Below are 115,343 nucleotides of genomic sequence, written 5' to 3'. Positions count from 1 at the left end.
GAACAATATTATCATTTGTGGTCACCGATAATTTCTCGTTTAGCAGAGATGTATCTGATACGTGCTGAGGCCAATTTGGAAAAGGGAGGCGATACGCAGGCTACATTGGATGACGTGAATGTGCTCCGTGAGAGAGCTGGTATTCCTGAGTGGACATTGGACAACATAAAGACAGCTGAGAACGGTCAGCCGAAGGATATTCACAAGATCATTGAAGAAGAACGTATGTTGGAGTTTGCTTGGGAAGGTCATCGTCGTTTCGACGTGTTCCGTTGGCGTCAGACGTTGGATCGCAAATATCCAGGCGGACATACGTTGAGACAGGGTGACCGCTATCTGGAGATTCCTTACAATTCTCCGTCGGTATGCGAATATATTCCGCAGGCTCAATATGATGCTTATCCTTATAAACTGGAACAAAATCCCTGATTTTGAAGGATTGTCATGAATATCTACCCGTTTCCTCTATTAAGGGAGGAGCGGGTAGATTCAAAGAAGTCTTTATAACATCATTAAAATAACAGAATTTGTAAAATGAAAAAAATATCATATTTATTATTGTTGCTTTTGGCATTTGTTTATGCCGGATGTGCTGATACGGAGCAGCCTTATGTGGGTTATGTCGTGATTGAACGTGCTGTAGTAGAGGCAGAAGCCAGTTCAACTACTACCATAACTGCTGACACGGATATTGACTCACCCATTGAAATCAAATCGATTGATTTTGGCGAGGGGGTGGACGAATGGTGTACCATTACAACTAAAGGAAAAGAAATTACAGTAACTACTACACAGGCCAATACGAGTTCGAACTATCGTACGGCGACTGTCAATGTGAAATGTGGTTATTGGTTGAAGTCATTCCAAGTGCTGCAGAAATATGCAGGACAGGAATACCTGCAATATGACTGGACTCGCTGGACAGCCACAGGTAACAGTGTCGAGAGCAGTGATGGTGGGGGTTATGCTAGTTTGTTCAGTGAAGATCGTACAACTTATTGGCATAGCCAGTATAATGGTGATGCTCCTTCTTTACCTTATTGGATTGTAGTGGACATGCAGGAAGAATTGGAGATTGCTAAGTTCGATATCGGTAGAAGATATTATGCCGGAAATGGCAACAATTACGGTTCAGTAAAGACTTTAAAGCTGTATGCTAGTACGGATAATGAAACCTTTACTGAGGTTGGAGGCTTTACTTTTACTTTCCCTTGGACCGCTCCTGATGGTACGGTGGTTGAAGGTCCTAATAGTCCGTTGATTCCAGCTTATGAGGAGATTGTTCCAGCTGAACCTGTAAAGGCGCGTTACATGAAAATAGAAATTACTGAAACGAACACAAGTAACAACGCTTGTCAGATAGCTTATTTCAAGGCATACGAAAAAATTTAAAGCCATAATTTCTTCTACCTTTTTAAAATCTAAGTATCTTTGCAGAGGATGTCCGATAGGTTCAGACATCCTCTTTTTATAAATCTAACTGAATCTAAAGATCATGAATAAACAGAAGGGGCTGTACTTATTGTTAGGACTATTGTTAACCTCTGTTGTCTGCGCTCAGGAAATTAGAGTGTATGATGTGGCCGATTTTGGCATGAAGGCCAACAGCTCGAAAAATATTTCTGCTACCTGGCAGAGCCTGCTGAAAAAAATCAATGCCGAATATGAGGAGGGTGACAGTATTGTGATCCGTTTTCATCCAGGTACCTATCATTTTCATGAGAAAGGGGCGGCTATAAGGGTGTACTATATATCTAATCACGATCAGGACAATCCGAAAAAGGTTGGTCTTCCTTTGGAAGGGATGAAGCATCTGACATTGGATGGCGGTGGAGCTTCATTTGTCTTTCATGGTAGAATGTTGCCGATTTCTCTAGTGCATTCAGAGAATTGTGTTTTAAAGAATTTCAGTATTGATTTTGCAAATCCACATATCGCACAAGTGGAGATTGTGAAGAACGATCAGGAACAAGGGATTACTTTCCGTCCAGCTCCTTGGGTGAAATATCGTATAGCTAAAGATAGTGTCTTTGAAGCTTATGGCGATGGATGGACAGTAAGACATAGTTGGGGAATTCCTTTTGAAAAGGATACAAGACGGATTGTCTACAATGCTGGTGATCGTGGATGCAATACCAAGGGAGCTTCTTTGACATCAGATGGATGTGTGTTGGCACCGAACTGGAAAGACAGTAAACTGGTACCGGGAACGATATTTGTGATGCGTGGATGGGGACGTCCCACTCCGGGTATTTTCCTTTCGCACAATCTTAATACCCGTCTGGAAAATATACAGGTACATTATGCAGAAGGAATGGGCCTGTTGGCCCAAGTATGTGAAAATGTAACGCTCGAGAAATTCCGTGTGTGCCTAAAAGGGGAGGAGGATCCTCGCTATTTTACGACTCAAGCGGATGCTACCCACTTTTCGGGTTGCAAGGGAAAGATCATTTCATGTAACGGGTTGTACGAGGGGATGATGGATAATGCGATAAATGTGCACGGCACTTACTTGAAAGTAATCGACCGTAAGGATGAGTACACCTTGGTGGGGCGTTATATGCATGACCAGTCTTGGGGTTTTGAATGGGGACGTACAGGTGACGAAGTACAGTTTATCCGTTCAACGACCATGGAATTGATCGGTACCAAAAATAAAATTACGGCTATCACCCCTTATGATAAGGACTGTATAGAAGGAGCTCGCGAATTTCTGATAAGTTTTGAGAAGCCTGTAGAGGCCTGTATTGATGAAAAGGGAAGCTTTGGTATTGAGAATTTGACTTGGTCTCCAGAAGTCTTGTTTTCGGGTAATCTTATTCGCAACAATCGGGCGCGTGGTGCTTTGTTCAGTACGCCTCGCGAGACAATTGTCGAAAACAATACATTTGATCATACATCAGGAACAGCCATTTTGCTTTGTGGGGATTGTAACGGATGGTTTGAGACAGGGGCTTGTCGCAATGTTCAGATACGGAACAATCATTTTATCAATGCGTTGACCAGTATGTATCAGTTTACCAATGCTGTGATTTCTATCTATCCGGAGATTCCTGAACTGGAGAAGCAACAAGCTTATTTTCATGGAGGGAAAGAGGGAGGCATTGTGATAGAAAACAATGTATTCGATACGTTTGATGCCCCAATCCTCTATGTAAAATCCGTAGATGGTCTTGTCTTTCGGAACAATACGATAAAAACAAATACGGAATATCCTCCTTTTCATTTTAACAGAAATCGCTTTTGGTTGGAAAAGGTGAATCGTGTATCCATTTCAGAATAAAATAAAATGTGAGTAACTTCTAACTTAAATTATAAAACTCGTATAGCATGAGAAACTTTTATGGTAATCTTGAGCGTTGGAAAGCGATGCCTTTAGCATTGGCTTTACTATTATTATCTCCTCAGCAGGAAGCTCAAGCTGTGTGTAATGAAAAAAACGGTGTCGAGGCTACACAACAGGCTGCGATATAAATTGTCGGAGCTGTCCAAATCAATCCGACTACGGTAGAAATTCTCTTTTCAAACAATCAGCGCATGACGCTCGATTTTTATGGGGAGAATATTTTCAGAATGTTTCAGGACAATGCGGGAGGTGTCATTCGTGATCCCCAAGCTGAGCCGGAAGCAAAATTTTGGTGGGCCAGCCACGTAAATCTATTGTAGGATTGGATTTACAAGATGAGTCTGGACAATTGTCGGTGGCTACGGAGAGAATCAAGATCGTGTTTGATAAGAATACGACATTGATGAAGGTAGTCAATTGGGAAAACGGAAAGGTTGTGATTGAAGAAGTGGAGCCTATCGTGTTCGAAAAGGATATGGTTACATTGAAACTGAAAGAGCAACCTGATGAATATTTCTATGGCGGAGGTGTACAGAATGGACGTTTCTCCCATAAATGGCGATCTATTGCCATTGAAAATCAGAATAGTTGGACGGATGGTGGTGTGGCGTCCCCAAATCCTTTTTATTGGTCGACAAACGGTTATGGCATCATGTGGCATACGTTTAAAAAAGGAGTTTATGATTTCGGACGTGAAGTAGCTGGAGTTGTCAAGTTGTCTCATCAAACAGATTATTTGGATCTCTTCGTGATGGTCAATGAGGGGGCTGTACCTTTGTTGAATGATTTTTATCAACTGACAGGAAATCCTGTACTGATACCGAAATTTGGTTTCTATCAGGGCCATCTGAATGCTTACAATCGTGACTACTGGAAAGAAGATGAGAATGGCATCTTGTTTGAAGACGGGAAGCGTTATAAGGAAAGTCAAAAAGACAATGGCGGTATCAAGGAGTCATTGAATGGCGAAAAGAACAATTATCAGTTCTCGGCTCGTGCGGTGATTGATCGATATAAGAATCATGATATGCCTTTGGGCTGGTTGCTTCCCTAATGACGGATATGGTGCCGGTTATGGACAGACAGGTACGCTGGACGGTAATATTCAGAACTTGAAGAGCCTGACAGACTATGCCCACAAGAATGGAGTGGAGATAGGCCTTTGGACTCAGTCGGACTTGCATCCGAAAGAAGGGGTTGAGGCGTTGCTTCAACGTGATATTGTTAAAGAAGTGAGAGATGCAGGTGTGCGCGTGCTGAAGACGGATGTCGCTTGGGTAGGTGCCGGTTATTCATTCGGATTGAACGGTATTACGGATGTGGCACAAATCATGCCTTATTATGGCAATAATGCACGTCCTTTCATCATCAGCTTGGATGGTTGGGCTGGTACTCAACGTTATGCAGGGTTATGGTCGGGTGACCAGACTGGTGGTAACTGGGAGTACATCCGTTTTCACATCCCAACCTATATTGGTTCAGGCCTTTCGGGTAATCCTAATATTTCTTCAGATATGGACGGTATTTTCGGTGGAAAGAACTTGGTAGTAAATACCCGTGATTTCCAGTGGAAAACCTTTACTCCTATGCAGCTGAACATGGACGGCTGGGGAGCAAATGAAAAATATCCGCATGCTTTGGGTGAGCCTGCCACTTCTATCAATCGTTGGTACCTGAAGTTAAAGTCGGAATTGATGCCCTATACTTATAGTATAGCACGGGAATCAGTAGATGGCTTGCCTATGATTCGTGCGATGTTCCTTGAATATCCTAATGCCTATACATGGGGTAAGTCTACCCAATACCAATATCTGTATGGCCCTTATTTCTTGGTTGCTCCGATTTATCAAGCTACGAAGGCTGATGGACAGGGTAATGATGTTCGTAATGGAATTTATTTGCCAGAAGGTGAGTGGGTTGACTATTTCTCTGGTGATGTCTATCAGGGTGGCTGTATCATTAATAACTTTGCTTCACCGCTTTGGAAGTTTCCTGTGTTTGTGAAGAAAGGAGCTATTATCCCAATGGCAAATCCGAACAACAATGTGCATGAGATAGATCAGCATCTGCGTATCTATGAATTGTATCCTTATGGCTATTCGTCGTTTACAGAGTACGATGACGATGGCGTGTCGGAAGAATATCGTGCGGGTAAATTTACGACTACGTTGATTGAATTGGATGTGAATGAAAAGGGTGAGTTACAGGTTACAATCCATCCTGCGCAGGGTGATTTCAAAGGCTTGGTAAAGGAGAAGGCCACTGAATTCCGAATCAATGTCACTGAGAAGCCGAAGAAGATTGTAGCCAATGTTGGTAAAAACAAGATTAAGCTCACTGAAGTTACTTCATTGGAAGCATTCAAGGCGGGCGAGAATGTGTATTTCTACAATCAGTCTCCTAATTTGAACCAGTTTGCGACGCCAGGCAGTGATTTTGCCAAAGAGGTGATAACAAAGAACCCTCAATTGCTGGTGAAACTGGCTGCTTCGGACATTACGGCCGCTACTACTACTTTGACGGTGAAAGGTTTTGCCTTTGCTCCTGCTGACAAGTATCGCATTTCGACAGGAACATTGCTTGCTCCTCAGCCACAGATTTCTGATGAAAACACCGAAGCTTATACGTTGAAACCCACATGGGCGAAAGTTGAAAATGCTGATTTCTATGAAATAGAGTTCGATGGTATGCTTTATACTACCATTCGCGAAACCGAACTGCTGTTTGAAGGTCTGAAGGCAGAAACCGCTTATTCTTTCAAAGTACGTGCTGTAAATAAGGAGGGTGTATCTGATTGGGCAGAATGCAGTGCTACCACGAAACAGAACCCGTTGGAATTTGCGATTACAGGTATGATGGGTGAAACCTCTGTACCTAATCAGGGGAATTCGATTCGAAAACTGTTTGATTTTGAAGAAGGTGAGATTTGGCATACGAAGTACAATGAAAAAGCTGTACCGTTCGATTTGATTATTGATTTGCGTTCTATCAATCAGATAGAAAAACTTCATTATCTGCCTCGTGACAATGCCGGCAACGGAACGTTGTTGAAAGGAACGATCTACTATAGCATGGATAAGGAGAACTGGACAGAAGCAGGTGCTTTTGATTGGAAGCGTGACAATGAGACGAAGATTTTCAACTTCGGACAGAAACCGACAGTTCGTTACATCAAGATGAGTGTGACAGAGGCTGTAGGCGACTACGGTTCTGGACGCGAGATCTATGTGTTTAAGGTGCCAGGCACAGAAAGCTATCTGCCGGGCGACATCAACAATGATAAAAAGATTGACGAGAACGACCTGACTTCGTATACCAATTACACAGGTTTGAGAAGAGGTGATTCCGATTTCGAAGGATATATCAGTCGTGGCGACTTGAATGTAAACGGCCTGATCGATGCTTATGATATCTCTGCAGTGGCTACCCGCTTGGAAGGTGGTGCACATGCTCGGAATGTGGAAAAAGTAGAAGGCAATATTACGCTGACCACAGCTAAGCGCTCATATACGAAGGGCGAGACGGTTGAAATCCAGGTAAAAGGTATAGGACTGAAGGCTGTCAATGCTTTGAGTTTTGCTCTTCCTTACAATCCTGCCGATTACGAATTTGTAGGAATTGAGGCAGGTGCCGTCAAGGATATGCATAATATGACGAACGACCGTCTTCATACCAGTGGTGAGAAAGCATTGTATCCGACCTTTGTCAATCTCGGTAATCGTGAGACGCTGGAAGGCGATTGTGACCTGTTTGTCATTAAACTGAAGGCCAATCGAAATGTGAAGTTCGACCTGCAGGCAAAAGATGGTTTCTTGGTAAATAAACGAATGGAGGTCAGAAAGTTCTGAAAAAGAGAGGCATCTTCTTGTTTGATCGACAAGTAATGCCTATCTTTGCAACATGTGAATAAAGGAAGGGGTGTACACATGTAAAATGGCGTACCCTCTCTCCTCTTGAAATAGATACAACATTTTTATTCTTTAACTTTTAAATTAAAACCATTTATGAAAAAAATTGGAACATTACTGTTGGCCATGTGCCTTGCATTGGGCGCATGCTCTACACAGTCGACCTCTACCGTTCAGACGAACGATAAGGGTACGCAGTGGGAATGGAAGAATGGAACTATCGTAGTGAAAACACCTGAGCGTCCTGCCGGACAGCAAAGCGTATTGGGACTGACTACTCCGAAAATGGAGGTGGTACGTGTAGGTTTTGTCGGCTTGGGTATGCGTGGCCCGGGTGCTGTCGCTCGTTTTACTTATATCCCTGGTACTCAGATTGTAGCTCTTTGTGATTATGAGCAAAAGCGTGCTGAGGCTTGCCAGCAGATTCTGAAGAAGGCTTCTTTGCCGAAGGCTGCCATTTATTCAGGTGCCAATGGCTATGAAGAGCTCTGCAAACGTGATGATATTGACTTGGTTTACATTGCCGCTGACTGGTTGCACCACTTTCCCATCGCCAAGTGTGCGTTGGAGAACGGCAAGAACGTCGCTATTGAAGTACCTTCTGCCATGAACTTGAAGGAATGCTGGGAGTTGATAGATCTGAGTGAAAAAAATCGTAAGCACTGTATGATTCTGGAGAACTGCTGCTATGACTGGTTTGAAATGAACACCCTGAACATGGCTCAGAATGGTGTGTTCGGCGAAGTGATCCGTGCACAAGGTGCTTATATCCATAACTTGAGCGAATTCTGGGATTACTATTGGAAGAACGGCGAAGGCGACAAGCTGGGCTGGCGTCTGGACTACAACATGCGTCATCGTGGCGACGTATACGCTACTCACGGCCTTGGTCCTGTTGCACAGGCGCTTGATATCCACCGTGGTGACCGTATGACTACGCTGGTAGCTATGGATACCAAATCTGTTATCGGTAAGGCATTGGTTGAAGAAAGAACAGACTCTACCTGCAACAACTTCCGTAACGGCGACCACACTACGACGTTGATCCGCACTGCCAATGGTAAAGTGATTGAAATCCAGCACAACGTGATGACTCCTCAGCCTTACAACCGTCTGTATCAGCTGACTGGTACTAAAGGCTTTGCCAATAAATATCCTGTAGAAGGTTATGCTCTCGATGCAGCTCAGCTGAGTGCTTCTGGTGTACAGCCTAAGGTTGATGACCTGAGCGCACATGGTTTCATGTCTGACGCTGACATGAAGGCACTGGTAGAGAAATATCAGCACCCCATCCTGAAGAAATATGGTGAGATGGCTAAGGAAGTAGGTGGTCACGGTGGTATGGACTTCATCATGGACAGCCGTCTGGTATACTGCTTGCAGAATGGTCTGCCTTTGGATATGGACGTATATGACCTGGCTGAATGGTGCTGTCTGGCCGAGCTGGGCGAATTGTCTATGGACAATGGTTGTGCTGCTGTTGAATTCCCCGACTTCACTCGTGGCGAATGGAATGTAGTGAAAGGTTACAAGCACGCTTATGCAAGCCCCGAAGATGAGGCTGCCAGCATGGAGAAGGCTAAAGCTTTCACTGCCAAGCTGAAAGAACAAGGTGCCAAAGAATGGGCAGAAGAAGGTAAATAAAACATAGTTTTCCATATAGGAAAGCAATGGAATCTTTATCCCATTCCATCTTTTTATAGTATAAAGCCGGCTTAGTCCGGCTTTTTTACTATCTTTGCCTATGCTGACCAAATTAAGATCTGAAATGAAAAAGACGTTGTTATGGGCCTGCTTTCTGATAGGATGTGCAAGTGTGCAGGCGCAAGATCCCCTTATTGAACCTGAAGAAGGACGGACGTTGCTCGAACGTTTCACCAAAGGTGGGAAATCCATTTCATCCAGTAGTATGAATTTACAATTCTATACGTCTGCTGCAGCCAATTTCATAGATGGCTCGTTGGACGAGGCTGCATTTAAAATCAATGGAGTCCGTTTGGAGTTATTGGGAGATTTTGGTAAAAATTTCGCTTATCATTTCAGGCAATCGTTCAATAAGTACAGCAATCCTCGTGCGGTGGACAACCTGTCTTCCTCTGTAGAGTGCGCTTACGTAGACTGGCGGATGAATCCTCATTTTATGTTGACGGTAGGAAAGCAGGCTATTCAGCTGAGTGGTTATGAATATTGGGTGAATGCAATTCGGGTGCGTGAATTCAGTGATTTCAATAACTATATTGATTGTTATCAGGCAGGTCTAAATGGAGCCATCATCTTTTCGCCTACGCAACGGTTGAATTTACAGGTGCTGAATAATTCGGCTGCTAAGGGAGAGGAGTCTTTTATCTATGGACTTCCCGAAGGGGTGAACAAGGTAAAAGTTCCTGTACTTTCTACTCTCAACTGGGATGGTTATTTCTTCGACAGAGGATTAAATTTGCGTTATTCCGCTTCGTGGGGAGAGTTGGCCGACAAACGTGACATTCTTTATCTGACCGCTGGTAATGTGTGGGAGAAAGGCCCTATTGTGGCATATGCGGATTTTATGTATTCACGTGAGGGTATTGATACGAAAGGGCTGATCAGTGAGCTGTCTGCTACTTTGGCTGATGGAGGTGTGACGGCGCAGCATGTCCATTACTTTACGACTATTCTTAATTTCGATTATCGGGTACATAAACATTGGAATGTGTATGCAAAAGGTGCTTACGAATTAGGGGGCGTGTATAAAGCAAATGGCCCTTATGAGAAAGGCCTTTATCGTCGCACATGGAATGCACAACTGTGCGCAGAGTACTTTCCGATGGACAATAGTGAATTGCGTATCTACCTGCACCTGTTGTATAAAGATCATGGGCTGACGTCGCGTGCTCGTGCGTTGGGAGCCGATGACTATACGTCGCAGCGCATTTCGTTGGGTTTGGTTTATACCATTCCTGTTTTCTAAGGCTTTCTGATTTGTCCGTTGCCTTCGATAATCCACTTGTAAGTAGTAATTTCTTCCAAAGCCATCGGGCCACGTGCATGTAGTTTTTGAGTGCTGATGCCTATTTCTGCGCCTAAGCCGAATTGGGCTCCGTCAGTAAATGAAGTCGGGGCATTGACGTAGACACAGGCTGCATCTACTTTGCGGCAGAACAAGGCTGCATTCGTCGGATTTTCTGTCACGATGCATTCGCTATGTTTGGAACTGTAGTGTTGGATATGATTCAACGCTCCCTCTATTGAACTACAGGTTTTAATGGACATTTTGTAATCCAGAAATTCGGTGCCAAAGTCTTGATCTGTGGCCATTTTGAGTAATTCTTGTGGATAGTTCCCTTGCAGTGCGGCATAAGCAGGGGCGTCAGCACAGATGATGACGTGGCTGTTGGCCAGTGGCGCACAAAGTTGGGGCAGATCGTGGAGGCGTTTGGCGTGGACAATCAGGCAATCCAAGGCATTGCATACACTGACGCGGCGTGTTTTGGCATTGTTGATAATGGCTGTTCCCTTTTGCAAGTCACCTTCTTTATCGAAGTAAGTGTGGCAGATGCCTGCACCTGTCTCAATAACAGGGATTGTAGCATTCTGGCGGACGAATTGGATGAGATTGCTGCTACCGCGGGGGATTAGCAAGTCTACATATTGATTAGCATGGAGCAGTTCGGCGGTTGCTTCATGGGTGGCGGGGAGGAGTTCGACAATGTGTGGATTGAGTTGAAAATGTTTCAGCACCTGGTGGATGACGTGGATGATAGCACGGTTCGAACAGTCGGCATCGCTTCCTCCCTTTAGGATGCAGGCATTACCACTCTTCAGGCAGAGTGAGAAAACATCGAAGCTGACGTTGGGGCGTGCTTCGTAGATGATGCCTATGACGCCAAAAGGAACGCTGACTCGCCGAATGCGCAACCCGTTGGGCAGTGTGTTTTCTTTCAGCGTACGACCTAACGGAGAGGGCAGGGTGGCAACGTTGCGGATGTCGGAGGCAATGCTTTGAAGGCGCTCTTTCGTGAGCTTCAGGCGATCATATTTGGGATTGGCCGGATTCATACGATCCAAGTCTTTAAGATTTTCAGACAGAATGAAATCTGTCTGTTCGATGGCGGCATCGGCTACGGCATGCAGGATCTTGTTGATATCTTTGTCGGTCAGTTCCAATAATTGTAGGCTGGCCTCTTGTACTGCTTCAAATGTATGGATCAGGTTCATTGTTGTTTTTTTGTGGTTATTCGATGTATAGATAATCGTAATGGATGATGGGTTTCTCGCCGTGTTTGCCCATGACTTCACGGGCTTGGTCTGAGCTGCAATTGGCTTTTCCGACCCCAATTGGCTTTCCTTCTGCATTGATGATGCGGACGATATCGTCTTTCTCGAACTCACCTTTGACGTCTGTGATACCTACCGGTAGGATACTGGCAGCTTTGTCGGCAACTATAATTTCGGTGGCTCGTGGGTTGATGTGTAGCTCTCCTTTGGCGAATCCTTCGCTATGTGCAATCCATTTCTTGATGCTGGAGACGGGTTGCGGTGCTGGCACGAAGCGAGTGCAGAGCGTGTCTTCAGGTTTTTCTATCAAGTCAGTCAAGATATTGTCACGTTTGCCGTTGGCGATGATGACCGTAATCCCTTCGTCGGCAACCTTACGGGCTATACGAGTTTTGGTCAGCATTCCTCCACGTCCAAAGCTCGATTTAGAGGCTTGGATGTAGGAGGTCAAGTCACAGTTTTGTTCGATTTTGCGGATGACTTTTGAGGTGGGATCGGATGGTAGCCCATTATAGATGCCGTCAATGTTGCTAAGTATGATGAGAGCTTGTGCGTCCATCATGGTGGCTATCAAGCCTGAGAGTTCATCGTTGTCAGTAAACATCAGTTCAGTGACGGAAATGGTGTCGTTTTCGTTGACGATGGGAAGAACGCCATTGTCCAGCATCACGTTCATGCAATTCTTCTGGTTAAGGTAGTGGCGTCGTGTGCCGAAACTTTCTTTCATGGTAAGCACTTGTCCCACAGTGATACCATATTCGCGGAACAGTTCATAGTAGCGGTTGATGAGCTTTACTTGCCCGATGGCAGAAAATAGTTGGCGTTGGTCTACACTGTCCAGCTTTTTGATAGGTGAAAGTTCGCTTCGACCTGAAGCTACAGCTCCCGAAGAGATAAGGACTATCTTGATGCCAGCCTTGTGTAGGGCCGCAATTTGATCGACCAACGCAGACATGCGGGTAACGTCCAATGTCCCGTCGGCACGAGTAAGTACGTTGCTGCCAATTTTGACAGCAATTCGGTTCAATGTTTGTTTCATATTTGTGGTTCGGTCGTTTGTCTTTGTCTTAGCCATTTTGCTCCCTGTCGCGTTCACGCATCACTTGCATGGCTGCTTCATAGTCTTCTTCGTTCACCAGTACGGCTACGTCTATGGCCGTTTCGGGGAGGGCTATGTTGACTGCGATACCGTCTTTAGTGGCAGATTTCACTCCGTTTGCTTCCAGTAATCCTTTTACCAACTCGGCTTCCCATAAGGAACCTTTGAATACTTCAATGAGTTTGCTTTTGTCTTCCGCTTTCATAACTTCCCGATTTAAAAGGTTTGGGTTTACAAAAATAACAAATTCATTTTTCAAAAGCTTATAATGTGTCGGATTATTTATGGATTACGTTGTATTCTTATGGCTAAACATCTACTTTAGCGTTGTAAAGTGCCTCGTTAGAAGTCTAAAGTGCCACTTTACGACGCTAATCATTAAGGTCCAGATGACTGACTTGGATTGATTCATTGAGGAAAGTCGAGGCAGAGTCGGCAAATTTCTCTTCGGCTTCCGTAGTAAAGTAAGTACAAGTTCCGCCACGCGTGCATCGCGCATCCATTTCGGGATGACGTTTGAGGTAATCTTGTAAACTTCTGGCTACTAATTCGCCTTGTGATACGATGTGGATACCTTCTGGTACATATTGTTTTATTTTGGGTAGAAGCAGAGGGTAATGAGTGCATCCCAAGATGATTGTGTCAATCTGATTATCCTTAGCAAGCAGCTCGTCGATGTATTTCTTCACGAAATAGTCGGCGCCTGGTGCTTGGGCTTCGTTATATTCAACGAGGGGAACCCACATTGGACACGCTTGTCCTGTTACCTTGATTTCAGGGAAAAGTTTATGTACTTCCATGATATACGATTCCGATTTGATTGTGCCGGAAGTGGCCAAAATACCGACATGTTTGCTCTGGGTGATACTATCGATACATTCTACGGTAGGGCGGATAACGCCCAATACACGTCGGTCAGGATCGATTTGAGGGAGATTGTTGATTTGTATGCTACGTAAAGCTTTGGCTGAAGCAGTGTTGCAAGCCAGTATGACCAGGTGGCAACCCAACTCAAAGAGTCGTGTTACAGCCTGTAAAGTGAATTCGTATACGATTTCGAAGGAGCGTGTTCCATAAGGGGTCCGGGCGTTGTCGCCCAGGTAGATGAAATCATTATGCGGGAGTATTTCTTTGAATTTGCTCAGGATGGTCAGTCCGCCATAGCCAGAGTCGAAAACGCCGATAGGGCCTGGTTGGGATGGTAATGTATGTTTCATGTGTCATTTTGAATAATCTATTCACAAACTTACTGATTTTATTCGAATATCAAGGCTGTTGCCGGAGGCTATTTCTTGTATATGCAAAAAAATCCCGAAATACATGGGATGCATTTCGGGATCGCTTGATTTATAATTTGTGATTATTTTATTCCGAGTTGGGTTTTTACCTTGGCGGTCAGGTCGATGCTTCCTGTACCGATGTAAGCAACCGGTGTACGTGCGATATCGAAGATATAAACAACACCTTCTGCCTTACCTACAGCCTGAACAGCATCGTCCAGTTTCTTATAGATAGGTACCATAGCTTCTTGCTGAGCCTTTTCCATTGCCTGATAGGCTTCCTGCTGGAATTGTTGCTGGCGTTGTGCCATGTCCTGTACTTCCTTTGAACGTCTTTCCAGAATGTTCTTAGGTAGAGAATCTTGCTGTTGGAGCAGTTCCTGATACTTTCTGTTGAATTCTTCTTCCGAACGTTGCATTTCTTCACGATATTGTTTTGACAATGCATCCAAGTCGGCCTGTGCTTTAGTGAATTCAGGCATCACGGTGATGATTTCCTGCGAATTCATGTGGCCGAATTTGGCTTGTGCCATCGCTCCCAAGGGGAGGATGAACATAACTGCGATGAGTGCGATTTTTTTAAGCATAATGTTTATTTTTAAATTGATTATTTCTTCTTTTAGTGACTTTCGTGCAAATGTATTGATTTTAATTGGAATATCCTAACCTTGCCAATACTTCGTTGCTGATATCGATATCAGGAGAGGCGAATATAATGCTGGAAGCCGATGCACGATCGGTTACAACTGCATATCCTCGTTGGGTTGCGATTTCTTTGACGGCGTTGTAAATTTGATCTTGAATCGGACCTATCAAAGCTTCACGTTTCTTATAAAGTTCGCCTTCTGGGCCAAAATATTTGCGGCGGAGCTCGGCTAAAGATTTTTCTTTTTCTACGATCTCATTCTCTTTTTGGGTGCGTTGTGCTTCTGTCATGCTCTTGGCAGTAGCCTGGTAACTCTCATATAGATTTTTAGCTTCCTGCCCTGCTTTTTCTATTTCTGCCTGCCATTGTTTGCTGGCTTGTTCCAGTTGTTGGTTGGCACTTTCGTAAGCAGGGATATTCTCAAGGATATATTCCATGTCAATCAATGCAAACTTCTGCGCATGGGTTGCCACACTGAAGATGGTCAGTAGTAACAGGGTAAAAACACTCTTCTTCATAACTTATCGGTTTTGGTGAAACTAATGTTAGAATTCTTGTCCCAGAATGAAGTGGAACTGGCTTCCGCCATACGAACTTGATCCACGTACTTTGTCGAAACCATAAGCCCAGTCGATACCCATCATACCTACCATCGGGAGGAAGATGCGGACACCGACACCTGCCGAACGTTTCAGTTCGAAGGGGTTAAAGTCGTTTACCTCCTGCCAAGCATTACCGGCCTCGACAAAAGTCAGGGCATAAATGCTGGTACTGGTTTCGAGCATCAGCGGGTAGCGCAATTCAAGGCCAAGGCGGGTGTAGGCATAACCTTCGCTGCCGTAAGAGGCCAATGAACCGTTTTCGTAACCACGCAGAGCTATTGTTTCGGTTGCGTAATAGGAATAGCCGGTCATACCGTCACCACCCACTTCGAAAGTACCGAACGGTGACTTTTTATATTTATTGTAATGACCCAGCAAACCGAACTCAACACGCCCCATGAGGACAGGTGTACGTTTCACGTTGTAGGGGTCCATCAACGGAATGTATACTTTTGATTTGAATTTCCACTTGTGGTATTCTACCCATTTGTGCATCTTGTTGATATCATCCTGGTTGTTCAGGTTGTATTTGCTGTAGTCTACTCCGTCGAACAGAGAATAAGGCGGTGTAAACTGTACAGAGAGCGAGAACTCGGATCCTTGGCGCGGATAAATCGGGTTGTCGATAGAGCTGCGCGAAAGGGTCAGGTTTATACTCAAGTCGTTGCACTTTCCATTGGTTACAGGGAAGTATTGCCACTCTTTCAAAACATAGCGTTGATAAGAGAGCTCTGCGGTGAACTGGAAGTAGTCATCAGGCCACTTCAGACGCTTACCAAACATGACGGCCAAACCATACATCTGAACTGATTTGTCGGGGTCATAATAGTTCTCGTAGTTAGTATAGTTGCCATAGTTGTAGAGGCCATAACCGTACATACCACTATAAAGACTGTTATAGTAGCTATTATAATAAGCATCGTTATAGTAACGGCTGCTGATATCCGTCTGGCGAGAATAGAAGGCTGACACTGAGAAAGCATTCGGACGCTTGCCGCCGAACCAAGGATCGTAGAATGATACACTATACGACTGGTAGTATTTAGCATTGGTTTGGCCGCTGATGGTCAGTGTCTGTCCGTCACCTTGTGGCAGGATGCCTCGATAGTTCTCGCCCGGGTGCAACAAGTTTGCCAATGAGAAGTTGGTAAACTTCAGACTCAATTTACCGATGACACCTGTCTGTCCCCAACCTGCTGAAAATTCGACCTGGTCGTTAGCTTTGGAAACAAGCGGATAGCCGATATCCACCGTACCGTCTTCGGGGCGTGGTTTAATGTCCGGTTGGAGTTGTTCGGGGTCGAAGTGTCCCATCTGCTGGATTTCACGAAGCGAACGCATCAATTCTTCACGGCTGAAAAGGTCGCCCGGGCGGGTACGAAGTTCGCGACGTACAATGTTCTCGTAGACGCGGTCGTTACCACTGATGATGATCTTGTTGATGGTTGCCTGGCGTCCTTCGTAAATACGCATTTCAAGGTCGATGGAGTCACCTACGATGTTTACTTCTACAGGATCAAGGCTGTAGAACAGGTAACCGTTGTTGTAGTACAAGTTTCCGATAGCATCTTCATCGGTCGATGTACGTTCTTCAAGTAACTTCTGGTTGTAGACGTCGCCTTTCTTCATGCGAAGCAAGTAGTCCAGCTGCTCAGATGGATAAAGCGTGTTACCTACCCATGTCACGTTACGCAGATAGTATTTCTGTCCTTCTTCAATTTGCAGATAAACGTTTACGGTCTTTTCATCGTAGGGTGTCACACTATCGGCCACAATCATGGCATCGCGATAACCCAGTTCGTTATACTTGTCGATGATGAGTTGCTTGTCTGCCTCATAATTCTCTTCTACGAATTTCTTAGTGCGGAACAGGTTCAACAGTTTACCTTTTTCGTTGGTTTTCTTCATCACACGCTTCAGCTTCTTGGCGGTGATGGCTTTGTTTCCTTCGATCGTAATCTGATGTACCTTTACTTTTTCTTTTTTGTCGATTTCGATGTCGACAATCACTTGGTTTTCGTTGTTTTTATCATCTTTTTGGTTGATGATGACTTCTGCATTTTTGAAACCTTTGTCGTCGAAATAACGTTCTATCAATGTTTTAGCACGGTCTATCTGATTGGGAGTAATCTGATTTCCCTTAATCATTCCGATCTTGGTTTCCAAATCTTCACGTTCAGACTTCTTGACGCCATGGAAATGGATTTCCGATACACGCGGACGCATCACCACGTGGATGGTGAGCCATGCCTTGTCGCCTTCCACCTTGTCGAATGTGATAGAAACATCGGAGAAAAGTCCGTGACGCCAATAGCGTTTACAGGCTTGGGTGATTTCATCGCCAGGAATGGTGATCAGCTGTCCTTTTGAGAGGCCGGACAGGTTGATGATGACATAATCTTCATAATTTTCGGCGCCTTCCACTTTGATGTCTGCTATTTCATATTTTTTCGGGGTGCCATAGAGCACAACGGGTTTTTCAGACTGATTGTCTTGTGCAAATGCCGTCGGCAGGCAGCTAATGAGGAGAAAGGCTGTTACGAGTATGGAGAAGATACGATAATGCATTATTTCACTGATTACAGATTACTATTCTATTTCTTTATTTATGGTTTCAACTGATTTGCTCACTGGTTTTACCAAACCTTCTTTCACGTTTCTGGTAGTCACAAATGGCACGGCAGAATTCTTCTTCGTGGAAGTCGGGCCAATAGGTGTCGCAGAAGTAAAGTTCCGAATAGGCACATTGCCATAACAGGTAATTGCTTAATCGGATTTCGCCTCCCGTCCGTATCAGCAAGTCGGGATCGGGCATGAAATTGGTAGCCAGATGCCGGCTGATGGTACGGTCGTCTATCTGCTCTGGAGACAGAATCCCATTTTTTACCTCTTCGGCTATTTGACGTGTTGCTTCGGTTAGCTCCCAACGTGAGGAATAACTCAAGGCCAGAACGAGACACATGCCCGTATTGGCTGAGGTATGTTCGATACAACTGTTCAAACGGGTTTGTACATTGGCAGGCAGTTTGGCGATATCACCTATCACGCGGAAACTGATGTTGTTCTTCATGAACGTTTCTTCCTCAATGGAGTCAAACAGCAGTCCCATCAGTGCACTGATTTCTGTTTCAGGACGGTTCCAATTTTCAGTGGAGAAAGTGTAGAGGGTCAAATATTTGACACCCATCCTTGCTGCTTCTTCGGCAATGATGTGCACAGTCTCTGCACCGGCTTGGTGACCAAAACTGCGTTCGTGTCCGCGTTGTTTGGCCCATCGTCCGTTTCCATCCATGATGATGGCTACGTGCTGTGGCACCCGATTAAGGTCGATTTGTTCTTTATATGACATCTTTATATCTATAAAGCGGTATTAGTATTTCTTTAATTTGTTGAGGCAACCACGCCATACTTCATTGGTGGTACCTCCCCATATGATCCAGATGAAATTGTTCTTGTCTACTGTGATTGTGTATGAGGTACCTTTCGAAGCAAATTCTGCGGGGAATACGACTTTTTCTTCCTGTTTCTCCCATGCGATGCCACCTGTTGCCGATTTATAAAAGGCTTCCAGTTTGCCTCCCATAATGTAGAGTGCATCGTCGTAATAGATGATGCTGGGATTGGTCAGGGCTGGACAATGGGAAGTGGTAGTGGTGCTCAGGTCCACCCAGCCATAACCACTCATGGAAGACCAGGGTACGGTTTGCTCATTGTCATCTTGCGATACGTTGCCTACCAGGAATACCTTGTTCAGACCGTTTGATGTAGTCAAGGTGCAGGCTGAATAGTTGGCGGTTGGGAAACCTTCGGGTACTTCGTCTTGCTGAACCCATGTGGTGCCGTCGGTAATACAGAAGTAGTTCTTACCGTCGGTTTCGTTCTTCATAATAGCACTCAGTTGGGTAGGAGTACCGCTGATTTCATTGGCGGGGAATGCTGTCAGCAGACTTACGATATGCCCGCTCAAAGATTCCTGCTTTTGCCAGTTGATGCCGTCTGTTGAAGAGTAGACGGAGCCGTCTTCTGTATTGACCCAAAGTCCTTCTTGGAAATTGGTAAGCGTACTGAGTATTGCATTGGTTGGCAGGTTGGGTGTAATGCCTTGCCAACTGTATTCACTGGGGACGATGGATGTCTTGTAGCCGGCGTTGGGGGCATTGTAGACAAACAATTCGTCGTTCAATACAATCGATTTCAGACCTTGTGCCGTTGTTGCGATAGCAGGCGCAGAAGTCATTTTATGCCATACCAGCGAATCGGGATCTTCCTTGTGGACATTGATAATCAGTCTGTAGAGGCGGCTTGTGATGCCATCTGCGGCTACCACCTTGAATTGCAATCCGCTTGCCGAGTTCATGGCGGGAAGCAGGTTCTGGTAGTTGTCTGCATTGAACAGCGTGTCAGGCGTACCCGACATGATGATGCCACTTGTTGTCGTAAATGTCGTGATTTTGATACTGTCTATAAGGGTATCCGCACTCATGGGAAGGGAGTCGCGGTTATAGATGAGTCGCTGGATTTGGTCTATTTCGAATTTGTAGTTTACGCCATAAATCGTGTCAAGCTCGAATGCGTGAACGGTAGCATCGGTGCTATATTCATAGTTGTTGTCTGAGTTCAGGCACGAACTGATGACGATAGATACAGTGAGAAAACTTATGATAATGGATAAAAACTTCAGTCTCATTTGTTGTTATATTGTTTATTCAAGCTGCAAAAATAGGAACATTTTTTTCTATAAATACCTTTGTGGGGAAGTTTTATATAAAATTATAGATAATATGAGCCTTTTTGTCGATTAAATGGCTCAATTTGCAGGCGTTAGAAGCCTTGCCGGGCAGGGTCGTCTGTTTTCATCAGAAGCTTTTCCTGTGTGAAGTAATGACGGTATCCTCGTCCGAAATGGCATTCCCTGCGGTAGATGTCCTGCGGGGATAGCAAGGGGGCTTTTACGCCTTCGCCCAATATCATGGGGGCTTCTTCTACTATGATTTCGTCCCATAAGCCTGCGTCGATAAACGACTGGAGAAGTCGGCTTCCTCCTTCGACCAAAAGAGATTGTAGCTGGCGTTCGTACAGATCTTTCAATATTTCGGACAAGTTTTCTTCTGTGTATACCAGTGTGGGTTGGGAGCCGTCGAACAAGTTAAGATCTTGGGGCAACCGATGGTGGCGGTCGATGGTGATACGCACGGGGGCAGGGCCATACCAGTGGCGCACGTTGAGTCGGGGGTTATCGAGCCGTGCGGTGTCGGTGCCTACGAGGATGGCAGCATGTTCCGTTCTCAGTTTGTGAACCAACATGCTGGTCAGTGGGCTGGAGAGCACGGTCGGGTTACCTTCCGTTCTTAGTCGGTCGATAAAGCCGTCGGCCGATTCTGCCCATTTCAGGGTGATGTAGGGACGCTTGCGGGTGTGGAAGGTGATGAAGCGGCGGATCAGTTGTCGGCATTCTTCTTCGAGTACTCCCACAACCACCTCGCGGCCGGCGTCGCGTAGCTTCTGTATGCCCCTTCCTGCCACTTTCGCAAAGGGATCTTGACATCCGATGACGATGCGTGGTATCTGTTTTTCTATGATCAGGTCGGCGCAGGGGGGCGTCTTGCCATAATGGGCGCAAGGCTCCAGGCTGACGTATATCGTCGATTCCTTTAACAGGGCAGGGGCTTTGACGGAGCGAATGGCGTTCACTTCGGCGTGTGCCTGCCCGCAACGCACATGATATCCTTCTCCGATGATGCGGCCGTTGTGTACGATGACTGCTCCTACCATCGGGTTAGGGGCTGTGTTGCAGAGTCCGTTGCGTGCCAGTTGGATGCAGCGGCGCATGTATTTTTCGTCTTCCATATATTTCTTTGTTTAGGGATAATGTGTACTTTTGCAGCTTAGTTCTAAAAGACTTTCTTATCCCTTTTAGTTATAAATAATGATGAATAAGATCGTTGCCTATATCCGTAGCCGACTTCAGCCTTATTATACGGCAGAAGAAGTTTCCGCCCTTTCACGTATCGTGTGTTGTGATCTGTTGGGACAGGCACCGACCGACTATTATCTGGGCAAAGATATAGCTTTATCTCCAAAAAAAGAACAAGAACTGGAGGACATTCTGCAACGTTTGTCCCGATTTGAACCTTTGCAATACATCGAAGGCCGTACTTTGTTCCTTGGAAGAGAGTTTTGGGTCGCTCCTGGTGTGCTCATCCCGCGCCCTGAAACAGAAGAACTGGTGGAGCTGATGCTGAAGGAGATACCTGCGGATGCACGGATATTGGATGTGGGGACAGGTAGCGGTTGTATCGCCATTTCGTTGGCTAAGGAATTACCCGATGCTTTGGTAACGGCTTGGGATGTGTCGCCCGAAGCCCTCAGTGTGGCGCGTGTTAATGCCCGCAAACTTCAGGCGAACGTGCGTTTCGTGGAGTGCGACGTGCTCGCTTGCCAGGTGGACGAGGTAGGACTGTATGATGTCATTGTAAGCAATCCGCCCTATGTCACAGAGGCCGAAAAGGCAGATATGGAGCCGAATGTGCTCCAGTGGGAGCCCTCACTTGCCCTGTTTGTGCCCGACGATGATCCCTTGCGCTTCTATCGCCGCATTGCCGTCTTGGGGCGTGACATGTTGGCCGATGGCGGCCGGCTTTATTTTGAGATCAATCGGGCTTATGGCCGCGAGATGGTAGAGATGCTTCGTACGATGGGGTATGTCAGGGTTCGTGTAAAAAAGGATTTGTCACAAAATGATCGTTTTGTAATTGCTGAAAAATAATGATGAACAAGGAAATAGATGCAAAGGAAGCCTTGGCGCGTCTTTCTGCCTATTGCTCCGTGGCAGAGCGTTGTCGGGCGGATGTGGAAGAAAAGTTGTTTCGTTGGGGGCTGGACAGTGAAGCACGGGAAAGCATAGTTTTAGCCTTGGAAAAAGACCGTTTTCTGGATGAGAAAAGATACTGTTGTGCTTTCATTCGCGATAAGTATCTTTTTGCCCGTTGGGGAAAGGTGAAAATCGGACAGGCATTGAGGGCCAAACATTTGTCGCCGAACGTTTATGAACCCTTGCTGGACGAGGTGATTGATGAATCCGATTATTTGTTGGGGCTTCGGTCCTTGCTGGCTGCCAAGCGGAAGACGGTGCGTGCCGCCAATGCTCGAGAATTGGAAGGAAAACTTGTTCGTTTTGCCTTAGGGCGTGGGTTTGCAATGGACGATATACGCCGTTGTATGGACATTTCTGAAGAAAATGAATAGGTAGACAAAAAAATATGTATCTTTTCGTTTCTATTTTCATTCCGATTCTGTATTTTTGTACCATATTTGATCATAAGAATAGTTTGCTATGAGAAATTTAGAAAAATTGTTTGCAGAGAAGTTGCTGAAAATCAAAGCTGTAAAGATACAGCCTGCTAACCCCTTCACTTGGGCCTCAGGTTGGAAATCGCCTTTCTATTGTGATAACCGCAAGACCCTTTCTTATCCTTCTCTTCGCAATTTTGTAAAGATTGAAATTACACGACTCATTTTGGAACGTTTCGGACAGGTGGACGCTATCGCCGGCGTAGCTACGGGTGCCATTCCTCAAGGTGCTTTGGTGGCCGATGCGCTGAACCTTCCGTTTGTATATGTACGCTCCACTCCTAAGGACCACGGATTGGAGAACTTGATCGAGGGCGAGCTTCGTCCCGGTATGAAGGTCGTTGTCGTAGAAGACCTTATTTCGACGGGTGGCAGTAGCTTGAAGGCTGTTGAGGCTATTCGTCGTGACGGTTGCGAAGTGATAGGTATGGTGGCTTCCTATACTTATGGCTTCCCCATTTCCGAGAAGGCTTTCAAGGAAGCAAAAGTGCCTTTGGTTACACTGACCAACTATGAAGCTGTGCTCGAAGTCGCTTTGCGTACCGGCTACATCGAAGATGGCGATATCCCTACGCTGGAAGAATGGAGAAAAGATCCTGCGCACTGGGATGCTGGAAAGTAAGAAATCTTGTTTTATGGTGATAGTTAAAGAAAGAACTGTTCGGGCAATTTTGCCCGAAGGGTTCTTTTTTGTCTTTATTTAAGCTGAACATATATGACGAAATTTGAGAGTGGAGTGAAGGTAATTCCCGCCTCCCAAAGTGCCGTTTACGGCAAATTGTCCGATTTGAGCAATCTGGAGAAAGTCAAGGACCGCCTGCCCGAAGACAAGGTGAAGAACCTGTCGTTCACGGCAGACACCCTTAGTGTCGAAGTGCCCCCCGTTGGAACCATTACGCTGGAGATTGTCGAACGCGAACCCGAGAAGTGCATCAAGTTCGGCACCACCACCTCGCCGCTGCCCTTCAACCTGTGGATACAGATTGTGCCTACGGGCGAGGCCGAGTGCAAGATGAAGCTCACCATCGGCATGGAGCTCAACCCCTTCATGAAAGCCATGGTGCAGAAGCCCTTGCAGGAGGGACTGGAAAAAATGGCCGACATGCTGGCCCTGATACAATATTAACCGTTTTGTGAGGAGGAAAAGTGACATGGCACAGAAACTTTGGGAGAAATCAGTACAAGTAAACAAGGATATCGAGCGCTTCACCGTGGGGCGCGATCGCGAAATGGACCTCTACCTGGCTAAGCACGACGTGCTGGGCTCCATGGCCCACATCACCATGCTCCAGAGTATCGGATTGCTTGAGAAAGACGAACTGGAGCAGCTCTTGGCCGAGTTGAAGCAGATTTATGCCTTGGCCGAGCGGGGCGAGTTCGTCATTGAGGATGGCGTCGAGGACGTCCATTCGCAGGTAGAGCTCATGCTCACCCGCAAGCTGGGTGACGTAGGCAAGAAGATACATAGCGGTCGTTCGCGCAACGACCAGGTGCTGCTTGACCTCAAGCTCTTCACCCGCGAGCAGATCAAGGACATCGCCCTGGCCGTCGAGCAGCTCTTCGGCGTGCTCATCCGTCAGAGCGACCGCTACAAGGATGTCCTCATGCCCGGTTATACCCACCTGCAGATAGCCATGCCCTCGTCCTTCGGCCTGTGGTTTGGCGCCTATGCCGAGAGCCTTGTGGACGACATGATGTTCCTGCAGGCCGCCTTCCGCATGTGCAACCGCAACCCCCTCGGTTCGGCCGCCGGCTATGGCTCGTCCTTTCCCCTCGACCGTACGATGACCACCCGCCTGCTGGGCTTCGACTCGATGAACTACAACGTCGTCTACGCCCAGATGGGCCGCGGTAAGATGGAGCGTAACGTAGCCTTCGCCCTGGCCACCATCGCTGGTACCCTCTCCAAGCTGGCATTTGACGCCTGCCTGTTCAATAGCCAGAACTTCGGCTTCGTCAAGCTGCCCGACGAGTGCACCACTGGCTCCAGCATCATGCCCCACAAGAAGAACCCCGACGTCTTCGAGCTGACCCGTGCCAAGTGCAACAAGCTTCAGTCGCTGCCCCAGCAGATTATGATGATAGCCAACAACCTGCCCTCGGGGTACTTCCGCGACCTGCAAATCATCAAGGAAGTCTTCCTACCCGCCTTCCAGGAACTGAAGGACTGCCTGCAGATGACCACCTACATTATGAACGAAATCAAGGTGAACGACCATATTCTGGACGACGACCGCTATTCGCTTATCTTCAGCGTGGAAGAAGTCAATCGCCTGGCGCGCGAGGGCATGCCCTTCCGTGATGCCTACAAGAAGGTGGGACTCGACATCGAAGCCGGGCGCTTCACTCCCCGCAAAGAAGTGCACCACACCCATGAAGGCAGCATCGGCAATCTGTGCAACGACCGCATTGCCCGGCTGATGGAACAAGTTGTTGAAGGCTTCAACTTCTCCACGATGGAGCAGGCTGAAAAACGTTTGCTAGGCCGTGGTTGAAAGGGGTGCCCGTGTGCGTCCTTTATGAAGTGACAATATCGAGGAGGTTTTCTGCAAATGGTAATTTTCTTGCAGAAGACCTTCTTTTTTTGTGTCAAATGTTTGGCTGTAATGCTGAAACTGTTTATCTTTGCACCCGTTCTTTCAAACGATTCTGCGGAAATAGCTCAGTTGGTAGAGCACAACCTTGCCAAGGTTGGGGTCGCGAGTTCGAGTCTCGTTTTCCGCTCCAATGGATGCTCGAATGGTGGAATCGGTAGACACGAGGGACTTAAAATCCCTTGGCCATTGCGGCTGTGCGGGTTCAAGTCCCGCTTCGAGTACGATATGCTTTATGTAACTCCTTGTAAGATAATAGCTTGCAAGGAGTTTTTTCTTTATGTACAAAACATAGCATAGACCAAGTTATTCTCGAACTTTCTTATTTATATTCTACTTCCTATAGTTGAGGAAATACAGCATTTCATGGGATTCTAACACAGTGCTTCATGAGGGTGTAACACAGTGCTTTATGAAGGTGTGAGGTAGTGCTTCATGAGGGTGTAACGTAGTGCTTTATGAAAGGGTGACGAAGCACTTGGTAAGAAGATCATTGAATGTATTCCAGTGTTTGTCAAAGTTGAGATATGGTTATGGAGCCCATAATCTTCCATTATCATTCCATTCTCCATAGAGAAGTCCTTTTCGCGTGTTTTCTATAAATTTATTCAGGCGGCTTTCAAAAAGTTCAGGTTGTTTTCTTTTGATCTGAATGGTGTCAATTCTGATTCGCTTATATAAATCAGGGAACTGGCAGAAGTTGTTCCATACTACTGGGTCTGAGTGTAGCCTTTGTAAGAGGTCCTTGTCGATGGTAAAACCACTAGGTGACATATCCGGTAGAACGGCTCTTCCGGCATCAGTCATTAGCCCTAATCGTTCCATTCTGCGGCATCTCTCTTTGTTGAGTTCGGACCAGTTGCTTCGTGGTTTTCTGGGACAAAGTTTCTGAACTGTTATTTCATTTGCTATCTTCTTTGTTGTACTATCTATCCAACCGAAGCATAGGGCTTCTTCTACAGCGTCAATATACCAGAAAGTATTATCATCCGTAGGTCTACCACGTTTCACGACTACCCAGCATTCTTTCTCCGTTTTGTGGTTCTGTATTAACCATTCACGCAGTTCTGCCCTTGATTTGATGTCCAGTAAATTATGTATTTCCATTGTCTGTCGTTTCAATTTGCATTTTGCAATGTTGGCTACCTCGTAAAATGGATTCGCAGATTGTTACCTGAAAAGCCTTGTCTTTCCATAATGAATGCAAGACGTAAAGAATGCTTTGTTTGGAGCACTCGCAAAGTAAAGGTGTGGAAACATATCCTTGCCGGTGCAGCATGCAGGTACATTCCATAAAGTGCAGATGATACACAGAACCTTTTTCAATGATTTCACTTTTCACTCCGGGCAGTTTGTCTGCTTCTGAAAAGAAGGTGTCCAAATCACCATTTGCTTTTTCATATAGTTCCTGATAGATTTGCAGTGTTCCACATTTCACACAATTTTTCCCGCATTCCGAAAAGAATGAGGCGCGCTGTTCCTCGTTCAGGCAGCTTATCCCTTTTTCGAATCCCTTGAACCAGTCTGATAATTCCATGCCATTCTTTTTTAGATTTCAAAAATACGGAAATATCTTCAATATTTATTGGCGTGTTTCAAAAGATATTCCGATAATAGTATCTTTGTACTTGTTTTTAGGAAAAACAAACATGTTTATAGATGACAAGCGGATTCAAATTTTATAAACCATGCCAGCAGTTGAGGGATTATGTCAGATACTATTGGATATTTGAGAATAATCAACCGATTGAGACTTACACCTTCCCAATTGGTTGCCCTCAGATTATATTTCATAAAAAGTCGGCTTTATATATTCCAGAATTAAACACGAAACAGGATAAACTGACTATTAGCGGGCAGGTGAATTTTTCGTCTCATATCAGTGCTGAGGATAGTATTGAAATGATTGTAGTTGTATTTCATCCATATGCCATGAGCACCTTTCTTAATGTCCCCACATCTCTATTCTATAATAGGGAAGTGTCGGGTTATGGACTGGAGAATAAGATTTTAAATGGTCTTGCTGCGAGAGTTTTGGATTGCGAAGATAATGACTACTGTATAAATCTTATAGAACAATGGTTGCTTTCACAATTAAGAAACCATTCGACATCAAAGCGTGAACTGGATATTGACCGGATTACGGCAGTTATCCGTCAGATGTATTCTACTCCTGATATTAGGATTTCTGAACTTGCATCTATTGCTTGCCTAAGCAAGAAACAGTTTGAACGGGTTTTCCTTGCCATGGTCGGTATGAATCCGAAGGAGTATGCACGAATCGTACGATTTCAGAAATCTCTTAAGCTTATGCAAAACCAACCTGAAAGTCTTAGTCTGGCACAGATAGCATATCAATGCGGTTATTCGGACCAGTCACATTTTATCCGTGAATTTAGAACGCTCAGTGGGTATACTCCCTTATCACTAAGAGAAATATGTGAGCCATATTCCGATTTGTTTACCACTCCATTATAATGTCTCTTTTATTCTATCCATAATCAAAGTCCCGTATTATTTTTGTGCCCTAATTTTAAAGGACACATAGAAATGAAAGAAATAAATCCCGCCTTAACAACACGTGCGTACGCATACGAAATGTGGATGCAGGCCCCTATGCCAATGGTCACATTTTTCAAGACGCTTGATGTGACTAATCTTGTAAGAATTAGTAAAAAGAAAGGGCTAAAACTAAACATGCTGATGTGTTGGTGTATCGGCAAGGCTGCTTCCGACATCAAGGAATTCTATATGCTTCCAGTTGGCGACAAGCTGATTCAATATGATACAATTGCCGTGAATACGATTGTTGCCAATAGATTAGGGGAAGTAAGTTCCTGTGATATTCCTTTTTCAGAAGATCTGAATCAATTTAATAGTGATTATATCCGGCTAACTGGTCAAGTTGCTGAAACATGTCAAAATCATGATTTGACTGAAAGTATGGTTATTGGGACCTCTGCTCTTGTAAATTATGAAATAGATGGTGCTGTTGGTATGTATAGCGGTATATTCAACAATCCATTCCTGATATGGGGAAGAATCAAAAACCGTTTCTTCAGGAAATACTTGACCGTTTCATTCCAGTTCCATCATACACAGATGGACGGAGCTCATGCAGCACAATTTTTGGAGGAACTTCAACCTGTTTTTGATTTTCAGCTATAATTTGTCTTTCCCGTCTATGTTTCACTATATGGCTCTTATTTACAGGGAATTATGATTTTGTGAAGGCGTGAAACTTTCACTAATATAGTTTGATATAGGTAGAATGGGAAAGGGAATTGCTTTCACAAATGTTTTAATTGCCTACATTAGCCTGCTAACTACCTACATTAGCCGCGTAACTATCTACTTTAGAAACGCCAAGTTCATGGTTATGTTGAGTAAATAGAAAAAGCCGAAACCCCTTTTTCTGATGTTAGGAAAAGAGGTTTCGGCTGAGGCTATGAAGGGTAAGCCCGCGGCTTATTGTTTCTCGTCGTTCTTGCGGATTTCGACGCGACGTATCTTGCCGCTGATGGTCTTGGGCAACTCGTCCACAAACTCGATGACACGCGGATACTTGTAGGGGGCGGTGACGCGCTTCACGTGGTTCTGAAGCTCCTTGATGAGGGCGTCGCCTGCCTTGTCCTTGTAGGCCTTGGAGAGGACAATGGTGGCCTTGACAACCTGGCCGCGGATTTCGTCGGGCACGCCGGTGATGGCACACTCTACGACGGCAGGATGGGTCATCAGCGCACTTTCCACTTCGAACGGGCCGATGCGGTAGCCCGAACTCTTGATGACGTCGTCCGCACGCCCCACGAACCACAGGTAGCCGTCTTCGTCTTTCCACGCCACGTCGCCCGTGTAGTAGATGCCGTCGTGCCAGGCTTCACGGGTACGCTCAGGGGCGCGGTAGTATTCCTTGAACAGGCCGAGGGGCTTGCCCTTGTCGGTGCGGATGACGATCTGTCCCTGCTCGCCGGCTTCGACGGAACGGCCTTCGGAGTCGATGAGGTCCACGTCGTATTGCGGGTTGGGCAGGCCCATGCTGCCGGGCTTCGGCTCCATCCAGGGCATGGTGGCAACGGTCAGGGTGGTTTCGGTTTGGCCGAAGCCTTCCATCAGACGGATGCCCGTGAGCTTCTTGAAGGTGTCGAACACGGCGGGGTTCAGTGCCTCGCCTGCGATGGTGCAGTACTCGAGGTGCGACAGGTCGTACTTCGTGAGGTCTTCGTGGATGAGGAAGCGGAAGATGGTGGGCGGCGCGCAGAGCGAGGTGACGTGGTAGTCCTGTATCTTTTGCAGGATGTCGGCAGGGGTGAACTTCTCGTGGTCGTAGACGAAGACGTTGGCGCCGGCTATCCACTGGCCGTAGAGCTTGCCCCACACGGCCTTGCCCCAGCCAGTGTCGGCGATGGTGAGGTGGAGGCTGTTGGGTTTCAGGTTGTGCCAGATGTAGCCCGTGACGATGTGTCCCAGCGGGTAGGTGAAGTCGTGGGCCACCATCTTGGGTTCGCCTGTGGTGCCGCTGGTGAAGTACATCAGCGAGATGTCGTCGTTCGTATTGGGGTGTTCGGGCTTGACGAAGGGTGCGGCGGCCTCGATGCCCTTGTGGAAGTCTTCGTAGCCTTCGGGCACTTCGGGGCCTACGCTGACCAGGCGCTTCACGCTGGGCGACTCAGGCATGGCGGCGGTGATGTGGTCGGTGATGACCGATTCGCCCGCGCAGACAATCATCTTGATGTCTGCGGCGTTGCAACGGTAGACGATGTCCTTCTTCGTCAACAGGTGGGTGGCGGGGATGACGACGGCGCCCAGCTTGTGGAGGGCCACGATGCTGAACCAGAACTCGTAGCGGCGCTTCAGGATGAGCATCACCATGTCGCCGCGGCCGATGCCGAGGCTCTGGAAGTAGCTGGCCGTCATGTCGGTATAGCGCTTCATGTCGCCGAAGCTGAACTGACGGTGCTCGCCCTTGTCGTTGGTCCAGAGCAGGGCGGGTTTGTCGGGTTGCTCGGCGGCCCAAGCGTCCACGACGTCGTAGCCGAAGTTGAAGTTGTCGGGTACGTTTATCTTTAGGTTATCTATAAAATCCTGTTGGGAAGTAAATGTGGTTTGTTGGAGAAATCTTTCTATCATAGTTGTGCTAATTTTACATGATGATTGCCAGGAAGCGCACGGTCTTGCCGTCGAGGGCCTTCATGCCGTGGGGCAGGCTGGAGTTGAAGTAGATGCTGTCGCCTGGGGTCAGGGTGAGTTCCTTGCCGCCGATGCTCAGGAGCAGGGTGCCTTCGATGACGAGGTTGAATTCCTGTCCGGCATGCGTGTTGTAGTGCATGGGGCGGTCGTTGGGCTCTACGGTCACGATGAAGGGGTCGGCCTTGCGGTCCTTGAATCCGGCAGCCAGCGACTGGTACTTGTAGGCCTTGGTGCGCTCCACGCTGATGCCCTTGCCGGCACGCGTCAGGAAGTAGGTGCTCATCTTGGGTTCTTCGCCGAACATCAGCGCGTCGAGGGCGATGTTGTAGTGGCGTGCTATCTGCTGGAGCATGCTCACGGAGATGTCGTGTTCGCCCGATTCGGCGCGTTCGTATTCGTCCTTGTCGATGCCGCATTCGTTGGCAATGTCGTTGGGAGTCAGTTCCATGGCGTCGCGCAATCCGCGCAGGCGCTCGGCTATTTGTTTAATCTGTTCGTCCATACTGTTATTTAGTGATTAGAATGATAAATGGTTAAGTGGTACTTGCTTTTATTGCATTGATAATGGCCGATGTGAATCCGTCGTGCTCCAGGCTGTTGATACCTTTGATGGTGAGTCCGCCGGGGGTACACACTTTGTCTATTTCGAGGGCAGGGTGCGTATCGTTGTTGAGGATGAGCTCAGCGGCACCTTTGAGAGACTGGGCTACCATTTTCATGCCGTCTGTGGGACGGATGCCAAGCTCCACACCGGCTTGCATGGCAGCCTGGATGTACTTCAGTGCATAGGCAATGCCGCAGGAGGTCATAGACGTGGCGGCGGCAAATTTCTCTTCGGGTAGGAGTATGGCAAGCCCCATTTCGTTGAAAATATCCAGTACCTGTTTGGCTTGTTCAGAGGTGGCGTAGGCGCTGGTAATGAGCGTCATGCTTTGCATCTCGCTGATACCGGTGTTGGGAATCACACGAAAAAGGGGAAGTGGCTGACAATTCAGCATGTTCCACAGTTCGCCCAAGTTGATGCCGGCGGCAATGGATATCAGCATTTGTGGAGCTTTCGGCTTTATTTCGCTAAGTACATCGTTTACCAGCCAGGGTTTTACGGCCAGAATGATGAGATCGGCGTCTTTTGCTGCCTTCCGGTTGCTTGAGGTTACCTGTATGTCGGGAATTTCGGCTTTCAGAACGTCGAGTTTGTCTTGCGTGGGGTTCGAAACGATAATCTCTGAGGCAGGGATAATGGTGCCTTTTGCCAGTCCGCGGGCGATGGCTCCGCCCATGTTTCCTGCTCCGATGATGGCTGTTCTCATAAGCGTTTGTTTTAGATAAAGATTGATTTCTGGCAAAGTTAATAAGTTTTGGAAAGAAATTTGTACACCTTGCCAGAAAAATGCAACGGGAACCTTGCTTTTTGTTGTCGACAGAAAAATTAGACCGGTATGAAAAGATTTCGGCGTGGAAAACATAAGTGTCCGAAGATGCTTATGCTATTCACGCCGAAAGGGAAGATGGATAAAAGGGTATCAGCCTAGCACTTTCTTGAACCGCTCGAGGAAGAGGCTGGCCTCGTCCATGGACAGGCAGAGAGGCGGCAGGAGACGGATGACGTTGGTGCCGCTCACGCCCGTAAAGACGTGCTGCTCCTTGAGCAGGCGCAGGCGCAGGTCTTTGATGGGTTCGTCGAACTCGAGGCCGATCATCAGGCCGCGGCCGCGTACGTCCTTGATTTGGGGCAATTTCTTCAGCTCATCCAGCAGGTAGGTACCTACACGGGCGGCATTCTCCACCAGGTGTTCCTGCTCCATGACATCGAGCACGGCCAGGGCGGCGGAGCAGGCCAGGTGGTTGCCTCCGAAGGTGGTGCCCAGCTGGCCGTAGACGGGTGTGAACATGGGGCTGATGAGCACGCCGGCCATGGGGAAGCCGTTGCCGATGCCCTTGGCTACGGTGATGATGTCGGGACGGATGCCCTGGTGCTGGTGGGAGAAGAACTTGCCGCTACGTCCGTAGCCGCTCTGTATCTCGTCGAGGATTAGCACGGTGCCCGTCTCCGTACAGGCCTGACGGAGGGCGTGCATGAATTCGTCGGTGGGTAGCTGGATGCCGCCTACGCCCTGGATGCCTTCGATGATGACGGCGCAGACATCACCCTTGGCCAGCTCGGCCTGCATGGCGGCCGTGTCGTTGAGCGGCAGGTAGGTGACGTGGCCGCAATCGTTGATGGGGGCGATGATTTTGGGATTGTTGGTCACTTCGACGGCCAGTGACGTACGGCCGTGGAAGGCCTTGGCGAAGGACACCACCCGTGTGCGTCCGTTGTGGAAGGAGGCCAGCTTCAGGGCGTTTTCGTTGGCTTCGGCACCGCTGTTGATGAGGAATAGCGAGTAGTCCTCGTAGCCGCTGGCCTTGCCCAGGCGTTCGGCCACCTGCTGTTGGAGCTTGTTGATGACGGAGTTGGAGTAGAAGCCCAGGGTGGCTACCTGGTGGCTGATCATCTCCACGTAGTGCGGATGGGCGTGGCCGATGGAGATGACGGCATGGCCGCCGTAGAGGTCGAGGTACTCCGTACCGTTCTCGTCCCACACGTGGCAGCCTTTCCCTTTGATGATGTTGATGTCGAACAAAGGATATACATCGAATAAGTTCATATTTTAAATGAAGAATTAAGAATTAAGAATTAAGAATGAAGAATTTCTGAGTTTATTCCTCACTCTTTTTCTGGTTATTTTTTACTGTTCGGATGGAGGAAATGCGTAGGGCGATGAGTTCGCCACAATCGTTTTCCATGCTTTCGAACGAATTGTCGTTTATGTATTGCGAATCGTGAAGCAGATTGAGCCAATAATCCGTCTCGTTTGCTTCTTTCAACGCTACGCTCAGTTTGTTAATGAAGTCGGCTTGGCTTTGGGCAAACTCCGATTCACGGACCAGTGCGCCGATGGCCGTACCCGAACGAAGAACTTGCTTACTCAGCATGAATTCTTGTTCCTGCTCTCTCAAGTACCTGTTCATGCCGATTACCCTCAATGCAAAAGCGTAACTCTTGGCATGCAGTAACGAATCCTTCCTGTTGCGTGAATTCTTCATTCTTCGTTCTTTATTCTTCATTAAAACGCACTCGGCTTCAGCCTCAGTCCTACCGTCTCTTCGAGGTTGAACATCAGGTTCATGTTGTGGACGGCCTGGCCGCTGGCACCCTTCAGCAGGTTGTCGATGCATGAGATGATGAGCAGCTTGTCGCCGTGCTTCTCCAGGTGGATGAGGCACTTGTTGGTGTTGATCACCTGCTTCAGATCGATGTTCTTGTCGACGATGTGCGTGAAGGAATCCTTGGCATAGTATTCTTCGTACATGCGGCGGATTTCCTCGAGAGCTACCTTGGTCTTCACGACGATGGTGGCGAAGATGCCGCGGGCGAAGTCACCACGATAGGGGATGAAGTCGATTTCGGAGTCGAAGCTGTTCTGGAGCTGGCGGAGCGACTGCTTGATTTCGGGCACGTGTTGGTGTTCGAAAGCCTTGTAGACACTCAGGTTATTGTTACGCCAGCTGAAGTGACTTGTAGCACCCGGCTTGACGCCTGCGCCCGTGCTGCCCGTGATGGCGTTTACCATAATGTCGTCGTTTAGCATCAGGTTTTTGGCCAGGGGAAGCAGGCCCAGCTGGATGCAGGTAGCGAAGCAGCCGGGGTTGGCTACGTGCTTGGCCGTGCAGGTGGCGCGACGGTTCAGCTCGGGAAGGCCGTAGATGAAGTCGTGGTCGTCGCTCTTGAGGCGGTAGTCCATCGAGAGGTCGATGATTTTCAGGTCTTCGGGCACGTTGTGGCTCTCCAGGAACTTGCGCGTGTCGCCATGGGCGGTGCAGAAGAAGAGCACGTCGATGTCGTCTAGCGGGAGCTGGTCAGTGAAGGTCAGGTCGGTTTCGCCGTAGAGACCTTCGTGCACGTCGGTTATCTTGTTGCCGGCGTTGCTCGAGCTGTTGACGAAGACGATTTCCGCCTCCGGATGGTTCAGCAACAGGCGGATGAGTTCGCCTGCCGTGTAGCCGGCTCCGCCGATAATTCCTACTTTAATCATAATATGTAATATCTGTCTGTTTTAATCTTGAAAGTAACGGTTTTCCTCTTCGGGGATAATCAGCATCAGCAGAAAGTAGATGATGACACCCGAGAAGGCGGTGAATACGGTCGCGAGCGTGTAGACAACGCGGATGACGGTGGGGTCGAGTGCAAAGTAGTTTGCGATGCCGGCGCATACACCGGCCAGCATGCGGCCGGTGCGCGGGCGTCTGAGTTTCTTTTCTGCTTCCATGGCGGAAAAATCAGATGTTGTTCAGTTCATCCTTGTGCGTAGCGTAGTAGGCACGGAGCGGAGTGGACGAAACTTTGATGAAGCCCTTGGCGTCTTCGGCCGTCCAGCCCTTCTGCATCTCGCCATATTCGCCGAACTTGTTCTTTACCAGGTCGTCGGCGCTCTCCACGCCTACGGTGTGGAAGCCCAGCGGACGGAGTTCGAGGATGGCGGTACCGTTCACATTGCGCTGGCTCTCGGTCAGCATGGCTTCGATGTCGCGCATCACGGGCTCCAGGTACTGGCTTTCGTGGAGGAACATGCCATACCAGTTGGCCACCTGGTCCTTCCAGTACTGCTGCCATTTGCTCAGGGTGTATTTCTCGAGGAAGCGGTGTGCGCCGATAATCAGCATGGGGGCGGCGGCTTCGAAGCCCACGCGGCCCTTGATGCCGATGATGGTGTCGCCCACGTGCATGTCGCGTCCGATGCCATAGGCCGCACCGATTTCTTCAACCTTCTGGATGGCCTTGATGGGGTCGTCGAAGCGTTCGCCGTTCACGGCCTTCAGTTCACCCTTCTCGAAGGTGAGGAGCAGCTGCTCGGAGCCTTCCTTGGTGCAATGCTTCAGGTAGGCACTCTCTGGTAGACCCTGTGCCGAGTCGAGGATTTCGCCTCCGCAAATGCTCGTGCCCCAGATACCTACGTTATAGGAATATTTCAGTTTGGCAAAGTCGGCGGCAAAGCCGTGCTTGTTCAGGTAGTCGATTTCTTCCTGACGGCTCAAGGCCATGTCGCGGGTCAGGGTGATGATTTCCACACCCGGAGCCATGACGAGGAAGGTCATGTCGAAGCGCACCTGGTCGTTGCCGGCACCCGTAGAGCCGTGGGCAATGGCATCGGCGCCTATCTCGTTGGCGTAGCGGGCGATGGCCAGTGCCTGGAAGATACGTTCGGAGCTGACGGAGATGGGGTAGGTACCGTTGCGCAACACGTTGCCATAAACCATGTATTTCAGGCTCTTTTCGTAGTATTCCTGCGTTACGTCGAGGGTGACATACTTCACGGCACCCAGCTTGTAGGCATTCTCTTCGTTGGTTTTCAGCTGCTCGGCGCTGAATCCGCCCGTGTTGGCACAGGCTGCATATACTTCATAACCTTTCTCCTTGGCCAGATACATCACGGTGAACGAGGTATCCAATCCGCCGCTGAAAGCGACCACTACTTTTTTCTTCTTTGCTTCCATTGTTCAATATGTGTTTATTTATTCATTTCTTCTTAGATTTTATCCTCCTCGTGCAGGGCAGGGTCATAGAGCATGGCCGTGCAGATACAGAACTTGCGGTTCTTGGCCACCAGGATGTCGTGGTTGATGCAACCTTCACATCCTTTCCAGAAAGCCTCGTCGTCGGTCAGCTCGTTGAAAGTGACGGGTACATAGCCCAGTTCGGTGTTCATCTTCATGACGGCCGCGCCGCTGGTAAGGCTGAATATCTTGGCCCACGGCCAGCGGAGGCGTGCCAGGCGGAAGGAGGCCTGTTTGATACGCTTGGCTAGTCCGATACCCTGATATTTGGGATGGACAATCAAGCCAGAAGTAGCTACGTATTGCTTGTTGCCCCAACTTTCGATGTAGGTGAAGCCAGCAAACTCGTTGCCACAAAGGGCAATAATGGCTTTCCCCTCTTTCATTTTGGTGGCTACATATTCGTGTGTGCGCTCGGCAATTCCTGTGCCGCGTTTCTTGGCGGCTTCCCTTATGGTGTCGAGAATTGTATCCACATAAACTTCATGTGAGGCGTCTGCCACCATCACATCAATTTGTTTAGAATCCATTTCTATCTTATTGTTTTGTTTAAATATTCGGTATGATTTCGGAGAGGAAAGTGCGCACGTCATTATGTGAGGTTTCTTCGGCCAGTACTAGCATGATGGTGTCGTCGCCGGCAATGGTTCCGAGGATGTGGGGGCATTCGCGGTTATCAATATCGTAAGCGATGCTGCTGGCATAGCCGGGGCGGGTACGGATGACAGCAATGTTATGCGAGAATTGCAACGACACGAAGCCGCTAGACATAAGCATTTCGCTTGCGCTTTGGTGGTTGTGGCGCTTATACATGATGTCATTGGGGAGTACGTATACATATTTCCCATTTGTATTGGCCGCCTTGGCTACCTTTAGCTGCTTCAAGTCGCGCGAAAGGGTGGCTTGCGTCAGTTCGAATCCTTCCTGCCCCAAGGCTTGGAGCAGCTCTTCCTGCGAGCCGATTTCCTTACTCGAAATGATCATCTTGATGGCGTCTAACCGATTGGCTTTCTTCTTCATCTTTTTGCATGTTTATTCTAACTGGGCGCAAAATTAGAGAATATATTTGAAAGAATATGCAAAAATGAGCATTTTTTTAGAGCCTAATTCTTCATATATATACTTTAAAAGATAACTTGGCATTGCTAAGTGGCAAAATCAATAAGATTACAGCCAAAATAAAGAGAGGAGTTTTGGAGAAAGTTGTGTATTTTTGTCATATGGAAAAATGAATCTGATTTATTTACCAATACAAAACCTGTGAATATTATGAATAAACGATTGATGACTTGTGTACTGGCTTTGGGCGCATGCGGATTGTTAAGCGCCCAAGATATCGCATGGCCGGAAATGTCGGTTGAGGCTAAGCCGGGCGCTCGTTGGTGGTGGATGGGAAGCGCCGTTGATAAGGCGAATCTTACCCGCAGTTTGGAAGAATATGCTGCCGCTGGTATGGGTACAATGGAAATAACTCCCATTTATGGTGTTAAAGGAAACGAGGCACGTGATATTTCATTTCTTTCTCCTCAGTGGATGGAAATGTTGGGACATGCAGAAAGTGAAGCTGCTAGGTTGGGTATGCAGATGGATATGAATACGGGTACAGGTTGGCCGTTTGGAGGACCAGAAGTGACTATTGAGGATGCCGCCTGTCGTCTACTTATCGAAGAATATCAGTTGAAGAAAGGGGAGCGCCTGAAGCAGAAGGTGGAGACTACGGATAGCAAACAGAAACCTTATGCAGTACTGGAGAGACTGATGGCCTTTTCTGAGGATGGAAAATGTTTGGATTTGACCGATAAGGTACACGAAGGCCGGTTGGACTGGAAGGCTCCAAAAGGAAACTGGCGACTGATTGCCGCATTTTGTGGTAAAACATTCCAAAAGGTGAAGCGGGCTGCTCCTGGCGGGGAAGGATATGTGATGAATCACTTTTCGCATGAGGCTGTTGAACGTTATTTAGGCCGTTTTGATAAGGCTTTTGGAGGCATGCAGGGGAATAGCTCTTACCCTCATAACTTCTTTAATGATTCTTATGAAGTTTATGGAGCTGATTGGACGAAAGGACTATTCGACGAGTTTTTGTCGCGGCGTGGGTATAAATTGGAAGAATATCTGCCTGAGTTCCTGTCGGAGGAGGGGCGGACGGATGTGGCACGCCGCATTGTATCCGACTATCGTGAAACATTGGCTGAAATGCTCCAGGAAAATTTTACGCGCCAGTGGACGGAGTGGGCTCATCGACATGGAGCAAAGACGCGTAACCAGGCACATGGTTCTCCTGGCAACTTGATTGATCTGTATGCGACGGTTGATATTCCTGAGTGTGAAGGATTCGGCCTTTCTGATTTTGGTATTAAGGGTCTGCGTAAGGACTCGTTGACTCGTCCGAATGACTCAGATCTATCCATGCTGAAATATGCTTCCTCGGCGGCACATATTGCGGGAAAACCTTATACTTCTTCTGAAACATTTACGTGGCTGACGGAACATTTTCGTACCTCCTTATCTCAGTGTAAGCCAGATATCGACCTGATGTTTGTTTCGGGTGTCAACCATGCTTATTTCCATGGTACTACTTATTCTCCTGCCGATGCTGCCTGGCCGGGATGGAAATTCTATGCGACGGTCGACATGAGTCCGACGAATAGTATCTGGCGTGACGCACCAGCTTTCTTTCAGTACATTACTCGTTGCCAAAGTTTCTTGCAGATGGGCAAGCCGGACAACGATTTCTTAGTATATTTGCCCGTGTACGACATGTGGCAGGAACAAAATGGACGTCTTTTAATGTTTGATATTCATAAAATGGCCGAAAGAGCTCCCCGATTTATCGAGGCAGTACATCGCATCAATGATGCCGGCTATGATATGGATTATATATCAGATGCATTTGTACGTACCTTGTGCTTCCGTGATGGTAAGCTAGAAACTTCGGGGGGGGCTAAATACAAGGCTTTAGTGGTGCCTGGGGTTCGTCTGATGCCGGCAGATGTGCTTGAAAAGCTTTGCCAGCTGGCTAACGAGGGGGCTACTATTGTTTTTTTGGATCAGTATCCTGAAGATGTGCCTGGATTTGGGGATTTGGAGAGTCGTAGAAGCGCTTTTAAAGCCGTTTGGAAAAAAATGCAATCTATGAAGCAAGCGGGTGGTGCACATATCTTGTTTGGCAAAGATTATGCACAGACTTTGGCGCAAACCTCTGCTGTTCCTGAGGTGATGAAAACTCAATATGGATTGAGTTGTATTCGCAGGAGCCATGCCGAAGGTTATCATTATTTTATAGCTGCTTTGACAGATAGGGATACAGAAGCCTGGATACCCTTGGCAGTAGAGGCTCGGTCGGCGATTTTTTATAATCCGATGGATGGTACTTCGGGAAAGGCTCGCCTGCGTCAAAAGGACGGAAGAACGGAAGTATTTATGCAGATGCGGTCGGGTGAATCGTTGATATTAAAAACGTTTACGAAAGATGATGTACAAGTACAGGCATGGACGTATACTACTCCGATGCAGGATCAAATCCGTTTGGATGGTGAATGGAAATTCCGTTTTGTACAGAGTATGCCGACGGTAAGTGATGTACCTGATGAGGTTGCGTTAGGTTCTTGGACTGATTTAGATTTTGAAGGTGCGCGTACGACAATGGGTACTGCTTGCTATACTAAGAGCTTTAAGCTGGATGCACCTGAGAATGCTTCTGGATGGATACTTTCGTTGGGAGATGTCCGCGAGAGTGCACGTGTTCGTATCAATGGTGTCGAAGTAGCTACATTATGGGCTGTCCCCTATCGTTGCGAGGTGGGCAAATACCTGCGTGCGGGTGAGAATGTACTGGAAATTGAAGTGACGAACTTGCCTGCTAACCGTATAGCTGATATGGATAAACGTGGAGTTGAATGGCGTATTTTTAAGGATATCAATATTGCGGCATTGGGCTATAAAGAAGGGAATTATGCAGGTTGGGATCCTATGCCGAGTGGCTTGTTGGGGCCTGTCTCGCTGATACCGATGAAGAATTTGGAAGAATGAATTTAGCAGGTGATTTGTTTATTCTTCGTTTATTTTGAAAAAAGGTGATTGTCAAATATAACAGATTTAGTATCAAAATAGACATCACTTGTTGAAGTATAAACGGTTACTTTTGTATCATCAATAAAAATATATAACTAATGACCATGAAACAATGTTTTTTCGCGGTTGATTTGGGAGCAACCAGCGGTCGTACTATTTTGGGAAGTTTTACTTCGAATGGTTTAGAAATGAAAGAAGTCAATCGTTTCCCTAACCATCTGATTGAAGTAAACGGACATTTCTATTGGGATATTTATGAACTTTATCGCAATATCATTGAAGGTCTGAAATTGGCATCTCGCAAGGAAAATGTAGAAATCGTTTCTATTGGTATTGATACGTGGGGGGTGGATTTCGTATGCGTAGGTAAGGACGGGCATCTCTTGCGCCAGCCTTATTCTTATCGCGACCCACATACAGAAGGTGCACCAGAAGCTTTCTTCTCGCGCATACCTCGGAAGCATGTCTATGAATTGACGGGTATTCAGGTGATGAATTTTAATTCTCTTTTCCAGCTGGATGCGATGCGACGTGCGGGTGATAGTGCGTTAGCTGCCGCTGAGAAAATACTTTTTACCCCCGATGCCTTGAGCTATTTGTTGACGGGCGAGATGGTGACCGAATATACCATTGCGACTACAGCTCAACTGGTCAATGCTTCAACACGCAAATTGGAAAGTGAATTATTGCAGGCTGTAGGTCTTACGGAGTCCCATTTTGGACGCTTTGTCTATCCAGGCGAGAAGGTGGGTGAACTTTCGGCTGAAGTACAGCGCATGACTGGTTTGGGTGCTATTCCAGTGATTGCCGTAGCTGGACATGACACGGCTTCTGCCGTTGCCGCCGTTCCTGCCCAGAGTAGCCATTTTGCTTACCTGAGTAGCGGTACCTGGTCGTTGATGGGTATAGAGGCGGATGCGCCTATTATAACTCCTGAGACAGAAGCATTGAATTACACCAATGAAGGTGGTGTGGAAGGCACCATCCGTTTCCTGAAGAATATTTGTGGCATGTGGCTACTCGAGCGTTGCCGTCTGCAATGGGGCGAGACTTCTTATCCCGAGCTGATAGCTGAAGCGAATGCTTGTGAAGCTTTCCGTAGCTTGATTTATCCAGATGATGCTTCGTTTGCCAATCCGTCGGATATGGAGCAGGCTATCAAAGACTATTGCAAGTCTACCGGCCAGCCAGTACCTGAAACCCGTGGTCAGATTGTACGTTGTATTTTCGAGAGCCTTTCATTGCGTTATCGTCAGGTTCTCGATGATTTGCGTGCCTTGTTTTCCCGCCCGATAGATACATTGCATGTGATAGGTGGAGGAAGCCGCAACGATTTGTTGAACCAATGGACGGCCAATGCCGTGGGTATCCCCGTAGTAGCAGGCCCGTCAGAGGCTACCGCCATCGGAAACATCATGTTGCAGGCCATTTCGGCAGGCAAGGCTCAGGACGTTCCTTCCATGCGTAAGCTGGTAGCGGCATCCATTCCTTTGAAGACTTTCCAGCCTCAAGACGATGCCGTGTGGAGTGAAGCTTATGCTCAATTCAAACGTATTGTACGATAATTATAACCATAATAAAATAAGATAAAACCATGAAAGAAGAACTGATTGTAAAGGCTTATGAAGTGGCCAAAGAACGTTATGCGGCCATCGGTATGGATACAGACAAGGCGATGGATGCCTTGCAGAAAGTACAACTCTCCCTGCATTGCTGGCAGGCTGATGATGTGACAGGCTTTGAGTCGGCTGGCGAATTGACAGGTGGCATTCAGGCTACCGGTAACTATCCTGGCAAAGCGCGCAACATTGAAGAACTTCGTCAGGATGTGCTGAAGGCTGCCAGCTATATTCCTGGTAACCATCGTTTGAATTTGCATGAAATCTATGGCGATTTTGGCGGCCAGTTTGTAGATCGTGATCAGGTAGAACCCAAGCATTTTGAAAGCTGGATGCAATGGGCAGCCGAGCATAATATGAAGCTCGACTTCAACTCTACTTCCTTCTCACATCCGAAAAGTGGTAGCTTGTCTCTCTCCAATCCTGACAAGTCTATTCGTGACTTCTGGATTGAGCACACCAAGCGTTGTCGTGCCATTGCCGAAGAAATGGGTAAGCGCCAGGGCGATCCTTGTATCATGAACCTGTGGATACACGATGGTAGCAAAGACATCACCGTCAATCGCATGAAGTATCGTGAAATCCTGAAGAACTCGTTGGATGAAATTTTTGCCACTGAGTACAAGAATATGAAGGATTGTGTAGAATCTAAAGTATTTGGTATTGGACTGGAAAGCTATACTGTGGGTTCAAGCGATTTCTATACTGCTTATGGTGCAAGCCACAACAAGATTGTGACATTGGATACCGGTCATTTCCATCCGACTGAAAGCGTAGCCGACAAGTTGTCTTCTTTGCTTCTATTTATCCCTGAAGTGATGCTTCACGTTAGCCGTCCTGTACGTTGGGATAGCGACCACGTAACCATCATGAATGATGATACATTGGATTTGTGCAAGGAAATCGTACGTTGCGATGCGTTGGATCGTGTACACATTGGTTTGGATTACTTTGATGCGAGCATCAACCGCATTGGTGCTTATGTCATCGGTAGCCGTGCTACACAGAAATGTATGCTCCAAGCCCTGTTGGAACCGTTGGATACATTGCGCAAGTATGAAGCTAACGACCAGGGATTTGAACGTCTGGCTCTGTTGGAAGAAGCCAAGTCGTTGCCTTGGAATGCCGTTTGGGATATGTTCTGCTTGAAGAACAATGTGCCTGTGGGCGAGGAGTTCATCGCAGAAGTTGAGAAATATGAAGCGGAGGTTACTTCCAAACGTAATTAATATACATCGTAGGACGGGACAAGTGTCGGGAGGCGCTTGTCCCTTTCTGCTGTATGCAAAAGAATAAATAGCATGAATACACTGATAGGATTGTTGATTATAGCGATTGGCAGCTTCGGACAGAGCAGTTCGTATGTGCCCATCAATAAAGTGAAGGAGTGGTCTTGGGAGAGCTTTTGGTTGGTTCAGGGCGTTTTTGCCTGGTTGGTTTTCCCTTTGTTGGGGGCTTTCCTAGGCATACCTGACGGAGGAAACTTGCTCGACCTGTGGAGCTCGGGTGGTGCACTTCCTGCCATTGTCTATGGAATACTTTGGGGCGTAGGTGGATTGACGTTTGGGTTGAGCATGCGATATTTGGGGGTCGCTTTGGGACAAAGCATTTCTTTGGGTACTTGTGCGGCTTTTGGTACATTGTTCCCTGCTTTGTTTGCAGGTAAAGACCTCCTGCATGGTGATGGCCTGATGTTGCTTATTGGAGTGTGCATCACGTTGGCGGGTATTGCCACGATCGGCTATGCAGGTAGTCTTCGTTCGAAAAACATGACGGAAGAAGAGAAGAAGGCTGCGGTCAAGGACTTTGCGTTGACCAAAGGTCTGCTGGTAGCCTTGCTGGCTGGTGTGATGAGCGCTTGTTTTGCCTTGGGCCTCGATGCTGGTACACCTATCAAAGAAGCGGCTTTGGCTGGTGGAGTAGAGCCTTTGTATGCAGGCCTGCCCGTCATTTTTCTGGTGACTTTGGGAGGCTTTTGCACCAATGCTGCTTATTGTATTCAACAAAATATAAAGAACAAGACTGGCAAGGACTATTTTTCAGTGAAAAGTAGTATCTTTGTAAACAACCTGTTGTTCTGCGCCTTGGCAGGCGTTTTGTGGTATTCGCAATTCTTCGGCCTAGAGATGGGAAAAAGTTTTCTGACCGAAAGTCCTGTCCTGCTCGCTTTCTCGTGGAGTATCCTGATGTCGTTGAACGTCACGTTCAGTAACGTATGGGGTATCTTGTTGAAAGAATGGAAAGGATGTGGGGCACGTACCATCTCGGTGCTCGTCATAGGCTTGGTTGTATTGGTCGCTTCTATCGTAGTAGTGGCCATGGCGCAGTCTTGAATTATTGTAAATTTGTAGTTTAGAAAGAGTATTTATGGAATCAATTTTGAACAATCGTCCGGCTCTGGCAGCCGAAGTAGAAAAGGTAGCCGAAGTGGCTGGCTATTTGTGGCAAAAAGGTTGGGCCGAACGCAATGGTGGTAACATTACAGTAAATGTGACCGAATATGTGGACGACGCCATCAAGGCGATGCCTGCCATTAGCGAAGTGAAACCGATAGGAGCCGTGCTCCCTCACTTGAAAGGATGCTATTTCTATTGCAAGGGTACCCAGAAGCGTATGCGCGACTTGGCACGCCGTCCGATGGAGAATGGCTCTATCATCCGCATTCTCGATGATTGCGCCAGCTATGTGATCATTGCAGACAGCCCTGTGATGCCCACTTCCGAGCTTCCTTCTCACTTGAGTGTACACAATTATTTGATTTCAAAAGGCCTTCCCTATAAGGCATCTGTTCATACACATCCTATCGAGTTGGTGGCCATGTCGCACAACAAGAAATTCTTGGAAAAAGACGTTGCCAGCAATTTGTTGTGGAGCATGATCCCTGAGACAAAAGCTTTCTGTCCGCGTGGTTTGGGTATCATTCCTTATAAATTGCCCAGCTCAGTAGAATTGGCCGAAGCCACTATTCGCGAACTCGACGACTATGACGTCGTTATGTGGGAAAAGCATGGCGTGTTTGCGGTCGATGTTGATGTCATGGCTGCTTTCGACCAGATCGATGTACTGAACAAGTCCGCCCTGATTTATATCGCCGCTAAGAACATGGGCTTCGAGCCCGACGGCATGAGCCAGGAGCAGATGAAGGAGATGTCTGTAGCGTTTAACTTACCTAAATAAAGCAAGTATTATGTATAGAATGATATTGAACGAGACATCCTATTTCGGTGCAGGATGTCGTGAGAACATTGCCGTTGAGGCTGCCCGCAGAGGTTTCAAGAAAGCCTTCTTCGTAACCGACAAAGATCTGATCCGTTTCCATGTAGCCGACAAGGTAATCGAAGTTTTCGAAAAGAATAATATCCCTTACGAACTGTTCAGCGACGTAAAGGCCAATCCGACCATTGCCAACGTACAACATGGTGTAGAGGCCTTCAAGGCATCGGGGGCCGATTTCATCGTGGCTTTGGGAGGCGGTTCTTCCATCGACACGGCAAAGGGTATCGGTATCGTAGTGAACAATCCCGATTTTGCCGATGTGAAATCCTTGGAAGGCGTGGCCAACACCCGTCAGAAGGCAGTTCCTACCTTTGCCTTGCCTACCACTGCTGGTACGGCGGCCGAGGTGACCATCAACTACGTTATCATCGACGAGGATGCCAAGAAGAAGATGGTTTGTGTCGATCCGAACGACATTCCCTCGGTAGCCATCGTTGACCCCGAACTGATGTACTCCATGCCGAAAGGGCTGACCGCCGCTACGGGTATGGATGCTTTGACCCACGCTATTGAAAGCTTCATCACGCCTGGTGCTTGGGTTATGTCCGATATGTTCGAACTGAAAGCTATCGAAATGATTGCTGCCAACTTGAAGGCAGCCGTAGACAATGGTAACGATACTGTTGCGCGCGAAGCTATGTCGCAAGCTCAATACATCGCTGGTATGGGCTTCAGTAACGTAGGCTTGGGCATCGTACACTCGATGGCTCATCCGTTGGGTGCCCACTATGATACGCCGCATGGCGTGGCCAATGCCCTCCTGCTTCCCTATGTCATGGAGTATAATGCCAATTCTCCAGCTGCTCCCAAGTATCTTCAGATAGCCAAGGCTATGGGTGTCAATACGGAAGGCATGAGCGAGGCTGAAGGTGTGCGTGCGGCCGTTGATGCTGTTCGTCAGTTGTCATTGAGCATCGGTATTCCTCAGAAGCTGCACGAGATTGGTGTTCGCGAGGAAGACCTGCATCAGTTGGCTATCGACGCCTTCAACGATGTTTGTACGGGTGGTAATCCTCGTCCTACTTCCATTGAAGATATTGAAGCTCTTTATCGTCAGGCTTATTGATAATTTGCATGTTGTGTTGCCTCCATTTTAGGGTTATGGAGCGATGCGAAGGCTGTACTTCCTTTTCGGGCAATTTTGTATGGATAGGGAGTGCGGCCTTTCCTTTTTAGGAAAAGGGTGTTTTCCTGTCCGTATCTCTATGTTTTAGGAGTGCTAAAAGTATCATTTGTTATTTAGATTTGTATTGGATACCATGAAAAAGTTTTTTTATTTGATTCTGATATGCACCTTGGCGGCTTGCGGTGTTGAAAGGCAGGAGCCTATTGATCGCGAGGCGTTGGTGGCGCGAAACAATCCACAGGTTTCTGCGTTCGATTCATTGGCTTCATTGTCTGTGGGTAATGGGGAGTTTGCCTTTACGGTAGACGTGACGGGTTTGCAGACTTTCCCTGAACGCTATTCCAAAGGTGTGCCTTTAGGAACACAGAGCCAGTGGGGGTGGCATAGTTTCCCAAATCCTCAAAACTTTCAGCCGGAAGATGCGTTGAAAGAGTTTGATTTCGGCCGTGGGCACAAGGAACTTTATGCTTGCCAGTTCAAAGAGGCAGGGCGTCAGCAAGATGCTTCCAACTGGTTGCGGATGAATCCACATCGTCTGCATTTGGGTGTCGTTGGTTTGGAATTGGGAGATAGTGTGGAGGTAGAAGACTTGACTGATGTGCGTCAAAGCCTTGATATGTGGAAGGGAACAGTAAGTAGCAATTTTACACTGAATGGTGTTGACTACGAGGTACAGACGGTGTGCCATCCCACTTTAGATATGATTTCGGCAAAGGTTGTGGATGAGGCCCGTTCGGGCATTAATCTTCGTTTCCCTTATCCTACCGGCCAACATTCAGACGATGCTTGCGATTGGAAGGCCAATGACAAGCATGCAACGGAAGTGGTGCGTCAGGATGCTCAATGTGCGGTCTTGAAGCGTACATTGGATGAAACATCTTACTACGTGACTCTCTCTTGGGAAGGAAAAGCCCATCTGTTGGAGAAAGAAAGGAACTATTACATTTTGGAACCTGAAGCGGATACATTGGCTTTCTCTTGTCGTTTTACCTCCGAACTTCTTAAGGAAACGTCCGATGCGTCTGTAGTTGAAACGCTACCGACTTTTGAAGAAACTTCCATCGAGAGTGCTGCCCATTGGAAAGAGTTTTGGACAAATGGTGCTGCCGTTGATTTTTCTCATTGCACCGATCCTAGAGCTAAGGAGTTGGAGCGTCGCGTGGTATTGTCTCAATACCTTCTGGCTATTCAATCTGCTGGTAGTTTTCCGCCACAGGAAACGGGTTTGACATATAATTCTTGGTTTGGAAAATTTCATCTGGAGATGATCTGGTGGCATCAGTCCTGGCTTGCTTTGTGGGGACATGAGAATTTGTTGGAGCGTACGTTGGGGTGGTATGAGACGGTTGAACCCGTTGCTCGTGAGATAGCTCGTCGTCAAGGTTTTGAAGGCGTACGTTGGATGAAAATGACAGATCCCAGCGGAATGGAAGCTCCTTCGAATGTGGGTTCTTTCCTGATATGGCAACAGCCCCATTTCATTTATTTGGCCGAATTGGTCTATCGTGCCCATCCTTCAGAAGAAATCATTCGCCGCTATAACCAATTAGTACAGGAGACGGCAGCTTTCATGTATTCCTTTGCTACGTATGACGAAATGGGGGCACGTTTCCTCTTGAAAGGATGCATTCCTGCTCAGGAAACTCTTCGTGCTGCTACCACTATCAATCCTCCTTTCGAACTTTCCTATTGGCACTATGCCATGCAAGTGGCTCAGAAGTGGCGCGAACGGGCAGGCATGGAGCGCAACCTGGCATGGGATGAACTGATAGACAAACTCTCCCCTCTGGCTTATAATGAGGAAGGATTGTATTTGGCTTCAGAAGATGCTACGGATACATATAAGGATATACGCTTCACGAGCGATCATATGGCTGTATTGGGGGCCGTAGGAATCCTGCCGATGAATTCTTTGATTCGAGAAGATTATATGAAAAATACGCTCCATTGGGTGTGGGACAATTGGAATTGGGGAAAGACCTGGGGATGGGACTATCCGATGACCGCCATGAATGCCGCCCGTATGGGTGAACCTGAGAAGGCCGTAGGTGCCTTGTTGATGGAGAAACGCACTAATACATACTTACTGAACGGGCATAATTATCAGGATGGGCGTCTACGTTGTTATCTGCCTGGTAATGGTGGCCTTTTGACGGCTATTGCCATGATGTGTGCCGGATGGGATGGATGTGAGGTGGATAATCCTGGTTTTCCGAAAGATGGTACATGGGATGTGCGTTGGGAAGGACTGAAGTCCATGCCTTGATGGGGATGATGTAAAAAATACGGCGGATGAAAAATCATCTGCCGTATTTCTGTCGGAATGAGGCGACTCGAACGCCCGACCCCTACGTCCCGAACGTAGTGCGCTACCAACTGCGCTACATTCCGATAATTTATTGGGAAAAAGTGGTGTCACCAGGAATCGAACCGGGGACACAAGGATTTTCAGTCCTTTGCTCTACCAACTGAGCTATGACACCATTTGCTTTTGCTTGATTGCGGGTGCAAAGGTAAATCTTTTTTTTGATACTACAAACCTTTTCTTGGAAAAAAGTATAAAAAAGGTGCCTCTCGTGTGGGAGGCACCTTGAAAAATGGGGAATATCAATCGATGTTCGGGTTGATGCTGTGCCAATCTTTGATGGCAGGCAGAACGCCCATTTCGATAACTTCGTCACGCAGGGTGCAGAGATGCTTGTAGCTTTCCTGCAACTTGGCTTCTTCTTCGGGCGTACCGTTCAGCTCTTTGTAGTGAACGCCGTCCTTAGTGATTTCTGTTTCCATAGCCATCATGATGTGGTCGAAGCCGTGGCTATATACATAGGTACCTGCAGGCCAACGGAACGGTTTTCCACCCATAGCGGCAGCAATCATTTCGATGGAAACGTATGCAGGGCTCTGGAAAGAAGAGCGGCCACGCAGAGCGATGATGTTGGCACCGCCTTTAGTTACCTTTGTCTGGATTTCAGCCCATTGTTCCTTGGTCAGTTCGGGTGTGCCGATGATGTCGAGCAACGGTTTTCCATCAACCTTGGCAGTAGAAGCATAAACGGCCATTTGTTCGCCATGACCACCATAAGTACGGCAATTTTCGATCTTGTCGGGAGACATGTTGAAGTGTTTTGCCAGTTCGCTACGCAGACGGGTGCTATCCAATGCGGCCAGTGTAGTAACCTGAGAAGGTTTCAAACCAGAATACAACAGGGTGATCAGACCAGTGATGTCGGCAGGGTTGAAGATAACAACTACATGTTTTACGTCGGGGCAATATGCCTTTACGTTCTTACCGAATTCTTCGGCGATGGCGGCGTTTCCTTTCAGCAAGTCTTCACGAGTCATACCAGCTTTGCGGGCAGCTCCACCTGAAGATACTACATATTTAGCTCCTGTCAGAGCTTCTTTGATGTCAGAAGTAAAGGTCAGGTTCAGTCCTTCGAAACCGCAATGGAACATTTCTTCTGCTACACCTTCCAAGCCGGGAGCATACGGATCGTACAGACAGATGTTCGGAGTGAGACGCATCATGATGGCTGTCTGGGCCATGTTAGAACCAATCATACCGGCTGCGCCGACGATTGTCAATTTCTCATTTGTAAGGAATTCCATAATTTTGTTATTTAAAGGTGAATAAATAAGTTCTCTTTTTAATTCCTGTTGCAAATATAACGCTTTTCTCATAGAGTTGTTCATATAAAAAAGTTATCTTTTAGATTGAAATGTTATAGCTTATCCTTACCTTTGTCGCAAAAGGCATTTTATGGAAATTAATTTAGGAAAATACAATACGTTGCGCGTAGTGAAAGAAGTGGATTTTGGCATGTACCTTGATGGAGGCATCGAGGGCGAAATTCTTCTTCCTAAGCGTTATGTCCCTCAAGGTTGCAAGCCTGGTGACGATTTGGAAGTTTTCATTTATTTGGACCAGGACGAGCGGTTGGTGGCGACTACTCAGAAACCTTATGCGCAGGTGGGCGATTTCGCCTGCCTGGAGGTGTCGTGGGTCAATCAATATGGCGCTTTTCTCAACTGGGGATTGATGAAGGACTTGTTTGTACCCTTCCGCGAGCAGAAAATGAAGATGGAGGTGGGCAAAAAGTACATCGTTCATGTGCATCTGGACGATGAAAGCTTCCGTATTGTGGCTTCGGCCAAGGTGGATCGATACTTGTCGAAGGAGAAGGCGGACTATAAGTGTGGCCAGGAAGTAGAGGTGCTGGTGTGGCAGAAGACCGACCTGGGTTTCAAGGCCATTATCGATAATAAGTATGGCGGTCTGCTCTATGAGAGTGAAATCTTCCAACCCTTGCATGTGGGGATGAAGCTGAAGGCTTATGTGAAGCAGGTGCGCGAGGATGGCAAGATCGATCTTGCTTTGCAAAAGATGGGCCAGGCGGGTGTAGAAGATTTTGCTTCCATCTTGCTGGAGCACATTCGTAGTAACGGCGGGTATACGACGCTCAATGACAAGAGTCCGGCTGAAGAAATCTATGCTCTCTTTGGCGTAAGCAAGAAAGTGTTCAAGAAGGCCGTAGGCGATCTGTATAAGAAGCGTTTGGTGGTGCTGGACGAAAAGGGCATCACCCTGGTTCGGTAAAGCGATGGCTTTCCGAGGAGGAAGGCTCTGGCTTCGAAAGTGCGAATGACTCCTTGGCGGGGCCACGAAGCACCACGTTGGCTATGTCCACCCCTTCGGCCTGCGCTTCATTGATGATGCCCTTCGCGGCCAGTCGTTGGGCTATAAGGCGGAAATATCCCTTCTGGCTATCTTTCAATCGTCCGTCAGGGGTAAAGGAGTTCTTGAAATGTTTGGGCTTGGGGATGATAGAAGCCAGGTAGATGGATTCTTCCAGCGTCAGCTCGGATGGGCGTTTGGCAAAGTAGAAGTCGGCTGCTTCGTGGATGCCATAGACGAGCGGCCCCCATTCGGCGATGTTCAGGTAAACTTCGTACATGCGTTCTTTCGATGTGAGCCGTTGGTGCTCGATGAGCCACACGATAAGTGCTTCTTCCAACTTGCGGGCGATGTTTTTGTTGCGGTTCAGAAAGACGTTTTTCACCAGTTGCATAGAAATGGTGCTTCCTCCGCGGGCAAAGCGATGGACTTTGAGGTCTTGTATCAGAGCCTCGCGTAGGGCGTCGGGCAGGAAGCCCTGATGATAGAAGAAGGCTCCGTCCTCGCTTTGTAGGACGGCCATCTGAAGGATGGCTGGTATTTGGTTCAATGGAGTGAAATGCTCCCATGAAGGTCCTACGGCAAAGGTACGTACGGGCCGATCGTCTTCGTAGGCGGTATATTCAAACTCTTCTGCCATTTTGCTCAGGTTCGTGTGGCCATAACTTTCGATGTGTACATCCTTTCCTTTCAATTCAGATTCCAACTTAAGGCTGTCCAAGTGGGCAAAGTCTACGTCGAGCAGGAAATGGTAGGCCAGCTGACCTTTGATGCGAATGTCGTCCAGGTTGTCGAACAGGCCACGGGGTAATGACGTGAAAAGGTCTTCGGCAGGGAACCAAGGCTTGTCCGTAACAGAGGTCAGATGCCAGTATCCGTTCTTCTGTTCTACCTTCAGGTAGGGATGGAAGTCCAGACGGTTGAAACGTACAAGGCTGGTACTATCCAGTTCGATGGAGGTAGGAGCGATGTTCAGATGAAACTCCAGCCGGCCATGGTCGAGGTTGACCAGTTCAGGTGAGAGGCGTCGGTGATAGACTTTCAATCCATTAACTTCTGTTTGTCCAATAAGGCGAGTCAGCTCTCGTCCAAGGCATTGTTGTTCGAAACGGCACGTCAGACTATCGAAGCTGACTTCGGCACCCAGACGTCGTTTAAGGTAGGGCAGGGTGATGTGGGGTGCGTGCAGAGTAGCGCTTAGCCGACGGTCGGAGGGATTGATTTCGCCCTCGGCCTGCCAGCGTTGCACGTAGTGGTCTTCGTCGGCTACGATGTCCGTTCGGAAGCGATGGTCTTGGATGTTGAATTGGGGGATATGGAGGTTGACGTAGTTGTTGTCTTTTTGTTCGGTGATGTTCAGGTGAGTTAGTGTGCCATTTCCCGGCAGGAAACCAAAGACGAGGTCGAGCAGCTTGTTGATGCGGAGGGTATAATCTTCTTCACTTCGTGGCGTGGTGGAAGGAGCGGATGCATCAGCCTCCGACGTGGGTCGGAAAAGAAAATCATAATTGGCTTCGGAACCATGCTTGACAAAACGCACGGCCAAGCTATCTAACTGAAGGTGGCGTATTTGTACATTGCCTTGGAGAAGTTCCCATAGGCTGAGTCGTGCTTGAAGCGAACCGAGGGTTAGGAGAGTATCTCGTTCATGTGGAACGATGCTCAGTCCTTCGAACAACACGGTGTTGATGCTTTTGAGGGTGAGGTGTCGGTAGCGGATGTCGAGTTCGTGGCGTTTGCCTACGGAGGCCAGCCGTTGCTCGACCATGTGGTTCAGAAGGACGTTGCGGAGAATGTAACCTCCCGCCGTCAGGAGGAGCAACAGGCCGATGAGGCCTGTTGCTATGCGGAGAATGCACTGCTTTTTCATCTGTAAACCTATGCTTTAGCAGGTGCAAAGATATCATTTATTTTTCTTATTCGATAGGTACCCCCTTGTAGAAGTCCAATATCTTGGTGCGGAACAGGTAGTCGTACTTGGCTTGGAGCTCGTCGCTTTGTGCCTTCATCAGGTTTTGTTTGGCTTCGTTGAACTCCACGGCGTTGGCTTTGCCATTCTCGAACTTCTGTGTCATCAGGCGGAAAGACTCCTCGCTGGCCAGGGCGGCCGCATGGCTACTGGTATATTTGCTTTCGGCGGCGGTGGCGTTGTACCAGGCCTGCTGGATTTCCTTGTAGAGCGTCTTCTTGGCGTTGTCCAGCTGGAGGGCGTAGTTCTCCTGCTGGAGGCGGGCGGTGCGAACACGGTTGCGCGTAGCCAGGCGGTTGAAGAGGGGTATGCTGAGGCTCACGCCCAGGTACTTGCTGAAGTTGTCGCCCATCTGCTGGCGGAAGGTGCGGTTGATGGTGGAGTAGTAGCTCGTACCCAGACTTCCGTTGAGGCTCAGTTGCGGATAATAGCCGCTTTGGGCGATGCGGACACTACGTTTGCTTCCCTCCAGACGGTATTGGGCGGCTTGGATGGAAGCCTTGCCAGTGAGGGCTGTCTGATAGATATCGTCGGGCGGGGTGATGGGCGACGGTGCGATGGCCGTAGAGGGTGATTCGAGCACGAAGCCTTCGGGCGACTCAAGTTCGATGAGCTGGCTCAGGGTGAGCAGGGCGAGGCGGTAGTCGTTTTCGGTTTGCACGGCCGTCATGCGGTCTTGCGCCACGCGGGCCTTGGCGTCGGCCACTTCGGCACTCGAAGCCTTGCCCACGCCTGCCAGTCCTTCGATGCGCTTGCATTGCTGGAGGCTCAGTTCCACCTGCCCGAGGGCCACTTCGTGGAGCTCCTGGTTGAAGAGCACCTGCAGATAGGCCGAAGCGATGTTGATGGAGATGTCTTCCTTGGCCTTCTCGAGGTCGGCGGTGGCGGCCTTCAGGTTCAGCTTGGCCAGGGCATACTGGTTGGGCAGCTCGAGGCCGGTGAAGAGGGGAATGCTAGTAGAAAGTTGCATGTTGGTGCCGTTGCTGGCCGTGTTGACGTAGACGGTGGAGTAGTCGCCAGTCGTCTCGTCGGGCACGGCGGTTTGCGTACGTCCCCAGTTCCAGCTCTGGTTGGCTCCTCCGCTCAGGTTGGGCAGGCGGGCCCACTTGGCGGTGTTCACTTCGACGGCGCTCTGCTCGGCCATGTTGGCGGCCTGGCGGATGTCGATATTGTGTTCGATGGCATGGTCGATGCATCGGCGCAACGACCACGTCTCTTGTGCCTGAAGGCCTGTGGCGAGGCAGGCCAGTGCGGCTATGGCGGATAGTTTGTTCATATCTGTATAAGTAAGGTTTTAGGGGTTAGTCTTCTTTTTCCTGATTCTTGGTGTTGTTGCGTATCAGGTCCTTGTCGGTGATGCCACTCTTGACGGCTATCTGGATGCCGTCGCTCATGCCCACTTCGATGGGTTGGCGGCGGAAGACCTGCTGGGGCACGCTATCGGTCAGCACATAGACAAAGGTGCTGTCGTCCTTGAACTCCACGCATCCTTCAGGGATGGCGAGGGCCTGGCTGGCACGTTCGAGCACGATTTCGCCGTTGGCGGAGTAGCCCGAGCGAATGACCACCGTATCGGGAACACTAACGGCCGCTTTGATCTCGAATTGGTTGGCGCCATTGTCTTCGGTCGATTTGGGCGCGATGTACTCCAGCGTAGCCTGGAAGGTGAGATCCTGCAAGGCGCCGATGGTAATCTTGACGGGCATGCCTTCGCTCACACGACCCACTTCGGTTTCGTCGATGTTGCCGCGGAAGATGAGGTCGTTCATGTCGGCCACGGTAGCGATGGTCGTACCGTCGTTGAAGGTGTTGCTCATGATGACCGAGTTACCCACCTTGACAGGCACGTCGAGGATGAGGCCCTCGATGGTGGAGCGTATCAGGGTGCTCGAGAAGGAGGCGCTGCTCTGCGTGATGCCTTCCTTCACGATCTGAAGATTGTCCTTGGCGGCCTGCAATTCCTCGCGGGCCTGCTTTACGGTCACTTCCCCTTTCTCGTACTCCTCGGAGCTGATGAGCTTGTCGGCGTAGAGCTTCTCGAGGCGGGCAAAGTCGGTTTCGGCCTGGCGCCCGTTGATTTCGGCCAGGCGTACGCGGCTCTCGGCGGCGTTGAGCGTACCCAGTTCGGGAATGACCTTCACCTTGGCTATCACTTCGCCCTTCTTCACCTTCTGGCCGGCTTCCTTGTAGACTTCTTCGATGATGCCCGATATCTGAGGCTTGATGAGGACTTCGTCTCTCGGCTCTATCTTGCCGGTGACGACGGTGGTCTTTTCCAGGTCGGCCACGGCGGGGCGGACGGTGTCGTAGAGGGTGACTTCGGGTTGGGACTTCTGGTACAGGAACACGAAGGTCCAGATGAAGATGCCGGCCACGATGACCAGCAACGCGATTTTCAGAATCTTTCTTGTTTTCATGTCGATATGTTTTTTTGTTTTTATTTCTATAATAGGATGGAGTAAATCGGAGGTGGAACAACTATTCGTCGCGTATCGCCTCTATCGGCTTGATGGCCATGGCGCGGTAGGCCGGCGCGAGCCCCGCCAGCACGCCGAGGGCAATGAGCAGCACGCAGGTACCCACGGCCATGCCGAAGCTGACCTGATAGTGCGTCTCGACGACACCCTGCGGATTGGCCGCCGCCTCGAGCACCTGGAGCACCAGCACGGCCAGCGAAATACCCGCCATGCCTGCCACGGTAGTCAGCACCATGCTCTCGGAGAGTATCTGCTGGAGAATGTCGCGCGGACGGGCCCCGATGGCGCGTCGGATGCCTATCTCGGTGGTGCGCTCGCGCACGGTGACCATCATGATGTTCGACACGCCGATGGCTCCTGCAAAGAGCGTGCCCAGCCCCACCATCCAGATGAGGATGTGTACGCCCGTCATCAGGGCATCTATCATGGAGAACATGGCTTCCACGTTGAGCATCATCACCGCCTGCTGGTCGTCGGGCGAGATGTAGTGGGCGGCCTTGATGGTTTGCTTCACCTGCTCTTCCACGTCGGCCACCTTCACTCCAGGCTTCATGGTGAAGCACACGAGCTCGACGGTGTTGCCCAGGTTGTACATCTTTTGCATCGTGGTATAGGGCAGGGTGACGGCTTCGGAAGCCTGTCCCTGTATGTTGACGTTGCCCTCGGACGAGCACATGCCCACCACGCGATAGTAGATGCTGTCCACTTGCACGTACTTGCCGCAGGGGTCACCTCCCTTGGGGAAGAGGCTCTCGTAGACACGCTTGCCGATGACGCACACCTTGCGTGCTTCGCGGATGTCCACGTCGTTGATGAAGCGTCCGTAGGCCATTTCCTGATGCTCTATCTGTTCGTAGTCGGGGTAGAGCCCTTTGACGCTACAATCGTATTTGTTGCCCTCGTAGATGGCCGTTTTGCCCCATTGGGCTACCGAGGGAGTGGAAATCTCTATGGGGGCCAGTTTGCCGATGCGCTCCACGTCGGCCATTTCGAGGTCCCAGCTTCGTCCTTTGCGGAAGCCTTTGTAGGCCTCGCCCGTCTTTTGGGCGAAGATGAAGCCCGAGTTGGTGGCAAAACCTTCGAATTCTTTACGCAACTCCTGCTCCATGCCTTGGCCGCCTCCCATGAGGGCCACGAGCATGAAGATGCCCCAGAATACGCCGAAGGCCGTGAGCAGGCTTCGCGTCTTGTTGCGGGTGATGGTGACGAGGATTTCCTCGCAGGTATCTTTGTCTATTTTCATAATGCCTAATTTTCAATTATCCATTTCCCATTCTCCATTAATCCGCCCTCAATGCCTCGATGGGCTTGATTTTCGTGGCCTTGCGGGCAGGGAAAAAACCGGCCAGCGTGCCGGCTACGATGAGCGTCACTGTAGCCTGTATGGCGATGCGAAGGTCTACCGTCGGGTCGCTGAACATCTTGGCCTGGAACATGCTGGCATCCATCGTTTGGTTGCCGAAGGTGTTGTCCATCCACTCCGTCACGCCGATGCCCGCCACCATGCCGATGTAGCCGAAGAGGGTGGTGATGACGACACTCTCCACGATGATGAGCCACAGGATGGAAGCCGGCTTGGCGCCCAGTGCCTTGCGGATGCCGAACTCGTGGGTGCGCTCGCGCACGGTGATGAGCATGATGTTCGACACGCCCACGATGCCGCTCAGCAACGTGAAGATGCCGATGACCCAGATGGCCGTGCGCAGGATGCCCATGGCGTTCATGGTGCGCAGGTAGTCGGTAAAGCGGTTCCATATCCAGATGGCGCCCGTGTCGTCGGGCGAGAAGCGGTGGTTGGCGCCGATGACGCGGCGGTATTCCGCTTCGAAGGCTTCGTTGCTCTCGAGGGAGGTCAGGCCGTCGGTGGTCAGGAGGATGTTGTTCAGCTTGTTGCCCTTGTTGTAGATGGTCTGCAGGGTGCTGAAGGGGATGTAGGCTTCGCTCGGTTCGCTGTTGCCCTGGTCGTTGTAGATGCCCACCACCTGATAGGCCACGCCCCCGGCGTTGACAAACTGGCCGATGGGCTCGGTGTGGGTCTTGCCGAAGAGGATATCGGCCGACTTCTGGTGGAGGACGATGACCTTGCGCCGCTCCTTCAGGTCGATGTCGTTGATGAAGCGCCCCTCGGCGGTCTTTACGGCCTCGATTTCCGTGTAGTTGGGGTGTACGCCCAGCAGGGAGAGGTTGACGTACTCCTTGCCGAAGCTGATGTTGAGGCCGCTCTGGCGCACGGTGGCGCCCACGCTTGTCACGTTGTCGGGAAATTGCGTTTCGGTGTCCGTCAGGTCGCGGTTGTCCAGCTCGATGCGCCGCCCTTCCTTCAGGCCGTCGTACGACTGGGTGGTCCAGCCGGGGAAGATGCGGATGGAGTTGAGCGCCCGTTCGGACGAGTTTTGCTCGAAAGCGTGGATGAGGCCGTTGCCCGCGCCCAGCAGCACGATGAGCATGAAGATGCCCCACGCCACGGCAAAGCCCGTCAGGAAGGTGCGTAGCTTGTTGCGCCGCAGGGTGCCGTATATTTCTTGCCAAAGGTCAATCATGGGAATTGAGAATTGAAAATTGATAATTGTGATAATTGTGATTTGTGATTTGAGAATGGGGGGGCCATTCTCCATTTTCCATTAAACAATTACTTCATGAACCCGTCGCGGCCGAAAGGCGAAGCGTCGTGGTTCAGGTTCTCTTCGATGGTGCCTATCACGCCGTCCTTGATGTGGATAATCTTGTCCGTCTGGTTGGCCACACCGCTTTCGTGGGTCACGACGACGATGGTCATGCCCGTCTGGTGGAGGTCCTTCAGGATCTGCATCACTTCGACCGAGGTCTTGCTATCGAGGGCTCCCGTTGGCTCGTCGGCCAGGATGATTTGCGGACGGGTGATGAGGGCACGGGCGATGGCCACGCGTTGCTTCTGTCCGCCGCTCATCTCGTTGGGCATGTGGTGGGCCCAGTCCTTCAGGCCCAGGCGGTCGAGGTACTCCATCGCCAGGGTGTTGCGTTTCTTGCGGCTCACGCCCTGGTAGAACAGGGGCAGGGCCACGTTCTCCACCGCGTTCTTGAACGAGATGAGGTTGAACGACTGGAAGATGAAGCCTATCATGCGGTTGCGGTATTCGGCGGCGCGTGTCTCGCTCAGGTTCTTGATGAGCGTGCCGTTCAGGTAGTATTCGCCCGTGTCGTAGTTGTCCAGTATGCCCAATATATTAAGTAAGGTGGACTTTCCCGACCCCGATGCACCCATGATGGATACGAACTCTCCCTTTGCGATATCCAGATTGATGCCCTTCAGAACGTGGAGCGGCGCTCCGTTGTAGTAGGTCTTGTTGATGTCTTTTAGCTGTATCACGACTTTCTTCGATTTTATGCTTGTTTTCGCTATTAGACGCACGTATGTGATAAAAAGTTGCAAAAGATACGGACTTTTTTTCTTTTTTTCTGCTAACGTGTGCGTGTCGGGTATCTTTTTTTTAGGGAAAAGATTTTGTTGTTTCGTTTTTCTTTGTCAAATTTGTAACCAACATTAATATTAACCCTTTAAACAAAAGAGAATATCATGAATACGAACATGGAGAAACCCTATGTGGTGGGTATCGACATAGGCGGTACGAATACTGTATTTGGCATTGTAGATGCGCGTGGAACGGTGATTGCAAGCAGCTCTATCAAGACGGGCGCTTATACGGAAGTGGAAACATACGTGGACGAAGTTTGCAAGAACCTGCTTCCCCTGCTCGAAGCCAATGGCGGAAAAGATAAAATCAAGGGTATCGGCGTGGGTGCCCCCAACGGCAACTATTATACGGGTACCATCGAGTTTGCTCCCAACCTTCCGTGGAAGGGTGTCATTCCCCTGGCTGCCTTGTTCGAAGAGCGCCTGGGCATACCGACGGCTCTGACCAACGACGCCAACGCGGCCGCCATCGGCGAAATGACCTACGGCGCGGCCCGTGGTATGAAGGACTTCATCATGATCACGCTGGGTACGGGCGTAGGTAGCGGCATCGTCATCAACGGCCAGCTGGTTTATGGCCACGACGGATTTGCCGGCGAGCTGGGCCATGTCATCGTGCGCCGCGAGAATGGACGTGTCTGCGGTTGCGGTCGCAAAGGATGCCTCGAGACCTATTGTTCGGCTACGGGCGTGGCACGCACGGCCCGCGAGTTCCTGACGGCCCGCACAGAGCCCAGTCTGCTCCGCTCCATCCCGGCCGAGAACATCACGTCGAAAGATGTGTACGACGCTGCCGTGAAGGGCGACAAGCTGGCTCAGGACATCTTCAACTTTACGGGTACGATCTTGGGTGAAGCGCTGGCCGATGCTATCGCCTTCTCGAGCCCCGAAGCCATCGTGCTCTTCGGCGGTCTGGCCAAGTCGGGCGACTATATCTTCAAGCCTATCCAGGAGTCCATCGACAAGAACGTGCTCAACATCTACAAGGGCAAGACCAAGTTGCTGATGTCCGAGCTGAAGGATGCCGATGCTGCCGTGCTGGGTGCCAGTGCGCTGGGCTGGGAGCTGAAGTAACCGCTTTTGTAAGAAATTGAAAGAACTGGCACAACGGGTGCGGAAAATGATCGTCGCCCGTCTGTGTCAGTTATTTTTATGTTGCAATGCAAGGCCTGTCGTCGCTTTGGAAGGAGGTGCAGACTAGCGTCCGCTTGTGAATTTCTTCGATGGAAACGGCAATTTTTGCATCTGTTCCTGTCTTCGGGAGCCTCGTTCTTGGCGGATTTTGCTGGAGTGGGGTGGGCGATAGCCTTCGCTTTTTGTCATAAAAAAGGGAAGCCTCCGTATGTGGAAGCTTCCCTCTTTTATTTTGTTCTGGCCAGACGGCCTTGGCCTTAGGCGTTGGCTCTTTTCTCTTTGATACGAGCTTTCTTGCCGGTGAGGTTGCGCAGGTAGTACAACTTGGCGCGACGAACTTTACCGATCTTGTTCACCTCGATGCTGTCGATAGCCGGTGATTCGATGGGGAAGATACGTTCTACACCTACAGTACCCGACATCTTGCGAACGGTGAAACGCTTCTTTTCACCATGGCCGGAAATTTTGATAACAACGCCGCGATACAGCTGAACGCGTTCCTTGTTACCTTCTACGATACGGTATGCTACGGTTACGGTGTCACCTGCCTTGAAGCTGGGGTGCTGCTTGCCGGTAGCAAATGCTTCTTCTGCAATTTTAATTAAATCCATTGTTCTAATTGGTTAAATTGTTATCGTTACTACGCAACATACCAGGCTTCTCTCTGTTTTTCCTGACAGCGATTGCGCGAAAGCGGATGCAAAGGTGCGAATTATTTGTCGGATACACAAATGTTTGGCGCTTTTTTTGTGCTTTTGCGAGGAAAAGCCGGCCGTTCGTCTTTGTTGAAGGACTGGTTTTTCGTGGTGAATGGTTGGGTGCGGGTGCTGGTGTGGTGGAAGCGTTTGTCTCTTTTTCTCTTTGCTTGTTTAGATGTGCAGTGTTTAATATTTTCTTAGCCTGTTTCTTCTTCCTCTGATCACGATTATCACAAATCACAAATCACAATTAGCCGAAACGATTTTTACCTGTTGTACCGAAAGAGAAGTGTTAAATAATTTAATATTATATATATATTATATTATATATAATATATATATAATATTATTTTTCGCTCCCGCTTCCTTTGGCTGGGTTGAAAATCTATTTTCGATAATTGTGATTTGTGATTTGTGATATTTGTGACGCTTGAAGCGTAGGTCGGAACATGTGGCGTTCTTGTGGATGATGCCTATTGCTAGTTCCGATTTTTTTTCGTATTTTTGTGTCGGTTTAAAAATACGATGAACGCATGGAAAAGAAAAATACATACTCGAAGTGGATGGCGGTGGTGCTGCTGGCCTGCGTATGCGGCTTGGTCTCCTGCCGTGCGGAATACGAAGTGACGAAGGTGGAAGGCACGCGGGTGGCGATGGACGCCACCTGGGATGCGGAGCCTGACAAGGATGCCCTGGCGCTGCTGGAGCCCTACAAGGCTGGGGTGGATAGCGTGATGGGCGAGGTGAAAGGCGTGGCCGCCGTGTTGATGGACCGCTTCCGTCCCGAAAGTCCCCTGTCCAACCTCATAGCCGACGTCTTGCGCCAGGCCGCCGCCAGCGTGCTGGGCCGTCCGGCCGACGTGGGGCTGGTCAACGTGGGCGGCATTCGCAACGTGCTGACCGAGGGCAACATCACCACGCAGAACATCTACGAAATCCTGCCCTTTGAAAACTCGCTCTGTGTGCTCACGCTGGGCGGAGCCGCCCTGAAGGAGCTTTGCGCCAACATTGCCGCCCGTGGCGGTGAGGGGGTGAGCGGGCTGAACCTGGTCATCGATGCCGAAGGCCACCTGCTCGAGGCGAAGGTGGGCGGACAGGCCATCGACGAGGGGCGCACCTACACCGTGGGCACCATCGACTTCCTGGCCGAGGGCAACGACGGTATGGCGGCCCTGACCCGCGCCAGCCAGCGCCAGTGTCCCGAGGAAGCCACGCTCCGCGGCCTTTTCATGGACTACGTGGAGCGCGAGACGGCTGCCGGACGGAAGATAGAGGCGCGCATCGAAGGCCGTGTGGTGATGAAGAAATGAACAATGTAAACTCAAGAAAGAAAGGATTATCGCAATGATGAAACGAATCTATATGCTGCTTTGGCTGGCCGGATGCCTGGCACTGAGCCTCTCCGCCCAGCAGACAAAAGAACTCTATCTGCTCCAGACGAGCGACATGCACAGCCGTGTGGAACCCCTGGCCGCCGATGCCGCCGACGCCGATGCCGGTAAGGGTGGATTGGCCCGCCGTGCCGCCTTCGTCCGCCAGTTCTGTGCCGAACATCCCAACACGCTCGTGCTCGATTGTGGCGACATCTCGCAAGGCACGCCCTACTACAACTTCTACAAGGGCGAGGTCGAAATCCAGCTGATGAACCACATGGGCTACGACGCCATGACCATCGGCAACCATGAGTTCGACTTCGGTATGGAGAACATGGCCCGCCTCTTCCGCATGGCTCGCTTTCCGGTGGTCTGCTCCAACTACGACGTGACAGGTACGCCGCTCGAGGGACTGGTGAAGCCCTATGTGGTCATCGAACGCGACGGCTTGCGCATCGGCCTTTTCGGCCTGGCTCCCCAACCCGAAGGACTGATACAGGCCGACAAGTGTCAGGGCGTGGTTTACAAAGACCCCATCCCCGTGGCGCAGGAGATGGCCGACCTCCTTCGTAACGAGGAACATTGCGACGCCGTCATCTGCCTGTCGCATCTGGGCATCCGCGGTATCGATCCCAAAGCCATGAGCGACGAGAAGCTGGTAGTGGCCACTTCGGGCATCGACGCCATCCTTGGCGGACACTCGCACACGTTTATGGAGACTCCCGCCTTCTACCCCAATGCCGAGGGGCGCGAGACGCCCGTGTTCCATACGGGCAAGAACGGCGTGTATGTGGGAGTGTGGACATTGACGTTAACGAAAAAATAATCTCTCAGCCGCTATGAAAAACACTTCGTTGAAACGCATCTGCCTGCTGGCCGTCCTGATATTGTTCTTTGTCAACCGTCCTATGTCCGATGCCCAAAGCGTGCCTGCTTCCACGCCCCGCGGAGAGGCTTCCTTCCTCTATGCGATGAAAGACGATGCAGGTTGCCGTCAATGGGTGGACTCCGTCATGCAGACCTTGAGCCTGCGCGAGCGTATCGGCCAGCTTTTCATCTATACGATTGCTCCCACACAGACCAAGGCAAACGTAGATCTCCTGCGCAAGGTGGTGAAAGACTACAAGGTGGGCGGCCTCTTGTTCTCCGCCGGCGAGGTGCCCAATCAGGTGGCGCTGACCAATCTGGCTCAGGAGTGGGCCGACGTACCTCTGATGATCACCTTGGATGGCGAATGGGGCCTGGCCATGCGCCTGAAGGAGACGCCCCGCTTTCCTCGCAACATGGTGTTGGGATGCATCGCCGACGATAGCCTGCTCTACGAATACGGGCGCGAGGTGGCCCGCGAGTGCCGCGAGATGGGCATCCACGTCAACTTTGCCCCTGTGGCCGACGTGAACATCAATCCCTCGAACCCCGTCATCAATACCCGCTCCTTTGGCGAAGACCCCGCGAACGTGGCCCGCAAGGTTGTGGCCTATGCCCGTGGCCTCGAAGACGGAGGCGTGGTTTCTGTAGCCAAGCATTTCCCTGGTCATGGCGATACGAACGTCGATTCCCACAAAGCCCTGCCCACGTTGCGCTTCTCGCGCGAAAGATTGGATAGTGTGGAGCTTTATCCCTTCCGCCAGGTGATAGACGCGGGGCTGAACGGCATCATGGTGGGCCATCTGGCCGTACCCGCGCTGGAGGGTAGGGAAGGAGTGCCTACTTCCCTCTCGCGCAAGATTACACACGACCTCCTCGTCGATGAACTTCGCTTCAAGGGGCTGGTTTTTACGGACGCCCTTGCCATGAAAGGCGTTTCGGGTAGCGCTTCCCTCTGCCTCGAGGCGTTGAAGGCGGGCCATGACCAGTTGCTCGTGCCGCGTCGCATCAAGGAAGATGTCGATGCGGTACTTCGTGCCGTGAAGCACGGCGAACTTTCCAAAGAAGACATTGCGCGCCGATGCCGCAAGGTGCTGACCTACAAATATGCGTTGGGATTGAATCGGAAACCTTTCGTACGCCTGTCGGGACTCAGTACGCGGCTCAATACGCCTCAGGCGCGCGACCTTGTGCGCCGCTTGAGTCTGGCGGCCGTCACCGTGCTGGGCAACGAGGAGAAGACCTTGCCCTTGGATCCTACATTGAAAGACGTGGCCGTAGTCAACGTGGGCGACCATGCGGAGCTGATGCCCTTCATGCAAGCCCTGCGTCCCTATGCCGAGCCCGAGCGGTTCGACGTGGCGCGTGGCATGAATGCCTCGCAATGTGCTGCGTTCCAGAAACGACTTGCTTCCTATCGTCGGGTACTGGTGTGTGTCACTGAGGACAATCTGGACGCCTATCGCACTTTCTTTGAAACCTTTGCTCCAGAAGTCCCCGTGGTTTATGTTCTTTTCGTCCAAGGTTATCGGTTGGAGTCGTGGATGGACGGATGCCTCAAGAAGGCGTCGGCCGTAGTTCTGGCCCATGCCTCCGACGAAGAGGTGCAACAAGGCGTGGCGGATATACTCTATGGCGTAGCGGGTGCCGACGGTCGTCTTTCGGCCAGCATCGGCGAAGCTTTTGTTGCAGGCGAGGGCGTCACCATCGAGCCGCGCACGCTTCCCCGCTACAACCCCGACGAACATGGCATGGATGCGGGCATTCTTTCTCAGATTGACGACATCGTGGAGGAGGGTATCCGCAAGGGGGCTTTTCCTGGTTGTCAGGTCGTCGTGTGGAAGGATGGGCACGAGATGTTCAACAAGGCTTTCGGTACGCAGGAGAAAGGAGGAAAGGTTCCCGTGGAGGCAACCGACGTCTACGACCTGGCTTCGCTTACCAAGATGACGGCCACTCTGCTGGCCGTGATGAAACTCTATGATCAGGGCCTTCTTAGCTTGACCGACTACGCTTCGACTTACCTTCCTTTCCTGAAGGGGACGGACAAGGAGCGCATCACTATTCGCGAATTGTTGATGCACGAGTCGGGTTTGCCTTCTACTATCTTGTTCTATCAGGATGCTATCGACAAGGAAAGCTACGCCGGCACGTTGTTTAAAGCGAGTGCCGATCGCCTCCACACCGTCCGCCTCGGACGTAAAACGTGGGGCAATCCCCATTTTCGTTTCCGTGCAGGGTTGACTTCTCCTTTCAGGACTGATAGTTGCACCATTCAGGTGTCCGATAGCCTTTGGCTCCAAGCCTCCTTCAAGCAGGAGATGATGCGGAAGATTGCCGATGCGCGCCTTCGCGACAAACGTTACCGCTATAGTTGTGTGGGTTTCATCCTTCTCCAGCAGGTAGTCGAAGTTCGTACGGGCCTTTCGATGGATGAATTCCTTCACAAAGAATTTTATGGGCCGATGGGATTGACACATACAGGTTTTCGTCCTTTGGCTTTCCTGTCTGCTCGCCACATCGTACCTACTTCGACTGATGCCTTCCTGCGCAAGACTACTTTGCGAGGCTTTGTCCACGACGAGTCGGCCGCTTTTCTTGGTGGGGTGTCGGGCAATGCTGGCCTGTTCTCGAATGCTTCCGAAGTCGCCGCCCTTTGCCAGATGCTACTCGACGACGGAGTCTATCAGGGCAAGCGTTACTTGAGTGCCGAGACATGCCGAACGTTTACGACTCAGACTTCACGCATCAGCCGTCGGGGATTGGGTTTCGATAAGCCTGGCAAGGCCAATGAGCGCTTCAGCCCTTGTTGTGAATCTGCTCCTGCTTCCGTCTATGGCCATACAGGCTTTACGGGTACTTGTGCCTGGGTCGATCCCGACAATGGTCTTGTCTACGTGTTTTTGAGCAATCGTATTTCTCCCGATGTCTGTAACAATCTGTTGATGGAGCTTGATGTGCGTGAACGTATTCATGAGACGATATACCGAGCTTTGCGCACAGGAAGATGATAGAGAAGGTTTATCGATGGCACAACTTTGACTATGCATTTATTATTAAAAATCAACAATCTTGTTTATAATATTCATATATATTGTAAACGTCTATAGTTTGACTTTTCTTTGATGTTGATGAAGTAATTTGTAGTCAAGAGCTGTGGTTTTGCTTGATTAACTTTATGAGATAGTTTTAGATTTTATAATTTAAATATTGTTTTGACAATGAAGAAGGCTGTTTTATTGTTATTATTGTGGTGCGTATTAGGAATTTCAGTGTACGCCCAAAAAAGTTTTGTTTTGAAATCTCCTGGGGGAAATTTATCTACAACAATTGTGGCTGGTGAACAATTGACATACGATGTCGTTTGTAACGGTCGCCAGATAATGGCTCCATCAAATATTTCCATGACTTTGGATAATGGAACGGTGTGGGGCACTGGTGTTCGTATTCAAAAAAGTCGGCGTAAGAGTGTGGACGAAACGGTGTTTTCTCCATTCTATCGCGCTGCTCAAATTAGAGATCATTATAATGAATTGGTTTTATTCTTTAAAGGACATTATCGAGTCGAATTTAGAGCATATGATGATGGGATTGCCTATCGCTTTGTAAGCGATGTGGAAAAGCCTTTTAATATTGTTTCGGAACAATCTGATTTTAATTTTCCTTTTGATGCGGTAGCTTCAGTTCCATATGTCAGAAATTGGAATGAAGATACCCCTGACGCTCAGTTCTTTAATTCATTTGAAAATGAATATACAACTACATCTTTATCTAAGTTGCATAAACAAAGGCTGATGTTTTTGCCTGTAGTTGTGAATGTAGGCGAAGGTATGAAGATGTGTATAACAGAAACTCATTTGGAAAATTATCCAGGACTTTATTTGTCTGCTTCCCAGGGAAGTAATCGGTTGAGTGCGGTTTTTGCTCCTTATCCAAAGCAGTTAAAACAAGGCGGGCATAATCAGCTTCAGATGTTGGTAACTGAACGGGAAAATTATATAGCCAAAGTTGAGAAAGCGCGTACGTTCCCTTGGCGTATAGCTATTGTTTCTACTTCGGATAAGGATTTGGCCGCTTCCAATCTGAGTTATCTGTTGGCCGCTCCTTCACGTGTCGACGATACTTCGTGGATTAAGCCGGGTAAAGTAGCATGGGAATGGTGGAATGATTGGAATTTGGAAGGAGTTGATTTCGTGACGGGAGTAAACAATGAAACCTATAAGGCTTATATTGATTTTGCGGCATCTAAAGGGATAGAATATGTTATTTTGGATGAAGGATGGGCCGTAAATTTGAAAGCGGATTTGATGCAGGTTGTCAAGGATATTAATTTACGCGAATTGGTGGATTATGCCAAGCAGCGTAATGTAGGCATTATTCTTTGGGCTGGATATTATGCTTTTGATCGTGATATGGAAAACATATGCCGTCATTATTCAGAAATGGGAATAAAAGGCTTTAAGGTTGATTTTATGGATCGCGACGATCAGATTATAACCGACTTTAATTATCGTGCAGCTGCGATGTGTGCTAAATATAAGTTGGTTCTTGATTTACATGGGACGTCTAAACCGGCAGGCTTGAATCGAACTTATCCTAATGTGCTCAATTTTGAAGGTGTAAATGGATTGGAACAATTAAAGTGGAATCCAGTATCTTATGATCAAGTAAAATATGATGTTATGCTTCCCTTTATTCGTCAAGTTGCTGGACCTATGGATTACACTCAAGGAGCTATGCGTAATGCAGCTAAGGGACATTATTATCCTTGCTATTCTGAACCGATGAGCCAAGGTACGCGTTGTCGTCAATTGGCGTTGTATGTAGTGCTGGAGTCTCCGTTGAATATGCTTTGTGATGCTCCTAGCAATTATATGCGCGAGCCAGAATCTACAGATTTTATAGCACAAATTCCTACTGTATGGGATGAAACGAGAGTTTTGGAAGGTAAGATGGGCGAATATATTGTGACTGCTCGTCGTAAGGGAGATGTTTGGTATGTAGGTGGAATTACCGATTGGAATACCCGTGAGTTGACTATTGATTTGTCTTTTTTGCCTGAAGGCAAATATCAGCTTGAACAATTTTGCGATGGAGTGAATGCTCATCGTAAAGGAACGGATTATCGTAAACAAGTTGGTGAGTTATCTTTCGATAGAAAGATTCAAATAAAAATGTATCCAGGTGGTGGATATGTAGCTAAAATCCAGAAGAAGTAGATTTGATAAGATTGAAAAAATCGAAAAACTTAGGGGCGTGTCGGAATGATATTATTTATGTATCAAATTTAGACGCTGCCCCTGTTTTTTATGAAAACTGTTTATATGAAATGAAGTAATATCCGCTGACCCTTGATCTGGTTTACTGAATATCCCCATGTAAACCGGCGCAATTCAAGCATAAAAAAAAGAGCTACTTTTGTGTAACTCTCTGATTTTAAGTGATCCGCTTGGGGCTCGAACCCAAGACCCCAACATTAAAAGTGTTGTGCTCTACCTGCTGAGCTAGCGAATCAAACCTTATTGCTGTTAAGCGGGTGCAAAGATAGTCATTCCTTTTTAAATAGCAAATATTATTAGCGTTTTTATTTTATTCCTTTGGTTGATATTTATTCATGTGTTTGATTTTTAGAGCTTTCTGTATGTTCGATTTTCTCCCGATCGATAATAAATCTTTGGTAATAAGAAAGCATAAGTGTGGTTAACGGTAGCGCTATAATCATGCCTAACATTCCCATCAGTGAACCCCATATGGAAAGTGAAAGCAGGATGATAGCCGGGTTTAGCCCTGTTATCTTACCCATTACACGTGGTACAATGAAACCGTCTTGAATGGCTTGTACAACAGCAAATACGGCAAGGGCTGCTGCTAAAATGATCCAAAAGTTTCCTCCTGTATCGGCTGCTTTCAAGATAGCTAATATAATGGTTGGGATAAAACCGATAATCTGTAAATAAGGGACAAGGTTAAGAAGACCTATGAATAGCCCCAGGCCGATAGCCAAAGGGAAATCAATGATGAGGAAACCGATGCTGAATAAAATGCCTACACATAATGCGACAAATGCCTGACCGCGAAAGTATTTGTTCATGCCTTCTTTTACATCGTTCATAATGCCTGTCAGGAAGGGACGGTATTTTGCCGGAAGTAAACGTGGCCAACCTTCGGAAATACTTTCATAATCTAACAATATGAATACGATGTAGAGTAAGATAATGAATATCGTGAATACTCCATATATAAGGTTGATGGATTCTGTGACCAATGACCATAAAGGAGGTACAGCTTCTTTCAACATATTCAGTAGGTTTTTTTCTTGAAAAAGTTGTTTGAGTAATGCCGGGTCTATGTTTTCTCGTAGAAAATCTGATAGACTACGTGGTACATTGCTACCATAGCTGCTGTCTGTAAAATAGGCCATCAGCAGATCTTTGACTCGACTGAACTCTTGGACCATTGGGGGAACCAACAGATAAAAAGCTGCTGTCCCTATGGCAGCTAATAAAAGGAGAGCGCAAAATATAGAAAGAGCCCTGTTCCTTAATTTCAACCGATGTTGAAAGAATGTTACTAACGGATAAATCAAATAAGCGGCCAACCATGCGATGAAAAAGGGTAGTAGTACGCTGCTAAGCCTTTTCAAAAGCATCAGAATGGCAATGACAACGCCGCAAATGATAGCGCCGCGTATAAAGCTGTCGAAAGTGATTTTCTTACGTTCCATAATGCGCGAATTTGGTTTTTCATTTCTTGCTGTCTTCTTGGATTGCCTTCAAATAGCATGTGCGGCATAGGGGCTCATATTGAGCCGTTTCTCCGAGAAGCACTTGCTTGTCATTTTTTACTGTGCGATGAGAGAAGGAGGCCAGTTGTCCACATTTGACACAAATGGCATGTACTTTCGTCACCTCATCGGCTATGGCGCATAGGCCGGGCATGGGGCCGAACGGGATGCCACGGAAGTCCATGTCGAGGCCTGCGATAATGACTCGAATACCATTATTGGCCAGTTGGTTGCAGACGTCTATCAGGCCATTGTCAAAGAATTGGGCTTCGTCTATACCGACTACGTCAATTTCAGAAGCAAAAAGCAGGATAGTGCCTGATGAATCAATGGGAGTTGAAGCAATGGAATTGCTGTCGTGTGACACAACTTCGGCCTCTGAATAGCGTGTATCGATGGCTGGTTTAAATATTTCGACCCGTTGTTTGGCAAACTTCGCTCGTTTCAGTCGTCGGATAAGTTCCTCTGTCTTACCTGAAAACATTGATCCACAGATGACTTCTATCCGTCCACGTCTGCTGGTTTCCTGTATATGATCTTCTGAAAAAACGTTCATCCCTTTGTTGTTATAATCCGTACAAAAGTAATCATTTTGTTCGCTTCCTCGTGTTTTTTCATTATTTATTTCTACATTTGTACCATTAATAAGTATGCAACGAAGGATATGCAGAAACTGTTAGATGATATAAGGACAGAAATGGATGTCCTGAAAGGGAGTATCGGACGCATGGAACAGCGTTTGGACGAATTGCAGAATAAATTTGCGGAATTGAATAAATTGCTGCAGACTGGAACAAGGTCCCAGACTCCCGAAGCCGTCGTAAGGCAGGAAATCGTAGAAGAGAGAGAACCGATACCTACCAGGCAGGAAGTGAAAATCACGGAACCTTCTTCTGCTCTTGTACACGTGTCTGAAGAGCAGCCCTCTCCGTCGGCCATATTGGGCGAACGGATAAAACCTGCGACTGACTTGCGCCATGCTGTCAGCCTGAACGATTCGTTCCGTTTTACTCGTGAATTGTTTGGCGGAGATGCTGCACGGATGAATCGGGTATTTACGGAATTGAATGCAGCCGTTTCCTTTGAGGAAGCCATAGCTTTGTTTCAAAAAGAAGTACCTGTTGAAGAGGAGAACGAAGCTGTAGTGGATTTTGTTGAACTTTTGCGTAAGTATTTCAATTGAACGGATTATGGGAAAACTATACATTGTCCCCACACCGGTAGGTAATCTGGAAGATATGACTTTCAGAGCTATTCGTATATTGAAAGAGGCTGATCTCATTCTGGCAGAGGACACGCGTACATCCGGCATTTTGCTGAAGCATTTTGAAATAAAGAATGCTATGCAATCTCATCATAAGTTCAATGAACATAAAACGGTTGAAAGTGTTGTTAATCGTATAAAGGGAGGTGAAACGGTAGCGTTGATATCAGATGCTGGTACGCCGGGTATATCCGATCCTGGTTTTTTGGTGGCACGCGAATGTGCGAGGAATGGAGTAGAAGTGGAATGCTTGCCGGGGGCTACAGCTTTTGTGCCGGCTTTGGTCGCATCTGGGTTACCGTGTGACCGATTTTGCTTTGAAGGCTTTTTGCCCCAGAAAAAAGGACGTATGACGCGTCTGAAAGTATTGGCCGAAGAGTCGCGAACGATGGTGTTTTATGAATCGCCTTATCGTTTGGTAAAGACCTTGACGCAATTTGCCGAATGTTTTGGAACAGAACGGCAAGCTTCTGTTTCAAGAGAAATTTCAAAGGTGCATGAAGAAACCGTACGTGGTACCTTGAGTGATTTAGTTGCCCATTTTACGGCCAATGAACCTCGTGGCGAAATAGTAATAGTGATAGCAGGAATAGACAAAGAATAAAAACCAACTTTAAACGTTAAAACAAAGCGTATGAAAAAATTAGCTTTTTTGGTAGTATGTGCGGCCGTTGTGGCTTCATGCGACAATTTTACAGGTGAGAGCAAAGACCAGTTAAGGGCCGAGAATGATTCTTTGAAAGTTGTATTGGGCCAGCGTGATGCTGAGTTAGACGAGATGATGGGTACATTCAATGATATTTCTGAAGGTTTCCGGCAGATTAATGCTGCTGAAAATCGGGTGGACCTGCAGCGTGGTTCGGTCGCAGAAGGTTCGTTGAGTGCTCGTCAGCAGATGGCTTCTGATATAGAATTCATCCGCAAACAGATGGAAGAAAACAAGCAGCAGATTGAGAAACTGCAACAAATGCTAAAGAGTAGCAAGACAAACTCGGCACAACTGAAGCGTGCAGTTGAACAATTGACACAGGATTTAGCTGATAAAGCTCAGCGGATTGAGGAATTGCAGGCAGAGCTGGCATCAAAGAATATCCGTATTCAGGAACTGGATGCAGCTGTTACCGACCTGACTACACAGAAGGAGCAGCTTACTGCAGAAAACGAAGCCAAAGCCAAGACCGTTTCCCAACAGGACAAGGCGTTGAATACAGCCTGGTTTGTTTTCGGAACCAAGAAGGAACTGAAAGACCAGAATATTCTCAAGAAAGGTGAAGTGCTTCAGGATGCCGAAGTCAACAAGGACTATTTTACAGAAGTCGATATCCGTACGACCAAGGAAATCAAGTTGTATTCCAAGTCGGCTGACATTTTGACTAACCATCCTGCCGGTTCCTATGCATTCGAGAAAGATGATAAGAACCAGCTTACACTGAAGATTACCAATCCGCAAGAGTTCTGGAGTGTTTCCAAATATCTTGTGATCCAGGTGAAATAAGCTGTAGATAATAAATCGATAGTGATGTAAACGCAGGCTTTTGCAGAGAGGTTTGAGAAATATTCTCAGTAACCCTCAGCATAGGTCTGCGTTTTTTTGCAGTTTCTTTAGAGAGTCTTAATCTTTCTCCTATGTCCCGTAGATATAAAAACATCTTTTTCGATTTGGATGATACGTTGTGGGCTTTCTCAGAAAATGCCTATGATACGTTTCAGGAAATGTATCACAAGTATGCGTATGACCGTTTTTTCTCTTCCTTCGACCACTTCTATCAGCTTTATCAGAAGCGGAACGTAGAGTTGTGGGAAGAGTATGGACAGGGAAAGATCACAAAAGATGAACTGAATCGCCAGCGCTTTCTCTATCCGCTGGAGCAGGTAGGATGGGGGGACGCAGAACTGGCCAAACGTTTTTCGGATGATTTCTTCTCGGTGATTCCTACAAAAGCAAAGCTGATGCCTCATGCTCGTGAAGTGCTCGACTATTTGTCAGGACGTTACAATCTTTATATTCTGTCAAACGGCTTTCAGGAGTTACAATGCCATAAGATGCGTTCAGCGGGTATCGACGGCTATTTCCGGAAAGTAGTCTTGTCTGATGATATCGGTGTCTTGAAGCCTCATGCTCCGATATTTCATTTCGCTTTGTCGGCTACTCAGTCGTATCTGGAAGATTCGTTGATGGTAGGCGATAATTGGGAAAATGACGTTGCCGGAGCCTATGGCGTGGGTATGCATCAGGCGTTTTTTGATGTGGAAGGGCGGAGTGAATTACCTTTTAAGCCGACTTATCACATCAAGGATTTGAAGGAATTGCTTACATTTTTATGATAGGGCTGTTGTTGCTCGATTTTGTTTAGACTATTTGTTAATAACTGATATTATGGATACAATTTTACCTTTTGCACTTTTGTGCCTGACTTCTTTCTTTACGTTGACCAATCCATTGGGCACCATGCCTGTGTTTCTGACCATGACGCAGGGAATGACCGATAAGGAGAGGCACAGCGTGGTTACCCGTGCCACGTTGACTGCCTTTATCATTATCATGGTCTTTACTTTTGCCGGACAGTTCCTTTTCTGGTTCTTTGGCATTTCCACCAACGGTTTCCGCATAGCGGGTGGAGTTATTATTTTTAAGATCGGTTTCGACATGCTGCAAGCACGCTATACGCCGATGAAGCTGAAGGACGAAGAGATCAAAACGTATGCGAACGATATTTCTATCACACCTTTGGGCATTCCGATGCTTTGCGGTCCGGGAGCCATTGCCAATGCTATTGTCCTGATGCAGGATGCCGATACCATTGAGTTGAAAAGCGTCCTGATCGGTTCCATCGCTTTTATATATTTGCTGACCTACTTTATTCTCCGTGCTTCCACCCGCTTGGTTAATGTGCTGGGAGAGACGGGTAACAATGTCATGATGCGTCTCATGGGCCTTATCCTGATGGTGATAGCCGTGGAATGTTTTGTAGGCGGAATGAAGCCTATCTTGGTGGATATCCTGAAAACAGGAATGGTCGACCTGCAATAGGGTAGCTTCTGTGCATTTGTTGGTGCGCAAGGCTTTTTATTTCTGTAGCTGAGGGCAACTGCCTGCATGTGGCGGCTGCCAGAAGTACCGGTCGTCGTTGACGGAGAAGTTCCTCGGGTTCCGTTGCTTGCTGTCGCAGCCGGTGGGTTGCAGGAAGATGTAGTTGATGAGGTTCTCATAGTCGCTTTCCGTGTTGAACCCGTAGCGCGTCCAGCTTTCCAGGTAGAACAGGTTCTTGGCCATGTACTCGTACAGATACTCTTCCGTCGTGGTCTTCTTTTCGTTGTTCCAGTTAGCCTCTTCGTTCACCCGGACGGGCTGGCCGCTCCTGAGGCGTGCGCGCACTTCCTGTATGCTCAGTAGGTTGCCCTGTTCGTCGGTCACCCAGGCGTTGTTCGTGGGGTCTATCCAGAGCCACTTGCCGAGGGTGGACGAATAGACGGCGTTGATGACGTGGCAGTCGTTGATGTATCTCTTCGGCATGCAGGTGATGACGCGCGAAGGGATGCCCATCGACAGGTAGCACTCGTTCAGCACCGTGGCCAGTCCGCGGCAGTTCAGGCCCCGGCTGCCGTCCTTGCAGGCCTCGGCAAAGTTGATGGAGTTGTTTCCGCCTGTCGGATTGCCGTTCTGCCCGTCGTGGCGTATCTTGTCGTGGATATAGGTCAGGATGTGTTTGATGGTGGCCAGTTCGTCGCCCGCCACGGCCACGCTGTCCAGCCGGAAATAGTTACGGACGCGCTTCAGGTCGGGCTCGTCGGCCTGCGCATAGGCAATTCGGGGCAGGCTGTCGGCTGGCTGCGTGCGGGTGTATTCCGGCGCATTTTGCAGGATATAAAGGTAATCGGTGGTCTCTTTCAGTCGCTTCAGGGCGGGTTGCAATTCAGGTGCATCCAGAATGTCTTTCAGGTCCTCATCATTGACTACCCTGTTGTAGCTGACTTCCATCTTATTGCTGTTCAGGGCTTTGAACAGGTTGCTGACGGCTTCTTGCTTTTTCCCTTGTATTGCCTGGACGCTGGCCATGGTGTAGTAGCTGGAATATTTGAAATAGGCATAGCCTTCGGCCAGTTGCGACGCATGTGCGTCGTAGAGGTCGATAACCTTTTGGCAGAGGGCTTCGGTAGCCGGATAGTCCTTCCCGGTATATGCGTTGAGAAGCTGTGTGTTCAGCGAGTCGGCAGAGGCCAGAAACTTCCGTTCGGCATCGGTTTGTGCCGACAGGCTTGCCGGGATGACTAGGGCCAACAGCAGATTCAGCAGGATTGTTTTCAGTCTTTTCATTGTGTGTTCTGTTTAAAAAGTAGTTGTCAATAGGTTGTTCAGTCTACAAATGTAGGATTAATTATTCAATACCACTCTATTATTGTCGAATATTCTTTTCCAGCACTTTCCGAATAATTTCTTTCACTTCCTCTTTGCTTTTAATGGCAGCCGGGTGGGCGTGAAAAACATTGTATTCGTCAATGGCAGCCTCCATGGGTATTTCTGCGCCGGGTTGTGTTGCTTGGAAGAATATGGTCAGACGGCGTTTGATTTCAGGTTCAAACTCTTTGGTTATAAGGCCTTCAATACCCCATGCAGCAACATGGTCGTAGAGGGGTGCATAGTAGATAAGCCCATCGGCCACATCCTGCCAACACTTGTTCTTTACATTAATCGTAGTACCTCCGATGAGACCGTTGTAAGCAGTTTCTCCGTATGGCGTGTTTTTCAAATCAATAGCGAACGGGCGGCATTCCATCAGTTCAAAGGCTGCATCCCAATGTCCTTCACCCGTCATCGGGAAATTACTTCCGTCAAACAGGTTGTAATCAAACCAATTCAGTATCACGATTCTGACTTTTTCTTCTCCAAAGATTTTCTTCATCCACCATCCCTGTGTTCCATAAACCGTATTTTTCTTTTTGAGAATCATCGAATAGTTGATGGCATGCGGCTGACTGGTTATCACCAATGCCTTGCGCTTACCGTTCAAGGGTGTCTGGCGGGCAAACATTTCCGAAATATGGGCAGCCATTAAACTGTCGCGATAGTTCACTGTACGAGATTCCCAGAATTTCTTGTAGTCTTCTACAGTACGAATCTCATCCCATGAGAACTCTCGGTCGGTTAGTCCGAGCTTAATTTTCCTTGAAGAAGTACGGTTTATTTCATATATACCTTTCAGGAATTTAACGCGGTTGTATTTCTCCCAAATTGGATAGAAGGTCTCCGACTTTCTATAATAGGCATACAGGCTGTCCATGAAAGCCGCCTCCGTTGGATAACTGCCTTGCAGCAGGCGGTTTACATCATCGTTCATGTTGTACGAGCCAACTTCGGTATAGACGTATCCCACTTGCTCAACAAAACGAGGATCGGCCAGGATGTCGTGAATCAGGTCGTATTGTACCGTGTCGCGGTGGTCACGCTCACCCAGCACTACTATATCCGATTTCTCAAACAGTTTGAATATGTATTCTTTGGGAGACATTCCCTTTTCAGCTGCGCATGTACGCAACGCCTCGATAGAGGGTGTCTGTGCCTTTAATGCAATGGCTGTAAAAGCACTGAAAATAAAAAACAATAACTTCCTCATATATAAAATATAAAATTATTTATTCAAGATCATTCTTGGATTTTAGACAAGATCTACATACGGCTCTTCTGGCTATCGCCGGCTCCGGTTCCTTTGTATTTGCTCTTGGTTGCATTGAACTTGTATCGTACTGTCATACCAAAACTACGGCGCGATTCCGGCTCATATATCATAATGCGGTTACCGCTGTACAACAGTATGTCCGAAGATGAAGTATTGAAAATGTCGTTAGCTTGCAGTTGCACGGCCAGTTTACCATCCAAGAATCCTTTATATAATGAAAGGTTTACCGAACTTCCCGGCTTGATTGTACGGTAGGTGATGTCTTCACCTCGTGTTGAAGTCTCCAGATCTATACTGAACTGGAAATCTTTGCGGAAGCTGAATGTATTATTCCATTGGAAGTAACCGATAGGATTATTAAGATTTTTTGGACCGTCCGGTGTGTCCATCACAAGCCATTGCTGGCTGTACATGGCTGTGAACTGCGGTGACCATATACCTATAGTAGGAGATGCGGATAAAGTGGCATTCAGCTTGTCCATTTTAGGGACATTGGTATGAGTGAACAGAGAGATGGAAGGATCTTCATCCGAATATGACTGGCTTATCTGTGTCTGCATATCCTTGATGTGGCTGTAATTCATACTGAAATAGAGCCATTTCCATGAAGTGTTGAACGACAACGTATTTAGTATGGAAGAACGCAGAAACGGATTTCCACTCTCGTATGTATATTTGTTGGCGTATATTATAGAACTTGACAGTTTGTTGTAGCTTGGTCGTTCTATATTACCTGAATAACTCAGCATCATCTGGACTTTACCAATAGGATATGATACGGATATTGAAGGAAATACATTGTCGTATGTACGGCTTTGCTCATCCATTCTTTTGCCGAACTCATAGTAGTCGGAACCCAGATGCTCGTATCTCACACCAGCCTGAGCTTGCAACTGGCCGAAACTGCGTGCGTACATGGCAAATGCAGATATGGCATTTTCCCTGATTCTATTCTCGTTGTCAGGGATAATATTCTCATCGTTTGCGTATCTGTCTATACGGTTGCTGTAGGTGTATTCACTACCGATGGAGAAACTACCACCCCATAATGGATGATCCATTATCAGTTTGGCGGCGTAAAGTTCATTACTACTATTCCCTAACGTATGGATAATGCGATTGTCTTCAGTATTGTCCGGTTTCTTGACATTTTCTTCTGAAACAGTTGGATTATTGTTATCTATCCACATTCCATCCACATTAAAATCCACTTTCCAGTCATTGAAACTTCCATTATAGTAGGCATTCACAGTATGACTGTTGTTTGTGGTTAATGAATGTAGTTTACTTTTGCTTTCTTCTTCAAGTAGATTATCCACATGAATGGAAGAGTTCATATACGCTCGCATCTCAATTTTAGGACTTCTGCTAAAATCATACCTTACCCCCATCACATGATTTTCATTGAACTGATAATTCAAGGAAAGCATGGCAGAAAGGTACTGGCTATGAGTCGGATTTTTCATATCTGAATTTTGTGTCCAGACTTTATCCAGGTATGTTTTCTGTGTAATAATCTTGTTGTTTTCGAACTTGTAGTCGCTTCCTAATAGCATTCCTCCGAGGTCGAAACCTCCCTTGCGGTAATTGAAGTTGAACTGGTCGAGCAAAGCAAGGTCATATTGGTATCCCAAATATGTACGGTTGTTGAAACCGAATCCTTCTCCCTGTGGTTTTTTGGTTATTATACGCACTACAGCCTTCACTGAAGCATCATATCTGGCACCAGGATTGCGGAGGACCTCTACGCTTTTAATATTTTCGGACGACAGTTGGTCAAGCTCAGAGCTGTTTCTCATTTTTCTTCCGTTGATATAGATTTCAGCCTTTCCGCTTCCGAATACGTTAACCGAGCCATTGTTTGCCGATAAGCCAGGTATCTTATCGAGCAGGTCATTTCCCGTTCCTGCTTTTTCAAGCACACTTCCTGTCACAGTCGTCACCATAGCATCGCCTTTTACACGTGTTTTCGGCAAATCGGCTTTCACCACCACTTCACCCAGCATCTGTGCATCAGTCGTCAGTTGTATCACCCCCATGTCGGCTGGTTGTGCCGCTCTGTAAAGGGTGTTATATCCTATGGAGGAGATACGGACCAACTGCTTCTCTGCCGTAGTGGAAAGGCTGAATGTTCCGTCTTCGGTGCTGACGGTACCCGTTACAAAAGTGGAATCGGGGAGAGATAGTAGAACTACGTTGGCGTATGGCAACGGTTGGTTTTGCTCGTCCACCAGTTTTCCACTGATGGTTTGTGCTGAGATGCTGATAGGAATAAATGTACTGATAAATACTGATAAGAGAGTTTTCATTATATAGTAGTTTTTAATGGATAGTTCATGTGGGATGTCATTTTATTGTTTAACCGTAGGAGCAAAAAGAAAGGACACAGCCTAAACTTTTCACTTATTGGCTTTAGTAGGTTCTGGTAAAACCTTGGGTCCACAATAAGGAAAAGCAGCCTGTGCCCTTATGCAGGGTACAAACTGACTTTTCAACTTATTATTTGGGACCAAGTTCAATTTACCAGATTTACTAAAGCCAAATAATACGTTTACAAGTTGCTTGTAATATGTCTTTTTATTCTACTTTCTGTTTCTTATTATCTCTTTTTCGTTAGAATTTGCACGCAAAGTAATCGATAAAAAACGAAGTATGCAAGTTTATGGAAAATCTTGTTGCTGTAATATGTTTATTTCATCTTTCGTTAGTTTGCTTATTCTTCAACAATCCACTTCTCTATCCCCCGGATTTCGTTGCTGAAGTTGACACCTATCTTATAGAGGATCCTTCCGTCGGAGGCAAAGGGGGCAGCGTAGCCTTTCTCATTGATTTGGCGGATGGCTTCTTCGGCAGTGCCGTTCAGCTTGAACTCCATGACGTAGATGTAGCGGTCGGTCTTCACTACCATGTCTATGCGGCCGTTGGACGTGCGGTATTCCGCTTGAGTGTAGAAGCCCAGCAGCTTGAAGACGATGAAGAGCACGTTCTGGTAGTGCCGTTCCAGGTCGCGTGCCAGCTCGTAGGGTGTGTCGGCAAAGAAGCTCTGGAGGCGGCGCATGAAGGCGTCGGCGTTGCCGCCTCGGACTTCCCGGACGAAGCTGCTTATCTCGAAAGAGGGGTTGCCCGAAGAAAGAGACGCATAGTTGGGCAACAGAAACTTGGTGAAACCTTCTTCTACTTCCTTGTTGGGGAAGCCCAGTTCATAGGTCCTGAATTCTTTGTCGAACCCCTTGATGGTGAGGTAGCCACTCTGGTAGAGGATGGGGACGGGATTGGTCTCCATCGTGTCGATACCGCCCAGTGAGTCGGCGGTCGCCATCTCTTCGGCCAGGCGGTGCAGGTCGTACTTGCTGCGCTGGAGCAGCTCCACGAGGAAGGTGGGCGTGCCTGTCTCGAACCAGTAGCTGCCGAACTTCATTTCGGCCAGCGTATTGAGCAGGCTGAACGGGTTGTAAATGTCTTCCGTATTTTCGGCAAAGTGGTAGCCGTCGTACCATTCTTTCAGTGTCTGTCTGGCTTCGGTTTCGTTCATTCCGTTGGCCTCGGCCAGAAGCCGGATGTCTTCCTCCAGATCGCGGTAGAGTTCGTTCTCTGTAATGCCGCAGATGTTGGCAAAACGGTTGGACAGAGAAATGTCCATCAGGTTGTTCAAGTCGCTGAACACACTGACTTTGCTGAACTTCGTCACACCCGTCAGCAGGGCGAAGCAGAGGTACTTGTCGCAGCTCTTCAGTACGCCGTAGAAGGCTTTCAGCGTGTTGCGGTAGTCGGTGAGCAGCGGTTCGTTGCCGATGGCCTGGAGCATGGGTTTGTCGTATTCGTCCACCAGCACCACGACGTTCCGTCCGGTGGTGCGACAGGCCTTCTCGATCAGCCAAGCAAAGCGCTCTTCGGGAGCACGGTCTTTCTTCTCGTCGCCATAGATGGCCTCCCAACTCTCCAAATGCTGGTTCAGGATGGCGTTCAATGAGGAAGCATCCACATATTTCCGGGCGTTCAGGTCGAGGTGCAGTACAGGGTACGTCGTCCAGTCCTTTTCCAGCTCTTCCATAGCAAGCCCCTTGAAAAGTTCCTTCTTTCCCAGGAAGTAGGCTTCCAGTGTAGAGATGAGCAGGCTCTTACCGAAGCGGCGCGGACGGCTCAGAAAGTAATATTTACCTGTCTTCACCAGTTGATAAATCAAGGCGGTCTTGTCAACATAGCAATAGCCTCCCCGTCGTATTTCTTCAAAACTCTGTATGCCTACCGGATAAATCTTGCTCATGGCTTCTCTGTGATAAATGATTGTTTTTGCAAAAATAATGAAAGGCGAGGGCAGAGACAAACGAAAAGCAAAGTTTTTCAGTTTGACTGTGCCGAGCCGCATCCTGTCTTATCCAAAAATAATAAAAGAAAGAAAGGAATAACGCGACGCGTTTATGGACGCTTTTTGTTGGCAGGCGGCCGATGGCGGCCTTTTTCTTGAGGCGATTTGTACGGATAGAGCGGATTAATCCTTATTTTTGTAGGCAGAAGCCCCGCCTGATGAACGAACGGGGCGCATCGTTGTTATAGAAACGTTATGATACTTTATTTTTCAGCAACAGGAAACAGTCGCTATGTGGCGGCTCTGCTGGCCCGGGAATTGGGCGGCCAGCCGGTGATGGATATGAGCCCGTACATGAGGCCGGGGGCGGAACGGCTGGCGGTGACGCTGGCCGGGGGCGAGCCGTTGCTCTTCGTCTTTCCCGTGCATTCGTGGGGATTGCCCAAGTATCTGGCGGATGTGCTGGCGTCGATGGACGTGCAGGGGTATGTGCCCGGTCGGAACTACGTCGGCCTGCTGGCAACCTGCGGCGATGACGCAGGCCTCCTGTACCGCATGTGGAGCGAAACGGTGAGTAGGGCAGGGCTGCAGGCCGATGCCGGTTTCACGGTGTTCATGCCCAACACGTATGTCCTCTTTCCCGGCTTCGATGTGGACCGTGCCGAGGTGCGCGACCGCAAGCTGGATGCCGTTCCGGCCGCCGTCCGGCAAGTGGCGAAGCAAATCAGTGCAGGGGTACATGGCGACTTTACCTGGAGGGGCACGTTGCCGGGGCTGAAGACGGGCGTGGTCTATCCGCTGTTCGCCCGCTTCATGACGTCGGACAAGGCGTTCCGTGCCGATGCGGAGGCCTGTATCGGTTGCGGCCGTTGCGTGGAGGCCTGTCCCGTGGGCAACATCACGCTGACGGCTGTACACCCCAAGTGTGAGGGCAAACACATGCCCGTCTGGCACGGCCGGTGTCTCAACTGCCTGGCCTGCTATCACTATTGCCCCACGCATGCCATAGCCTACGGCTCGAAAACCCGGGGCAAAGGCTACTATACCTGTCCCTGTAAATAAAAGTATGCGGACTCCGTTCTTTTTGCCTTCCTGACACGGTGCTTCGTGACCCTCTGACACAGTGCTTCGTCAGGGTATCAGGAAGTGCTTCGTGAGGGGGTGACGAAGCACTGCGTTACACCCTCATGCCGTGCTTCGTGGGAGGGCGATGAGGCTTAGTCTTCCAGACAGACGCCTACACCTTTCAGTGACTTGAGCGATACGGTGGGGTCTTGGGATAGGTACTTGCGGAGTTTGGTGATAAAGACGTCCAGGCTGCGCGAGGAGTAGAAGTCGGCCGTTTCCCATACGGCGGTCAGGAGGTCGTCGCGCCGGACCACCTGTCCTTTCCGGCGGCAGAGCATTTCGAGTATCTGCGCTTCTTTGGGCGTCAGTGTCTGTCGTTCTTCTCCGTAACAAAGCTGGTGTTGTGAGGGCAGGAAGCGATAATTGCCGATAGCATATTCTTCTTTCGTGGGAGCTTCTTCGGTTTGCGGGGCGGGGGCACTCTGTTTCATTTTCAGCACGGCCTGGATGTGGGCATTCAGCTCTTCGGGCAGGAAAGGTTTCTTGATGTAGAAGTCTGCACCCGACTGGTAGCCGTTGATGACGTCGCGTGCCGTCGTCAGTCCCGTGATGAAGATGATGGCCAGCCGGGGATGGTGTCGGCGGATGTGTTGCACCATGGTCATGCCGTCCATGACCGGCATCTCTACGTCGGACACAATCACGTCGAACGTCTTTTGCTCCAGCAGTTCCAGCCCCTCCCGGCCGTTGGGGGCGGTGGTCACTTCGTAACCGCCTATCATCTGCTCCAGGCTGCTCTTCAGGATGAAGCACAGGTTCTTGTCGTCTTCTACCAGCAATACTCGTATCATAGTTTCTTGTTTGGAGCGGGCAGCGTCAGCGTGAATTCACTGAACTTGCCCTCTATACTGTTCACCGAAACGCTTCCGCCCATGGCCGTGATGACTTTGTAGACAAAGTTCAGGCCCAGTCCGAAGCCGGACACTTTCTTCTCCTTCTTGTATTCCAGCCCGCCGCGGTCGAACTTTTCGAAGATGTGCTTCTGCTGTTTCAGCGGGATGCCCCAGCCGTTGTCCCACACCCGGATGAGGATGTGGCGGTTCTGCTCTTCGGCAGAGAGGCGGATGGTGACACGTTCGTCGGAATACTTCAGCGAATTGTCTATCAGGTTGCCGAGGGCTTCTTTCAGGTATTCGGCATCGGCCGTCACCAGCAGGGAGTCGGGGCAATGGGTTTCAAGGGTTACTTCCTTGTCGGTCTGGACCCGATACTTCTGCGTCAGCTCGTCGAACAGGGTAGGGAGGCTGACCGGTTCCTGCGCCAGCTTCAGGCGCGACTGCTCCAGCTTGGCGATGGTCAGAATCTTTTCGGACAGGCCGAGCAGGTGGGCACTCTCTTCGTGCAGGATGGCGAAGTACTGTTTCTTCAGTTCGGGGTTTCGGTCCAGCAGGCCGCTTTCCAGTGTATGCCCGGTCATGGAGATGGTGGTGATGGGCGTCTTCATGTCGTGGATCATGGCGTAGGTGAAGTCCTGCCGCAGGCGGGCTATTCGGTTCTGGCGGATGATGATGCGCACCTGATAGACGATACATCCGGCCACAAAGACCAGCAGCAGGGCGGTGGCCACAAGCAGGACGCCCATCTGCCGGAAGGCAATCCAATAAGGGTTCAGGATGGTGGCCCGCACGGCTTGGGTATGTTCCCTGTTCAGATAGACAGGATTGGTTCGGAGGGTCTTGAACGGATGGTGCCAGGCAGAAGCATCCTCTTCCTGAAGGGGAGCACCCAGGGAGTCGACCAGCTGGCATTTCACCTGGGCCTGATACCCTTCTTGTGCCAGACGGACTGTAAAGATGGAGTCGGCCAGCGGCAGGGAGATGGACGAGTGATAGACCGAGTCGGCGTAATCGTTGGCAAGTATCGTCAGATACTCGAACAGCGTTTGGTCGATTTCCCGTTGGTAGTCGAAATTCGTAGAGAAGCTGAGGGTGATGTCTTCGCCTTGGGTGTCGCTTAGCCGGTCGAGACGCGTCTTGGCCTCGTCCACAACGGCCTGCGGAAACAGACGGTTGCCCACCTGCAACAGTTCCGTCTCAATCAGCCGGTAGGTGTGGGCCAGCCACGAGCCTTGGATGGCCACGATGACAATCAGACTCAGAAAGGTGACTATTTTGATGTATTTGCCGGGCATAAGTGTCTCGATTTGTCGGCAAAGATATAACAATCTCTTAACAATCGGGCGTTTCCTAACAATAATATAAGGAAAGCGTAACGAGGCCATAACCTGCTTTCTGCCGTAAAGACCGTTACTTTGCGGCATGAAAACAAAAAGAATGAATGCTTTATGAAACAGATTGTAATTCTGACAGTAAGTTTGATTGTGGCAGCCACCCGCTTGGCTGCGCAGGAGGTAAAAGGACGTGTGGCGGATAAGGACCAACGGCCGATTGAGGGCGCAACGGTAGTCATGCAGACACCGGACTCCGTATTTGTCGATGGTGTGACGACTGATTCATTGGGATGCTTTGTGTTCCATCGGACGTTGAAACGGTATCGCCTGATTTTTCAGCATCTGCTCTACAAGAGTGTGGTGAAGGACTATGATGCGGCAGGTGATATGGGTGTGGTGACGATGGACGAACAGGATGCCTATGCCTTGGGCGAAGTGGTGGTCAGTGCTGAACGTCCCTTGGTGAAGGCAGAGAACGGCGCCCTGACCTACGACGTGGAAGCCCTGGCCAAAAAGACGACAGCAAGCAACGCTTACGAAGCCTTGACCCGCCTGCCGGGAGTATGGGAGCAGGGCGGGAGCCTTAGCCTGATTGGAGCAGGAAGCGTGACGGTAGTGTTGAACGGACGCCCTTCGTCCATGTCGGGCGAACAACTGGCCAATCTGCTGAAGAATACGCCTGTGGGCAACGTGGAGAAGGCGGAAGTGATGTATAGCGCGCCGGCCAAGTACCGTGTACGAGGGGCGGTCATCAACTTGGTGCTGAAGAATCGGAAGTCCGAGGAACCTTTCCTGCGTGGAGAAGTTGGAGCCGACTTTACTCAAGCCCGCTGCACAGGGCAGCGGCCGCATGAGCCTTTCTTTCGGAACGCGGAAGGTGACGGCGGATGTGCTCTATGCGGCCGACTATACCAGACGGCGGACGGGGTACGATTTCATCTCCCACCATACGCTGGGCGGCGTGGTACACGAGGTGGAGCAATACAACACCGGCTTGAGGAGAAAGCTGACCCATAACATCCGTACCTCTCTGGATTATCGGATAACGGAGAACGATCATCTGAACATGGCCTATACGGCAGCCGTCACTCCCAACATCAAAACGGTTGAAAACTCAACAGGCTCCTTGTCGGAGTCGTCCAATGTTCGAAAGGGAGACGAACAGATGCACAACTTCAACCTCGACTATACGGCACGTTGGGGTATGAATGTCGGGCTGGATTATACCTCTTATTCCTATCCGAGCGTACAGGAGTTCAGCAATCGGGCAGGTAATGTCGAGCAGGAGTTTTTGGCCGACAGTCGCCAGCGCATCAACCGCTGGAATGTCTATGCCGGCCAGATGCACGTCCTGCCCTTGGATTGGAGTCTGAACTACGGCATCAATTTCTCTTTTGCCCAAGAGAAAAGTGCCCAGTTATATCATGCGCAAGATGGAAATGACATGTCATCACTGAACTCGGATACGGAACTAGACGAACGGACCTACAATTTCTATGGAGGGTTGGAGAAAGCCTTTGGCGAGCGTCTTTCGTTCTCTCTGTCCGTTGCCGGGGAATATTACCGCCTGGCCGGTTACGACCGATGGGCTGCCTATCCCTCCCTGCAGTTGAACTATGTGCCGTCGGCTTCGCACATCTTCCAATTCTCTTTTTCATCAGACAAGGCTTATCCCAACTATTGGAGCATGCAGGACGCTACGAGCTACCTCAACGGCTATACCAAAGTGGTGGGAAATCCCGCCCTTCGCCCCTCGACGGACTATACCGCCGACCTGACCTATATACTAAAAAGCAAATACATCTTCAGCCTGTACTATACCCATGTAAAAGACTTGTTCGCCCAGTTGGCTTATCAAAGCCCCGACGAACTGACGATGATTTATCAGACGGTGAATTACGATTACGAACAGAACTTCGGCCTTTCGGTGATACTGCCCTTCACGGTCGGCAACATTTGGAACTCTCGCCTCACACTGAACGGCTCCTACCTCAGGGATGTTTGCAAAGACTATCATGCCATCGGCTTCGATAACTGCGTTTGGCGGGGAATCGCGATGCTGAACAATACCTTCCGCCTGTCCTCCAAGCCGGCCATCAGCCTGGAGTTGAACGGTCTGTATGTCAGTCCTTCCGTTCAGGGAAATTATGATTTGTCCTCCATTTGGAAAGTTGATGCCGGACTGAAATGGACTTCTGCCGACAAGAAAGCCGAACTTCGTCTGTCGGGCAATGACTTGTTCAACAGTGCCACCCCTAACGCCCGTGTGAACGACAGGGGGCAGCGGTTCGAGATAAACCAGCATGCTGACAGCCGTTCTTTCTCCCTGTCGTTTACCTATAAGTTCGGTGGCTACAAGGCAAAGGAACACAAGGATGTGGACACGTCGCGTTTCGGTTATTAATTTGTTGTCGGTACGGTCTTTATTAGTTCGTGAAAGATGAGTATATCCTGTGAAGTTTCATTGTAATATGCTTGTATAGAGTGCGTTACGGTGAAATTTGTGAGTTAGGAGTGAAAGGTCGCCCCTTCACAATATTGCTTTGATTGCTAAATGTTTACAGGCTTGTGAAGGCGTGAAAGCATTTTTCTAACAAAGTTTTTTCAAGAGGGTGTTTGATGAATGAAATCGTCACTACCTACTTGAGCCGCGTAAACATCTACATTAGCATTGTAAACATCTACTTTAGCGACGCAAACATCTACATTGGCGGTATGGACATAGAAATGTTGTAGATTTGTTATAGAATAAAAGAAAAAAGGAGTCAAGTCAACGACTTAACTCCTTCATTTTCACCAGTCGGGGTGACTGGATTCGAACCAGCGACCACACGCCCCCCAGACGCGTACTCTAACCGGGCTGAGCTACACCCCGAATTGCGGATGCAAAGGTACGGCTTTATTTTGAATCTGCAAATATATGGCCGACTTTTTCGCAAGAAATACAAAAATAATTCTTCGAAAGCTGCTGAAGGCAGCGTATGGAGGGGCTTTTACAACCCCATGCACTCGCGGAAGAAGTCGAACGTCTCAAAAATAGTATCTTTATCGGCCGTCTGGTTGAGGCTGATTTCACCTACATCTTTCAGCAGGGTGAAGTTGATGACGCCGGCCGTATTTTTTTTGTCATGCAGCATCAGCTCGTACAGGTGGTCGTAGTGTTTGCAGGTGAAGGGGAATGGACCGTAGTTTTCCTTGATGAACTGTATGACCTGACGCATGCGGTCTTGGGGAAAACCTGCTTGAAGATGTGAGAGATATAGCTCACAAACCAGGCCCCACGCCACGGCATAGCCATGGAGCACGGGACGGCTTTCAGCCAAGGCCAGACTTTCGAAGGCATGTCCGATGGTGTGACCCAAGTTGAGCGCTTTGCGGATACCATGCTCTTTGGGGTCTTGCTCTACAATGTCTTCCTTGACTTGTACAGAGCGGCCTACCATATTCTTCAATAGGACGTAGTCGGGCTGCTCGGTGTCGAAGGCGAGTAGCTCATCGAGGTGTTGGGGCGTACTGATGAGGCCATGTTTCAACATTTCGGCATAGCCGGAGAAGAAGTTGTGAGCGTCGAGGCTGCGCAGGAACTCTGTGTCGAGCAGTACGCAATTGGCGGGAGCGAACGCACCGATTTCGTTCTTCAGCCCGTTGAAGTTGATGCCTGTCTTTCCTCCTACCGAAGCGTCGACCATGGCCAGTAGGGTAGTGGGAATGTTGATGTAGGCGATGCCGCGCTTGAAGGTGGCAGCCGCGAAACCTCCCAGGTCGGTCACCATGCCGCCTCCCAGATTGATGAGGAGTGAGTGGCGAGTAGCGCCTTGTTGGCTCAGCGCTTGCCATACCTGAGCCAGTGTCTCCAGGGTTTTGTTCACATCTTCGGCTCCGATGACGATTTCCTGCGCCTGCCGCATGACGGGGATATCCTTGATTTGGGGTAGGCACAGGCGGTGCGTGTGTTCGTCGGTCAGGACGAAAAGCCTGTCGGGGGAACATTTTTCGATGGCTTGCGTCAGGCTGCTTTCCAGCTCTTTGCACAATATCACTTCTTGTTTGCTCATGTTGTATTTGCTTTTTTCTGCTGACAAAGATAGGATTTATCTTTGAAAGACGTATCTTTGCATTGATAATGTTGAACGAAAATTAGTAAACTTATGAATGCATTGCTTCCTGTATATTGTCGGCCTTTGGGCTATTTTATCATTGCTTTGGCGTTGTTTCTTCCCTTTCTGATGTTCCTGATGGGGCGGGTGACCGATGCCAATCTGTTGTTTTATAAAGAGTGTGCAAAGCTGTTGATGATGATGGGGGCGCTGATGATTATCTTTGCATTAAGCAAACATGAGTCGGAAGAGACGGTGAAGGTCCGCAACAAGGCTGTCCGTAATGCCATGTTCCTGACGGTACTGTATGTCTTTGGTATCATGCTTTATCGGGTGGCTCAGGGGGATGTCTTTACTGTGGATGGTTCGTCTTTTCTGATATTTCTGTTAATTAATGTCTTGTGCTTGGAATTTGGTATAAAGAAATCGTCAGTTAATCGACTATTTCGGGGAAATGGTCGATAAAATGCGAAAAAAACATCTGCTCTCATTAAACCTTTAGTGGAGATATGTGTCAAATGAAACATCACGTTTAATAGATGTTTTTTTAAGAATAGACACAAATGAGAAAGACTTTTTTGCTGGTAGTGCTGCTTTGGGCTGTAGCGCTGTCGGCAGTATCGCAGAGCAAGATTATTTCCGTTTCGGGACGGCTTGTCGAAGATGACACCAAGGCTCCCGCTGCACAGGCTACTATCCAGTTATTGTCTTTGCCGGACAGCGCTTATGTTACGGGTGCGGCCAGTTCGGAAGCAGGTAGTTTTGCATTGCCTAAGGTAAAGGCTGGAAAGTATGTCCTAAAAGTATCTTATATCGGTTATAAAACACTGTTTCTTCCCTTGCAACTTACTGCTTCTGCTCCCAATAAGCGTTTAGGTACGTTGACGTTGGAATCGGATGCCATTATGCTGGCCGAGGCAGTCATTGTAGCTGAAGCACCGCAGGTACAGATTGTGGAAGATACGGTAGCTTTCAATTCTTCGGCCTATCGTACTCCAGAGGGAGCTATGCTCGAGGAATTGGTAAAGAAGTTACCTGGTGCGGAAGTGGATGATGATGGTAATGTGAAGATAAACGGTAAGGAAATCTCCAAGATCATGGTGGATGGCAAGGAGTTCTTTGGCGGGGATGTGAAAACGGGTTTGAAGAACTTGCCGGTGGATATGATTGACAAGTTGAAAACGTATGATAAGAAATCGGACTTGGCGCGTATTACAGGTATTGATGATGGTGAGGAAGAAACGGTGCTCGACCTGACGGTCAAGAAAGGTATGAACAAAGGTATCTTTGGCAATATTGACTTGTCTGGAGGTACGGAAGACCGCTATATGGGACGTGCTATGGTGAATTATTTTTATGATAAGACGCAAGTGTCGCTCATTGCAGGTGCCAATAATGTAAACGACCAAGGTTTCTCGGCTGGTGGTGGCGGGCCGCGCTGGCGTAGGAATAACGGTTTGACTTCGACCAAGGAACTGGGCTTGAACTTTGCCACAGAGACGGAAAAGATAGATATGGGTGGTAGTGTGCGTTACAATTACCGTGGCAATGATGTCTATAGTGACGGTTACACTGAAAACTTCCTGACAGGTGGTGAGGCTTCTTCGTTTAATAACTCCATCTCAAGTACATCGAGTGGAAATAAAGATTTTCATGCGGATTTTCGATTGGAATGGAAACCCGATACGCTGACCAACATTATATTCCGTCCTAATTTCAGTTGGGGGAAAAGTTATAGTACTGCCGATTCTAAATCGGGTACCTTTAATAGTGATCCTTATGCTGTAGTTACGAACCCGAATGAGTATCTTGACATCACCAAACTCTCTAAAATGAATTTGTCCGATGAGATTTTTGATGCGGACAGTGAAGAAGATCCGTTGGATTCTATTCGTGTCAATACTTCAAATAGCCTTTCGGGCAGTGACAGTAAGACCCTTTCGGCAGATGCAACTTTGCAGGTCAACCGTAAACTGAATTCTATGGGACGTAACATCACGTTCCGTGGTACAATCGGTTATGACGATTCGGAGAGTAAGCAATATACAGCTTCTAATACCCGCTATTTTCAACAGAATGAAGATGGTACGGTAACCCCAGAAAATATCATTCGTCGTTATGTAACTACTCCGACTGATGGTTACAACTATAGCCTGGAGCTGACTTATAGCGAACCGCTTTGGAAGGCTACTTTCTTGCAGTTCCGTTATCGTTTCAACTACAGTTATAGTAAGAGTGACAAGAAAGCCTATGATTTAGGTGAAGATTGGAATTTTGGTGAGGCCCTGCCTGATGATTATGAAGATGGTTATGATATGAGCCTGAGTAAATTTGCTGAATACAAGACCTATACGCATCGTTTCAGTCCCAGTTTGCGTTTCATTCGTCAGAAATATCAGTTGAGTGTTGGTGCGGATCTTGAGCCGCAAAAGACCTCGTTGTCCTATAAGAAGGATGCCATGGATACATTGGCTGTACGCAATGTCTTCAATGTAGCTCCGAACTTGGATTTCCGTTATCGTTTCTCGAAGGTAAGCCAGTTGCGTGTCACTTATCGTGGACGTAGTTCACAGCCGGGCATGGAGAACTTGTTGGATGTGACGGACGACTCCAATCCGCTGAACATTACCAAGGGTAATCCTTACTTGAAGCCTTCTTTCAATCATAGCCTTCGTATATTCTACAATACATATAATGTGGATCGCCAACAGGGAATATTCTCGCATGTCAACATGCAGATGACGCAGAATAGCATCAGCAGTTCGCGTACCTATAACTCTTCTACGGGTGGATGGGTGACGAAACCTGAGAATATAAATGGAAATTGGAGCGCATTCGGTATGTTCGGCATCAATTCGGCACTGAAAAACAAGAAATTCAATATTGGCTCTTTCAGTAATCTGTCCTATAACAACAACGTCGGTTATCTGACAACCGGTAACGGGGCTGAGGCTGTACAGCAGAAGAATACAACTACCAACCTGACTTTGAATGAACGGTTGAATGGCACATATCGTAATGACTGGCTGGAATTCGGATTGAATGGGACATTCTCTTACTCGATAGAAAAAGATAAGCTAACCCCTTCCAACAACCAGCAACCATATACTTATTCTTATGGAGCCAATACGACCGTAAGTATGCCATGGGGAATGAGTTTGTCTACCAATATTGCTAATCAGAGTCGTCGTGGCTATTCAGATTCCAGCATGAATCGCGATGAATTGATTTGGAATGCCCAGCTTTCACAGACTTTCTTGAAAGGTGATGCTACTGTCAGCTTTGAGATGTATGATATTCTGCATCAGCAGAGCAATATCAGCCGTTCACTGACGGCAAGTGGACGTTCGGTATATAAATACAATGGAGTGAACAGTTATTGTATGTTGCATTTCATCTATCGTTTGAATATATTTGGTGGGAAACAAGCTCGTGATAAACGGGGGCAGATGAACTTTGGCCCTGGTGGACATCGTCCTCCCATGGGTGGGCCGGGACGCCGTCGTTTCTAATGAAATAAGTTTGCTTTTTCCCAATGTTTTTTCTACATTTGTTTTCCATATAAATGGTATGGAAAACAAATGTTTGATTGGAGTACTCTAGTTGGACTAATTGCTACAGCAACTTTTGATGTAGTGTATTTCGGTGTTGTGTTAGGGACAATTCTGGTGATTGTTCTTGACAACCGCAATCCTGTCAAAACTTTAGCTTGGATATTGGTTCTGATTTTTCTGCCCATTGTGGGGCTTGTTTTTTATTTTTTCTTCGGACGGAGTCAGCGGCATGTGCGTATAATAAACCGCAAAGGTTATAATAGCTTGCAGAAAAAACCGTTACTGGAGTATATGTCCCAGACTTCCAGTTCCTTGCCTTTGGCTTATAGCCGATTGATATCTTTATTCCGAAATACAAATCAATCTCTTCCTTTCGATGGCAATCGGATCGAAACTTTTACCTCAGGATATGCGATGTTGCAGGCTCTTTTGCGGGAACTTCAGAAGGCTGTTCATCACATCCATCTGGAGTTTTATATTTTTGAGGATGATGCCGTAGGACGCATGATACGGGATGTATTGATAGAGAAGGCACAGAGCGGTGTAGAAGTTAGGTTACTTTACGATGATGTAGGCTGTTGGCATGTTCCCAATCGTTTTTATGAAGAAATGCGTGAAGCGGGTGTTGATGTCCGTAGCTTCTTGAAAGTCCGTTTCCCTTTATTTACTAGTAAAGTTAATTACCGAAACCATAGAAAAGTTGTAGTCATAGACGGGCGTATTGGATTTATTGGGGGTATGAACCTGGCGGAACGCTATGTGAAAGGGGTTCCATGGGGCGTGTGGCGAGATACGCACTTGCTGGTAGAAGGTAAGGCTGTACATGGGTTGCAGACAACTTTCTTGCTTGACTGGTATTTTGTAGATTGTACTTTGATGACTGCTGCCCGATATTTTCCCAAATTACAGCCTTGCGGTACATCGTTGGTACAGATTGTAACGAGTGAACCGGTAGGGCCTTGGAATGAGATCATGCAAGGGTTGGTGATGGCTATCGGTTGTGCTAAAAAATATTTTTATATTCAAACGCCTTATTTCCTGCCGACGGATTCTATTCTTGTTGCGTTGCGTACAGCTGCTTTGGCTGGTGTGGACGTGCGGTTGATGCTTCCGCAGAAGGCTGATGCGCGTATTATTCATTTGGCATCTTGCTCCTATTTGAATGAAATTCTGGCAGCAGGTGTAAAAGTCTATTTTTACAAAAAAGGTTTTCTCCATTCCAAATTGATGGTGTCTGATGACGCATTGTCTACAGTGGGATCCACCAACATGGACTTCAGGAGCTTCGAACACAATTTTGAGGTAAATGCCTTTATTTATGATGTAGAGACAGCTTTGTTGATGCGTGAGATCTTTTTACAGGATCAACGCGATTGTGTACAATTACATTTGAAAACTTGGGCTAAACGTCCTTGGTATAGAAAAGCTTTGGAAAGTCTGGTTCGTTTATTGGCTCCATTGTTGTGACCAAGATTTTATTGAAAAAATGAGAAGTTTACACTCCCATAGACGCGTCGTTCGATGAAATGGGGATGAGATTCAAAATTGTTTTTCTTTCCATGTTCCAACACGAAAAGCCCTTCATCTTTGAGTAATCCATGTTCGAATATCAGGTCGGGGATTGTTTCCAGCCCCTTCAACTCATATGGAGGATCCGCAAATATAAAGTCAAACTGGTTGTGACAACTTTGGATATATTTGAATACATCTCCTCTGATGGGAATACATTTGTCAGTTTTGACTTCATTCATGACTTTACAAATGAAGGCATGATGATCTCGGTCTTTTTCAATGCTGACTACTTGGTCGCATCCGCGTGATACCAGTTCCAGGCTGATGCTGCCAGTGCCGGCAAACAAATCGAGTGCATGTATATTATCTTCAAAATCCAGGTAGTTAGACAATACATTAAACAAATTTTCTTTGGCAAAATCTGTTGTGGGACGTGCCTTGAAAGAATGGGGTACGTCAAAACGGCGTCGTTTGTATATTCCGCTAATTACTCGCATTGGGTGATGGCTTGTAGGTCAAGGTTAGTGGCAGGGTTGGTTATAAAGACCTGTCGTATATATTTTCTTAATTCTCTCAGTAAAGGCTCTTTAGAGGCTAATAATCCAGTCAGATGAAGCTCGTCGCGTTCCTGGTCGAATCCCAGTTGTTTCCAGATGTAAAGTACGTAGTAGAGACGGTCCGATGCTGCTTTGCATGAAAAAGAGTTAGCTAATAATAATCGGTTACGCTCAAAAGCATAAACGTCCGTCGCATTTTCCCGTAGGTTAACATACATTTTCTGGTTGTTTCCCAGCCTGCTTTTCGAAAAGAAATATTCAATAAATATACTGGCTTGGGAATAGAAGTGTGCTTCGGGATATTGGTCGCACAAGAAAGTATAAACGCTTTTGTCCATACCGAATACGACTACCGTATCATTTCTATGAAGGATGTTATATCGTATTATTTCGTTTTCTTGTGTGGAAAAATTATGATAGAAAATGGTTTCAGCTTGCTCATCCTCGAAATATTCCAATGGAATGAAAGTGAAGCGGTTATTAGCTATCAGAATATTGATGCGTCGATAGGGAAGGTTCAGCCATTCCTTTTCTTTGAACACTTGTTTAAGGTTCGCTGTTAAGGATGATCCTTCGTTAAGGGAATATTCATAAATTGCATATCCGTTCTCTTCCAATGGGTTGAGTACAGAAAAAGAAAATCCATCCGTACTAAGACGGATGGATAATGTATATTGCTTTGATTTACTGAAATCAAGTTTCTCTATCATATATAGAATCAGGAAGATTATTCCCAGTTACCTGCGTTGTTGTTTGCAGTTTCCAAGCTACCAATCATCAGACCTGCGTATTTGCCCAATTTAGTCTGAAGGTCAATCTTGTTGGCGATTTCCTGAGGATCCAAACCATTCAGGTAAACAGTGTACGGAGTCTTAACTTCGAGCAGACAGAAAGGAGCACCCGATTTGGCTGTATCGTTCTTGATGGCCATTTCAAACTGTGCACCGTTTCCATAAGGTACATATCTCATAGAATCAGGATTGAAGCCTTTGGGGAAAATTGTATCCAATACGGCAGTCCACAAAGTATCACGCTCAAAGTTTTCCAATCCCCATTTTTTTACTTCAGCATAGTTACCAGTCTTTTTAGCTTTGTTGATGATGCTGACAGCCTTCTTTTCTGTCAGACCGTCTTCCATCTGCTTATCGGTCAGCTCACCTTTCTTATAAATAAAAGGCAGTTTGGCAGTCTTCACAAAGTGAATCAGCGTGTCAAAGCTGGGTGTATACTGCAAGTTGTTCAAGTTGCGGTATTCAGTCTGAGCTTTGCGGATGTCTATCAGACGGGCAATAACTGCTTGCTCTCTGATCTTCTCTGCTTTTTCGAAATTGATCGGCCCCATAATGCTGGCATAGCAGATATAGACCAATGCTAAGGCACACAAGCCTAAAACGATGTTAAATACTGTTTTCATGATAAATATGTTTTTTAGTTTATTATATTCGCACCGCAAAAATAAGAGAAATAAATTTAAAAACGATAGTTCCCGTTACTTTTTTCTCATACGAAAATGATAAATAACTATTTAGAAAGGCAAATTAAGGAAAATTTTCCTTACCAGCCAACTGTAGAGCAAGAAAATACGCTAAAAATGTTGTCGCAGTTTCTGTGTTCAAGAGAGAAGGATATTGCATTTCTGCTACGTGGTTATGCAGGTACGGGAAAGACTTCTCTAATTGGAGCGCTGGTTAGGACCTTAGATAAGCTTGAGCAGAAGGTTATGCTTTTGGCACCTACTGGGCGGGCTGCCAAGGTTTTCTCTGCTTATGCGGGACATCCGGCATTTACGATTCATAAGAAGATATACAGGCAACGAGCCTTTTCTGGCGAAGGTGGAAATTTTGATTTGAATGACAATCTGACAACGCATACTTTATATATCGTGGATGAGGCTTCAATGATTTCCAATGAAGGACTTTCGGGGACGATGTTTGGGACGGGACGCCTGCTTGATGATTTGGTACAGTTTGTCTATTCTGGGGAAGGGTGTCGTTTGTTGTTGATGGGAGATACGGCACAGTTGCCCCCTGTGGGTGAAGAGCTCAGTCCGGCCTTGTTTGCAGAGGCATTGAGGGGCTATGGCTTGGAAGTTGTTGAAGCCGATTTAACACAAGTCGTTCGTCAGGAACAGCAATCGGGCATTTTGTGGAATGCTACCCGGCTGCGTAGACTTATAGCGGAAGATTCCATGTATACATTACCGCCTGTACGGGTATCTTGTTTTCCCGATGTCAAAATGCTTCCTGGTAATGAATTGATTGATGCTTTGTCGACCTGCTATGATCAGGATGGTATAGATGAGACGATTGTCATTTGTCGTTCTAATAAACGGGCAAATATTTATAATCAAGGTATACGGTCACAAATTTTGTGGCGCGAGGAGGAACTGGAAGGAGGAGACCTTTTGATGGTAGCCAAGAATAATTATTATTGGACTGAGAAAGAAAAAGAATTGGATTTCATAGCCAATGGAGAGATAGCGATTGTGCGTCGCGTGAGACGTACGACGGAAATGTACGGTTTCCGTTTTGCGGATGTTTTGCTGTCTTTCCCCGATAGGCAGGATGTCGAATTGGAAACTCGATTGTTACTTGATACGTTACATAGCGATGCACCAGCCTTGTCACGTGAAGACAATGAACGGCTTTTTCAGAGTGTACTAGAAGACTATGTTGACGTACCTTTGAAGAAGGAGCGGATGAAGAAAATGAAGGCTGATCCTTATTATAACGCTTTGCAGGTGAAGTATGCTTATGCGGTGACTTGTCACAAAGCGCAGGGTGGTCAATGGAAAAATGTATTTTTGGACCAGGGATATATTACGGATGACCATCTGACACCAGACTATTTCCGTTGGCTTTATACGGCTTTTACCCGAGCTACGGGGACGATTTACTTGGTCAATTATCCGACGGATCGTGTGGAGTAAGTTCGTGAGAAAGGAACGCTTGGCGTGTCATTTGCCGGCTAAGGAACGTTTGTACGATACCTCGTACGCTTAAATAAGTTAGGAAGGCCAGCCAGAGGGCATGGTTTCCCCAGGTATGATACAAGGCATAATACAGAAGGAAGAAGCAGCCAGCTGCTATTGCCATGGATTGTAGCATTCCTTTTGTGTTGGTAGCACCTATGTAGATTCCGTCCCAAATAAAAGCAGCCATGCCGGCTATCGGAATAACCAAGGCCCATCCCAGATAGTTTTCGGAAGCTTCTATCACTTCTGTCTCATCAGTTAACAAGGCTAGGAATGTATTGCCGCCTGTGGCGTAGGCGATGGTGAACAATAAAGCCATGATGCCTCCCCATACGAACAAGTGTTTCTGTGTACAAGTGTATGCTGGGTAGTTCTGAGCTCCGATGTGTTTGCCGATAAGGGCTTCGCCAGCGTATGCAAATCCGTCCATTATATAGGAATAGAGTGTAAATAATTGCATTAGCAAGGTGTTGACGGCTAGTATAATTTCTCCTTGTTCGGCTCCGGCTGAGGTAAAGAACAGGGTGACTGCAACCAGGCAGAGTGTACGTAAGAAGATGTCGCGATTTATTTGAAAAAAATGCCACATAGCTTGCCGTTTCCATAATCCTTTCCTACTGAAATGTTTCCATAAACCGCCATAATGTCGTATCCATAGTCCTATTCCCATCAGGAAACCTGCATATTGGGCTATTAGGGTTCCAAGTGCTACTCCCTCCACCTTTAGCCCGCCTATATATACCAGGCAAAGGCTGGCAATGATGTTCACTACGTTTTGTGTGATGGCGATGATCATTGGAATGCGTGAGTTTTGCATCCCGATATACCATCCTGTGAGTCCATAGAGGCCCAGGGTAGCGGGAGCTCCCCAGATGCAGATGTGGAAATAGGTTGTAGCGAGTCTTTTAATTTCTTCAGTGGGATGGATAAAGAAGAAAGCCGCTTCTCTAATCGGAATCTGCAGGATGATGAGGGCAAGGGCGGCCATCATTCCAATGCCAACGGAACGGACTGCCATTTGAACAATCTCGTCCGCTAAATGTTTACCGTAAAGCTGAGCGGTCATACCGCTTGTCCCCATGCGCAAAAATGCGAAAACCCAATAGATGATGTTGAATAACATCCCACCTACTGCGATGGCGCCGATATAGGCAGCATTGCCTAGATGGCCGACAATGGTGACGTCTACCAGTCCCAGCAGGGGAACAGTAATGTTCGATACGATAGCCGGAAGGGCTATATTCAGTATTTGCTTGTCGGTCTCTTTCATTGCGTTTGCAAAGGTAGGCAGAAATGCTAAATAGAGAGAATTTTATTAATGATATTTGTCCAATATTTACTTGACTTTTAGAGGCGGATTGTCTAATTTTGTAGGCCTTCCAAAAAAAGGAAGAGAAACTGGATCTAAACTGACTATTTTTTATGAAAATCTGGATGTTAATCATGTTCAGCATGTTTCCGCTTACAATGTTTTCCCAATCGGCGGACGTGCTATTGCGTAAAGTAGTTGATGCGCTTGCCTCGGGGCAAACGGGGTATGCTGTAAGTCTTTTCCGGCAGTCATGTCAGGCTGACGGGCATGAGGCGGAAATGTTTTATTGGACAGAGGTGGATAAGTCGGAGAATACGGCGCCACAGTTTGCTCGCGAGCTGGCTGAGCATTTTAAAGATGTTCGTAATTACACCAAGGCCTATTTGTTCTATAAAGAGTTATTACAGTATACTCCGGACAATGTGGATGTTCTTGTTTCATGTGCAGAGATGGAAGTACGTTGTGGAAAGGTGGCAGATGCAAAGGCTACTTATGAGCAAGTTGTGGCACTCGATTCGGATAATTTGCAGGCATGTAATTTTTTAGGTAGTTATTATTTCCTGAAATCTGAGGATGCGCGTAAAAAAATAGAGGCAGACTTCAAGAAGCTTTCTTCGCCTACCCGTATGCAATACGCCCGTTATCGCAACAATCTCTCATCACTTTTTGATTCGGGTTATTCTAAAGCCCGTGCTTATTTGCAACAAGTGTTGACGCTATTCCCCTCTTCCGAAGCGGGTAAAACTCTTGAGAAAATAAAGCTGGTTGAACGGGAAGTCAACAAATAATCTTTGTTGCTTCATCGTTTGACGGTATGGCTCGATTGGGTTAGAAACTGAGCACTACGCGGTCGCCCAGACGCTTGGCCATGACACTTTGTACTTCGCGCAACTCGCTGTATCGTTGCATGATGGCGTTGCATTGTGTCTCGTCCTGCACCACCTTGGGGTCCTGCAGGGCGCGCATCATGTGTTTCAGTTCTTCGCCGACGATGGCATACTTGAAGTTGGTGGTGAGCAGCGGCACCAGTTCGTAGAGCCGTTCTTCGTCGGTTACAATCTTCTGATTCTTATAGTGGTATTTGCTCAGCTGGTAGCGGTCGCTGATGAGCTCCGTACTCAGGCGGCTGATGACAGGGTCGGGGTGTGTCAGGAAGTAGTGCTCGGCTCGGAAGCCTTCATCGTGCAGGTGGGCGGCGGCTTCGGTCATCATCTGGCGGTGGAGCGGATTGTGGAAGGCCAGGTCGTCCTGCTGTAGGTCGGCCACCACGAATTCGATGACCGTCACGGGGATTTCCTTGCCTTCTTCGTCGGCCACGTTGCACATGACACGCTCGCCGTAACGGACCACCATCTGCAGGATGAGCCGTTCGTAGCGGTAGAATTCCTGTCCTTCCTTGCCCTCCTGGGGGATGAAGGAAGTGTAGCTGTCCGCTGCTTCCGCGGTACCCGTTGTCGGTATAGAAGAATCGTCGGGGAAGGGGGCGGTATAGGCCTCGGGCGGCAGGTCGTCTGCCGTAGGGGTGGGGATGTTGCCTGCCTGTGCCTGTGTATTGTCGGCCGGTTGTGCGGCAGCTGTACTGCGCCGGCGTTCGCGTTCGCGCTGTTCGGCCTTGCGCTCGGCTTCCTTCTCGCGGCGCTTGGCCACTTCGGAGACGAGCAGGCGGTCTTCCACGTGCAGCAGCTGGGCACATTCCTTGATATATACGTCGCGCACAATGGCTTCGGGGATGACGGAGATGCTCTGCACGATGTTGCCTATCAGTTCGGCCCGGCGGATGGGGTCCTGGCCCGCGTCTTCCATCAGCAGGTTGGTCTTGAAGCGGATGAAGTCCGTCTCGTGCTCGCGGATGAAGGCCTGGAACTCCGTGGAGTTGTGCTTGCGGGCATAGGAGTCGGGGTCGTCGCCGTCGGGCAGGAGGCACACCTTGATGTTCATCCCCTCTTCGAGCAGCATGTCGATGCCTCGGAGGGAGGCCTTGATGCCGGCCGCGTCGCCGTCGTAGAGCACCGTCAGGTTGTTGGTGAAGCGGTGTATCATCTTGATCTGCTGCGTGGTGAGCGCTGTGCCCGACGAGGCTACTACGTTCTCTACCCCGCTCTGATGCATGGAGATAACGTCCGTATAGCCTTCGACCAGGTAGCAGCGGTCCTGCTTGACGATGGCCTGCTTGGCCTGATACATGCCGTAGAGCTCGTTGCTCTTGTGATAGATTTCCGATTCAGGCGAGTTGACGTACTTCACCTTGACGCCCTTGGTGGCGGAGGCCAGCACACGTCCGCCGAAGGCTACCACCTTGCCGCTCAGCGTGTGGACGGGGAAGATGACGCGCCCCCAGAAGCGGTCGCGCAGGCGGTGGTCGTCCGTTTCGTAACAGAGGCCGGTTTTCACCAGATACTCCTGCTTGTAGCCTTTGGCGAGAGCCTCACGGGCCATGGCGTCGTGGCTCTCGGTGCAGTAGCCCAGCTGGAACTTCTCGATGATGTCGTCGCGGAAGCCGCGGCTGCGGAAATAGGCCATGCCGACGTTGCGACCTTCGTCGGTCTGCCGCAGGGTGCGGCGGAAGTAGTCGCAGGCCCACTGGTTGACGACGAACAGGCTTTCGCGCTCGCTCTGCGCCGCCTTCTCTTCGCCCGTCAGTTCGCGTTCCTTGATTTCGATGCCGTATTTCTTGGCCAGAAAGCGCAGGGCGTCGGGGTAGCTGAGCTGTTCGTGCTCCATGATGAAGTGGACGGCGTTGCCGCCCTTGCCGCAGGCGAAGCACTTGCAGAGGCCCTTGGCGGGCGAGACGTAGAACGAGGGCGTCTTGTCGTCGTGGAAGGGGCAGAGGCCCACGTAGTTGACGCCGCGCTTGCGCAGGGTCACGAAGTCCGACACGACATCGTAAATCTGCGCCGCGTCCAATATCCGGTCTATGGTGGCTTGGTCTATCATACGGAGTACAAAGGTACGGGTTATTTCCGAGATTCCGTCCGGTTGGGGCGAATTTAATGCCTTGTTCGACCCCACTCGTGGGGTACAGTTGCATCCCGCGGGTGGGCCGCGACCGGACCCTTTACTTCAGCTTCTCGCGCAGTCGCGTCAGGTACTGCTTCATGCCGTCGGCATCCTTCTTCTCGATGATTTCGAGCAGGTTCTTCAGCTCCGTGCGGATGTTGGCCACCTGGGCGGGCGTGCGGGGGTTGAAGAGGATTTCCTGCAGCAGGTAGTCGTCCTCGCTCATCAGGCCGCGGGCAATGGCCATGTGCTTCTTGAAGGTGGTGCCCGGCGCGTCCTGGTGCTTCATCACGGCGGCGAAGACGAAGGTCGACACGAAGGGGATGGACAGGGAGTAGGCTACCGTCTCGTCGTGCTCGTCGAACGTGTATTCGAAGATGTTCAGCTTCAGCGTCTGGTAGAGGTCCTTGAAGAAGATGCGGCCCAGGTGGTCGCCTTCGGTGATGATGATGGCGTTCTCCGTGCTCAGGTTGTTGAGGCTGGCAAACGTGGGGCCGAACATGGGGTGCGTGGACACGTAGCGGAAGCCGCTTTCCTTGTAGAAGGCCTTCAGACCGGTCTTCACGGAGGCGATGTCGCTCAGGATGCAGTCCTTGGGAAGCACGGGCAGCACCTGGCGGAAGGCTTCGAGGGTATATTTCACCGTGGCGGCGTTGATGACCAGCTCGGGTTCAAATTCCTTTATCTCGTCCAGCGTGGTGAAGCGGTAGGTGTTGTAGACGAAGCGCAGCTGGTGCGGGTTGACGTCGAACACGGCCGTCTCGTGCTGGAAACTCAGTACGTCATTGAAGAAGGAGCCCATCTTTCCGGCTCCGAGGATCAGGATTCTCATGATAAAATGAAGAATTAAGAATTAAGAATGAGGAATTGAGAACGAAGAATGAAGAAGGGGCGTCGGGGACAGGTATGCCTGTCGCATGCGCAGCCCTAATTCTTCATTCTTCGTTCTTCATTCTTCATTTGTTAATGATTTCCATTTGCTGTCTTACACTTTCTTCGTGTATGGCTTCGAACACTTTTTTGATAAAGTCGGCATCCATGCCGCACAAGGCGCCTTGCGAGCCACGCTTCTCCAGAATCTCGTTGTAGCGGCCCGTCTGAAGGATGGTCATGCCGTGCTCCTTCTTGTAGGTACCAATTTCGCGGGCCACGCGCATACGCTTGGCCAACACTTGGATCAGGTCGTCGTCACATTCGTCAATTTGCTTGCGCAGTTCGTTCAGGTTTTCAGTGCTCTGGTTGGTTTCGCGGATGACGAGCAGGTTCAGAATGTAGTCCAGAATGTCCGGTGTCACCTGCTGTGCGGCGTCGCTCCAGGCGCAGTCGGGATTGCAGTGGCTCTCCACGATGAGGCCGTCGAAGCCCAGGTCCATGGCCTGCTGGCACAGCGGGGCTACCAGCTCACGCTTGCCGCCGATATGGCTCGGGTCGCACAGGATAGGCAGGTTGGGGATGCGGCGGCGTAGCTCGATGGGGATGTGCCATTGCGGCAGGTTACGGTAGATGCGCTTGTCGTAGGCCGAGAAGCCGCGGTGGATGGCTGCCAGCCGTTTCAGTCCGGCCTGGTTGATGCGCTCCAAGGCACCGATCCACAGCTCGAGGTCGGGGTTTACGGGGTTCTTCACCAGCACGGGGATGTCCACGCCCTTCAGCGCATCCGCTATCTCCTGCATGGCAAAGGGGTTGGCTGCCGTGCGTGCACCTATCCACAGGATGTCGATGCCGGCTTTCAGAGCCTCGAACACGTGCTTGGCCGTGGCCACTTCGGTGGATACGTACATGCCCGTCTCCTGCTTCACTTCCTTGAGCCAGGGCAGTCCGTCCACACCCACGCCTTCGAAGCCTCCGGGCTTGGTGCGGGGTTTCCAGATGCCGGCGCGGAATATCTTGATACCGCGTGCGGCCAGTTGGCGTGCGGTTTCCATCACTTGTTCTTCAGTCTCGGCGCTGCAGGGGCCTGCAATCACCAGGGGGCGTTTTTCGTCCACGCCCGGAAGCGTAATTTTCTCTAATTCGAGTTCCATAACGATTGAATTTAGAATGATGAATGAAGAATTTGCTGTGTTGGCTTTCTCGTTCTTACGGATTCATCATTGTATGTTCTTATGTTTATTAATTGTTCTGTGGTTTACGAATGATGCGGTTGGGAATTCTTCGTTCCTCATTCTTCATTCTTCATTTTCCTGATTCTCTCCAGCGCCTCTTCCAGCTTCGCGTCCTTGCAGCAGAGCGAGATGCGGATGTAGCGTGCGCCGTTCGAACCGAAGATGAAGCCGGGAGTGATGAAGACGTGGGCCTCGTGGAGCACGCGTTCGGTCAGTTCCTCCACGTCCTTGCAAGAGTCGGGAATGCGGCCCCAGAGGAACATGCCCACCTGCCGTTCGTCGTAGGTGCAGCCCAGTGTATGCATGATTTCTCCGGCCAGCCGGCGGCGGTTGCGGTAGTTGCGGTTGTTGCCTTCGTACCAGTCGGCGTCGGCCTCGAGGGCGGTGGCGGCGGCCAGCTGCATGGCGCGGAACATGCCGCTGTCGATGTTGCTCTTCACCTTCAGCACCCATTGCACGAACTGCGGGTTCGAGGCCAGCATACCGATACGCCAGCCCGGCATGTTGTGGCTCTTGCTCATGGAGTTGAACTCGATGCAGCACTCTTTGGCGCCCGGCACGCTGAGGATGCTCAGCGGATGGTCGTTCAGGATGAAGCTGTATGGGTTGTCGTTCACGATGATGATGTCTTTCCGGCGGGCGAAGTCCACCAGACGCTCGTAAAGTTCGGGTGTGGCGGGCGCACCTGTCGGCATGTTGGGATAGTTGGTCCACATCAGTTTGACGCGGCTTGTGTCCAAAGCCTCCAGCTGCTCCCAGTCGGGCATCCAGCTGTCTTCCTCCTTCAGGTTGTAGTTCACCACCTCGGCACCTAGTATTTTGCTTAGGGAGGTGTAGGTGGGGTAGCCCGGATTGGGTACCAGTACCTGCTCGCCTGGGTTTACAAAGGCCAGCGTGACGTGCAGGATACCTTCCTTCGATCCGATGAGCGGTTGTATCTCGGTCTGCGGGTCGAGCTCTACACCATACCAACGCTTGTACCACGCGGCGAAACTCTTGCGCAGTTCGGGGATACCCACGTAGGGCATGTATCCATGTCCGTCGGGGTTCTGTGCCGCTTCGCATAAGGTCTCTATGGTTTTGGCCGAGGGCGGCATGTCGGGGCTGCCGATGCCCAGGCTGATGATGTCCATACCCTGTGCGTTCATCTGGGCCACTTCCTTCAGCTTGCGCGAGAAGTAGTATTCGCTGACCGAGGCCAAGCGGTCGGCCGGCTTGTAGTTTGTAGTTTTATTACAGTGTTGATTTTCCATCTTCGTATTCTCCTAATATCTTTAATTCTTTGGTCAGTGGGCTGATGGCGGCAAGCGCCTGTTTGTATCTCAAGAGTTGGTCGAACATGACGTCAACGTAGAACTGGTATTCCCATTCCCGTCCGATGATGGGCAGTGACTGGATTTTGGTCAGGTTGATGCGATAGAATGAGAGAATGGACAGTACTTGCGAAAGGCTCCCCTCGGTGTGGGGCAGGGTGAATACCAGACTGGCTTTGTTGGGTTCGCGGTTGCGGTGGCGGTTCAGTTCGTCCACCTGCCACGGGTCTGCCACTACAAGGAAGCGGGTGAAGTTGTGCTTGTTTGTTTCGATGCCCTCCTGCAACACCTTCATGCCGTAGAGTTCGGCTGCGGCTTTCGAGCAGATGGCGGCGTGCCCTTTCAGGTGTTCCTTTTTGATGATTTCGGCACTGAGGGCGGTATCTTCGCCTTCCACCACCTTGATATTCGGATGTTGGCTCAGGAATTCGCGGCATTGCATCAGGGCGATGGGGTGCGAGTTGACCTCGGTGATGTCGTCCCAGTCTTCTTCGGGCAGGCAGACGAAACTGTGCGAGATGCGCAGTTTGTGTTCGCCGATGATTTGCGTGCCGCTCTGTCGCAGCAGTTCGTTGTTGTAGAGCAGGCTGCCTGCAATGGTGTTCTCGATGGCCAGCATGCCGATGACCTGGCTGTCGTGGCGGATGGACTTGAACACGTCTTCAAACGTAGCGCAGCAGATCAGTTCGATGTCTTCTCCTTCAAAGTATCGGTGTGCTGCAATGTCGTGGAAGGAACCCAGTGTTCCTTGGATGGCTATTCGTTTCATATCGTTGTATTAACAAAAAATCCCGCTTCCAATCAATGGGAGCGGGATCCATATCTTTTATTTCAGTTCTCTATTCAGTTCTTAAGCGTCACTGTCACTTGACACATACAAACTCCCGCTCTACTTTGTGGCTAAAGTAAAAGTAAAAGAAGAAGTAATATGCGTAAGTAAACAGGTTCATATTTTGCTTTTGTTGTTATTTCGTCGGCAAATGTAATGCTTTTCTTTGAAATGCAAACAATATTCCATGTTTTTTTTGAAAAACGTATCAATTTTACTTTTTCAGTACTTGCACGTCCACCTGTACGGGCCGGTGGTCCGATGCAACAGTCTCCGGCAAAACGCTCTGTTGCAGCACCTTGAATTCGTATCCGTTTGCCGTATACCCGTAGATGTAGTCGATACAGCAGTCGGGACGGTCGGCTGGGAATGTATAGGCGGTGGTATCGTTCAGTGCGGTGAAGTGCCGTTTCAGTTCCATCTGGGGCTTTTCGGTGGGGCGGGAGTTCATATCGCCTGCCAGCAGGACGGGCTTATGGTATCCTTCCACCGCTTTCAGGATGTCCTGTACAGCTGTCAGCTGGTCTTCGGGCGTCAGTGACTGGTGGGTGGCGCAGAACACGTAGTCCTTGAATTCGGCCACAATCATGGTTCGCTGTTCTTCGCGTCCGGGCATGGGAATTTTCTTGTAACTCAATGGCTGCTCTTTGGACAGCAGTCCGATGCCGTAGCTGCCTCCCTGAAAGGGAATGGCTGAGGCAAAAAGGCCGTGCATGCCGGTGAGAGTTTCCAGTTCTTTCAGGGCGTAGACACCATCGTTGCGTTGGGTTACACTGTCCAGTTCTTGAAGGGCTACTATATCCGGTGTCGCTTGTTTGATTACGTTTGCAATGCGGTTGTAGTCGCGTACGTTGTCCAGCCCGATGCAGTTGTGCACGTTGTAGGACATGATGCGCAAGTTTGTTGGATTTTGTCCGCAGGAACATAGTCCACAACACAGGGCGAATGCATAAACCAATAACTGTTTTTTCATGATTATTTCTGGATTTATAAGGCTGCTTCGTTGTCTGCAGGGTAGACTACACCCCATTCCTGCCGGAGCTGGTCGAGCAAACGCATGATTGCAAGTGTTTCGGCATGGGGCATGGCTGGAGTTTCCAACAACCCTCTGCGCAAAGCGTCGATAGAAGCCTGTACTTCGTATTCGTAGCCGCTGATTTGGGGCGGGCAGTCGTAAATCTTCACCAACTGGTGGTCTGTATCGTAGATGGCGGCCTGTTGCGGATTGTTGATATTGTCCACTACGATATATCCCTTTTCGCCCGAGATGATGCCCTGGCGGTCGTTAGCGCAGTTGGCTGTGACCTGCATCACGGCCATATTGCCGTCGGCATAGCGAAAAGAAATGCTTTCCTGAAGGTCTACACCGTTGGCGTTTTTCACGCAGTGTGACTGGATATCTTCGATGTCAGTACCGAATATCATGCGGGCGAAGTTGATGGGATATACGCCCAAGTCGAGCAGGGCGCCTCCACACAATTCAGGTTTGGCGATTCGTTCTTTATAAGCGATGGAGTAGCCCAGGCTGGCGGTCAACATGTGTGGACGGCCGATGACTCCGCTAAATACCAGTTCACGAATGGTGTTGGAGAAAGGCATGTAACGTGTCCAGATTGCTTCGGTGATAAATATGTTGTGTTCTTTGGCCAACCGTAACAGCTCTTCAGCCTGACGTGCATTGGCGGTAAAAGCTTTTTCGCACAATACGGCTTTCCCGTTCAGGATACACAGGCGGGCGTGTTCGTAGTGATGAGAGTGGGGAGTGGCAATGTAGACCAAATCTACCTGAGGGTCAGTAGCCAGCTCTTCATACAAGCCGTAAGCCTGTTTGAATCCCCATTCCTTGGCGAAAGCTTTGGCGCGGATTAGTTCGCGTGATGCAACTGCGTAGCAGTTCACGTCTTTCATCTGTTGTAGGGTGGCAGCCATCTTGGCGGCGATATGTCCGGTACCCAGGATGGCTACATTGTTTCGTTCTTTACTCATAGTGTTTGGTTTTGTTCTCTGATAGCGTATGAAGGGTTAGAGTCCCAAAATATCGGTTTGTCTTCCTCCAGGCTGGTTGTTGTATTCACCGTTGAATGCTTCGCTTTCCTTTGGGTTTAGCTCCAGCTCCTTTTTCATATCTTCTGTGGCTCCTTCTTTGTCACCGTTCAGTAACTTGGCCCGACCGCGTTCATGGTACGCTTTAGCGAAGTTGGGATTCAGTTCGATAGCTTCATCAAAGAGGGCGATCGCTTCTGTCATTTTTTTCTGTCCAATATACAGTTGTCCCAGGTACAGATACGCCTGTTCGTTGAACGGATTGTCTTCTGTCACTTTGCGGAAGTCGGCCTCAGCTTCTTCCAGTTGTCCGTTGGCTTCTTTTATGCGGCCGCGGAGCAATAAAGCGTTCTCTTCATCGGGATCCTGGCTCAAGATGGCTTCGATATCTTCTGCGGCCTCTTTGTATTGCTGCATCTTTATCAGCGCTTCGGCTCGCAACAAGCGCGCTTCGGTGAAGTCGTCCTTCAGCAGGATCGCTTTTGTCAGATGGGCAATGCACATGATTCCGTCACCCTGTCCGTCTGTCGCTTTGCCTAGCAGATAATGTGCCATTGCGTTGCCTTCTTCGATGGCAATGGCTTTTTGGGCAGCTTCAGCCATGGCCGGATAGTCTTCTTGTACAAAACAGACATTAGCCAGGTTCAGGAAGGTATTGGTGTGAGTCGGTTCGATTTGCGCCATGCGTTCCAGCAGACGGCGTGCCTCGGCCAGCTGGTTGGTCTGTATATAGACCTGTACCAGATACCCCATGGTCTCGAAATCTTCCTGTAGGGCCAGCGCTTCCTGAAAGCATTTGATGGCGTAATCGCTGCGTCCCATGCGTTGGGCACGCATACCGTCGTATTTGAATATATCGAAGTTCTTTTGTTTGTTCTTCTGTTGCTCCTCTTCCGGATTTGAGGGCTTTCCTGAGAAAAATGACTTGAAAAATCCCATAGCTGTTTCTGATTAATTGCGGGACAAAAGTAATGAATTATTTTCTGATTTGCAGCATTCCGTTATGGGTAAATATTTGTTTGTCGTCCATCATTTGACGTAAAGTCTCCGCCAGCAGGTCTTTCTCTACAAGAAGCTGGTCGGCTAAGGCGGCCGGTGTAAGGGAATGGCCGCTCAGGCAGTGTAAGACTCTACCAGACAGACTGTCAGCTTGTTTGTCTGTTGTGATTTTGTGCCTGAGTCTGAGGCAGGTGTCACATTGGCTGCAGTCGTGTTCGTTCTGTTCGCCGAAGTAGTGCAGTAGCATGCGGCTGCGGCAGGCCGTATCGTTGGTGACGTATTCGAGCATCGCTTTGATACGTTGCTCGTAGCGTGCTTTCCGTTCTTCGTAGACGGCAGGCGGGATGTTCAGCCGGTTGCTTTCCACACGTTCGCGTGTATAGATGATGTAAGGTGTCTTTTTGCGGGGGATGTAGCTGACAATACGTCGTCGGGAGAGTTCCTTCAGCATTTCGTAGACCTGCCGCTGTGTAAGACCGGTACGTATGGCCAGTGTCTCTTCACTGATGAAGGCATAGTCTGTAAACAGGCCGGTGTAAGAGCGTAGAGCCGCCTGGATGAGGCGGTCCATGTCCTCTCCCAGTTCGCGTAGCCTGTACAGTTCCTCACGCCCAACGCTGAAAAGCAGGCGCGAAGCGTTGTCCTGTTCGTCGGTATATTCCAGGTAGCCGGCTTGTGTCAGGATTTTCAGGGCACTGTCTACGGGGACAGGAAAGTATTTGAACTTGCGGCAGAAGTCCTCGATGTCGAACTCCCTTACACAGCCCAGTCCGTCGCCCATGGCCATCTCATAATAATATTGCAGGTGTTCGTAGACGTCGCGAATGTAGTCTTTTTCCGGAAAGTTGTCGGGGATGCGCTTGCGCAGCGTCGTGCTGTCCGATTGGGCGTAAAGGATGATGGCATAAGCTTTCTGTCCGTCGCGTCCCGCACGGCCCGCTTCCTGGAAGTAGGCTTCGATGGAGTCGGGCAGATCCAGGTGAATGACCAGCCGTACGTCGGGCTTGTCGATGCCCATGCCGAAGGCATTGGTGGCTACCATGACGCGGCTTTCGCCCTTTTGCCACCGCTGTTGGCGGATGTCCTTCACGGCGTCGTCCAGTCCGGCGTGGTAGAAGTCGGCGGTGATGCCCTGTTGTTGCAGCCATTCGGTCACCTCCTTGGTACGCCGGCGGTTGCGTACGTAGAGGATGGCACTACCCTCCATGCGTTGCAGGATATGCAGCAATTCGCTGGCTTTGTTTTCCGTTTGTCGCACCACGTAGGCAAGGTTGGTCCGCTCGAAGCTCATACGGAATACGTTCTCCTTGCGGAACTCCAGTCGCTGTTGGATATCCTTTACCACTTCCGGTGTGGCGGTGGCGGTCAGGGCCAGGATAGGTACGTCCGGCAGCAGGTGGCGCACTTCGGCTATCTTCAGGTAGGCCGGGCGGAAGTCGTATCCCCATTGCGAAATGCAGTGGCTCTCGTCCACCGTAATCAGGCTGATTTTCATTTTGGCCAGCTTGATGCGGAAGATTTCCGTGTCCAGTCGTTCGGGTGAGATGTAGAGGAACTTGTAGTTGCCGAAGATGGCGTTCTCCAGCGTTGTGATGATGTCCTGGCGGCTCATGCCCGAATAGACGGCCAGGGCCTTGATGCCCCGCCGTTTCAGATTTTGCACCTGGTCTTTCATCAGGGCGATGAGTGGGGTGATGACCAGACACATGCCTTCCTGTGCCAGGGCAGGCACCTGGAAGGTGACGGACTTTCCGCCGCCCGTCGGCATCAGGCCCAGCGTATCGCGTCCCTCGCCGATGCTGCGGATGATGTTCTCCTGTATGCCGCGGAAGGAGTCGTAGCCCCAGTATTGCTTTAAGATTGCCTGATAGTCCATGACTGCGAAAATCCGTGCCATCCGTGCCTGCTGAAGTCAGTTCGGCTTGATGTCCTCTATCTGGAGCTGCACTTCGCCCCGCTTGTGGGTATTTTCCTCGATGGTGTAGCAGATGTCGAACGAGCGCTTCGTCTTGATATAGCGCACGTGCGAACTCTGTCCGAAGGCGATGCCGTTCATCACGTTGTTCGACTTGTTGTCCACCAGTTCCAGCTTGATGTGCTCCTGGTCGCGGCCCACCACCTTGCTCGTGCCGTAGTCGTAGACGTTGTGAGTGCAGAACACCGGCTTTACGTTCTCCGGACCGAAGGGGTTGAACTTCTTCAGGTCGCTGAAGAACTTGGGTGTGATGTCCTTGAAGTCTATTTCGGCGTCGATGTCGATCACGGCGCTGGTCTGCTCGGGCAGGATGTGTTGCGACACGAATTCCTCGAACCGTTCGGTAAAGGCGGGCACGTTCTCCACCTTCATCGACAGCCCTGCGGCGTAGGTGTGGCCGCCGAAGTTTTCGAGCAGGTCGCGGCAGTACTCGATGGCCTTATAGACGTCGAACCCCGACACGGAGCGGGCCGAGCCGGTGGCCATGTCGTTGGTGCGGGTCAGCACCACGGCGGGGCGGTAGTAGATTTCAGTCAGACGTGAGGCTACGATGCCGATGACGCCCTTGTGCCAGGCCTCGTTGTAGAGCACGATGGAGCGGCGGTCGGCCAGTCCCTCCAGCCCTTCCACAATGTGGTTGGCCTCTTCGGTCATGCTCTTGTCCAAGTCTTTGCGCGTCTCGTTGTACTGGTTGATCTGGCTGGCCTTCTCGCGGGCGGTGGAAAAGTCCTTCTCCGTCAGCAGATCCACGGCTTCCTTGCCGTTCTGGATGCGTCCCGAGGCGTTGATGCGCGGACCTATCTTGAAGACAATGTCGCCGATGGTCAGTTCCTTGTCCGCCAGTCCGCAGACGTCGATGATGGCCTTCAGCCCGATGCTGGGGTTGCTGTTGAGCTGCTTCAGGCCGTGATAGGCCAGGATACGGTTCTCGCCCATGATGGGCACGATGTCCGAGGCGATGCTCACGGCCACCAGGTCGAGCAGGGGAATCAGGTGATGGAACTCGATACCATTGCTCATCGTAAAGGCTTGCATGAATTTGAAGCCAACACCGCAGCCCGACAAGTGTTCGTAGGGATAGGTGTTGTCTTCGCGCTTGGCGTTCAGAATGGCCACGGCAGGTGGCAACACCTCGTCGGGCACGTGGTGGTCACAGATAATGAAGTCGATGCCTTTCTCCTGGGCATACGTAATCTCCTCTACGGCTTTGATGCCGCAGTCCAATACGATGATGAGTTTCACGCCTGTTTCCACGGCGTAGTCCACTCCTTTGTAGGATACCCCGTAACCTTCGTTGTAGCGGTCGGGGATGTAATAGTCGATGTTCGAATAGAACTGTTGGATAAACTTGTAGACCAGTGCCACAGCGGTGGTACCGTCTACGTCATAGTCTCCGTAAATCAGAATCCGTTCTTTCTTTCCCATAGCCTTGTTCAGGCGTGCCACGGCCACGTCCATGTCCTTCATCAGGAACGGGTCGTGCAGGTCGGGCAGTTGCGGGCGGAAGAATTTCCGTGCAGCGGCAGCTGTTGTGATGCCGCGTTCGATGAGCAGTTGGCCAAGTATGGGGCTAATGCCCAACTCCTGCGCCAGTTGCCGGCTTGCTTCTGCCTGTTCGGGTGTTATGGGTTGATAATTCCATTTGTGAGTCATTTTATATATTATTTTTTCTTTTTCCAGTCTCGGGTGTCGGGGCGGGCGAAAAGTGCCCATTTCTCCAACAAGTCGTAAAGGTAGCAAAAACTCTTGAAAGAAGGATGAAAAGAACATAAAATCTTTCTTAACGGGTGGAAATAGAAGGACGGGAACGGTTGGAAGCGGCTAAAAGGCATGCGAGGAGATAAATATGCCTTTCACTCCCTTATGGTTGCTATCTTGCTGCACAACCTGCTGATTTTCAATGCCGCCACAGATGCCACAGAGGGTTACATTAAAATTATTGAGCCAATTAAATAAATAGGCTGCCTTTAAAGGCAGGTCATTTATTTATTTTCACGCGTAATGTTTACACAATTATCTGTGGCATCTGTGGCGGCATTGAAAATCAGCAGGTTGTGCAGCAGGATGATTTGTCCCTACTTCTCTTTATGTTTTCTCGTTTTTCGAAAAGGGGCGTTGGGTGCCTTGACGCCGTGCTTCCTGACCCTCTGACGCCGTGCTTCGTCAGCCTCTCAGGGAGCACTGCATGACACCCTCACGCAGCACTTCGTCAGGACCTCATGCAGCACTTCGTCAGACGGAGTGGGGGAATCGGGTGGGAATTTCAGTGTTTTTATTATTTTTGCCGGAAAATAAAAATGTTTGTCTTATGCTTGCCTTCATATCCTGTGCCAAGACCATGGCTGCCCGCTGCACCCTGCGCGTGCCGCAGCTGACCACACCCCGCTTTGAAGCCGAGGCGTTGCAGAACGCCCTCAGCCTGTCGCAATATTCTGCTGCCGAGCTGGAGACCCTGCTGCGGGTCAACGCGAAGATAGCCGCCGAAAACCGCCTGCGCTACCACGACTTCTGTTCGGAAGAAAACCGTCCGATGCCCGCCATCGGAGCCTATACGGGGGCGGTGTTCAAGCGCATCGCGCCGCGTGACTTCACGGCCGACGACTTCGCCTTTGCGCAGGACCACCTGCTCATCACCTCCTTCCTCTACGGCCTGCTGCGCCCGCTGGACGGCATCCGGCCCTACCGGCTGGAGGGCGACGTCTGCCTGCCCGAACGAGGCGGACTGTCGATGTTCGACTACTGGAAACCGCTGCTGACGGACGTGTTCATCGAAACCGTCAGGCAGCAGGGCGGCGTGCTGCTCAACCTGGCCAGCGGCGAGATGAAGAACCTCTTCGACTGGCGGCGCGTGGAGCGCGAGGTGCAGGTCGTGACGCCCGAGTTCCAGGTGTGGAAGGGCGACCGGCTGGCGACGGTGGTCATCTATGCCAAAATGTGTCGGGGCGAGATGACGCGCTTCTTCCTGAAGAACCGCCTCACCCGCCCCGAAGAGTTGCGTGGTTTCGAATGGGAGGGCTTCGCGCTCGACGAAAGCCGGAGCACGGACACCCACCTGCTGTTTACTGCCTGATGGTGACCATCGTGGCACCGAACCCGTATTCCTGGAAGGAGGCATCCTGCGCTTTGCAGGCCGGGTACTTGCGCTTCAGCTCGTCCAGCAGCGCACGGCGCAGCACACCGTCGCCCTTGCCGTGGATGAAGACGATGCGCTGCTCGCGCTTGTTCTTGTACTGCTCCATCACCTCGCGGAACTTGTCCAGCTGGTAGTTCAGCATTTCGCCGTTGGTCATGCCGCGGGTGTCGTCCAGCAGCTCGCCGATGTGCAGGTCCACCTCGATGATGTCATTCTTGCCTCCTCGTTTAGCTACAGTCTGCGGCTTGCGGGGCGCGTTGTCGACAGCCCGTTTCTGTGATAAGGCTTCCTGAATGTCTTCGGCCGACACATAGACTTGCTTGGCGGGCTGGTCGTCCTTGACTACGTCGTAGAGCAGGGCCGGTGTCTCGAAGAAGTCGGTCTGTTGGAAGGTATGCAGCTTGTAGAACTTCACCGTGTCAATACGCAATTCTACGCTGATAGCGGGTTTCAGTTGGAAGGAACGGCGGTCCTTGAAGGCCACCAGCTGTACGGCCACGCGCTCCAGGTCGTTGAGCGAAGCCTTCTCGAACTCTTCGAGCAGCAGCTTCGTGTTGGGCTCTATCAGTCCGTGCGAACGTACGGTCCATGCCTTGCCCTCGGCGCCCAGGTAGGTGTAGTAGAGGTAATAGTTGCTGTCGTTCACCAGGTAGCTTTCGAAGGACGTGGTACTTACTGCCTTGATGTCGGTGGGCACGAAGGCCAGGTGGACGTTGAGCGTGTCGCCGCCCTTCATCTCCGGTTGGCGGTAGACCGACACCTGAGGCTTCTCCACACGGTGCAGCGGCTGTTCGGCCGGTTGCGGTGCGGTCGGTCGGGCCGGCTGTTCCTCGGCCTTCTTCTGTTGGGCCTTGGCGGCTTTCGAGGCGGGAGTCGGTACGTTGTAGTCGTCCGTCTCTATCACCACCACTTCACGGATGTGCATCGGGATGTCGAACCCGTCGGCGTCTTCCACCAGTACGATGTCTTTGCCTTGAAATCCGGTGACCTTTCCGCCACCCACTTCGCTCAGAAAGCGAACTTTGTCTCCTATCTTTATCATATCTTTTCTGTTTTAAGTGTAATCCGGCAAGAGGCTGTTTACCCTGTCTGCCTCTCTTCGGGGCAAAGGTACGGCAAACGCGGGGAAAGACAAAGCGGAAACCGAAGTTTCGTCATTCCTCCTGTTCCGGGCGGAGCATGTAGCCTTGCTTGGGCAGGAGGGCAATCTCCATTCCGCTGTCTGCTGCCAGGTATTTCCGCAGGTGGCTTATGCAGTTCATCAGGCTCTGTTCATTGGGCGTTTCCGTTTTTTCCCACAAGGTTGCTTCGATGAGTTTTTTCTCTACTGCCTGTTCCCGATAGGCAGCCAGCAGTTTGAGCAGCCTGTATTCCATGTGGCTCAGGCATTTGACGGGTTTCCCGCTCCGGCTGTCAGTCAGTTCCCGTGTGCGGCAGTCCAGCCTCAGTCTGCCTATGGGGATGGATGTATGGCTGGTACGGACGGCATACCGCCGGATGTATCCGGTCAGCTCCTCCATGTCGAACGGTTTCTTCAGATAACTGGTGGCGCCGGTCTCCAGTCCTTGCCGGATGGTGGTTCCATCCGTGTACGAGGATACAAAAATCAGGGGCACGTCGGGTAACAGTGCACGCAGCCGGGGCGCCGTTTCGATGCTGCTTTCCGTCCCTATCTGTACGTCCAGAAAGATGATGTCGGGCATGCAGGCGGTCGCTCTGGCCGTCAGTCCCTCCAGCGAGTTCTGGTAGAACACATCATAACCTTCCGCCTGGAGCGCGGTGCCCACCACCTGCCCCAGCAGGAGGTCGTCGTCCACGAACAATACTTTTATTTTTTCTGTCTTTTCCATTTCTTTTATTGTCAGGGTCTGTTTGTCTGTTTGCGGGGCAGGCGTATGTTGAAGGTACTGCCCGTTCCTTCCCGGCTTTCCACCCGGATGTCTCCGCCGTGGGCACGGACCACGTAGCGGGCATAGGTCAGGCCGATGCCGTAGCCCTTCTGTGCGCGGCCTTCCT

96 protein-coding genes, 6 tRNA genes and 1 pseudogene (1 of these 103 running past the window's edge) are annotated in these 115,343 nt (G+C 49.2%); 43 read left to right on the top strand and 60 right to left on the bottom strand.

What is annotated here, in order from left to right; all coding sequences use genetic code 11:
* The 6 genes and pseudogenes from HF894_RS05915 to HF894_RS05885 all read left to right on the top strand — a co-directional run.
* On the top strand, positions 1-429 hold the 3' end of the coding sequence (locus HF894_RS05915) for a RagB/SusD family nutrient uptake outer membrane protein (RefSeq protein ID WP_021848296.1). It extends 1,368 nt beyond the left edge of the window; the window shows 429 of its 1,797 coding nt (coding positions 1,369-1,797); its start codon lies off the left edge, out of view; the stop codon is at positions 427-429.
* Positions 430-534: 105 nt separating this feature from the next.
* A complete protein-coding gene (locus tag HF894_RS05910; RefSeq protein WP_204971417.1) occupies positions 535-1,392 on the top strand; it encodes a discoidin domain-containing protein in 858 nt (285 codons plus the stop codon).
* A gap of 103 nt (positions 1,393-1,495) precedes the next feature.
* A complete protein-coding gene (locus HF894_RS05905) occupies positions 1,496-3,283 on the top strand; it encodes a right-handed parallel beta-helix repeat-containing protein (RefSeq protein ID WP_204971416.1) in 1,788 nt (595 codons plus the stop codon).
* 47 nt (positions 3,284-3,330) lie between these two features.
* A pseudogene (locus HF894_RS05895) lies at positions 3,331-7,194 on the top strand (TIM-barrel domain-containing protein).
* A gap of 156 nt (positions 7,195-7,350) precedes the next feature.
* Positions 7,351-8,898, top strand: coding sequence for a Gfo/Idh/MocA family protein (locus tag HF894_RS05890; protein WP_075318447.1), 1,548 nt, complete (start codon positions 7,351-7,353; stop codon positions 8,896-8,898).
* 124 nt (positions 8,899-9,022) lie between these two features.
* Entirely contained in the window at positions 9,023-10,201 is a 1,179-nt protein-coding gene (locus HF894_RS05885; protein ID WP_021848290.1) for a porin, read from the top strand.
* Here the strand turns inward: HF894_RS05885 and HF894_RS05880 are convergent.
* The 10 genes from HF894_RS05880 to ribD form a co-directional block, all read right to left on the bottom strand.
* Positions 10,198-11,448 carry a glutamate-5-semialdehyde dehydrogenase gene (locus HF894_RS05880; RefSeq protein WP_204971415.1) on the bottom strand — a complete coding sequence of 417 codons (1,251 nt, stop codon included), beginning with the start codon at positions 11,446-11,448 and terminating at the stop codon, positions 10,198-10,200. The genes HF894_RS05885 and HF894_RS05880 overlap by 4 nt on opposite strands.
* Before the next feature lie 16 nt (positions 11,449-11,464).
* Positions 11,465-12,547: a glutamate 5-kinase gene (gene proB / locus HF894_RS05875; protein WP_204971414.1), complete on the bottom strand. Its 1,083-nt coding sequence runs from the start codon at positions 12,545-12,547 to the stop codon at positions 11,465-11,467.
* A 28-nt stretch (positions 12,548-12,575) separates the two neighbouring features.
* Positions 12,576-12,812 (bottom strand): DUF2007-related protein, encoded by a 237-nt coding sequence (locus tag HF894_RS05870; protein ID WP_021848287.1) that lies wholly within the window; start codon positions 12,810-12,812, stop codon positions 12,576-12,578.
* Between the two features lie 166 nt (positions 12,813-12,978).
* On the bottom strand, positions 12,979-13,824 hold the full coding sequence (gene murI / locus HF894_RS05865; RefSeq protein ID WP_204971413.1) for a glutamate racemase: 846 nt from the start codon (positions 13,822-13,824) through the stop codon (positions 12,979-12,981).
* 143 nt (positions 13,825-13,967) lie between these two features.
* Positions 13,968-14,474, bottom strand: a complete 507-nt coding sequence (locus HF894_RS05860) for an OmpH family outer membrane protein (RefSeq protein ID WP_021848284.1) — start codon at positions 14,472-14,474, stop codon at positions 13,968-13,970.
* 61 nt (positions 14,475-14,535) lie between these two features.
* Complete coding sequence (locus tag HF894_RS05855) at positions 14,536-15,051, bottom strand: OmpH family outer membrane protein (protein ID WP_021848283.1); 516 nt, start codon at positions 15,049-15,051, stop codon at positions 14,536-14,538.
* 27 nt (positions 15,052-15,078) lie between these two features.
* Positions 15,079-17,703, bottom strand: coding sequence for an outer membrane protein assembly factor BamA (gene bamA / locus HF894_RS05850; protein WP_021848282.1), 2,625 nt, complete (start codon positions 17,701-17,703; stop codon positions 15,079-15,081).
* A 46-nt stretch (positions 17,704-17,749) separates the two neighbouring features.
* Positions 17,750-18,484, bottom strand: a complete 735-nt coding sequence (locus HF894_RS05845; RefSeq protein ID WP_075318452.1) for an isoprenyl transferase — start codon at positions 18,482-18,484, stop codon at positions 17,750-17,752.
* A 21-nt stretch (positions 18,485-18,505) separates the two neighbouring features.
* Positions 18,506-19,822 carry a DUF6242 domain-containing protein gene (locus HF894_RS05840; RefSeq protein WP_204971412.1) on the bottom strand — a complete coding sequence of 439 codons (1,317 nt, stop codon included), beginning with the start codon at positions 19,820-19,822 and terminating at the stop codon, positions 18,506-18,508.
* Between the two features lie 134 nt (positions 19,823-19,956).
* Positions 19,957-20,982 (bottom strand): bifunctional diaminohydroxyphosphoribosylaminopyrimidine deaminase/5-amino-6-(5-phosphoribosylamino)uracil reductase RibD, encoded by a 1,026-nt coding sequence (gene ribD, locus HF894_RS05835; protein WP_204971411.1) that lies wholly within the window; start codon positions 20,980-20,982, stop codon positions 19,957-19,959.
* 82 nt (positions 20,983-21,064) lie between these two features.
* On the opposite strand from ribD, the gene prmC reads away from it, so the two are divergent.
* The 7 genes from prmC (at position 21,065) to HF894_RS05800 (ending at position 25,303) form a co-directional block, all read left to right on the top strand.
* Positions 21,065-21,901, top strand: coding sequence for a peptide chain release factor N(5)-glutamine methyltransferase (gene prmC / locus HF894_RS05830; protein WP_204971442.1), 837 nt, complete (start codon positions 21,065-21,067; stop codon positions 21,899-21,901).
* Positions 21,901-22,380: a regulatory protein RecX gene (locus tag HF894_RS05825; RefSeq protein WP_394369819.1), complete on the top strand. Its 480-nt coding sequence runs from the start codon at positions 21,901-21,903 to the stop codon at positions 22,378-22,380. The genes prmC and HF894_RS05825 overlap by 1 nt, the downstream gene beginning before the upstream one ends.
* Positions 22,381-22,468: 88 nt before the next feature.
* Positions 22,469-23,107 (top strand): orotate phosphoribosyltransferase, encoded by a 639-nt coding sequence (gene pyrE, locus HF894_RS05820; RefSeq protein ID WP_021848276.1) that lies wholly within the window; start codon positions 22,469-22,471, stop codon positions 23,105-23,107.
* Positions 23,108-23,200: 93 nt separating this feature from the next.
* Positions 23,201-23,611 carry an SRPBCC family protein gene (locus HF894_RS05815; protein ID WP_075318455.1) on the top strand — a complete coding sequence of 137 codons (411 nt, stop codon included), beginning with the start codon at positions 23,201-23,203 and terminating at the stop codon, positions 23,609-23,611.
* A 25-nt stretch (positions 23,612-23,636) separates the two neighbouring features.
* Positions 23,637-24,980 carry an argininosuccinate lyase gene (gene argH / locus HF894_RS05810; protein WP_204971410.1) on the top strand — a complete coding sequence of 448 codons (1,344 nt, stop codon included), beginning with the start codon at positions 23,637-23,639 and terminating at the stop codon, positions 24,978-24,980.
* 156 nt (positions 24,981-25,136) lie between these two features.
* A tRNA-Gly gene (locus HF894_RS05805) sits at positions 25,137-25,212 on the top strand.
* A 6-nt stretch (positions 25,213-25,218) separates the two neighbouring features.
* Positions 25,219-25,303: transfer RNA gene (locus HF894_RS05800), tRNA-Leu, on the top strand.
* A 307-nt stretch (positions 25,304-25,610) separates the two neighbouring features.
* On the opposite strand, the gene HF894_RS05795 is transcribed toward HF894_RS05800, so the two are convergent.
* Complete coding sequence (locus HF894_RS05795) at positions 25,611-26,186, bottom strand: YdeI/OmpD-associated family protein (RefSeq protein WP_021847165.1); 576 nt, start codon at positions 26,184-26,186, stop codon at positions 25,611-25,613.
* Positions 26,173-26,616: a hypothetical protein gene (locus HF894_RS05790; RefSeq protein ID WP_021847164.1), complete on the bottom strand. Its 444-nt coding sequence runs from the start codon at positions 26,614-26,616 to the stop codon at positions 26,173-26,175. Before HF894_RS05790 ends, HF894_RS05795 begins: the two co-directional genes overlap by 14 nt.
* Positions 26,617-26,738: 122 nt before the next feature.
* On the opposite strand from HF894_RS05790, the gene HF894_RS05785 reads away from it, so the two are divergent.
* Both HF894_RS05785 and HF894_RS05780 read left to right on the top strand, forming a co-directional pair.
* Positions 26,739-27,557 carry a helix-turn-helix domain-containing protein gene (locus tag HF894_RS05785; RefSeq protein ID WP_204971409.1) on the top strand — a complete coding sequence of 273 codons (819 nt, stop codon included), beginning with the start codon at positions 26,739-26,741 and terminating at the stop codon, positions 27,555-27,557.
* A gap of 72 nt (positions 27,558-27,629) precedes the next feature.
* A complete protein-coding gene (locus HF894_RS05780) occupies positions 27,630-28,247 on the top strand; it encodes a CatA-like O-acetyltransferase, family 2 (protein WP_204971408.1) in 618 nt (205 codons plus the stop codon).
* Between the two features lie 300 nt (positions 28,248-28,547).
* Here HF894_RS05780 and HF894_RS05775 read toward each other — a convergent pair whose 3' ends face one another.
* From HF894_RS05775 to argR, 10 genes are all read right to left on the bottom strand, one after another.
* Entirely contained in the window at positions 28,548-30,206 is a 1,659-nt protein-coding gene (locus tag HF894_RS05775) for an AMP-binding protein (protein WP_204971407.1), read from the bottom strand.
* A gap of 13 nt (positions 30,207-30,219) precedes the next feature.
* Positions 30,220-30,768, bottom strand: coding sequence for a helix-turn-helix domain-containing protein (locus HF894_RS05770; RefSeq protein ID WP_022021402.1), 549 nt, complete (start codon positions 30,766-30,768; stop codon positions 30,220-30,222).
* Between the two features lie 31 nt (positions 30,769-30,799).
* On the bottom strand, positions 30,800-31,576 hold the full coding sequence (gene proC, locus HF894_RS05765) for a pyrroline-5-carboxylate reductase (protein ID WP_204971406.1): 777 nt from the start codon (positions 31,574-31,576) through the stop codon (positions 30,800-30,802).
* A 213-nt stretch (positions 31,577-31,789) separates the two neighbouring features.
* On the bottom strand, positions 31,790-32,914 hold the full coding sequence (locus HF894_RS05760) for an aspartate aminotransferase family protein (RefSeq protein WP_204971405.1): 1,125 nt from the start codon (positions 32,912-32,914) through the stop codon (positions 31,790-31,792).
* 52 nt (positions 32,915-32,966) lie between these two features.
* Positions 32,967-33,353, bottom strand: coding sequence for a four helix bundle protein (locus tag HF894_RS05755; RefSeq protein ID WP_246593143.1), 387 nt, complete (start codon positions 33,351-33,353; stop codon positions 32,967-32,969).
* 20 nt (positions 33,354-33,373) lie between these two features.
* Positions 33,374-34,342, bottom strand: a complete 969-nt coding sequence (argC, locus tag HF894_RS05750) for an N-acetyl-gamma-glutamyl-phosphate reductase (RefSeq protein WP_204971403.1) — start codon at positions 34,340-34,342, stop codon at positions 33,374-33,376.
* Positions 34,343-34,363: 21 nt separating this feature from the next.
* Entirely contained in the window at positions 34,364-34,576 is a 213-nt protein-coding gene (locus tag HF894_RS05745) for a PspC domain-containing protein (RefSeq protein WP_021846382.1), read from the bottom strand.
* Positions 34,577-34,586: 10 nt separating this feature from the next.
* Entirely contained in the window at positions 34,587-35,801 is a 1,215-nt protein-coding gene (locus tag HF894_RS05740) for an argininosuccinate synthase (protein ID WP_204969096.1), read from the bottom strand.
* A 32-nt stretch (positions 35,802-35,833) separates the two neighbouring features.
* Positions 35,834-36,391, bottom strand: a complete 558-nt coding sequence (locus tag HF894_RS05735) for a GNAT family N-acetyltransferase (protein WP_021846384.1) — start codon at positions 36,389-36,391, stop codon at positions 35,834-35,836.
* Positions 36,392-36,410: 19 nt separating this feature from the next.
* Positions 36,411-36,881 (bottom strand): arginine repressor, encoded by a 471-nt coding sequence (argR, locus tag HF894_RS05730; RefSeq protein WP_021846385.1) that lies wholly within the window; start codon positions 36,879-36,881, stop codon positions 36,411-36,413.
* A gap of 249 nt (positions 36,882-37,130) precedes the next feature.
* Here argR and HF894_RS05725 point away from each other — a divergent pair, with 249 nt between their 5' ends.
* The 7 genes from HF894_RS05725 to HF894_RS05695 all read left to right on the top strand — a co-directional run bounded on the left by HF894_RS05725 (position 37,131) and on the right by HF894_RS05695 (position 48,222).
* On the top strand, positions 37,131-39,893 hold the full coding sequence (locus tag HF894_RS05725; RefSeq protein ID WP_204971402.1) for an alpha-L-rhamnosidase: 2,763 nt from the start codon (positions 37,131-37,133) through the stop codon (positions 39,891-39,893).
* Between the two features lie 146 nt (positions 39,894-40,039).
* Positions 40,040-41,500 carry a rhamnulokinase gene (gene rhaB, locus HF894_RS05720; protein WP_204971401.1) on the top strand — a complete coding sequence of 487 codons (1,461 nt, stop codon included), beginning with the start codon at positions 40,040-40,042 and terminating at the stop codon, positions 41,498-41,500.
* A 29-nt stretch (positions 41,501-41,529) separates the two neighbouring features.
* Positions 41,530-42,783: an L-rhamnose isomerase gene (locus HF894_RS05715; protein ID WP_021846388.1), complete on the top strand. Its 1,254-nt coding sequence runs from the start codon at positions 41,530-41,532 to the stop codon at positions 42,781-42,783.
* A 72-nt stretch (positions 42,784-42,855) separates the two neighbouring features.
* Entirely contained in the window at positions 42,856-43,887 is a 1,032-nt protein-coding gene (rhaT, locus tag HF894_RS05710; RefSeq protein WP_204971400.1) for an L-rhamnose/proton symporter RhaT, read from the top strand.
* Positions 43,888-43,921: 34 nt separating this feature from the next.
* Entirely contained in the window at positions 43,922-44,731 is an 810-nt protein-coding gene (rhaD, locus tag HF894_RS05705) for a rhamnulose-1-phosphate aldolase (RefSeq protein WP_021846390.1), read from the top strand.
* Between the two features lie 10 nt (positions 44,732-44,741).
* Positions 44,742-45,896 carry a lactaldehyde reductase gene (fucO, locus tag HF894_RS05700; RefSeq protein WP_075318467.1) on the top strand — a complete coding sequence of 385 codons (1,155 nt, stop codon included), beginning with the start codon at positions 44,742-44,744 and terminating at the stop codon, positions 45,894-45,896.
* A gap of 193 nt (positions 45,897-46,089) precedes the next feature.
* Positions 46,090-48,222: a hypothetical protein gene (locus tag HF894_RS05695; RefSeq protein WP_204971399.1), complete on the top strand. Its 2,133-nt coding sequence runs from the start codon at positions 46,090-46,092 to the stop codon at positions 48,220-48,222.
* A 52-nt stretch (positions 48,223-48,274) separates the two neighbouring features.
* Here the strand turns inward: HF894_RS05695 and HF894_RS05690 are convergent.
* The 3 genes from HF894_RS05690 to HF894_RS05680 form a co-directional block, all read right to left on the bottom strand.
* Positions 48,275-48,347, bottom strand: a tRNA-Pro gene (locus HF894_RS05690).
* Between the two features lie 19 nt (positions 48,348-48,366).
* Positions 48,367-48,439: transfer RNA gene (locus tag HF894_RS05685), tRNA-Phe, on the bottom strand.
* A gap of 124 nt (positions 48,440-48,563) precedes the next feature.
* Positions 48,564-49,565, bottom strand: coding sequence for a malate dehydrogenase (locus HF894_RS05680; RefSeq protein WP_075318468.1), 1,002 nt, complete (start codon positions 49,563-49,565; stop codon positions 48,564-48,566).
* A 151-nt stretch (positions 49,566-49,716) separates the two neighbouring features.
* On the opposite strand from HF894_RS05680, the gene HF894_RS05675 reads away from it, so the two are divergent.
* Positions 49,717-50,553 (top strand): CvfB family protein, encoded by an 837-nt coding sequence (locus HF894_RS05675; protein ID WP_204971398.1) that lies wholly within the window; start codon positions 49,717-49,719, stop codon positions 50,551-50,553.
* Here HF894_RS05675 and HF894_RS05670 read toward each other — a convergent pair.
* The 6 genes from HF894_RS05670 to HF894_RS05645 all read right to left on the bottom strand — a co-directional run bounded on the left by HF894_RS05670 (position 50,537) and on the right by HF894_RS05645 (position 58,423).
* The gene (locus tag HF894_RS05670) at positions 50,537-52,501 is read right to left on the bottom strand and encodes a transglycosylase domain-containing protein (RefSeq protein WP_204971397.1); all 1,965 of its coding nucleotides are present in this window, start codon (positions 52,499-52,501) and stop codon (positions 50,537-50,539) included. The two genes, HF894_RS05675 and HF894_RS05670, sit on opposite strands and share 17 nt — an antisense overlap.
* A gap of 46 nt (positions 52,502-52,547) precedes the next feature.
* Positions 52,548-53,876 carry a TolC family protein gene (locus HF894_RS05665; protein WP_204971396.1) on the bottom strand — a complete coding sequence of 443 codons (1,329 nt, stop codon included), beginning with the start codon at positions 53,874-53,876 and terminating at the stop codon, positions 52,548-52,550.
* A 25-nt stretch (positions 53,877-53,901) separates the two neighbouring features.
* The gene (locus HF894_RS05660; protein ID WP_021846398.1) at positions 53,902-55,017 is read right to left on the bottom strand and encodes an efflux RND transporter periplasmic adaptor subunit; all 1,116 of its coding nucleotides are present in this window, start codon (positions 55,015-55,017) and stop codon (positions 53,902-53,904) included.
* 61 nt (positions 55,018-55,078) lie between these two features.
* Positions 55,079-56,320 carry an ABC transporter permease gene (locus HF894_RS05655; RefSeq protein WP_204971395.1) on the bottom strand — a complete coding sequence of 414 codons (1,242 nt, stop codon included), beginning with the start codon at positions 56,318-56,320 and terminating at the stop codon, positions 55,079-55,081.
* Between the two features lie 37 nt (positions 56,321-56,357).
* Positions 56,358-57,617 carry an ABC transporter permease gene (locus HF894_RS05650; RefSeq protein WP_204969086.1) on the bottom strand — a complete coding sequence of 420 codons (1,260 nt, stop codon included), beginning with the start codon at positions 57,615-57,617 and terminating at the stop codon, positions 56,358-56,360.
* 89 nt (positions 57,618-57,706) lie between these two features.
* A complete protein-coding gene (locus HF894_RS05645; RefSeq protein ID WP_075319266.1) occupies positions 57,707-58,423 on the bottom strand; it encodes an ABC transporter ATP-binding protein in 717 nt (238 codons plus the stop codon).
* Positions 58,424-58,630: 207 nt separating this feature from the next.
* Here HF894_RS05645 and HF894_RS05640 point away from each other — a divergent pair, with 207 nt between their 5' ends.
* The gene (locus HF894_RS05640) at positions 58,631-59,602 is read left to right on the top strand and encodes an ROK family protein (protein WP_021846402.1); all 972 of its coding nucleotides are present in this window, start codon (positions 58,631-58,633) and stop codon (positions 59,600-59,602) included.
* A 317-nt stretch (positions 59,603-59,919) separates the two neighbouring features.
* On the opposite strand, the gene rplS is transcribed toward HF894_RS05640, so the two are convergent.
* Positions 59,920-60,273 carry a 50S ribosomal protein L19 gene (gene rplS / locus HF894_RS05635; protein ID WP_021846403.1) on the bottom strand — a complete coding sequence of 118 codons (354 nt, stop codon included), beginning with the start codon at positions 60,271-60,273 and terminating at the stop codon, positions 59,920-59,922.
* Between the two features lie 620 nt (positions 60,274-60,893).
* Between rplS and HF894_RS05630 the strand changes: the two genes are divergently transcribed.
* The 4 genes from HF894_RS05630 to HF894_RS05615 all read left to right on the top strand — a co-directional run bounded on the left by HF894_RS05630 (position 60,894) and on the right by HF894_RS05615 (position 67,819).
* Positions 60,894-61,670: a 5'-nucleotidase C-terminal domain-containing protein gene (locus HF894_RS05630; RefSeq protein ID WP_204971394.1), complete on the top strand. Its 777-nt coding sequence runs from the start codon at positions 60,894-60,896 to the stop codon at positions 61,668-61,670.
* Between the two features lie 37 nt (positions 61,671-61,707).
* Positions 61,708-62,559 carry a bifunctional metallophosphatase/5'-nucleotidase gene (locus tag HF894_RS05625; protein ID WP_075319268.1) on the top strand — a complete coding sequence of 284 codons (852 nt, stop codon included), beginning with the start codon at positions 61,708-61,710 and terminating at the stop codon, positions 62,557-62,559.
* 28 nt (positions 62,560-62,587) lie between these two features.
* Positions 62,588-65,611, top strand: a complete 3,024-nt coding sequence (locus tag HF894_RS05620; RefSeq protein ID WP_394369821.1) for a glycoside hydrolase family 3 N-terminal domain-containing protein — start codon at positions 62,588-62,590, stop codon at positions 65,609-65,611.
* A 210-nt stretch (positions 65,612-65,821) separates the two neighbouring features.
* Positions 65,822-67,819 carry a glycoside hydrolase family 97 protein gene (locus HF894_RS05615; RefSeq protein ID WP_204971392.1) on the top strand — a complete coding sequence of 666 codons (1,998 nt, stop codon included), beginning with the start codon at positions 65,822-65,824 and terminating at the stop codon, positions 67,817-67,819.
* Positions 67,820-68,041: 222 nt separating this feature from the next.
* Here the strand turns inward: HF894_RS05615 and HF894_RS05610 are convergent.
* The 3 genes from HF894_RS05610 to HF894_RS05600 form a co-directional block, all read right to left on the bottom strand.
* A tRNA-Lys gene (locus HF894_RS05610) sits at positions 68,042-68,114 on the bottom strand.
* Between the two features lie 94 nt (positions 68,115-68,208).
* A complete protein-coding gene (locus HF894_RS05605; RefSeq protein WP_021847867.1) occupies positions 68,209-69,324 on the bottom strand; it encodes an AI-2E family transporter in 1,116 nt (371 codons plus the stop codon).
* A 19-nt stretch (positions 69,325-69,343) separates the two neighbouring features.
* Complete coding sequence (locus HF894_RS05600) at positions 69,344-69,940, bottom strand: thymidine kinase (protein ID WP_021847866.1); 597 nt, start codon at positions 69,938-69,940, stop codon at positions 69,344-69,346.
* 108 nt (positions 69,941-70,048) lie between these two features.
* Between HF894_RS05600 and HF894_RS05595 the strand changes: the two genes are divergently transcribed.
* The 5 genes from HF894_RS05595 to HF894_RS05575 all read left to right on the top strand — a co-directional run bounded on the left by HF894_RS05595 (position 70,049) and on the right by HF894_RS05575 (position 73,679).
* Positions 70,049-70,567: a hypothetical protein gene (locus HF894_RS05595; protein WP_204971391.1), complete on the top strand. Its 519-nt coding sequence runs from the start codon at positions 70,049-70,051 to the stop codon at positions 70,565-70,567.
* Between the two features lie 7 nt (positions 70,568-70,574).
* A complete protein-coding gene (gene rsmI, locus HF894_RS05590) occupies positions 70,575-71,252 on the top strand; it encodes a 16S rRNA (cytidine(1402)-2'-O)-methyltransferase (RefSeq protein WP_021847864.1) in 678 nt (225 codons plus the stop codon).
* A gap of 30 nt (positions 71,253-71,282) precedes the next feature.
* Complete coding sequence (locus HF894_RS05585) at positions 71,283-72,143, top strand: Cbp1 family collagen-binding glycoprotein adhesin (protein ID WP_021847863.1); 861 nt, start codon at positions 71,283-71,285, stop codon at positions 72,141-72,143.
* A 131-nt stretch (positions 72,144-72,274) separates the two neighbouring features.
* The gene (locus HF894_RS05580) at positions 72,275-72,973 is read left to right on the top strand and encodes a YjjG family noncanonical pyrimidine nucleotidase (RefSeq protein ID WP_204971390.1); all 699 of its coding nucleotides are present in this window, start codon (positions 72,275-72,277) and stop codon (positions 72,971-72,973) included.
* A 52-nt stretch (positions 72,974-73,025) separates the two neighbouring features.
* Positions 73,026-73,679: a MarC family protein gene (locus tag HF894_RS05575; RefSeq protein ID WP_021847861.1), complete on the top strand. Its 654-nt coding sequence runs from the start codon at positions 73,026-73,028 to the stop codon at positions 73,677-73,679.
* Between the two features lie 36 nt (positions 73,680-73,715).
* Here HF894_RS05575 and HF894_RS15140 read toward each other — a convergent pair whose 3' ends face one another.
* From HF894_RS15140 to HF894_RS05555, 4 genes are all read right to left on the bottom strand, one after another.
* Positions 73,716-74,963 carry a transglutaminase-like domain-containing protein gene (locus HF894_RS15140; RefSeq protein WP_246593142.1) on the bottom strand — a complete coding sequence of 416 codons (1,248 nt, stop codon included), beginning with the start codon at positions 74,961-74,963 and terminating at the stop codon, positions 73,716-73,718.
* Positions 74,964-75,042: 79 nt separating this feature from the next.
* Complete coding sequence (locus HF894_RS05565; protein ID WP_246593141.1) at positions 75,043-76,260, bottom strand: hypothetical protein; 1,218 nt, start codon at positions 76,258-76,260, stop codon at positions 75,043-75,045.
* 53 nt (positions 76,261-76,313) lie between these two features.
* Complete coding sequence (locus tag HF894_RS05560; protein WP_204971389.1) at positions 76,314-78,632, bottom strand: TonB-dependent receptor domain-containing protein; 2,319 nt, start codon at positions 78,630-78,632, stop codon at positions 76,314-76,316.
* A 404-nt stretch (positions 78,633-79,036) separates the two neighbouring features.
* Positions 79,037-80,587, bottom strand: a complete 1,551-nt coding sequence (locus HF894_RS05555; protein ID WP_204971388.1) for an ATP-binding protein — start codon at positions 80,585-80,587, stop codon at positions 79,037-79,039.
* 297 nt (positions 80,588-80,884) lie between these two features.
* On the opposite strand from HF894_RS05555, the gene HF894_RS05550 reads away from it, so the two are divergent.
* Positions 80,885-81,691 carry an EFR1 family ferrodoxin gene (locus HF894_RS05550; RefSeq protein WP_204971387.1) on the top strand — a complete coding sequence of 269 codons (807 nt, stop codon included), beginning with the start codon at positions 80,885-80,887 and terminating at the stop codon, positions 81,689-81,691.
* Between the two features lie 155 nt (positions 81,692-81,846).
* Here HF894_RS05550 and HF894_RS05545 read toward each other — a convergent pair whose 3' ends face one another.
* Complete coding sequence (locus HF894_RS05545; RefSeq protein ID WP_204971386.1) at positions 81,847-82,548, bottom strand: response regulator transcription factor; 702 nt, start codon at positions 82,546-82,548, stop codon at positions 81,847-81,849.
* The gene (locus HF894_RS05540) at positions 82,545-83,888 is read right to left on the bottom strand and encodes a sensor histidine kinase (RefSeq protein ID WP_204971385.1); all 1,344 of its coding nucleotides are present in this window, start codon (positions 83,886-83,888) and stop codon (positions 82,545-82,547) included. Before HF894_RS05540 ends, HF894_RS05545 begins: the two co-directional genes overlap by 4 nt.
* Positions 83,889-84,041: 153 nt before the next feature.
* Here HF894_RS05540 and HF894_RS15135 point away from each other — a divergent pair, with 153 nt between their 5' ends.
* Together HF894_RS15135 and HF894_RS15130 are read left to right on the top strand one after the other, a co-directional pair.
* The gene (locus HF894_RS15135) at positions 84,042-84,944 is read left to right on the top strand and encodes a carboxypeptidase regulatory-like domain-containing protein (protein ID WP_246593140.1); all 903 of its coding nucleotides are present in this window, start codon (positions 84,042-84,044) and stop codon (positions 84,942-84,944) included.
* 49 nt (positions 84,945-84,993) lie between these two features.
* Positions 84,994-86,331 (top strand): outer membrane beta-barrel family protein, encoded by a 1,338-nt coding sequence (locus HF894_RS15130; RefSeq protein ID WP_246593147.1) that lies wholly within the window; start codon positions 84,994-84,996, stop codon positions 86,329-86,331.
* Positions 86,332-86,727: 396 nt separating this feature from the next.
* On the opposite strand, the gene HF894_RS05530 is transcribed toward HF894_RS15130, so the two are convergent.
* Positions 86,728-86,802 (bottom strand) — tRNA-Pro (locus tag HF894_RS05530).
* A 118-nt stretch (positions 86,803-86,920) separates the two neighbouring features.
* Positions 86,921-87,982 carry a 3-dehydroquinate synthase gene (aroB, locus tag HF894_RS05525; RefSeq protein WP_204971384.1) on the bottom strand — a complete coding sequence of 354 codons (1,062 nt, stop codon included), beginning with the start codon at positions 87,980-87,982 and terminating at the stop codon, positions 86,921-86,923.
* A 93-nt stretch (positions 87,983-88,075) separates the two neighbouring features.
* On the opposite strand from aroB, the gene HF894_RS05520 reads away from it, so the two are divergent.
* The 3 genes from HF894_RS05520 (at position 88,076) to cls (ending at position 93,045) form a co-directional block, all read left to right on the top strand.
* The gene (locus tag HF894_RS05520; RefSeq protein ID WP_204971383.1) at positions 88,076-88,489 is read left to right on the top strand and encodes a hypothetical protein; all 414 of its coding nucleotides are present in this window, start codon (positions 88,076-88,078) and stop codon (positions 88,487-88,489) included.
* A gap of 98 nt (positions 88,490-88,587) precedes the next feature.
* Positions 88,588-91,536 (top strand): TonB-dependent receptor, encoded by a 2,949-nt coding sequence (locus HF894_RS05515; RefSeq protein ID WP_075318485.1) that lies wholly within the window; start codon positions 88,588-88,590, stop codon positions 91,534-91,536.
* Between the two features lie 69 nt (positions 91,537-91,605).
* On the top strand, positions 91,606-93,045 hold the full coding sequence (gene cls / locus HF894_RS05510; RefSeq protein ID WP_021847852.1) for a cardiolipin synthase: 1,440 nt from the start codon (positions 91,606-91,608) through the stop codon (positions 93,043-93,045).
* Positions 93,046-93,053: 8 nt separating this feature from the next.
* Here the strand turns inward: cls and rsmD are convergent, their stop codons facing one another.
* Genes rsmD through HF894_RS05495 form a run of 3 tightly spaced genes read right to left on the bottom strand, consistent with a single transcriptional unit; the run spans position 93,054 to position 95,061 of the window.
* Positions 93,054-93,587: a 16S rRNA (guanine(966)-N(2))-methyltransferase RsmD gene (gene rsmD, locus HF894_RS05505; protein ID WP_075318486.1), complete on the bottom strand. Its 534-nt coding sequence runs from the start codon at positions 93,585-93,587 to the stop codon at positions 93,054-93,056.
* Entirely contained in the window at positions 93,578-94,357 is a 780-nt protein-coding gene (locus tag HF894_RS05500) for a DUF3822 family protein (protein WP_021847850.1), read from the bottom strand. The genes rsmD and HF894_RS05500 overlap by 10 nt, the downstream gene beginning before the upstream one ends.
* A gap of 17 nt (positions 94,358-94,374) precedes the next feature.
* Positions 94,375-95,061, bottom strand: a complete 687-nt coding sequence (locus tag HF894_RS05495) for a hypothetical protein (protein ID WP_021847849.1) — start codon at positions 95,059-95,061, stop codon at positions 94,375-94,377.
* Positions 95,062-95,157: 96 nt separating this feature from the next.
* Here HF894_RS05495 and HF894_RS05490 point away from each other — a divergent pair, with 96 nt between their 5' ends.
* Positions 95,158-96,576 (top strand): ATP-dependent DNA helicase, encoded by a 1,419-nt coding sequence (locus HF894_RS05490; RefSeq protein ID WP_204971382.1) that lies wholly within the window; start codon positions 95,158-95,160, stop codon positions 96,574-96,576.
* On the opposite strand, the gene HF894_RS05485 is transcribed toward HF894_RS05490, so the two are convergent.
* A complete protein-coding gene (locus tag HF894_RS05485) occupies positions 96,548-97,891 on the bottom strand; it encodes an MATE family efflux transporter (protein WP_204971381.1) in 1,344 nt (447 codons plus the stop codon). The genes HF894_RS05490 and HF894_RS05485 overlap by 29 nt on opposite strands.
* A gap of 152 nt (positions 97,892-98,043) precedes the next feature.
* On the opposite strand from HF894_RS05485, the gene HF894_RS05480 reads away from it, so the two are divergent.
* Positions 98,044-98,721 (top strand): tetratricopeptide repeat protein, encoded by a 678-nt coding sequence (locus HF894_RS05480; protein ID WP_204971380.1) that lies wholly within the window; start codon positions 98,044-98,046, stop codon positions 98,719-98,721.
* A gap of 40 nt (positions 98,722-98,761) precedes the next feature.
* Here the strand turns inward: HF894_RS05480 and dnaG are convergent, their stop codons facing one another.
* From dnaG to recJ, 10 genes are all read right to left on the bottom strand, one after another.
* Positions 98,762-100,867: a DNA primase gene (dnaG, locus tag HF894_RS05475; protein WP_204971379.1), complete on the bottom strand. Its 2,106-nt coding sequence runs from the start codon at positions 100,865-100,867 to the stop codon at positions 98,762-98,764.
* A 121-nt stretch (positions 100,868-100,988) separates the two neighbouring features.
* Positions 100,989-101,762 carry a prephenate dehydrogenase/arogenate dehydrogenase family protein gene (locus HF894_RS05470; RefSeq protein WP_204970254.1) on the bottom strand — a complete coding sequence of 258 codons (774 nt, stop codon included), beginning with the start codon at positions 101,760-101,762 and terminating at the stop codon, positions 100,989-100,991.
* Between the two features lie 124 nt (positions 101,763-101,886).
* Positions 101,887-102,954 (bottom strand): bifunctional 3-deoxy-7-phosphoheptulonate synthase/chorismate mutase type II, encoded by a 1,068-nt coding sequence (locus HF894_RS05465; RefSeq protein ID WP_021847843.1) that lies wholly within the window; start codon positions 102,952-102,954, stop codon positions 101,887-101,889.
* Positions 102,955-103,091: 137 nt separating this feature from the next.
* Entirely contained in the window at positions 103,092-104,288 is a 1,197-nt protein-coding gene (locus HF894_RS05460; protein WP_204971378.1) for a pyridoxal phosphate-dependent aminotransferase, read from the bottom strand.
* On the bottom strand, positions 104,269-105,117 hold the full coding sequence (locus HF894_RS05455) for a prephenate dehydratase (protein WP_021847841.1): 849 nt from the start codon (positions 105,115-105,117) through the stop codon (positions 104,269-104,271). The genes HF894_RS05460 and HF894_RS05455 overlap by 20 nt, the downstream gene beginning before the upstream one ends.
* Before the next feature lie 274 nt (positions 105,118-105,391).
* Complete coding sequence (locus HF894_RS05450) at positions 105,392-106,150, bottom strand: endonuclease/exonuclease/phosphatase family protein (RefSeq protein WP_204971377.1); 759 nt, start codon at positions 106,148-106,150, stop codon at positions 105,392-105,394.
* 14 nt (positions 106,151-106,164) lie between these two features.
* Positions 106,165-107,163 carry a Gfo/Idh/MocA family protein gene (locus HF894_RS05445; RefSeq protein WP_204971376.1) on the bottom strand — a complete coding sequence of 333 codons (999 nt, stop codon included), beginning with the start codon at positions 107,161-107,163 and terminating at the stop codon, positions 106,165-106,167.
* 36 nt (positions 107,164-107,199) lie between these two features.
* Positions 107,200-108,159 (bottom strand): tetratricopeptide repeat protein, encoded by a 960-nt coding sequence (locus tag HF894_RS05440; protein ID WP_204971375.1) that lies wholly within the window; start codon positions 108,157-108,159, stop codon positions 107,200-107,202.
* Positions 108,160-108,196: 37 nt separating this feature from the next.
* On the bottom strand, positions 108,197-110,095 hold the full coding sequence (locus HF894_RS05435) for a RecQ family ATP-dependent DNA helicase (RefSeq protein WP_204971438.1): 1,899 nt from the start codon (positions 110,093-110,095) through the stop codon (positions 108,197-108,199).
* Between the two features lie 36 nt (positions 110,096-110,131).
* Positions 110,132-111,847 carry a single-stranded-DNA-specific exonuclease RecJ gene (recJ, locus tag HF894_RS05430; protein ID WP_204971374.1) on the bottom strand — a complete coding sequence of 572 codons (1,716 nt, stop codon included), beginning with the start codon at positions 111,845-111,847 and terminating at the stop codon, positions 110,132-110,134.
* Between the two features lie 177 nt (positions 111,848-112,024).
* Between recJ and HF894_RS15270 the strand changes: the two genes are divergently transcribed.
* Both HF894_RS15270 and HF894_RS05425 read left to right on the top strand, forming a co-directional pair.
* Positions 112,025-112,150 carry a hypothetical protein gene (locus HF894_RS15270; RefSeq protein ID WP_262899887.1) on the top strand — a complete coding sequence of 42 codons (126 nt, stop codon included), beginning with the start codon at positions 112,025-112,027 and terminating at the stop codon, positions 112,148-112,150.
* Between the two features lie 352 nt (positions 112,151-112,502).
* Positions 112,503-113,264, top strand: coding sequence for a YaaA family protein (locus HF894_RS05425; protein WP_204971373.1), 762 nt, complete (start codon positions 112,503-112,505; stop codon positions 113,262-113,264).
* On the opposite strand, the gene HF894_RS05420 is transcribed toward HF894_RS05425, so the two are convergent.
* The 3 genes from HF894_RS05420 to HF894_RS05410 all read right to left on the bottom strand — a co-directional run.
* Positions 113,254-114,366, bottom strand: coding sequence for a DUF2027 domain-containing protein (locus HF894_RS05420; RefSeq protein ID WP_204971437.1), 1,113 nt, complete (start codon positions 114,364-114,366; stop codon positions 113,254-113,256). The genes HF894_RS05425 and HF894_RS05420 overlap by 11 nt on opposite strands.
* 115 nt (positions 114,367-114,481) lie before the next feature.
* Positions 114,482-115,177 carry a response regulator transcription factor gene (locus tag HF894_RS05415; protein ID WP_204970247.1) on the bottom strand — a complete coding sequence of 232 codons (696 nt, stop codon included), beginning with the start codon at positions 115,175-115,177 and terminating at the stop codon, positions 114,482-114,484.
* Between the two features lie 11 nt (positions 115,178-115,188).
* A partial coding sequence (locus tag HF894_RS05410; RefSeq protein ID WP_218417846.1) for an ATP-binding protein occupies positions 115,189-115,343 on the bottom strand: 155 nt, incomplete at its 5' end.

The sequence above is a fragment of the Caecibacteroides pullorum genome, assembly GCF_019239235.1.
In the GTDB taxonomy this organism is placed as follows: domain Bacteria; phylum Bacteroidota; class Bacteroidia; order Bacteroidales; family Bacteroidaceae; genus Bacteroides; species Bacteroides pullorum.
This window is presented reverse-complemented; position numbering and strand designations above follow the sequence as displayed.

Bases quoted from the DNA above. Each gene is read 5' to 3' on its own strand.
- HF894_RS05910 (WP_204971417.1), top strand. From the start codon at position 535: ATGAAAAAAATATCATATTTATTATTGTTGCTTTTGGCATTTGTTTAT.
- HF894_RS05905 (WP_204971416.1), top strand. From the start codon at position 1,496: ATGAATAAACAGAAGGGGCTGTACTTATTGTTAGGACTATTGTTAACC.
- HF894_RS05890 (WP_075318447.1), top strand. From the start codon at position 7,351: ATGAAAAAAATTGGAACATTACTGTTGGCCATGTGCCTTGCATTGGGC.
- HF894_RS05885 (WP_021848290.1), top strand. From the start codon at position 9,023: ATGAAAAAGACGTTGTTATGGGCCTGCTTTCTGATAGGATGTGCAAGT.
- HF894_RS05880 (WP_204971415.1), bottom strand. From the start codon at position 11,448: ATGAACCTGATCCATACATTTGAAGCAGTACAAGAGGCCAGCCTACAA.
- proB (WP_204971414.1), bottom strand. From the start codon at position 12,547: ATGAAACAAACATTGAACCGAATTGCTGTCAAAATTGGCAGCAACGTA.
- HF894_RS05870 (WP_021848287.1), bottom strand. From the start codon at position 12,812: ATGAAAGCGGAAGACAAAAGCAAACTCATTGAAGTATTCAAAGGTTCC.
- murI (WP_204971413.1), bottom strand. From the start codon at position 13,824: ATGAAACATACATTACCATCCCAACCAGGCCCTATCGGCGTTTTCGAC.
- HF894_RS05860 (WP_021848284.1), bottom strand. From the start codon at position 14,474: ATGCTTAAAAAAATCGCACTCATCGCAGTTATGTTCATCCTCCCCTTG.
- HF894_RS05855 (WP_021848283.1), bottom strand. From the start codon at position 15,051: ATGAAGAAGAGTGTTTTTACCCTGTTACTACTGACCATCTTCAGTGTG.
- bamA (WP_021848282.1), bottom strand. From the start codon at position 17,703: ATGCATTATCGTATCTTCTCCATACTCGTAACAGCCTTTCTCCTCATT.
- HF894_RS05845 (WP_075318452.1), bottom strand. From the start codon at position 18,484: ATGTCATATAAAGAACAAATCGACCTTAATCGGGTGCCACAGCACGTA.
- HF894_RS05840 (WP_204971412.1), bottom strand. From the start codon at position 19,822: ATGAGACTGAAGTTTTTATCCATTATCATAAGTTTTCTCACTGTATCT.
- ribD (WP_204971411.1), bottom strand. From the start codon at position 20,982: ATGGAAGACGAAAAATACATGCGCCGCTGCATCCAACTGGCACGCAAC.
- prmC (WP_204971442.1), top strand. From the start codon at position 21,065: ATGAATAAGATCGTTGCCTATATCCGTAGCCGACTTCAGCCTTATTAT.
- HF894_RS05825 (WP_394369819.1), top strand. From the start codon at position 21,901: ATGATGAACAAGGAAATAGATGCAAAGGAAGCCTTGGCGCGTCTTTCT.
- pyrE (WP_021848276.1), top strand. From the start codon at position 22,469: ATGAGAAATTTAGAAAAATTGTTTGCAGAGAAGTTGCTGAAAATCAAA.
- HF894_RS05815 (WP_075318455.1), top strand. From the start codon at position 23,201: ATGACGAAATTTGAGAGTGGAGTGAAGGTAATTCCCGCCTCCCAAAGT.
- argH (WP_204971410.1), top strand. From the start codon at position 23,637: ATGGCACAGAAACTTTGGGAGAAATCAGTACAAGTAAACAAGGATATC.
- HF894_RS05795 (WP_021847165.1), bottom strand. From the start codon at position 26,186: ATGGAAATACATAATTTACTGGACATCAAATCAAGGGCAGAACTGCGT.
- HF894_RS05790 (WP_021847164.1), bottom strand. From the start codon at position 26,616: ATGGAATTATCAGACTGGTTCAAGGGATTCGAAAAAGGGATAAGCTGC.
- HF894_RS05785 (WP_204971409.1), top strand. From the start codon at position 26,739: ATGACAAGCGGATTCAAATTTTATAAACCATGCCAGCAGTTGAGGGAT.
- HF894_RS05780 (WP_204971408.1), top strand. From the start codon at position 27,630: ATGAAAGAAATAAATCCCGCCTTAACAACACGTGCGTACGCATACGAA.
- HF894_RS05775 (WP_204971407.1), bottom strand. From the start codon at position 30,206: ATGATAGAAAGATTTCTCCAACAAACCACATTTACTTCCCAACAGGAT.
- HF894_RS05770 (WP_022021402.1), bottom strand. From the start codon at position 30,768: ATGGACGAACAGATTAAACAAATAGCCGAGCGCCTGCGCGGATTGCGC.
- proC (WP_204971406.1), bottom strand. From the start codon at position 31,576: ATGAGAACAGCCATCATCGGAGCAGGAAACATGGGCGGAGCCATCGCC.
- HF894_RS05760 (WP_204971405.1), bottom strand. From the start codon at position 32,914: ATGAACTTATTCGATGTATATCCTTTGTTCGACATCAACATCATCAAA.
- HF894_RS05755 (WP_246593143.1), bottom strand. From the start codon at position 33,353: ATGAAGAATTCACGCAACAGGAAGGATTCGTTACTGCATGCCAAGAGT.
- argC (WP_204971403.1), bottom strand. From the start codon at position 34,342: ATGATTAAAGTAGGAATTATCGGCGGAGCCGGCTACACGGCAGGCGAA.
- HF894_RS05745 (WP_021846382.1), bottom strand. From the start codon at position 34,576: ATGGAAGCAGAAAAGAAACTCAGACGCCCGCGCACCGGCCGCATGCTG.
- HF894_RS05740 (WP_204969096.1), bottom strand. From the start codon at position 35,801: ATGGAAGCAAAGAAGAAAAAAGTAGTGGTCGCTTTCAGCGGCGGATTG.
- HF894_RS05735 (WP_021846384.1), bottom strand. From the start codon at position 36,391: ATGGATTCTAAACAAATTGATGTGATGGTGGCAGACGCCTCACATGAA.
- argR (WP_021846385.1), bottom strand. From the start codon at position 36,881: ATGAAGAAGAAAGCCAATCGGTTAGACGCCATCAAGATGATCATTTCG.
- HF894_RS05725 (WP_204971402.1), top strand. From the start codon at position 37,131: ATGAATAAACGATTGATGACTTGTGTACTGGCTTTGGGCGCATGCGGA.
- rhaB (WP_204971401.1), top strand. From the start codon at position 40,040: ATGAAACAATGTTTTTTCGCGGTTGATTTGGGAGCAACCAGCGGTCGT.
- HF894_RS05715 (WP_021846388.1), top strand. From the start codon at position 41,530: ATGAAAGAAGAACTGATTGTAAAGGCTTATGAAGTGGCCAAAGAACGT.
- rhaT (WP_204971400.1), top strand. From the start codon at position 42,856: ATGAATACACTGATAGGATTGTTGATTATAGCGATTGGCAGCTTCGGA.
- rhaD (WP_021846390.1), top strand. From the start codon at position 43,922: ATGGAATCAATTTTGAACAATCGTCCGGCTCTGGCAGCCGAAGTAGAA.
- fucO (WP_075318467.1), top strand. From the start codon at position 44,742: ATGTATAGAATGATATTGAACGAGACATCCTATTTCGGTGCAGGATGT.
- HF894_RS05695 (WP_204971399.1), top strand. From the start codon at position 46,090: ATGAAAAAGTTTTTTTATTTGATTCTGATATGCACCTTGGCGGCTTGC.
- HF894_RS05680 (WP_075318468.1), bottom strand. From the start codon at position 49,565: ATGGAATTCCTTACAAATGAGAAATTGACAATCGTCGGCGCAGCCGGT.
- HF894_RS05675 (WP_204971398.1), top strand. From the start codon at position 49,717: ATGGAAATTAATTTAGGAAAATACAATACGTTGCGCGTAGTGAAAGAA.
- HF894_RS05670 (WP_204971397.1), bottom strand. From the start codon at position 52,501: ATGAAAAAGCAGTGCATTCTCCGCATAGCAACAGGCCTCATCGGCCTG.
- HF894_RS05665 (WP_204971396.1), bottom strand. From the start codon at position 53,876: ATGAACAAACTATCCGCCATAGCCGCACTGGCCTGCCTCGCCACAGGC.
- HF894_RS05660 (WP_021846398.1), bottom strand. From the start codon at position 55,017: ATGAAAACAAGAAAGATTCTGAAAATCGCGTTGCTGGTCATCGTGGCC.
- HF894_RS05655 (WP_204971395.1), bottom strand. From the start codon at position 56,320: ATGAAAATAGACAAAGATACCTGCGAGGAAATCCTCGTCACCATCACC.
- HF894_RS05650 (WP_204969086.1), bottom strand. From the start codon at position 57,617: ATGATTGACCTTTGGCAAGAAATATACGGCACCCTGCGGCGCAACAAG.
- HF894_RS05640 (WP_021846402.1), top strand. From the start codon at position 58,631: ATGAATACGAACATGGAGAAACCCTATGTGGTGGGTATCGACATAGGC.
- rplS (WP_021846403.1), bottom strand. From the start codon at position 60,273: ATGGATTTAATTAAAATTGCAGAAGAAGCATTTGCTACCGGCAAGCAG.
- HF894_RS05630 (WP_204971394.1), top strand. From the start codon at position 60,894: ATGGAAAAGAAAAATACATACTCGAAGTGGATGGCGGTGGTGCTGCTG.
- HF894_RS05625 (WP_075319268.1), top strand. From the start codon at position 61,708: ATGAAACGAATCTATATGCTGCTTTGGCTGGCCGGATGCCTGGCACTG.
- HF894_RS05615 (WP_204971392.1), top strand. From the start codon at position 65,822: ATGAAGAAGGCTGTTTTATTGTTATTATTGTGGTGCGTATTAGGAATT.
- HF894_RS05605 (WP_021847867.1), bottom strand. From the start codon at position 69,324: ATGGAACGTAAGAAAATCACTTTCGACAGCTTTATACGCGGCGCTATC.
- HF894_RS05600 (WP_021847866.1), bottom strand. From the start codon at position 69,940: ATGAACGTTTTTTCAGAAGATCATATACAGGAAACCAGCAGACGTGGA.
- HF894_RS05595 (WP_204971391.1), top strand. From the start codon at position 70,049: ATGCAGAAACTGTTAGATGATATAAGGACAGAAATGGATGTCCTGAAA.
- rsmI (WP_021847864.1), top strand. From the start codon at position 70,575: ATGGGAAAACTATACATTGTCCCCACACCGGTAGGTAATCTGGAAGAT.
- HF894_RS05585 (WP_021847863.1), top strand. From the start codon at position 71,283: ATGAAAAAATTAGCTTTTTTGGTAGTATGTGCGGCCGTTGTGGCTTCA.
- HF894_RS05580 (WP_204971390.1), top strand. From the start codon at position 72,275: ATGTCCCGTAGATATAAAAACATCTTTTTCGATTTGGATGATACGTTG.
- HF894_RS05575 (WP_021847861.1), top strand. From the start codon at position 73,026: ATGGATACAATTTTACCTTTTGCACTTTTGTGCCTGACTTCTTTCTTT.
- HF894_RS15140 (WP_246593142.1), bottom strand. From the start codon at position 74,963: ATGAAAAGACTGAAAACAATCCTGCTGAATCTGCTGTTGGCCCTAGTC.
- HF894_RS05565 (WP_246593141.1), bottom strand. From the start codon at position 76,260: ATGAGGAAGTTATTGTTTTTTATTTTCAGTGCTTTTACAGCCATTGCA.
- HF894_RS05560 (WP_204971389.1), bottom strand. From the start codon at position 78,632: ATGAAAACTCTCTTATCAGTATTTATCAGTACATTTATTCCTATCAGC.
- HF894_RS05555 (WP_204971388.1), bottom strand. From the start codon at position 80,587: ATGAGCAAGATTTATCCGGTAGGCATACAGAGTTTTGAAGAAATACGA.
- HF894_RS05550 (WP_204971387.1), top strand. From the start codon at position 80,885: ATGATACTTTATTTTTCAGCAACAGGAAACAGTCGCTATGTGGCGGCT.
- HF894_RS05545 (WP_204971386.1), bottom strand. From the start codon at position 82,548: ATGATACGAGTATTGCTGGTAGAAGACGACAAGAACCTGTGCTTCATC.
- HF894_RS05540 (WP_204971385.1), bottom strand. From the start codon at position 83,888: ATGCCCGGCAAATACATCAAAATAGTCACCTTTCTGAGTCTGATTGTC.
- HF894_RS15135 (WP_246593140.1), top strand. From the start codon at position 84,042: ATGAAACAGATTGTAATTCTGACAGTAAGTTTGATTGTGGCAGCCACC.
- HF894_RS15130 (WP_246593147.1), top strand. From the start codon at position 84,994: ATGGCCTATACGGCAGCCGTCACTCCCAACATCAAAACGGTTGAAAAC.
- aroB (WP_204971384.1), bottom strand. From the start codon at position 87,982: ATGAGCAAACAAGAAGTGATATTGTGCAAAGAGCTGGAAAGCAGCCTG.
- HF894_RS05520 (WP_204971383.1), top strand. From the start codon at position 88,076: ATGAATGCATTGCTTCCTGTATATTGTCGGCCTTTGGGCTATTTTATC.
- HF894_RS05515 (WP_075318485.1), top strand. From the start codon at position 88,588: ATGAGAAAGACTTTTTTGCTGGTAGTGCTGCTTTGGGCTGTAGCGCTG.
- cls (WP_021847852.1), top strand. From the start codon at position 91,606: ATGTTTGATTGGAGTACTCTAGTTGGACTAATTGCTACAGCAACTTTT.
- rsmD (WP_075318486.1), bottom strand. From the start codon at position 93,587: ATGCGAGTAATTAGCGGAATATACAAACGACGCCGTTTTGACGTACCC.
- HF894_RS05500 (WP_021847850.1), bottom strand. From the start codon at position 94,357: ATGATAGAGAAACTTGATTTCAGTAAATCAAAGCAATATACATTATCC.
- HF894_RS05495 (WP_021847849.1), bottom strand. From the start codon at position 95,061: ATGAAAACAGTATTTAACATCGTTTTAGGCTTGTGTGCCTTAGCATTG.
- HF894_RS05490 (WP_204971382.1), top strand. From the start codon at position 95,158: ATGATAAATAACTATTTAGAAAGGCAAATTAAGGAAAATTTTCCTTAC.
- HF894_RS05485 (WP_204971381.1), bottom strand. From the start codon at position 97,891: ATGAAAGAGACCGACAAGCAAATACTGAATATAGCCCTTCCGGCTATC.
- HF894_RS05480 (WP_204971380.1), top strand. From the start codon at position 98,044: ATGAAAATCTGGATGTTAATCATGTTCAGCATGTTTCCGCTTACAATG.
- dnaG (WP_204971379.1), bottom strand. From the start codon at position 100,867: ATGATAGACCAAGCCACCATAGACCGGATATTGGACGCGGCGCAGATT.
- HF894_RS05470 (WP_204970254.1), bottom strand. From the start codon at position 101,762: ATGAGAATCCTGATCCTCGGAGCCGGAAAGATGGGCTCCTTCTTCAAT.
- HF894_RS05465 (WP_021847843.1), bottom strand. From the start codon at position 102,954: ATGGAACTCGAATTAGAGAAAATTACGCTTCCGGGCGTGGACGAAAAA.
- HF894_RS05460 (WP_204971378.1), bottom strand. From the start codon at position 104,288: ATGGAAAATCAACACTGTAATAAAACTACAAACTACAAGCCGGCCGAC.
- HF894_RS05455 (WP_021847841.1), bottom strand. From the start codon at position 105,117: ATGAAACGAATAGCCATCCAAGGAACACTGGGTTCCTTCCACGACATT.
- HF894_RS05450 (WP_204971377.1), bottom strand. From the start codon at position 106,150: ATGAAAAAACAGTTATTGGTTTATGCATTCGCCCTGTGTTGTGGACTA.
- HF894_RS05445 (WP_204971376.1), bottom strand. From the start codon at position 107,163: ATGAGTAAAGAACGAAACAATGTAGCCATCCTGGGTACCGGACATATC.
- HF894_RS05440 (WP_204971375.1), bottom strand. From the start codon at position 108,159: ATGGGATTTTTCAAGTCATTTTTCTCAGGAAAGCCCTCAAATCCGGAA.
- HF894_RS05435 (WP_204971438.1), bottom strand. From the start codon at position 110,095: ATGGACTATCAGGCAATCTTAAAGCAATACTGGGGCTACGACTCCTTC.
- recJ (WP_204971374.1), bottom strand. From the start codon at position 111,847: ATGACTCACAAATGGAATTATCAACCCATAACACCCGAACAGGCAGAA.
- HF894_RS15270 (WP_262899887.1), top strand. From the start codon at position 112,025: ATGCGAGGAGATAAATATGCCTTTCACTCCCTTATGGTTGCTATCTTG.
- HF894_RS05425 (WP_204971373.1), top strand. From the start codon at position 112,503: ATGCTTGCCTTCATATCCTGTGCCAAGACCATGGCTGCCCGCTGCACC.
- HF894_RS05415 (WP_204970247.1), bottom strand. From the start codon at position 115,177: ATGGAAAAGACAGAAAAAATAAAAGTATTGTTCGTGGACGACGACCTC.